Source organism: Actinotalea fermentans (assembly GCF_007991475.1).
In the GTDB taxonomy this organism is placed as follows: Bacteria; Actinomycetota; Actinomycetes; order Actinomycetales; family Cellulomonadaceae; genus Actinotalea; species Actinotalea fermentans.
The window spans coordinates 57,672-157,330 of sequence record NZ_BJYK01000008.1; the positions used below are offsets into that span (position 1 = coordinate 57,672).

Below are 99,659 nucleotides of genomic sequence, written 5' to 3' on the forward strand. Positions count from 1 at the left end.
GGCCGGCGAGCACGAGCGCGGGCCGCGCGTCGAGGGCCGTCCCGGCCCAGGGCAGGTCGGCGGAGAGCAGCGGGGTGCCGTCGTCGATCGTCGCGACCCGCAGGAGCACCGCGAGCCAGCCGGCGGTCAGGAACGCGTCCGCGCGCGTCGGCCACACGACCGTTCCCACCAGGGCGAACGCCGCCGTCGTGACGACGGCCGGGATGAGCGGCCAGCCCTCGGCGGCCCACGCGACGAGCGCGAGGACGGCCGTCACGACCAGGCCGGCCGGGACCGCCGCGAGCGCGCCGGAGGCGAGTGCGACGTCCGCGCGGCGGAGCATCCTGGCCGCCACGAGCGTCGTCGCGAGCAGGGCGAGCGCGATGACGGCGACCTGCGCGGCGCCCGGGACGGCGACGTCCTCGCCGCGCGGCACGGGCCGCGCCAGACCGACGGCGGCCATGCCGGCCGCGAACCACAGCGCGGGCGCCCACATGACCCGCAGCGCGGACGCCGGACGGCGTGCGACCCGCACCACGTACAGCCCCGCCACGAGCGCGCACGCCAGGCCGGCCCCGAGCGGCAGCGCGACGCCGTGCAGGTCGGGCGGGAAGCCGAACCCGTCGACGGTCGACGTCACCACCATCACCGGCAGGATCAGCCCGCCGACGGCGACCATCGCCCGGGCGACGAAGCTCGCCCCGCTGCGCGTCAGCAGCGCCGCCGCGACGAACGGGACGGCGGCGACGGCCAGCTCCGCGACCGGCCGCAGTGCGGGCGCGACGTCGCCGAACGCGAAGGCGACCAGCCCGAACACCCCGACGAACAGGAGGAGGACGCCCAGGTAGGTCAGCCCGTGGACGGTGAGGTCGGTGTCGAGCCGCAGGCGGCTCGCGGTCCACCACTGCGCCAGGCGTGAGGGCGCGCGCGGCGCCGTCGGGCGGGCGGGGGTGGGGAACGACGGCGCGGGGAACGGGTCCAGGCCGGGCGAGACACCGGGCCAGGTCTGCCGCGGCGGGACCGGGCCGGGCGGGGCGAGCGGGGCGCCGTCGGTCGGGAGGGCGACGGGGACCACGGGGGCGGTCGCGGCGGCGGGCCGGGCCGCCGTGGCGGGGGCGGCCACAGCCGCCGAGGCGGGTGCGGCCACAGGCGCGGCGGGCCGGGCCGCCGTGGCGGGAGCGCCGAGGACCTCGGCGGCGAGCTGGTCCGCGAGCCGCGCGAGGGTCTCGGCCTCCCGGCTGGGCAGGACGCCACGACGCTGGGCCTCGACGAGGAAGACCGTGCGGATCACGCCCAGGACGGGCAGGTCCTTGGCCTCGAGGGCTCGGGCCGGCTGCGGCGGCACGCCGAGCCACTGCCGCCCGCCGTCGGACTCCCACGCGGTCCACCACACGCCGTCCCACCAGCGCAGCGGAGCCCGTTCCTGCGGATCCGGGTACCACCCGGCCGGTGTCGTCCCGAGCACAGCGCCCCCTCGCTGACGCCGTCCGGCGACGACGTCGCCACATCCTGGCGCAGACCGGGCCTTTCACGACGGCGGTCCGCGCGCGTGGTGGACAGCGCCACCCGTACGGATGAGTGTGGTCGGCCGACGGGGACGGTCAGAAGCGCCGGTAGTCCGCCGCGGTCGCCCGCGGGGCACGGCGCGGGACCCGCCAGCCGCCCGCCGCGAGCAGGTGCCGGACCGCGCGCTGCCGGTGCCCGCGGTACGGCTCGAGCAGCTCGAGCATCCCGTCGTCGTCGACTGCGTGCCCGGCGAGCGCCCAGCCCACCTGGGCTGGCAGGTGGAAGTCCCCGAGCGTGACGACGTCGGGGTCGCCCCACGCGCGCTGGGCGACGTGCGCGGCCGTCCACTGCCCGACGCCCGGCACGGCCGTCAGCCGACGCATCGCCTCGGCCGGGTCGAGGGTGACCGTCCGCTCGAGCTGCGCGGCCAGGCGCGCGCACCCGACGACGGTCCGCGCCCGCGCGGGATCCACACCGGCGCGGTGGAAGTCCCACACGGGTACGGCCGCCCACACCTCCGCCGACGGCGGCACGCGCATCCCCGACGGCATCTCGCCCGACGTCGGACCGGGGGCGGGCTCGCCGTGCCGACGCAGCAGCCACTCCCAGGCCGCCCAGGCGCTCTTCGTGACGACGCGCTGCTCGAGGACGGCCGGCACGAGCGCCTCGAGGACACGCCCGGAGCGGGTCAGCCGCAGCCCCGGCGTCCGCCGCCACGCCTCGCGGACCGGCCCGGGCGGTGGCGCGAAGGACGCGGCGTCGTCGTCGGCGCCGACGAGGCCGGGCGCGCCGGTGAGCGCGTCGCCCGCACCGGGACCCCAGGCGGTGACCTCGACGAGGTCGGCCGCCGTCTGAACGAGGCGCAGCGTCGCCGGGCCGGAGGGCTGCCGGGTGGCGCGCCAGACCGCGCCGTCGGGGGTCACGCGGTAGGCGGGGTCGAAGGGTCCGTGGCCGAGGGGCGCCGTCGTCCGCCGCAGGTCGAGCGGCCCGGGCACGCGAACGACGACCCGCTCGCCGCCGGCGCCCGCGCCCGCCACCCCCGCGTCCCGACCCACCCCCCGATCCTCACACGCCCCCCCGCCCAGCCCGTCCGGGGCCCCACGACTCCGTGGAAGGTTCCCCGCGGAAAGCGCGGCGAACCGTCCACGTCGCGGCCGGCGCGGACTCCGACCCCGGTTCTGCGGAGGATTCGTCGCGGAAAGCACGACGGATCCTCCGCACGTCCGCGGGAACGGACCGACGGCGTGGGGGGCGGGGGCAACACCCGGCGACCCACCCAGGTCACGATTCGATAACAAACGGTCTTGACCGGACCTAAGTACCTAGTACTGACCTTCCGGGTAACTGTGCGCGCTGGTAGAACTCACCTCCTCCGAGCCCGCCTGCGGCAGCGTCGTCGCAGGTCAGAGGGCCTCGGCGACCGAACGCGTTCACGTCCAACCACACTCCCCGCCCCCATGGGCACCGGGAAGCGCCGGCTCCAGGACCCCGCTCCACGGTGCGCCGACTCCAGGACCCCGCTCCACACGGTGCGCCGACGGGGAGAGATGTTTCAGAAGTAGTTGCCACGGAAAGCAGTTCGCGAAAGACGTCCCACTGCGCGGCGTCAGGGCCGAGCACCTGCCCCTGCCGCGACACCCAGAACCGCGACGCCCAGAACCCCGCGACACCCGCCGCGGGCCGAGCTCCCCCAGCCCTCGCAGCAACACCCGCGACACCCGCGACCCGCAGCTCCCGCGGCGACCCGCGACAGCCCCGACCCGCAACACCCACAACGAGGTGGTCATGACCAGAGTCGTCCTTGCCGGCACCGCGCTCGCCCTCGCGGCCGGCGCCATCGTGCTCCTGTCCACCACGCTGGGCGCCGAGGTGCAGGGGGTCGCGCTGCTCGGCGCGGCGCTCGGCGGCGTCCTCGGCCTGGTCCCGGACCGCAGCCCTCTCGCGCGTGTCGGCGGCTTCCTCGTGGGGCTCGCGGCGGCGGGCCTCGGCTACGTCGCCCGGGCCGCGATCCTGCCCGACGCGCGGAGCGGCCGCGCGGTCGCCGTCGTGCTCGTGGTCCTGGCGTGCGTTGCCGTCACCGCGACCACCCGCCGGCGGATCGCGCTGTGGTCGATGCTGCTCGGCGCGGGCGCGCTGGCCGGCGCGTACGAGGCCACCTACGCCGCGGACCCCTCGAACATCCTCGCCACCGTGCCGACCGCCGCGACGGCCGTCCTGCTCACCTCCGCCGCCGGCTTCCTCGCGACGGCGGTCCTCGCGCCCGTCGCCCGCACCGGCTTGGCCGACGACGAGCTCTCGCCCGCCGAGCGCGCCGCGCGGGACGAGGCCTTCCGTGCCGACGCCGCGCCCGCTCCGCGCCCCACGCCACCGTCCGACGTACGGCAGCCCTCCGGCGTCGCCGCCCTGCTCGACTCGCGGGAGGCCTGACATGACCGCACGCCGCACCGTCGCCCGCCCGGCGGGCCGGACCCTGCGCACGACGCGCGCGCTCGCCGCCCTCGGCGGCGCCGCCGCCCTCGCACTCGCCGCCCCGGCCGCGGCCGCGCCCCTGCTCGCCCCCACGGCCACCGACGACGCACCCGGCGCCGGCGACGTCACCGTCATCAACACCGAGACAGTGCAGGCCAAGCTCTCGCCCTCGGGCGAGCTGCGCTCCGCGCGCCTGTACGAGCAGCTCAGCTTCACCGGCACGGGCCACGTCACGGTGACCAACCCGACGTCGGTGCAGGGCCTGCGCAACCTCGACGGCTTCGGCGGGTTCGCGGTCCAGGCCGGCGCGATGACCGCGACCGTCGACGTCGACGGCGAGCGCCGCATCCGCACCGTCTCCGACTTCACGGGCGACCTGCCGCTGTCGGTCGCCGTCACCTACACGCTCGACGGCGAGCCGATCGAGCCGGGCGACGTCGTCGGGCGCAGCGGTGAGCTCGCGGCGCGCTACGTCGTCGAGAACCTCACCGGCCGCACGGACGAGGTGACCTACGACGACGGCACCGGCAACCAGGCCACCACCAGCGCGGAGACCGTCATCCCGATGGTCGGCCAGCTCGTCACGGTGCTGCCGTCGCAGTTCACGGCGGTCTCCTCCGGCGAGGCGAGCATGGCCGGCGACGGCCGCGGCGGCACCAAGCTCTCGTTCACCATGACGCTCTTCCCGCCCATCGGCGCGACGAGTGCCGAGTTCGGCTGGACCGCGACCGTCCACGACGCCGCCCTCCCGCCGGCGACGATCACCGCCGTCCCCGTCTCCCCCCTGCTCAGCCCGAGCTACCGCGGCGGCGCGGCGAGCTACGCCTCGGGCGCGGAGTCCGGCGCGGCCCTGACCGCGGGCGCCACCGAGATCGACGCCAACCTGCTGCGGCTGCGCGACGGCGCCGCCGAGCTCACGAGCGGCCTCCAGCAGCTCTACGCCGGCGCGCAGGAGCTGGCCACGGGACTCAACGGCGAGGCCGCGCCCGGCGCGGACGAGCTCGCCTCCGGCGCGGGCCGGCTGGACGACGGCGCCCGTCGCCTCGCCGCGGGTGCCGGCCAGCTCGACTCCGGCCTGCAGTCCGCCGACGCCGCGGCCCCCGGCCTGGTCGGCGGCCTCACCGAGGTGCGGGCCGGTCTCGGCACGGTCGACGCCGGGCTCGCCCAGATGTCGGCCGCCGTCGGGAACCTGCCGGCGAGCGCCGCGCCCCTCAAGGCGGGCGTGGCCCAGCTCGACGCGGGCGTCGCGCAGCTCCTCGCGGGCGCGCAGCAGCTCGCCTCGACCGCGCAGAACGAGGGCAACGTGCTCCTCGCGCTCGCGGCCACGAACCCGACGGTCACGCCCGCGGACGCCACCGCGGCGGCCCGCGTCCAGGCCCTCGGCCAGTTCGTCGCTGGGGTCGCCGCGACCAAGACCGACCCGGTCGAGAAGGCCACGCTCGAGGCCGTCGCCGCCCTGTACGCGGGCGCCGCCCCCGGCGTGACGCTCCCGCTCGGCCCCGGCCTCCAGGTGCTCGGCCAGGTGCTCACGACGGGCGTCGTCCCCGGCCTGGTCCGCCTGCAGTGCGGCCTCGACCAGTCCGTCACGGGTGCGGCGACGTGCGGCAGCACCCCTGGCCTCGACGAGGGCCTGGACCAGGTAGCCGGCGGCATCGACCAGCTGGTGAACGGCGTCGTCGGGCAGGTGACCGGCGGCATCGGGACCGCGGGCCAGACCAAGACCGACGGGACGCTGCGCGGCGGCATCGGGTCGCTGAGCTCGGGCGTCGACCAGCTGGTCGCGGGCGCGAAGACCCTCGTCGCGGGCATCGACCAGCTCGCCTCCGGCGCGGGGACCCTGCGCAGCGGGACGGGCGAGCTCGCCGCGGGCACCGGCGACCTGCGGGCGGGCGCGAGCCGGCTCGCCGCGGGGCTCGACGACGCCGCCGCGGGCTCCACCCAGCTCGCCGACGGCCTGGGCACCGCCTCGGCCGGCGCCCCCGCCCTGGCCGACGGCGCCACGCAGCTCTCCGCCGAGGGCACCTCGGTGCTTGTCGACACCGGCGCCGCCACGGCCGCCGACTACGGCGTGAAGTACGCCGTCCTCGAGGCCGGGGCCGAGCGCGCCGCGACCGAGTCGATGGCGTACGGCGGGCCCGAGGGGGCGACGTCGGTCACCGCGTACTCCCTCGAGATCGCGGGCGTCGACGGCTCCGGCTCGGCCTCGATGACGCGCGGCGCCGCGGCGGCGGCGCTGTTCGGCATCGGCGCGGCCGCGGCCGCCGTCCTCCGCCGGCGGGGCCTGCTCCAGGCCTGACCGGGAGTCGTACCCTCGGAGGGTGTCCGATCATGCTTCCGCGCCGGTCCCCGAGCAGGTCCCGGCCCCGTGGGTGAAGAACTACCAGCCGGGCGTGCCCGCCGAGATCACGCTGCCGACCGAGCCGCTCACCGCCATGCTCGAGCGGTCGGTCGCCGAGGCCGGCGACCACCCCGCGCTGCAGTTCTTCGGCCGGCAGACCACCTACCGCGAGCTCGGCGACCAGGTGGCCCGCGCGGCCGAGGGCCTGCGCCGGCTCGGCGTGCGGCACGGCGACCGGGTCGCGCTGATCCTGCCCAACTGCCCGCAGCACGTGGTGGCGTTCTACGCCGTCCTGCGGCTGGGCGCCGTCGTGGTCGAGCACAACCCGCTGTACACGTCGCGCGAGCTGCGCCACCAGTTCGAGTCGCACCGCGCGCGCGTCGTCATCGCCTGGGACAAGGCGGTCGCCTCGGTCCGCGCGTTCCCCGACGACGTCGCCCCCGAGCACGTCGTCGCCGTCAACCTCCTCGAGGCCTTCCCGACCGTGAAGCGCCTCGCGCTGAGCCTGCCGGTGCCCAGCCTGCGCCGGACGCGCGCGTCGCTGACCGAGGCCGCACCCGGGACGATCGCGTGGTCCGCCCTGCTGGCGCACGACCCGCTGGACCCCGAGCACCCGCGCCCCGAGGTGGGCGACCTCGCCGCGATCCAGTACACGTCCGGCACCACCGGCCGCCCCAAGGGCGCGATGCTCACGCACCTCAACCTGTACTCGAACGCCCTGCAGGGCGAGGCGTGGATGCACGGCGCCGAGTACCGCAAGGAGGTCTTCTACGCGATCCTGCCGATGTTCCACGGCTTCGGGATGACGCTGTACCTCACCTACGGCGTGCTCAAGCAGGCGCTCATCGTGCTCTTCCCGAAGTTCGACGTCGACATGGTGCTCGACGCCATGAAGTCCACGCCCGCCACGGTCTACTGCGCGGTGCCGCCGATCTACGAGCGCACCGCGATGGCGGCCAAGGAGCACGGGATCTCGCTGCGCTCGTGCCGGTTCTGCATCTCCGGCGCGATGAACCTGCCGAACCACGTGGTCGAGCTGTGGGAATCGATGTCCGGCGGGCTGCTGGTGGAGGGCTACGGCCTCACCGAGTCCTCGCCCGTGGCGCTCGGCAACCCGTTCCACCCGTCCCGACGCGCGGGCACGATCGGCATCCCGTTCCCCTCGACGCGGATGAAGGTCGTGGACCTGGAGGACCCGACGCGCGAGGTCGACCAGGGCGAGCCGGGCGAGCTGCTGCTGTCGGGCCCGCAGGTGTTCGCCGGCTACTGGAACGACCCCGACGAGACCGCCAAGTCGCTGACCGACGACGGCTGGCTGCGCACCGGCGACATCGTCACGGTCGATGCCGACGGCTTCACGACGATCGTCGACCGCGCCAAGGAGCTCGTCATCACCGGCGGGTTCAACGTGTCGCCGTCGGAGGTCGAGAACGTGCTGCGCGGGCACCCCGACGTGGTCGACGCCGCCGTCATCGGCAAGCCGCTCGAGCGCGGCGGGGAGATGGTGGTCGCCGCCGTCGAGCTCGAGCCGGGCGCGACGCTCGACGAGGAGGCGCTGCGCACCTGGTGCCGCGACCAGCTCACGGCCTACAAGGTGCCCAAGCGGATCGTCGCGATCGAGGAGACGCCGCGCTCGATGCTCGGCAAGATCCTCCGCGCCGAGGTCAAGGCGATGGTCCTCCCGCGCCTCTGACCGGGCGGCTCAGCCGATCAGGTCCGCGCAGGACGTCTCGTGCGGCAGGAGCGGGCGGAACCACGCCTGGTACGTGACGCCGTCCTGCTCGAACTGGGTGAGCTGGTTCGCCTCGGCCAGCGTCGCGAGGAGCGTCTGCGCGTCCGCGCCCTCGACGAGCGCGCACTGGCCCGCGTCCGCGAGCGCGACGCCCACCGGCCACGCCAGCACCTGGATGTCGACGCCCTCGACGCCCTGGTCGGTCGCCGGGTCCACCGGCATCGCCATGACGCCCAGCGCGGGGATCGCGTAGGACTCCTCAGCGCCGGTCGCACCCACCAGGCCGTTCACCCGCTGGATGAACTGCGCCAGCGTGACCCGCGCCGCCGACTGCTCCTCCGTGAGCCCGGTGTCGCCACCGCCGAACATGCCCTCGTCCTCCGGCGTCGTCTCGCCCGGGCCGGCACCCAACGCGTAGGCCTCGTGCTCGTACGTCTGGCCGCCGACGGCGATCGTCACCCTCGTCGTGGGCAGGTCGGCGACGCCCGGCATGCCGTAGTCGGGGCCGGGCGCGAGCAGGTCGGCCTCCGCCGCCGCGGCGACGATCTCCTGGACCGTGCCGTCGGGCAGCTGCACCACCTGCAGGTTCGGCAGGGCCTTGCCGGGGTACTCCATCGTCATCGGGCCGTGCACGATCGCCGTCCCGTCCGCGTAGACGCTCAGCGCGGGCACCGACGCGAAGTCGTACCCCCAGGGCACGAACCCGCCCGCGGCGTGCAGCTGCAGCACCAGGGTCGCGCCGTCGCCGGTCACGTCCGGCACGTCCGCGTCGCCGCCGCCCTCGGTCCCGGCGCCGCCGCCCGCGCCGGCGCCGCCGTCGTCGGCCCGGCCCGTCTGGCAGCCCGCGAGCGACAGCGCGAGCACACCCACCAGGACGCCCACCAGGGCACCCGTCCGCATCGTCCTCATCTCGACACCTCCTACCCACAGGTGTCGGGACGGGCACGGGCCTTGCAGCCGGGCAGTCGGCTCGGCGGAACCGGACCTCCGCGCGGCCGCTACCCGTCCGTGCCGACGACGGGTGTCGCGCCCGAGTGCGGCGCAGCGACCGTGAGCCCGGCGCCGCCGGCGCGCTTGCGCCGGAACAGCGCGCTGTCGGCGAGCGCGTGGTCGAGCGCCAGCCGTTCGCGCGTCGTGCGGGCGGCACCGACGGAGACGGCGACGCCGTACTCGCCCAGCACGGTCTGCGCCTCGTCCACGGCGGCGCCGAGCGCGCGGGGCCAGCCGCCGTCGTCGTCCGCGGGCCCGAAGAGCGCGAACTCGTCGCCGCCGAGCCGGAAGACCGACCAGCCCGGCAGGCCCGCGAACGTCTCCGCGACGCGGCGGAGCACCTCGTCACCGATGAGGTGGCCGTGCCCGTCGTTGACCGCCTTGAACCGGTCCACGTCCGCGACGGCCACCCACATCGGCTGGCCGGGGCCGGCGTCGCGCCCGAACGCCCGCCCGCCGGGGGTGTCCCCGACGACCATCTGCCACAGCCCACGGTTGCCGACGCCGGTCAGCGCGTCCCGGTGCACGAGCTCCTCGAGCTCGGCCACCCGGCGCAGCGCCGCCAGGCGCGAGCCCGCCTGCAGGCACAGCAGCTCCAGACCGTCGACGGCGTCCGGTGCGACGTACGCGGTCTCCGCCGAGGTCAGCACGAGCAGGTCCGTCATCCGCCACCCGTCGCGGATCGGCACGATGACGGCGCCGCGCGCCCCGTTCGTCCGCAGCGCCTGCGCGGGGGGCACGTCGAGGCTCAGGTCGGTCCCCCCGGAGTAGCACGACGACAGGTCCTCGACGAGCTCGGCGAGCGCGGCGACGTCGTCGGGCGCGAGCCGCGTCAGGGTGGGCCCGGCCGGACCGGTGGCCGCGGTCGCCCGACGCCGGACCACCTCCGCGCGCGACGCCTGCGGTGGCGCACCCGGCTCGGGGGCGCCCGGGCGCCGCTCGATGTGCCACAGGCAGGCGCTCTCGAAGCCCGTGAGCTCCGCGGCGGCGCGCAGCAGCGCGTGGCAGAGGTCCGGCGCGGAGCCCGCGAGCGAGAGCGCCGGGGCGAGCGCGGCGACGTCGTGCAGCACCGTGCTCACGCGGCCGTGGCTGCCCAGGGTGGCCAGGCGCTCCTCCAGCAGGCCGGCGCAGCGGCGCGCGAGCCGCACGTGCTCGTCGTGCAGCGGGGTGACGGCGTCGACGTTGAGCGCGCCCACCACGCGCCCGTCCACGCGCAGGGGGATCGCGATCTCCGCGCACACGCCGGGCACGGCGATCCGGTAGCGCCGGTCGTCGGAGACGTCCCGGACCACGATCTCGGTGCCCGTCGCGTACGCGGCGCCGGTGATCCCGACGCCGGGCCGCAGCCCGTCCAGGACCAGCCACTGGCCGCGGCGGGAGTGGCAGCGCAGGATGCCGCCCCGCTCGAGGTAGACGCTCGGCAGCAGCCCACCGTGCCGCGCGAGGAACCGTCCGACGACGTCGCAGGCCGCCGCCGCGGTGCGCGCCGCGGCGAGCTCGACCTCGAGCGTCTCCTGGTCGATGGCCTCCGCCGGCGGCGACTGCGGCACCAGCACGCGCCGGGCCTCCGCCGTGACGTCGGCCCACGCGGGTGCGGGGCGCGCCAGCAGGTACCCCTGGGCCAGGTCGACGCCGATGTCGCGCAGCGCGCGCAGCTCGTCCTCGGTCTCCACGCCCTCGGCGATGGTCAGCGCGCCGACGGCCGCGGCGAACGCCTGGAGCGCCTCGACGAGCGCGCGCCGGCCGGGGTCGTTGTCGATGCCCTGCACGAGGGACCGGTCGATCTTGATGAAGGACGGGTTCAGCTGCAGCACGTGCGCCATCGACGCGTAGCCGGCGCCGACGTCGTCGACCGCGACGAGCGAACCGCTCCCGCGCAGGCGGCTGAGCGCCTCGCGCAGAGGCTCGTACCCCTCGACGGCGTGGTGCTCGGTGACCTCGATGACGTGCCGGGGCAGCCGTGCCGCCACCTGGGAGAACTCCTCGCCCACCAGCACGTCGGGGCTGACGTTGACGAACAGCAGCGCCCGGTCCGGCGGCTCGCCGAGCGCGGCCGCGGCCTCCAGGCACGCGAGCTCGACCTCCGCGCGCAGGCCCAGGTCGTCGGCCGCGGCCAGCCAGTCGGCGGGCGACATCGCCGGGAACTGGGTGGCCCGGCTGAGGACCTCGTGGCCGACGACGGCGCTGTCCGAGACGCGCACGACCGGTTGCCGGTAGGCCTGGATGCCGTCGGGGCGGAGCAGTCCCTCCACCACTGCGGCCGGGGCGGGCAGGAGCTCGTCAGGCGCAGTGGTCACGCTGTTACCTCGGCACGCGACGGCCTGATCATGATTGCGAGTTTGTTAAACCTCCGGGGGTAATTCCCGCCGCGGCCCGTCACGACCGCCCACGCGGAATCACCGCGCGTCGGCCGCCGTTGGCACCCTCGTGCAGGACGACACCACCACCAGCCCACGCCCGGACCGACCCGTCGGCCTGCGCCGCGACCGCGAGCGCGGCCCGGTGCTGCTGGCGCTGATGGTGACCACGGGCCTCATCGCGGTCGAGGCCACGATCCTCGCGACGGCCGTCCCGACGATCGTCGCGGACCTCGGCGGCTTCGCGTCCTTCCCCTGGCTCTTCTCCGTCTACCTGCTGACGACGGCCGTCACGGTCCCCATCTACTCCAAGGTCGCGGACACGGTCGGGCGCAAGCCGGTGATCCTCGTGGGGATCGCGCTGTTCCTGCTCGGCTCGCTGCTCGCCGGCTTCGCGACGTCGATGGCGGCCCTCATCGCCTTCCGCGCGGTGCAGGGGCTGGGCGCGGGCGCGGTGCAGCCGATGGCGATCACGATCGCCGGCGACATCTACTCCGTGGCCGAGCGCTCCAAGGTCCAGGGGTACATCGCGGCGGTGTGGGCGAGCGCATCGGTGATCGGCCCGACGCTCGGCGGCCTGTTCGCGGAGTACCTGGACTGGTCGTGGATCTTCTGGGTGAACCTGCCGATCGGCCTGGCCGCCGCGTGGCTGCTGGTCACCCGGTTCCACGAGCGGGTCGAGCGCCGCGAGCACCGGATCGACTGGGTCGGCGGCCTGCTGCTGACCAGCGGCTCCGCGGCCCTGCTGCTCGCGCTCATCGAGGGCGGCAACGCGTGGGCCTGGGACTCGGCGGCGTCGATCGGCGCGTTCGTGGCCGCGGCGCTGCTGCTCGGGACGTTCGTCGCCGTCGAGACGCGCGCGCCCGAGCCCGTGCTCCCGCTGTGGGTGCTCTCGCGGCGGCTGCTCGGGACGACGGCGCTCATCGCCGTCGGCGTCGGCGTGCTGCTCATGGGCGTGACCACGTACGTGCCGACGTTCCTCGAGGCCGAGCTGGGCGTCTCCCCGCTGGCGTCCGGACTCGCGCTCGCCGCGCTGACGCTGGGCTGGCCGATCTCCGCCTCGCAGGCCGGTCGGGTGTACCTGCGCATCGGCTTCCGCCGGACCACGCTCATCGGCGCGGCGGTCGCCGTCGTCGGCGCGGCGTCCCTGGCCGCCACCTCGACGACGCCGTCCCTCGCCCTGGTCGCGGTGAGCTGCTTCGTCATCGGGCTGGGTCTGGGCTTCGTCGCCGCGCCGAGCCTCATCGCGGCCCAGGCGAGCGTCGGCTGGGGCGACCGCGGGGTGGTCACCGGCGCGAACATGTTCGCCCGCTCGATGGGCTCGGCCGTGGGCGTCGCGGCGCTGGGCGCGCTCGTCAACGCGATCATGCGCGGCGCGGACCCGTTCGGCGCCCCTGCGCGGTTCAACGACGCCGCCACGGCGGTGTTCGTCGCGGCCGGCGTGGTCGCCCTGCTGACCGCCGTGGCCGCCGCGGCCATGCCACGCGACCACGTCGCGCGCCCGGAGCCCATCCCCGCCGACGACGTCGAGGCCCCGGCGACCGCGGAGGCCGCGCGCGCCTCGTGACCCGGCCGCCCCTCAGCGGATCGGGTACCAGCGCGCGCCCCAGCGCCGGGACACCCGCGTGACCAGCACGTCCACGAGCTCGCCCGCCCGCTCGACGACGGCGTGCCGGACCACCCCGGCCGCGGCGTCGTCGGCTGCCTCGAAGCGGACCGTCAGACGGGCCTCGCCGCGGACCACCTCGAGGTACTGCGCCTCGACCGCGGTGAGCTCGGCGGCGGCGTCGGCGGCCGCGGGCAGCACGGTCGCGGGGTCGACGCCAGGGCGCAGGTCACCCACGACCATCCGGACCCGGTACGACGGCACGCCGCGACCCTAGCCGCGGCGCGGACCTCCCACCGAAGGCGCGGGTGAAGCGGCCCGGACGAACCGCCGGGCGGCCCCGCACACGGCTAGCGTTGTCGCTCGTCAACACCGGTTCGCTCCCGACGGAGGACTCATGTCCGGCTTGAGGATCGGCGGCATCGTGGCCGCGCTGTTCGTCCTGATCGGCTCGTTCCTGCCGTGGGCGACCATCGACATGTGGCTCGGCAGCTACTCCGCCAACGGGACCGAGGGCGACGGCGTGATCACGCTGCTCCTCGGCGTCGCCGCCGGGGTGCTGATGGGCCTCTGGAAGCGGCCGCTGGTGATCATCGCGGCCGTGGCCTCGGGCCTGGCCGCGCTCGTCGCCGTCGCCAACCTCATCGACGTCGGCCGCTCGATGGGCGACCTCGACGGGCTGGCGGACGTCAGCCCCGGTCTTGGGCTGATCCTCACGCTGCTGGCCGCGCTGGCGGGCGTCGTGCTCGCCGTCCTCGGGCAGGCGCAGCTCGCGAAGGCCGGCCACGCCGCCGGGCTGAGCCTCGCCGAGCTCAACCGCGGCGCCGCCCTGCCCACCGCGACGCTGCCGCCGCAGCCCGCCGCGTGGCAGGCCGCCCCGGCCCAGCCCGCGGGGGCGTGGCAGGCCGCCCCGGCCCAGCCGCCGGCTCCCGTCGCGCCCGCGGCGGTGCCGCCCGGCTGGCACCCCGACCCGACCGGCGCCGCGCAGCTGCGCTACTGGGACGGCACGCGCTGGACCGAGCACGTGCACACGCAGGCCCCGGCGGTGCCCCCGGCACCTCCGGCACCCCCGACGCCGCCCGCACCGCCCGCCTGACGGGCGCGGCTCAGACCTCGCTCGAGCTGAACTCCGGCTCGATGCCGATCGAGCGCAGCCACGCACGCTCGCCCGCCAGGAGGAAGTCGCTCCTGTGCGCGAGCATCACGTCCAGGGGGTCCATGCCCTCGTCCGGAGCGCCGAGGGCACTCAGGACGCGCGGCACGTCACCCGGAGACACCACGATCGAGTACTCGTAGTTCTCCACGCCCCACGGGCTCGTCCGGTGCACGTCGCCCCGGATGACGAGGGCGCCGTCGTCCGCACGCATGCTCACCGCCACGTGGTGGCCGTCACGATCCTGAAGTGTCACCTCGCGCACTGTTACCTCCAGGCCCCGAGGCGCGCGCGTCGTTGCGCGGCCGTGCCCCCCATCATCGGCCACCGCCACCGCCCAAAGCGAGTGATCGAGGCGTCGAATCACCCGCGCTGGGAAGCGCGCTGCTCACCGGTGCGGCTCGGCTCGGCGGCCTCGATCGTGCCGGTCTCGCGCGCCGCACAAACCCGATGACTTTTGCCGGTCTGCGTCGTCAGTATCGATGGACGCGCACGAGTGAACCGGTGAAGGAGCGCACGATGACGAGCACGGAGACCGCAGGCACCCCCCGACCGACCGGCACGACCCCGGTTGCCGACGAGCTCAGGGCCGCCGTCGCAGGCACCGTCCTCACGCCCGCGGACGAGACCTACGACGCCGTCCGCGCCGTGAAGCTGGGCGGGATCGACACCCGGCCCGCGGTCGTCGTCCGGCCGCAGACCGAGGACGACGTCGCGGCCGCCCTCGCCGTCGCCCGCCGGCACGGCCTGCCCGTCGCCGTCCGCTCGGGCGGGCACAGCTCGGTCGGCTACGGCAGCGTGGACGACGGCGTCGTCATCGACGTGCGCGACCTCGCCGACGTCGAGGTCGACGCGCAGACCCGGACCGCCTGGGTCGGCGCCGGCGCGACCGCCGGCCAGGTCAGCGTGGCGGCGGCCGAGCACGGGCTCGCGATCGGCTTCGGCGACACGGGCTCGGTGGGCGTCGCGGGCATCACCCTCGGCGGCGGGGTCGGCTACCTCTCCCGCGCGCAGGGCCTGACCATCGACAACCTGCTCGCCGCCGACGTCGTGCTCGCCGACGGGCGCACGGTCCGCGCCGACGCCACCAGCCACCCCGACCTGTTCTGGGCCCTGCGCGGCGGCGGCGGGAACTTCGGCGTCGTCACGCGCCTGCAGTACCGGCTGCACCCGGTGCCGGAGGTGACCGGCGGCATGCTGTTCCTCCCCGCGACGGCGGAGGTGGTCGCCGGCCTGGTCACCGCCATGCAGGCCGCGCCGGAGGAGCTCGGCGTCATCGCCAATGTCATGCCCTGCCCGCCGATGCCGTTCGTGCCCGCGGAGCACCACGGCAGCCTCGTCGTCATGGCCCTGGTCTGCTTCGCGGGCACCGCCGACGACGCCGCGGCCGCCCTCGCGCCGATCCGCGCGCTGGCCACGCCCCTGGCCGACCTGTTGAAGCCCATGACCTACCCCGAGATGTTCCCGCCGGAGGACCCGTCGTACCGGCCCGTGGCCGTCTCCCGGACGATGTTCCTCGACCACGTCGACACCGAGCTCGCCGCCCGGGCGCTCGACGGGCTCGCCCAGGCCGACGGCATGCGCGCGCTCCAGCTCCGGGCGCTCGGCGGCGCCATCGCGCGCGTGCCGGCGGACGCGACCGCGTACGCGCACCGGTCCGCACCCCTGATGGCGAACGTCGCGGCCTTCGTGAACACCGACGACCGTGCCCGCAAGCTCGCCTGGATCGAGGGCATGCTCGCCTTGCTCGACCAGGGTGTGCCCGGCGCGTACGTGAACTTCCTCGGCGACGAGGGACCTGAGCGCGTGCGGGCCGCGTACCCGGGCGGGACGTGGGACCGGCTGCGTGCGGTCAAGGCCGAGTACGACCCCGACAACGTGTTCGCGCGCAACCAGAACGTGCCGCCGGCCTGACCGGCGCGTCAGGCGGCGGCGAGCGCCTCCTCGATCAGCCGCACCACCTCGGGTGCGTCCGGCTCGGTGCTCGAGCGGAACCGGTGCGCGGTCCCGTCGGCCGCCACCAGCCACTTCTCGAAGTTCCACGCGACGCGCCCGGCCTTGCCGTCGGCGTCGGGCACGGCCGTCAGCTGGTCGAAGAGCGGGTGCCGGCTGCGGCCGTTGACCTTGACCTTCGCCGACATCGGGAACGTGACGCCGTAGTTGACCTGGCAGAACTCGGCGATGGCCTCCTCGGAGCCCAGCTCCTGCAGGAACTGGTTCGTCGGGAACCCGATGACCACTAGGCCACGGTCGCGGTACGTCTGCCACAACCGCTCGAGGGCGGCGTACTGCGGGGTGAACCCGCACCGCGACGCGACGTTCGCGACGAGGCGCACGGAACCGCCGAGGGCGCCGATGGTCGTCTCCCTCCCGTCCAGCGTGGTGAAGGGCAGGGACGCGAGGTCGACGACGGCGGTGGAGGTGGTCATGTCCTCGATAACGCCGGTGGACGCGCGCCCCATTCCGGCGCCGTCGCACGTACGGTGGACGGGTGAGCGGGGGACGGGGGCCGAGCAGGCAGACGCGCGTCCCGACGACCGAGGAGCTCATGGACCTCTGGCGCGCCGCCGCCGAGAGCCCGCCGCCGCTCGAGGAGCTGGCCGCCCGCGTCCACGCCGACACCCCGCCCTGGGACCTGGACGCCCTGGCCGCCGAGGCCGTGCGCGGCACGACGGCCGTCCTCGAGGTCACCGCCGGCGAGCCGACGCTCGAGGCCGAGGGGTTCACGCTCGTCGGCCTCGACCCGGACGTCCAGGACGCGACCGACCTGCCGTACCCGGAGCGGTGCTTCGACGTGGTCGTGGACCGGCACGGCGGGTACGACGCCGCGGAGGTCGCCCGGGTGCTGCGGCCCGGCGGGGTGCTCCTCACCGACCAGCTCGCGGGGGACGACGTCGTCGACCTGCACGCCGTGTTCGGCGCCCCCCTGCCGCGGCCGCACCTGACGGTCGACGCGCGGGCCGACGAGCTCACCGACCTCGGCCTGGACGTGACGCGCCGCGAGACCTGGCACGGCCCCCTGGCCTTCGACGACGTCGCCGCCCTGGCCAGCTACCTCGCCCTGGTGCCGTGGCGCTCACCGGCCGACTTCAGCGTCGACGGCTACGCGAACACCTTGATCTACCTGCACATGCGCGCGCCGGCCTGGGGACAGCCCCTCGTGTTCACCCAGAGCCGCTTCCTGCTGCGGGCCGAACGGCCCTTCTGACGCGCTACCGTCGACCCATGTCCGACCTCACCCCCGACGCCGTCGCGACGCGCGGGGACGAGCCCGCGGCGAGCGCGGAGGACGTCGTCGGCGCCGGGGTCGCCGAGGGCGCGCCGGCCGACAGCGCACCGGTCGAGGCACCCGAGGCGGAAGCCCCGGACACTCCCGCGCGGCCCGCTCCGGCGCGGCCCCGTGCGGATCTCGTGGCCCTCGTCGTGGCGACGGTGCTCCCCGTGCTGGGCGTGCTCCTGACGCTGACCGCGGAGACGTGGCTGACCGTCGCGTTCCTCATGCTCGTGCCGGCGATCGTCGTGGTCTACGGCCTGGGGCTCCTCGTGCTCGTCCGCGTGCTGCGCCGTCGGAGCATGCTCCGCCGCGAGCTGGGCGACGTCCCGCTGCGCTACCGGGTGTACGCGTGGGCCTGGGCGATCGGCTTCCTCGCCGCAGCGGTCTCGCCGATGCTCGGCGGCCTCGACCTGCCCTGGGTGCTGCAAGCGGCCGTGGTCGGCGCGTCCCCCGTCGCCGTCGGCGTGCTGACGGGCGGTCTGTGGTCGGCGTACCTGCGCGACGTCGCCTGGGTCGAGGCGCAGAACCAGGACTGACCGGGGTCGTCCACCGGGGCCCGACGGCCGTCGTCGTCCACCGCCCGCCCGGGCCGATGCCGTGCGCCCGGGGCCGCACGCGGAACGCTCCAGGGAGCCGATCCCCCGAGCCCTGGACGCGTGATGACCCGACCGACGCCGCTGCGCACGATCTTCGCCACCGCTCTCGACCACGTTCGCGCGGATCCCGACGCGCCCACGGTGACGCTCCTCGGCAACCCGCGAGGGTGGCTGCTCGACACGGGCGTGGTCGACCTCGTCGAGCCGTTCGTCACGTGGCGACCCGCCGACGCGGGCGACGTCGCGCGCTGGGCCGGCCTGGACGGGGCGACCGCGCGCGCCCTGCTCGACGCCCTGCCGGCGGTGCACCTCGACGACCGGCAGAACGACGCGCCGACGCTCGGGACGCTGCTCCGCGCGGCGGCCGAGCACCCGGACGAGGTCGAGCTGCAGGGCTACCTCGTGGGACCCGGCCGGGTCGACGAGCGGCTGAGCGCCGAGGGTCTCTTCGCGTACGTCGCGCCGGAGCTCGACGTCACCGCCGGCCACCACGCTGGGTGCGAGTGCGCGCGCCTGTGGACGATCGTCCGGCGCGACCTCGGGGTGGACGACGCCGTGCGGATGCCCGACTCGATCAACGCGCAGGTGAACCCCTGGCGGCCGTACGAGCCGTGCTGGTCGCTGTGGTGGGACTGACGGCGTCGCCGACCGTTCGCCGTCCCGCGGCGGGCGCGCCCGGTCGGCCCGGAATGCCCCGCCGCCCGGCACGGTTGCCCCGAGCATGCCTCTCTCCGGTGAGTACGCCCCCAGCCCGTCCGACCGCGCGCGCAGCCAGGTCGAGCTCTTCGAGGCCAGCGACGGCCGCGACGCGAACACCCTGCGCGGGGTGCCGATCATCGTCCTCACGACCGTCGGCGCCCGCACGGGCAAGCTCCGCAAGACGCCCCTCATGCGCGTCGAGCACGACGGCCGGTACGCCGTCGTGGCCTCGATGGGCGGCGCGCCCACCCACCCGGTCTGGTACCACAACGTCGTCGCCCACCCCCGGGTCGAGCTCCAGGACGGTGCGGTCAAGCGCGACTACGACGCGCGGGAGCTGGCCGGCGCCGAGCGCGCGGAGTGGTGGGCGCGGGCCGCCACCGTCTGGCCCGACTACGACGCCTACCAGAAGCGCACCGAGCGCCTCATCCCGGTCTTCCTCCTGGAGCCCGTCTCCGACTGAGCCGCCTTTCACCCCCGCCGGGCGCGCGCTTCACCCGCGCCGACGCGCCGCCACCACGCGCGCCGGACCTACCGTCGGGAACGTGCCTGCCGACGACGACGGCGCCTTCCGCGCGACCACCCGCGCGGACCGGGTCCTGCTCGCGCTCGCGCACGCCCCTGTCGCGCCCGTCACCCTCGGCGCGGGCGCGGCCTGGGTGGGCCTCGTGTCCGGGCGCCCGGTCGAGGACGCCGCCGTCGCGGCCGTCGTCGGGCTGGCGGTCGGGCTGGTCGCGGACGCGCGCCTCGTCCCGCGCTGGGTGCGGCTCGGGTTCGACGCGCCCGCGGGGCTGGCGGTCGGGCTGTACGTCTTCCACGCCGTGACGCTGTTCGTGCTGAGCATGGGGGTGCCGGTGCCCCAGCTGGCGCTGGGCGCGGTCGCGGGCGCGGTCGCCGGGCGGGGGCGGCTGGACCTCGCCCGCACCCGGCGCGTGACCACGACGACGCTCGCCGTCCTCGGCACGTTGGCCGCGTTCCTGGCGGTCGCCCGCCCGTCCACGACCTACGACCTGCGGCGCTCGCTCGGCCTGCCCTTCGAGGTCACGCCCGCGATCGTGCTCGCGATGGTCGTCGTGGGCGGGCCGCTCCTACTCGGGGCCCAGTGGGTCTGCACGACGGCGGGGGCCCGGCTCGCGGCGCACCGGCCTGCCCCGGCCCGGCCCGTGCTCCGGCGCGCAGCGCAGCCGCCCGTGCTCCGGCAGCCGGCCGTCCGGTCCTAACGCCGCGGGGGCTCGGTCTCCTCGACGAGCTCGCGGGCCTCGTCGGCGGAGAGCAGCTCGACGGTCTTGATCGCACACAGCCAGGCCTCGTCGTCCTCGATCCGGCCGTCGGCCTGCTCGACGAGGAAGTCGACGCGGCGGCGCAGCCCGCCGGCGACCGGCGTGATGTGGAGCGTGACCGGGTAGCCACGGGTCGGGTGCATGCCGTGCACCACCACCGGAGCCTCTGCCGCCGGAACCTTGCCCATCGTCCTCACCGCCCCGAGCCACGTCCCGCGCGCGACTCCCTACCCGACTGATCGGACCATCAGCGCGCGGGCTGAAGACCCGTTCGGGTGAAGAACGGCGTGGAGCGTTGACAACGGGTCACACCCTCAGGTCGCGCCGCCCGAACAGGCCGAGGCCGACGGCGGCCGAGACCGCCGCCAGCGCGGCCAGCCGAGACCGCCGCCACCGCGGGTAGGCCGTCCGGGTGAGTGCGGGTCGGCCGTGACAACTCCCCGCGCGAACCCGCGGTGCGACGACGGGCGAACGGTCACGATTGTCCCGTCCGCGCTCCGGTGGTTCGCCGCCCGACCAGGAAGGGGCCCTCGCATGGCCACCGCCTACCCGCCGCCCGGTGACGGCTCGCAGCAGCCGCAGCAGTACCCGAACCCTCCGCAGGACCAGTACCCACCGGCACCGCAGGCCGCGTACGGCCAGCCGGCCCCCTACGGCCAGCCGACGCCGTACGGCCAGCCCGCCCCCTACGGCCAGCCCACCCCCTACGGCCAGCCGATAGGCGCCCCGCCGAGCAAGAGCAACGGCCTGGCCATCACCGCACTGATCCTCGGCATCGTGTCGCTGGTCTTCTGCCTGATCCCGTTCGTGAACGCGATCGCGATCCTCGCCGGCGTCGTTGCGCTCGTCGTCGGCCTCCTGGGCCTGAAGAAGGTCGACGTCGCGGGCGGCCGCGGCCTCGCCATCGGCGGCATCGTCACCGGCGTCCTCGGCCTGGTCATCTCGATCGTCGTCATCGTCCTCGCGGTCGCCGCGCTGAACGCCGTCGACGACGCGGTCGACGAGAACATGGACGACATCGACGAGTGGCAGCAGCAGGTCGACGAGATCAACGAGCAGCTCGAGCAGGACCTGCAGAACCTCGACAGCGAGGGCTGACCGCCCGCGCCACGCCCACCCTGCACGACGCTCGGCGGGTCCCCGCACCGGGGGCCCGCCGACGTGCTCAGACGGTGGGCGAGGCGGCCACGCCCGGCGCCCGCCGGATCAGCCAGAACATCACCAGGCCGACGACGACCGTCGCCGCCCCTGCGCCGAGCATGCTGGCCCGCGCGCCCACCAGGGCGACGACCGTCGCACCCGTCGCGAGGCCGACGAGGTTGCCCGCCTGCAGCACGCCGCTGACGGCCGAGAACACGCGACCGCGGGCAGCGTCGTCGGTGCGCGAGCGGACGAGCGCGTTCAGGCAGACGCGCTGCGCGGTGTTCGCGGCGCCGCCGATCACCCAGCCGATGCCGACGGCGACGATCGAGACCACCGAGCCGGCGGCCACGAGCGCCAGCCCGACCGCGACGGTCGTGCCGGCGAGCCACCGGGACAGCACGGTGTCCCCGAACAGCCGCCCGGCGTACCAGCCGCCGACGACGCCGGCAGCCGGCCAGAACGCCGTGACCAGCCCGTACGCGGAGGCCGAGGCGCCGATGTCGTCGAGCACGTAGAACACGTCCGCGACGTTGACGAGCACGCTGATGAGCGTGGCGACGCCGAGCCCGGAGACGCCCACGAGCAGCATCCGGTCGGCCCGGATCCGGGCGAAGCCGAGCCAGACGGACTCACCGTGGTGTGCGGCGTCGGGCTCCGGGACGCGCTGGGTGCGGATGAAGGCGACGGCCGCCGCCATGACCACCGAGGTGGCGGCCGCGATGAGCAGGGCGGTGCGCTCGGAGGTCGCGTCGACCAGCACGCCCGCGACCGCGAAGCCCGCCAGGAACCCGGCCTGCGAGATCATCGAGTACCAGCCGTACGCGCGCGTCGCGTTCTCCTCGCCGGAGACGCGCGGCAGCAGCGCCGCGATGACCGGGTTCGCGACGGCGGTCCCGACGCCGAGCAGCACCAGCGAGCCGATGATCACCAGCTCGCCGCCCTCGCGGACCCCGAGCAGCCCGCAGAGCAGCAGCGCGACCGCCTGCAGCGCGATGGCGCCCAGCAGCAGCTCGCGGTTGCGCACGCGGTCGACGATGCGGCCCACCACCGGCGCCAGCAGGACGACCGGGACGAGCTCACCGGCCCACGCCGCCGCGATCCAGCCCGGACCCGCCGGCTCCAGGTGCACCATCACCGCGAGCAGCGCGAGCGAGCCCCCGACCGTCGACACGGCCGCGCCCGCGAGCAGCAGGCCGAGGTCACGCCGTCGCGCGCCGGCACTCAGGGCGCCGGCGAGGGCACTCGGGGCAGGGACGACGTCGGTCACGGTGCCTCAGCCTGCCACCGCGCGCCGCAACGATTCGAGGACCGGGCGAGTAGGGGCGTTCCGGACAGCGCGCGGTGACGCGCACCGGGCCGTGGCGGGCTCGCCTCAGGCGGGCGGCAGCGGCCAGCCCGGGGGTGGGCCGGGGCGGCGCCTCGTCGTCCCGTAGAGCCAGAACACCGCTGGCGGCAGCACGACCACGCCGACGACGCAGGCGCCGAGCACGAGGAGCGGACCCGCCCCGGGGAGGGTCTGGTCCGCCGACGACGCGACGCCCGCGACGAGCACGAGGCCGAGGACGCCGCCCGCGGACAGCAGGAGCGGCGCGAGCCGCTCGCCACGCGCGAAGAGCCGGCGGGCCGCCGCCACGAGCGCGGCCAGCCACACGACGACGCCGAGGCCCACGGACACCAGCACGCCGAGCACGGCCATCGCGAGGTCGGCCCACGCGTCGCCAGAGTCGACGGTGTTCGCGAGGGCGACCGTCAGCCCGACGCCGAGCAGCCCGGCGGCGACGCCGGCCGCGGCAGCGCCGAGCGGCGCGAGGACCAGGCGCGCCGGGCGGGGGCGAGGCGGGCCGGCATCGGGCGGGCCGGCGTCGGGCGGGCCGGCGTCGGGCGGGCCGGGCTCGGAAGGGTCCGGCGTTGTCGGGTGCGTCACGGTCGCTCACGCTGCCACACCGACTGCCGGGAAGACCTCCCCCCGCGCGAGACGCACCGATAGGGTTCGGCCAGGTTCGCCGACGCCGGTACTGGTCAGGGGTGGGACATGGTCACGTTCTTCGTCGTCGGCGGCGTGGGCCTGCTCCTGCTCCTCGTCTCGCTCGTGCTGGACGACCTCCTCGACCTCGGCGACGGACCCGTCTCCGGGACGTCGCTCGGGGCAGGGCTCGTGGCGTTCGGCGCCCTCGGCTCGATCGTCAAGGTCAACGGCCTGGCCACCGGCTGGGCGTACGCCGCCGCCGCCGTGTTCGGCGTGCTCGTGGTGCTCGGCGTGCAGGTGGTCGTGAAGCGGCTCCGCGCGTCGGAGGACGGCCAGCCCCGGGTGCTCGTCGGCGTGCACGGCACCGTCATGTCGACCATCGGCGCCACCGGCGGCGAGGTCAGCCTCGACGACCCCCGCGAGCTCGAGCGGCGCCTCGCCTGGGCGGACGCACCCATCGAGGTCGGCACCCGCGTCGTCGTCCTCGAGCAGTCCGGCAGCCGGGTCAAGGTCGCCCCGGCCGACGCCACCCCCGCCCGCCCGTAACCCGACACCGCAACCGGAGGAAGCCCGATGCCGGACCTCGAGAACGTCGCCTCGGACACCGTCACCGTCCTCGGCGTCATCGCCCTGATCCTCGTCGTCCTGGCGATCCTGGCGTTCGTCGCCCGGCGCATCCGGCGCGTGCCCCCGAACGAGGCGCTCATCATCGTCGGCCGCGGCGCCGGCAAGGCGGCCGCGGGCGAGAGCGGGCAGCGCGTCGTCGTCGGCGGGCGCGTGTTCGTGTGGCCGATCCTGCAGCAGGGCTTCCCGATCTCCCTCGAGCAGCGGCAGATCGGCATCACCGTCGAGGGCGTCGACAAGAACCGCATCAAGATCGCCATCAAGGCGTCCATCAACTTCAAGGTCCGCGGCGACGAGGAGGGCGTGCGGCGCGCGGCCCAGCGCTTCCTCTCCCAGCAGCAGACCCTCACCGACATCATCAAGGAGTCGCTCGAGGGCTCGCTGCGGTCGATCGTCGGCGACATGACGATCGAGCAGATCATCTCCGACCGGAAGGGCCTGTCCGACCGGGTCGTCGACTCCACGAAGACGGACCTCGCCGAGCAGGGCCTCCAGGTCGACCTGCTCAACATCTCCGACATCTCCACGCCCGGCTCGGACTACCTGGCCAACCTCGGTCGCGCCGAGGCCGCGCGCGCCCGCCAGGTCGCCGAGGTCAGCGAGGCCGAGGCCCGGCGGGTGTCGGAGTTCGCCGTCATCGAGGCGGCCGAGCAGATCGCCGAGCGGCAGAAGGCCCTGGACCTGAAGAAGGCCGAGATCAAGGCCCAGACCGACCGGGCGAACGCCGAGGCCGACGCCGCGGGGCAGCTCGCCCGCGCGGAGCAGGACGCGATCGTCGCCGGCAAGCAGCGGGAGGCGCTCGCCGAGCAGGCGCGGGTCACCGAGGAGCAGCTCGACATCGACGTCCGCAAGCCCGCCGAGGCCCAGGCGTACGCCGAGGTCCAGCGCGCGACCGCCCAGCGCGACGCGGCGAACGCCGCGACCGAGGCCGACGCCTTCAAGCGCACCACGATCGCGACCGCGAACAAGACGGCCGCCATCCAGGACGCCGAGGCCGCCGCCGAGGCCGTGCGCCGCGCCGGTGAGGCCGAGCGCGACCGCCAGCTGGCCTTGGCCGCCGCCATCCGCGCCGAGGGCGAGGCCCGCGCTGCCGCCACGGAGGCGGAGGGCCGCGCGGAGGCCGCCGCGACCGACGCCAAGGCCGAGGCCCTGAAGAAGTACGGCCAGGCCGCCATCGCGCAGGAGCTCATCTCGCGCCTGCCGGAGATCGTCCGGGCCGCCGCGGAGCCGGTCGCCGCCATCGACCACATGACCGTCGTCTCGACCGACGGCGCCTCGCAGCTGACCAAGACCGTCGCCTCGGTGCTCAGCGAGGGCCAGGAGGTCGTCAAGCAGCTCACCGGCCTGGACCTGACCGCGCTGATCTCGAGCGTCGCCGGCGTCCCCGCTGCGGCGCCGGCCGCGCCCGCCCCGGCGGCTCCGGCCTCCCGTCACGCCGCGACGTCGGTTGCCGCACCGGCTCCCGTGGCGGCGCCGGCTCCCGCTGCACCGAAGGCCGCCGGGGCCCCGAAGAGCCCGGCGCCCGCGGCGACGCCCGAGCCGGCTCCGGCTCCCGAGAAGCCCGCCCGCGCGCGCAAGGCCGCCACGCCGCCCCCGCCCCCGCCGCCCCCGGCCTGAGACCCCTTGCGACGCGCGGCCGGCCACGACGACGATCAGGACGTCGGCCGCCCGTCGGGAGGGCGGCCCTGAGGTGAGGAGCGCCCGGTGGACATCGGCGACCTGGTCGGCAAGGCGAAGGACGCGCTCGACAAGAACGAGGGCGCGGTCGAGGGCGCGCTCGACAAGGCGGCCGACTTCGTGAAGGAGCGCACGAGCGACGACGTCGACGAGAAGATCGACACGGCCGTCGAGAAGGCCAAGGACGTCATCGGGAAGGACTGACCGACCCGACGCGGGGAGGGTTCACTCGCGCCAGGCGCGAGGGATCCTCCCCGACGCGTGTCCGGGCAGGGGTCGGGCAAGGACGCCCGGCCCGCCCCAGTCAGACGGCGTCAGGCGTTGGCGAAGGCCGCGAGGCCCAGGGCGACGGCCTTGTCGAAGAGCTGCTCACGCTCGGCGGAGGACAGCGACTCGTCGCGGAAGAGCAGGTCGCTGATCGTGCAGATCGCCAGCGCCTCCTTGCCCTCCTGCGCGGCCACCGCGTAGAGCCCGGCCGCCTCCATCTCGACGGCGAGCGTGCCGTGCTTGACCAGCAGCTCGTTCGTCAGCGGGCGGTCGGAGTAGAAGATGTCGCTCGAGATCACCGGGCCGACGTAGACGGACCCGTTCTTCCGGCGGCGCCGACGCCCGGCCGCGGGCGCGTCGTCGGCCGGCTTCGCGGCCTTCCGGTGCCCGACGCCGGCCGCATCGGCCGCGGCCGCGGTCAGCGAGAACGTCGCACCGGCGCTGAAGTGGATCTGCGGGATCTTGTTGCCCACGATCGAGGAGTCCGTGTGCGCGACGTTCGCGATGACGACGTCGCCCACCTCCAGGTGCGGGGCCATGCCGCCGGCCGTCCCGATCCGGATGATCCGCTCGACGCCGTAGAACCGGAACAGCTCGGTGGCGTAGATGCTGATCGACGGGATGCCCATGCCGGACGCCAGCACCGACACCGGGCGGCCGTCGAAGGTGCCCGTGTAGCCGAGGATGCCGCGCACGTCGCTGACGAGCCGGGCGTCCTCCAGCACCGTCTCGGCGATGCGCTGGGCGCGGCGCGGGTCGCCGGGCATGAGGACGTCGGGGGCGAAGTCGCCGGGCTCGGCGCTGATGTGCGGAGTGGCCATGGGGCGAGGTTAGCCGGACCTGCGCGCCGCCGTCGTGGGCCGGGCGGGCGGCGTCGGGAACCGGACGGGCTCGCCCGGCGCGGCGACGAGCCGATCCCTGCGCCGGGTCACAGGTCGTGCGGCGCCTCGTCCTCGTAGCCGCCCTCCTTGCGGAGGCGGACGATGGCGACGGCGAGGCCGCCCCAGACCAGGACGATGGCGAGGGCCATGAACGCGATCGCGGTGCCGGTCATCGGGCCGCTCCTTCCGTGACGGGCCGCGCATCGGGCAGCTGCTCAGGGATGAACGCGTCGGGGTCGTGACGCCAGCGCGGGATCATCGACGCGCCGGCGATGAGGGCGCAGACGACCACCGTGCCCCAGCCGATCCACCGGACGAGCGACTGGTCGGTGTAGGTCGCCGGGTCGTAGCCCTCGTCGAGCAGCTTGATGAGGCCCGTGACCAGGATCGCGGTCAGCACCACCGGCACGAGCAGACCGACGTCCCATCGCCACCACGCGCCCACGTGGATGCCGACCCGGTTGTTCAGGTGGGCCTGGAGCTCAGGCAGCTTGCGCGTGACGAGCCCGACCAGGACCGCACTGGCGATCGCCGAGACCAGCACGCCGATCTCGTTGACGAACTTGTCGGCGACGTCGAGGACGTAGAGCCCCGTGGTGGTGCCGAAGAGGACGCAGGAGACGACCGCCATGGGGATGCCCACCGACAGCGCGCCGCGGCGGGCCGACCAGCCGAACTTGTCCTGGAACGCCGCGGAGACCACCTGGAGGATCGAGATCAGGGAGGTCATGCCCGCCAGGAGCAGCGACACGAAGAACAGCACGCCGAACACCGAGCCGCCCGGCATCGTCGACAGGATCTGCGGGAACGCGATGAACGCCAGGCCGATGCCCTGGTAGGAGGTGTCGCTCACTGCGATGCCCGCCTGGCCGGCCATGTACCCGATGGCCGCGAACACGCCGATGCCGGCGAGCAGCTCGAACGAGGAGTTGCCCAGGCCGACGACGAGGCCCGTGGTGGTCAGGTTGTCGCGCCGCCTCAGGTACGACGAGTACGTGATCATGATGCCGAACGCGATCGACAGCGAGAAGAACACCTGTGCGTACGCCGCCATCCAGACGTCCGGGTGCGCGAGCGCCTCCCAGTCCGGCGTGAAGAACGCATTGAGGCCGTCGGCCGCCCCCTCGAGCGTGACGGACCGGATGACGATCGCCAGGAAGATCACCACGAGCATCGGGATCATCACCAGGTTCGCGCGCTCGATGCCCCTCTGCACGCCGCCGGCGAGGATGAGCAGAGTCACGATCCACACGCCGATCAGCGGGAGCAGCACGCCGGGCACGTAGTCGAAGCCGACCCCCGGGTCCGCGACCTGAAGGTGCGTGCCGAAGAGGAACCCGCTCGGGTCGTCGCCCCAGCGCTGGTCCGCTGCGAACACCACGTAGCTCGCGGCCCACGCGATGATCACCGTGTAGTAGAGCGCGATGACGACCGAGATGCCGACCTGGAACCAGCCCAGTGCCTCCGACGGCCGCCACAGCCGGCGGAAGGCCGCAGGCGCACCGCCGCGGAACCGGTGCCCGAGCGAGTAGTCGAGCCACAGGATCGGGATGCCCGCCGTGGCCAGCGCCACGAGGTAGGGGATGAGGAACGCGCCGCCGCCGTTGTCGTACGCCGTCCCCGGGAAGCGCCAGATGTTCCCCAGCCCGACGGCGGAGCCGACCGCGGCCAGGACGAAGCCGAGCTGGCCCGACCACTGCTCGCGGTGGCGGGGCGCGCCGGCGGTGCTGGCGGCGCCGGCAGAGGTACCCGTGCTGTCGCTCATCGTCGTCCTCGGGAGCGCAGGGACGCCGCCTGACCGGCGTCGGTCTGCCCGACGCTAGCCGCACCTGCCCCGCGAGCGCACCAGGTGCGGCCGTCTTTCCCGCGGGATGTGACGGAATCCGTCGTCAGACGGTCAGCCGGCGGCGGAGAGCGCGAGGTCCGCGCCGGCTGCCTCGAGCCGGATGCCGTCGTCGACGACCGTCGCACCGGTCAGGTTCATGGTGGCCGGCAGGCCGGTGATGGCGATCCGCAGGCCCTGCAGCTGGGCGGTGATCTCGGCGGGGAGCTCGCCGCTGTCGACCCGGAAGCCGCCCAGCACGAACCCCACGACGTCGACCACCACCTCCTGCCCCTCGGCCCGCACGCTCATCGCGACGTCGAGCGGGAGGCCCAGCGCGGACGCCGTGGCGATGAGCTCGCCGTCGCGCACGCCCAGGTCGAGCCCCGAGAGCCCGAGCGCCGCCTCCGCCGCGTCGGGCGTCACGAGCGCCGTCATCTCGGCGGTCTCGGCCGTGTACGGCGCCGTCGTGCCGACGCCGTGCACGCGCACGACGACGTCCTCCAGGCGCAGCCCGTCGACCGTGGCGGCGGGCGCCGCGAGTCGGACGCTGCTGAGCTCCCCCGCCGCGACCTGGGTGAGGAACGGGAAGCCCTCGATCGTGACGTCCGGCGGCTGCTCGACGCCCGGGATGGCCTGCTCGACCTCCGCCGCGACGCGCTGCTCGGCCTGGTCCCGCATGAGCGAGTCCACGAGGTAGGCGCCGCCCGCCAGCACGGCGAGCACGACGACGGTCCAGACCAGGCGACGCATGCCCCGAGGCTACGCAGGGCCCGCCGACTGCGCCCGCGCTGCCCGTCGTTCGCGCGCCGAACCCATGGCCGACCGGTCGCCACGCGCCTACGCTGGAGGTGATGGCACGAGCGCAGCGAGGCGCGTCATGGTGGAGTCGGTGTTCTGGATGGCACTGCCGATGACGGTGTACGGCCTGCTCGCGGTCGCCGTCCCACCCCCTCGCGAGCCCCGCGGCCTCCGCGCGCGGATGCGCAGGTGGCGCGAGCGCCGTCAGGCCCGCCGGGACGGGCTGCCGGACGAGGTCATCTCGCCGCACCCCGCCCTCCCCGGCGCCGACGACCCGCTGGCCGTGCTGGCCATCCAGGTGCGCCTGGGCGTCCTGGCCGACCACATCCGCGAGCTCGAGTCGGACGAGCGCATCTGGGCCCGCGGCCGTCGGCTCGAGGCCGCGCAGGCCGCCTACGACGCGCTCCTGGACGAGGCCTGCCGGCTGGCGGGCATCCAGAGCCACCTGCCGCCCGCGGGCGGATCGGGCCTGCGCCGCAACAGCGACCCTGACCGCTTCGAGGACGAGCTGGCCCTGGCCCAGCGCGGCTGGTCCTGGTAGCCGTCCTCGACTCGTCACCTCTCCCCCCGAAGTGGAACGAAACGGCTGCGATCCGGGCAGGAGTGGAACGTCGTGCTCCAGTTCCGTTCCACTCGGGGCGTCAGGGGGTGGTTCCGAGCGTCCAACGACCAGGACGGCGGTCCGCGCGTGCCCGGTCGTAGGCCCGCCTCACTCGCGCCTGCCACGCACGGCGGCCTGCAGCCGTCGCGATGTCCGGGTCATTCGCACGCACCACCGTCAGCCCCAGGTGCTCGAGCAGCTCCTGGCGTCGGGCGTCGGCGTGGCGCCGCGCCGCTGACGCGTGAAAGGAGCCGTCATACTCGGCAACCAGGCCAGATGCGATGTCGAGCAGGTCCACCCTCCCGGCGAAGCTGCCGTGCTCGTCGAGGACCACACCGTTGCAGACGGGCCGCGGGAGTCCAGCGCGGTGCCAGAGCAGACGCATCATCGACTCGCGTGGTGACTCGACGCCGTCCTGCGATAGGTCGAGCGCACGCCGTGCGACCCCGACTCCCCGCCATCCGGTCCGCTCCGCGAGCATCGCGGCGACGTCGTCCGCCGCGACGAGGCCGAGCGCGCGCAGGCGGTCCAGCGCGACCACCGCCGCTTCCAAGGGCCAGAGACGCGCCACGTCGAACGCCGTGCGCGTCGGCGCCGTGACGGGGAGCCCGCCGACGACCGCCACCTCGTGCGGCTCGAGGTCGCTGCGGAACACGCGCACCCCCGGCTGCGGGCGTAGTCGTCCGGGGCGCGAGGCACACACCAGGATGGGCAAGGCCACCCGTGCGTCGGAGTCCATCTCAGGCAGGCGGCCGTCGAAGACCTCGAGCTCGTCGGACTGGGACCGGTGTGCCTGCTCGTGAACGCGGGCGGCCGCCCAGCCCCCGAGCACGAAGCCCTCCGGAAGCATGCGCACGGTAATCGCGGTGCGCCCGTCGAGATCGTCGCACGGGGTCCCCACGGGCACGTAGAGACCCCGGCGCACCCGCGCGTACGACCGTCCCGCGAGCTGCCACCGACCGATGCCCGCGCGGGTCGCCTCGGCGGAGGTCAACGTCGGCACGCGCTCCAGCGACGACCCATCAAGCTCCATGAGCGGATGGTCGGACGGTCGAGGCCAGCCCTCACCGACGGCCCGCGCACGCTGTGGACGACGACCCCTCCCCCTCGCTCCACCTGGAGTGGAACGGAACCGCCGCGATCCAACGCCGAGTGGAACGCTGTGCTCCCGTTTCGTTCCACTCGGGAGGGGAGCGACGACGGCGACGGGGGGCTACGCGCGGACCGTCAGGGTGCTGCGGCCGTCGGCGGCGCGGCGGACCTCGATGCGCTCGGCGATCGACTGCTTCATCGCGTCGACGTGCGAGACCACGCCCACCACCCGGCCCGCATCGCGCAGCCGGCCCAGCTCGGCGAGCACGACGTCGAGGGTGTCGCCGTCGAGCGAGCCGAAGCCCTCGTCGACGAACAGCGTGCCCAGGTCCGTGCCGCCGGCCTCGGCCGTGACGACGTCCGCGAGGCCCAGCGCCAGGCTGAGCGCGAAGTAGAACGTCTCGCCGCCGGACAGCGTCGCCGGGTCGCGCTCGCGCTCGGTGTGGTGGTCGACGACCTTGAGCGCCAGGCCCAGCTTGCGCGCGCCGCCGCGCTCCTTCTCCTCGCTCCGCAGCAGCTCGTACCGGCCCGACGACATCGCCGCGAGCCGCCCGTTCGCCGCGGCCACGACGTCCTCGAACCGCCGGGCCAGCACGTACGTGCCGAGCGACAGCTGCCGTGCGTTGTCCCCGCCGCTCGCCGCGACCACGTTCGCCATCCGCACCACGGGCCCGGCGGCCTCGCGTGCCGCGACCAGCGCCCGTCCGGCCCGGGACACCTCCGCCGCCTCCCGCTCGGCCGACGACGCGCGGTCCCGCAGCCGCGCCGCCTCGCCCGCCGCCCGGGTCGCCGCCTCGTCCGCCGCCGCGTGCGTCGCCTCGGCCTCCGCCGACGACGCGCGGGCCGCGTCCGCGGTCACGTCCCCGACCGCCCGGACGGCGTCGTCGGCCAGACCCCGCTCGACGCGGTCGAGCGCCGAGTCGTGCTCGCGGATCCGCCGGTCGAGGGCCGCGAGCGCCGCCTCGTCGAGGGCCGCCGCGCGCACCGCTGCGGCGTCGTCGAAGCCGTGCTCCGAGAGCGCCGCCGCGAGCTCGACGCGGCGCTCGGCCAGCCGCTCCTCGGCCGTGACCAGGCGCTGCGCCTCGGTGAGCCACGCGCCGACGAGCTCCACGCGAGCGTCGAGCAGCGCCGCGCGGGCGCGCACCGTGTCCGACGACTCGCGCGCCGCCTCGATCGCCGTCTCCGCGTCCCGGATCTCCTTGCGTCGGCCGGCGAGCGCGACGCCGTCCTTGCCGACCACCGTGTCGAGCTCGGCGCGCTGCTGCTCGAGCGCGCGCGTGCCAGCGTCGAAGGCCTCGAGCTCGGCGTCGACGGCGTCCCTGTCCCGGGCGGCCGCCTGGGCCTCCTCGACCGCCCGGCGCGCGTCCGCGACCGCGGCGTCCGCCGCCGGCAGGTCCCAGCCGTCCGCCGACGCGCGGGCCCCGTCGCGCTTCGTCCGCAGTTCGGTGAGCACGCGGCCGGCCGCGGCGAGCACCTCGTCGGCCACCGCGCACGCCTCCTCCGCGGCGTGGACCACCTCGGGCGTCACCGCCTCGGCCGACGGCGCCGCGGGGTGCGGGTGCTCCGTCCCGCCGCAGACCGGGCAGGGCGCCCCCGGCGCGAGCTCGACCGCGAGCTCCGCGGCGATGCCCGCGATCCGCGCCTGCCGCAGGGCCGCCGCGTGCTCCAAGGCCTCCGACGCCGCCCGCGCGGCCACGCCGGCCGCGGCCTCGGCCGTCCCGACGCGCGGCTCGAGCTCGGCCACCAGCGCCGCTGCCGCCCGACGGTCCTCCACTGCGCGCAGGGCCACCTGCGCCTCGGCGAGGCCACCCGCGGCGGCCCCCAGCGCGTCCCGACGCTCGCGCAGTGCCGCGCGCTCGTGCGGGCGCTGGGCGAGCCCGTCGACGAGCGCGTCCCGCTCCGCCGCGCGCCGCTCGACGCGCGCCTCGAGGTCGGCGACGGCGACCCGCAGCGTCGGCAGCGTCGCCTCGAGCTCGAGGGCGTGGTCCAGGCGCGCGCGGATGCCGGTGCAGCGCTCGCGCTCGTCGGCGAGGGCCTTGAGCTGGACGTCCGCCTCCGCCTCCGCGGGCACGAGGGCGGCGAGGTCGGCGTGCGCCCCCGCGAGCACGGCGGCCCGCCGCCGCGCGACGGCCGTCGTTGCCTCGCCGAACGCGGTCTCCGCCTGCGCGACGCCGGCGACCGCGGGCATCGCCAGCCGCGCCCGACCGGCCACGGCGAGGCGACGGGCGTCGTCGGCGTGCTCCGCCCCGCGGGCCGCGAGCCGGGCGCGCTCGGCGAGCAGCGTGTCGCGGCGCTCGACCGCCACCACCGTCGTCCGGGCCGCGTCGCGGGCCCGCTCGGTGACGGCGCACCGCTCGGCGGCGCGGGCGGCCACGGCCTCCGCCGCCACGGCCTCCGCGGCGGCGGCACCGGCGACGGCCTCGACCGCCGCGGTCAGCGCGGGCACGTCCACCTCGGCGCCGGCGGCGGCCTCGCGGAGGGCTGCCGCGTCGTCGTCGGCGCAGCGGGCGGCCGCGACGAAGCCCGCGACCGCACGGCCGACCTCGCCGCGCGCGGCGTCCAGCCCCCGGCCGGCCTCGGCGCGCATCGCCGCCAGCCGCTTCTCCAGGCGCTCGTAGACCTCGGTCCCGAACACGCGCTCCAGCACGCGCCGCCGGTCCTCGGGCTTGGCACGCAGGAAGCTCGCGAACTCGCCCTGCGGCAGCACCACCGTCTGCACGAACTGCTCGCGGTCCAGCCCGATGGCGTGGGCGAGCTCGAGCCCGGCCTCGTCCAGCCGGGTGCTCAGCAGGTCGCCGTCGTCGGGGGCGTCCGGGCTGGTCAGGCGCCAGAGCTTGATGGTGGCCTGCTGCGTGGTCGTGCCGGTGCCGCGCTGCTTGGGGCGCTCGTAGCGCGGGGTGCGCAGCACGCGGTAGATGCCGGACCCGGTCTCGAAGACGAGGTCGACGAACGTGTCGTCGCCGGGTGCCGCGTGGTCCGAGCGCATCCGGTCCTCGCTCGCGTCCGCGGACGCGACCTTGCCGTACAGGGCGAACACGAGCGCGTCGATGACCGTCGACTTGCCCGACCCCGTCGGCCCCTCGAGGAGGAACAGCCCCGACGCCGACAGCGCGGCGAAGTCGATCGTGTGCCGGCCCGGGAACGGCCCGACGGCCTGGAGCGTCATCCGGTGCAGGTGCATCAGGCGCTCCGCTCCGCCGCGAGCACCTGCTCGTACGCGGCCCGCAGCACGGCGAGCTCGTCGGCGCTCGGCGCCGCGCCCGTCACGTGCTCGACGAACTGCGCCGCGACGTCCACCGGGTCCTGCGCCGCGGTCACGACGGCGGCCCGCGTCCGCGCGGTCCCGGCCGGCGGCCGGTGCTCGGTGACCAGCAGGTGCGGGAACCGGGACTTGAGCCGCGCGTGCAGCTCCGGCGGCCGCACGGGGTCGGTCACGACGGCGCGCAGCCAGTCGTCCTCGTGCCCGTCGCCCGCGGCGCCCAGCAGCTCGCCGAGCGTCCCGGTCACCTCCGCGAGCCGCCGCGGCACGGGCGCGGGCACCAGCGTGGTCCCGACGACGCCGTCCCGCCCCAGCTCGACCAGCACCGACGACTTGCGGTGCCGCAGCTCGGAGAACGAGTACGCGAGCGGCGAGCCCGAGTAGCGCAGCACGGGCGCAGGACCGGACACGGCCGGTGGGGACCCACCCGACCCCTCGCCGTCGGGCACCGCCGCGGCACCCGCGGGGAACGCGATCTCCTGCGGGCCGTGCAGGTGACCGAGCGCCACGTAGTCGACGCCCGCGAACACCCCGGCCGGGACCGCGTCGACGCCGCCCACGCGGATGTCCCGCTCGGACTCCGAGCCCTGCCCGCCCACGACGAACGCGTGCGCCAGCACCACGGCCCGCACCCGCTCGGACGCTCCCGAGGCCGCCCCCCGCATCACCAGCTCCCGCCGCACGCGCGCCATCGCCGCGCCGACCACCGCCTCGTGCGACCGGGCGAGCGGCTCGCCGTCGTCGGCCAGCACCGACCGCGCCGCGTCTGGGTCGAGGTAGGGCAGCGCGTGCACCGCGACCGGCCCGTGCTCGTCCCGCAGCACCACGGGCACCCCGACGTCGGCGACGCGCGCCCGCAGGTGCACGCCGGGCCGCATCAGCTCGGCGCCGAAGCCCAGCCGGATCGCCGAGTCGTGGTTCCCGGGCGTGACCACCACCGCCGCGGTCTCGCTCAGCCGGCGCAGCGCGTCCGCGAGCAGCCCGACCGCCTCGACCGGCGGCACAGCCCGGTCGTACACGTCCCCCGCGACCACGACGGTTTCCACGGACTCCGCGCGCACGAGCTCGACCAGGTGGTCCAGGTACGCGGCCTGGTGCCCCAGCAGGTCCACACCGTGCAGCGTGCGACCGAGGTGCCAGTCGCTGGTGTGGAGCATCCGCATGCCCGGAACGGTACGGCCGCCCGCCGACAGCCGAGACGCTCCACGCCGTCGGGCGTCGGTCCCGCCGCCAGGCGTGCCGGGAATGGCAGGATCCCGGGTGAGATCTGCCCGCAACGGTCAAGACGCCCAGCGCCGAGGCCGATGACGCTGGCAGCGTCCCCCGACGCCCGGTGCCTCGTGCCCAGACGCCGCGGGACCGTTCCGGTCAGGACCAGGAGGACCCATGCAGCCGCCCGACGAGTCCGGTCGTCAGCTCCACCTCGTGCCCAGCGAGCCCGAGGGCTACCCGACCCTTCAGACGCCGTTCCACGACCTCGACGAGTACGTGCGCCTGCCGCGCATGGAGGGCCTCGTCCTGTCGCCGGACGGCTCGCGGCTCGTCACCCAGGTCTCGACCCTGAACGCCGACGGCACCAAGACGCACACCGCCCTGTGGGAGGTCTACCCGACCCGCGCCAGGCCGGCCCGCCGCCTCACGCGCAGCGCCGAGGGCGAGACCGGCGCGGCCTTCACGCCCGACGGCGACCTCCTCTTCACCTCGGCCCGCCCCAACGCGGACGCGGCCGACGACGAGAACGACAAGAAGACCCCCGCGCTGTGGGTGCTCCCCGCCGGCGGTGGCGAGGCGCGCATCGTCGCCTCGCGCCCGGGCGGCGTGCACCAGGTCAAGACGGCGCAGCGCTCGCCCGCGGTCGTCTTCACCACCCGGATGCTCCCGCGCGCCGCCGACGGCGCCGCCGACGACCGCCTGCGCGCGCTGCGCAAGGAGAAGAAGGTCTCGGCCGTCCTGCACGAGGGCTACCCCGTGCGGTACTGGGACCACGACCTCGGCCCGGACAGCCCGCACCTGCTCGGCTGGCACTTCCGGGCGGGCGACGACGTCGCGCGCTCGGTCGAGGTCGCGAGCCTGTCCGTGGAGCACCTCAAGGTCAGCGACCTGACCCCGACGCCCGGCCAGGCGCTGCTCGAGGCCGAGTTCGACCTGTCCCCGGATGGCACGTTCGTCGTCTCGACGTGGCTGGTGCCGACCGGCCGCGGCGCCTCCCGCACGCAGCTGGTGCGCATCGACATCGACACGCAGCAGCGCACGGTCCTCGTGGACGACGTCGACGCCGACCTGGGCGCGCCCGTCATCTCCCCCGACGGCGCCCTGGTCGCCTACCGCCGGGAGTCGCACTCCACGCCGACGACGGCGCCGCGCATCACCCTCGAGCTGCTCGACCTGCGCGACCCGGACGCCCAGCCGCGCCGGCTCGTCGACGACTGGGACCGCTGGGTGACCTGCCACCAGTGGCTGCCCGACGGCGCCGGCCTGCTCGTCGTGGCCGACCAGGACGGGCGCGCGCCCGTCTTCCACATCGACCTGGCCGACAGCCCCGACGGCACGGTCACCCAGCTCACGCACGACGACCACGTGTACTCCGACCTGCAGGTCGCTCCGGACTCGTCAGTCGTCTACGCGATGCGCGCGTCGTACCTCGCGCCGGCCCACCCGGTGCGCATCCAGCTCGTCGCGGACGAGAACCGCCCCCGGGGCACCGTCACCGTGCTCCGCGCGCCCGCGGCCCCGCCCACGCTGCCGGGCTGGCTCACCGAGGTCCGCACCACCGCGGGCGAGGGCGACGACGCGCACGAGGTCCGCGGCTGGCTCGCCATGCCCGACGGCGCCACCGCCACCGACCCGGCCCCGCTGCTCCTGTGGGTGCACGGTGGGCCGCTGAGCTCGTGGAACTCCTGGTCGTGGCGCTGGAACCCGTGGCTGATGGTGGCCCAGGGCTACGCCGTCCTGCTGCCGGACCCGGCCCTGTCGACCGGCTACGGGCAGGACTTCATCCAGCGCGGCTGGGGCCGCTGGGGCAAGGACCCGTTCACGGACCTCATGGCGGTCACCGACGCGACGGTCGCGCGCGAGGACGTCGACGCGACGCGCACGGCCGCGATGGGCGGCTCGTTCGGCGGCTACATGGCCAACTGGATCGCCGGCCACACGGACCGCTTCGACGCGATCGTCACGCACGCGAGCCTGTGGGCCCTGGACCAGTTCGGCCCGACGACGGACATGGCCTTCTACTGGGGCCGCGAGATGACCCCGGAGATGGCGCTCGAGAACAGCCCGCACCTGGCGGTCGGCGACATCCGCACGCCGATGCTCGTGGTGCACGGCGACAAGGACTACCGGGTGCCGATCGGCGAGGGCCTGCGGCTCTGGTACGACCTGCTCTCGTCCTCGGGCCTGCCCGCCGACGACGACGGCACGACCGTCCACCGGTTCCTGTACTTCCCGGACGAGAACCACTGGGTGCTCACGCCGCAGCACGCGAAGATCTGGTATCAGGTCGTCAGCGGCTTCCTGGCCGAGCACGTGCTGGCCACGGGCACCCCGGAGCTCCCGGAGACCCTGGGCTGAGGTCTGCGGCGGTCAGACGCCGGCGGTCTCGACGCGGTCGGCGGTGTCCCCGGCGCTGAACTCGAACGGGATCGTGCCGCCGAGGCCGATGAGGTCGAGCATCTCGATGACCAGCACGGGCGGGTCGCGCAGGACCGCCGTCGAGCCGGTGTCGGTCGCCATGCGGTGCACCTGCAGGACGAACGCGATGCCGGACGAGTCGATGAACGTCACGTCCGAGACGTCGATGATGTACGGCCCGCCCCGGGTGAGCAGGGCGACCATGGCCAGGCTGGCCTGGTCGCGCAGCGACGCGTCGACGTCGCCCCAGAGCCGGACCACCGTGCGCCGGGAGTCGTCGACGACCTCGATGCCGCCCTGCCCTGTCGCGTCCTCGCTCACGGTGCCCCTTCCCTCCGAACCTGCCCTGCCATGAACGACGCGCGGCCGGGCCCGGAAGTTCCCCGGAGCCGCGCTGCGCCGCGAACGTTGTCACCGTGCCGAGGCAGCGTACGCCCGCCGTGCGACGGCCGCGCGTCGTGCGTGTGAACGGGTGATGTCACGCGTGTCCGCAGGTCAGGAGCCGATCACGGTCGGCCCGCCGCGCTCCGCGGAACGCCTCGCTCACCCCACGACGGCGGGCCCCGCGTCGGTCAGCGACCAGTGCGTGTGGACGATCCGCCAGCCACGCTCCGGGTCGCGCCGGTACGCCTCGGTGGTGTTCCAGCGCCGCTGCCCCTCCGACCCCTGCGAGACGAACTGGAAGCTGAGCACGGCGAGGTCGCCGGCCGCCACGACCGCGGGGTGGGTGGTGGGTGCCGTGCTCATGGCGTCCTCTCCGGCCGCGCGCGGTGCGGGTCCGGGCCGGACGCTACGCCCGACCACCGACGCGTCACGCGTCGCCCGCGCCGCCCTCGGCCTCGGTCACGTCCGCGACCGTCGCGCCCAGCGCGAGCGTGAGCTGCGACCCGTCCACGGTCGCCGCGACGCCGTGCGCGCCGGCCCCGATCGAGACCGGGTGCCCGGCCACCCGCGCGTCGGCCACCACCGGCCAGGCGCGCAGCGAGCCGAACGGCGTGATGGTGCCGCGCTCGTAGCCGGTGACCTCACGCGCGACCGCGGCGTCCGGCATCGACAGCCGCGACACCTCCAGGAGCGCGCGGAGCTTGGGCCAGGAGATCGTCCGGCCGCCGGGGACCAGGACGAACAGGAAGTCGTCGTCCCCGCGGCGCACCACGATCGTCTTGATGATCCGCTCCGGCGGCAGCCGACGCGCGGCCGCGGCCTCCTCGAGGCTGCGCACGGGGCCGTGCCGCGTGATGCGGAAGCGCAGGCCCGATGCCTCGAGGGCCGCGAGCGCGCGGGCCTCGCCCTCGGACGGCTGGTGCTCGGTCGTCATCGGGCCATCCTCACATTCCGCTGGACACGCCCGGCACACTCGTCGGGTGCCGTCGATCGTCGTCGTGACCGGACCGCCCGGCTCCGGCAAGTCCACCGTCGCGGGCGCGCTCGTGGACGCGTTCGACCCGTCCGCCCTCGTGGAGGGCGACGCCTTCTTCGCGTTCCTGCGCCGCGGCATGCGCGAGCCCTGGCTGCCCGAGGCACACGAGCAGAACGACGGCGTCATCCGCGCCGCCGCCGCCGCCACCGGACGCCTGGCCGAGCGCTGCACCGTCGTCTACGACGGCGTCGTTGGCGCCTGGTTCCTGCCGACGTTCGCCGCCGCGGCCGGCGTCGGGCGGCTGCACTACGCGGTGCTGCTGCCGCCGGCGGAGGTGTGCCTCGAGCGGGTGGCGACCCGGGTGGGGCACGGCTTCACCGACCTCGACGCGGCGCGGCACATGCACGCCGAGTTCGCCCGGGCCAGGTCGGTCGCCCGGCACGTCGTCGACGTCGCGAGCGACGACGACGCGCGGACCGTCGCCGACCGCGTGCTCGCCCGCGTGCGCGACGGATCGCTCGTCTGGCCCGACTGAGGCGGGCCGGCCGGGCCGGCCGGCGTCAGCGCAGGTCGACGAACTGCGCCATCTCGGCGCGCAGGTCCGCCGCGAGCGAGGCGAGGCCCGAGCCCGTGCCGCCGTCCGCAGCGTCGGCGATGCGGGTGACCTGCTCGCTCATGCCCGACACCAGGGCGTTGATGTGCGCGAACGCCTCCGCGGCGGCCGTGGACGCGGCCTGGGCCGCACCCACCTGGACCGTGATGTCGCGCGAGCTGTCGGCGGACTCCTCCGACAGCGAGCGCACCTCCTTGGCGACCACCGCGAACCCCTTGCCGGCCTCGCCCGCGTGCGCGGCCTCGATGGTCGCGTTGAGCGCGAGCAGGCGCGTCCGGGCCGCGATGGCCTGGATCAGCCGGACGGCGGCCGCGATCTCGACCCCGCTGCGCTCGAGCGTCTCGACGGTCGTCATCGACGCCAGGGCCGCGTCGGCCGCAGCCTGGGAGGCGGCCGCCAGCTCACCCGCGGAGCGGCCGAGGTCCTGCGCGGACTCCGCGACCTGGTCGGCCACGTGCACGAGGCGCTCGGCGAGCGCGACCCGCTCGGCCCGCTCCTGGTCCGCACGCGCGGCGGCGCCGGCGAGCGAGGCGCGGCTCTCGTCGATCCGCTGGGCGCCGTCGCGGAACCCGCCGGGCATGCCCTGGACGAGGAACCGGCGGTGGAACCGCCGTTGGTCGGCGGCGGCGAGGACGGCCCGCGACTCGCGCACGTAGGCGTCCATGACGTCCGCCATCCGGTTCACCGCGGACCGCGCCGCCTCCACGGACGGCGACGCGTCGGTCACCGGGATGCGAGCCTCGAGGTCACCCTCGGCCAGGCGCGCGCAGACGTCGGCGAGGACGGCGAGCGCGGCGTCGTCGTCGCGCCCGCGTGCGGCCGTGCCGGCCTCGGGGCGTGCGTCGCCGGCGGACCGCGCCGGGCCGAGGCGCCTCATCGCCCGGCCTCCGCGCGGCCGGCATCGGCCCGAGCGGCGTCGGCGTCGGCGCCCGCGAACGACCACACGAACTCGTCGTAGGTGCGACCGTCGAGCCGCGCGTGCAGCGCCGCCGTGCCGGCGGCGATCCGGGCCTTCTTCGGGGCGTCGCCCGCCTCCGCGCGTCGGACGTCGGCGTACAGGGCCGCCATCTGCCGCCTGACCTGCGGGGGGACCCAGCGCCGGTTCGAGTGGTAGCCGACGATCCGCCCGCCCGGGCCGAAGCTCGGGGTGACGTGCGCGAGCACCCAGTAGTGCCCGCCGTCGGACGCGAGGTTGACGACGTACGCGAACAGCTCCTCGCCCGCCTGCACCGTGTCCCAGAGCAGCTGGAAGACGGCCATCGGCATGTCCGGGTGCCGGATGACGTTGTGCGGCGCGCCCACGAGCTCGCCCTCGCGGTAGCCGGAGACGTCGCAGAAGACGTCGTTGGCGTAGGTGATCCGGCCCTGGAGGTCGGTCTTCGAGACGATGATCTGCTCGCGTCCGAACTCACGCTCGACACCCGTCGGCGTGCTGGTCCGCGGTCGCATGATGGCGGGCACGACCGACCATCGGCGGGGCGCCACCGGTTCTAAGCGGAACCCGGAGGCAGGTGTTTGCGCAGGTCGGCGGCGCTCGCCGCCGCTCCCGCGACGGTCCCAGGCAGGGGCGGCGAATGCGGTGGGAGGTTCGGGCCGCGGCGGGGGAGAATGGCCGGTCGTGGGCGAGGAGCAGATCGGCGGCGACGGGCAGCAGCCCCGGCCCCGCCGACGGCGTCCCCCACGCCCCCGCGGCGAGCGGAGCGGGCGGGGCGAGCGGAGCGGGCGCGGCGGGCGCGGCGAGCGGGCGGCGTCGGGGGCCGGGAGGAGCTCCGGGGCGGACGCGCGGCGCGACCCCGAGCGGCACACGCCCCACGCCGCGGCCAGGCGGGCGCGGCTCGCGGAGGTGCGCCGCGCCGTCGTCGTGCCGCCGATCCGCTACCCGGAGGAGCTGCCGGTCTCCGCGCGTCGGGAGGAGATCGCCGCGGCCATCCGGGACCACCAGGTGGTGATCGTCTCGGGCGAGACCGGATCCGGGAAGACGACGCAGCTGCCGAAGATCCTGCTGGACCTCGGGCGCGGACGGGACGGCCAGATCGGGCACACGCAGCCGCGGCGGATCGCGGCGCGGACCGTCGCGGAGCGGATCAGCGAGGAGATCACGGGCGGCGCGGGCGCGCTGGGGACCGTGGTCGGCTACCAGGTGCGGTTCACGGACCAGTCGTCGGAGGGGACGCTGGTCAAGGTCATGACCGACGGCATCCTGCTCGCGCAGATCCAGCGCGACCCGAAGCTGCTGGCCTACGACACGCTCATCATCGACGAGGCCCACGAGCGGTCCCTGAACATCGACTTCATCCTCGGCTACCTCACGCGCCTGCTGCCGCAGCGGCCGGACCTGAAGGTGGTCATCACCTCGGCGACCATCGACTCCGAGCGGTTCGCGCGGCACTTCGGCGCCCCGCCCAGCGCGGCGGCGCCCGACGGCGTCCCCGCCCCGGTCGTCGAGGTCACCGGCCGCACGTACCCGGTCGAGATCCGCTACCGCCCGCTCGGCCCGGACGACGAGCCCGACGACGACGCGGACGACGAGTCCCTCGACACCGCGGACCCCACCCCCACCCGCCCCCCCACGCGAGAGTGGAGCGTTCCCGACGGACACGCCGGGCGTGTCGGTCGGAAGCGCTCCACTCGGGGCACGAAGGCTCCACACGACGGATCGGGGACGGGTCGCGGCGAGACGCGGGACGTCATGACCGCGATCTGCGAGGCCGTCGACGAGCTGACCCGCGAGGGGCCGGGCGACATCCTCGTGTTCCTGTCCGGCGAGCGGGAGATCCGCGACGCCGAGGACGCCCTGCGCGCGCACCTCGGCCCCCGCGCGTCGGACCCGCGGACGCCGGGCGCGATCGAGATCCTGCCGCTCTACGCGCGGCTGTCGTCGGCCGAGCAGCACCGGGTGTTCGAGCCCCACGCGCTGCGCCGGGTGGTGCTCGCGACGAACGTCGCCGAGACCTCGCTGACCGTGCCGGGCGTGCGGTACGTCGTCGACCCGGGGACCGCGCGCATCTCGCGGTGGTCCAAGGCGACCAAGGTGCAGCGGCTGCCGATCGAGCGGGTCAGCCAGGCGTCGGCGAACCAGCGCTCGGGTCGGTGCGGCCGCGTGGCCGACGGCATCGCGATCCGCCTCTACTCGCGCACGGACTTCGAGTCGCGGCCCGAGTTCACCGAGCCCGAGATCCTCCGGACGTCGCTCGCGTCGGTGATCCTGCAGATGGTCGCGGTGGGCGTCGCCGCCACGCCCGACGACGTCGCGCGCTTCCCCTTCGTCGACCCGCCCGACGTGCGCGCGGTCCGCGACGGCGTCCAGCTCCTCACCGAGCTGCACGCGCTCGAGCCGACGGCCGGGGGGAAGAGCCGGCTGACCGACGTCGGACGCGCGCTCGCGCAGCTGCCGATCGACCCGCGGCTGGCGCGGATGATCGTCGAGGCCGGACGCCGCGACTGCGCGCGCGAGGTGATGATCGTCGCCGCCGCACTCTCGATCCAGGACCCGCGCGAGCGCCCCGCCGAGCAGCGCGAGGTCGCCGACGCCGCGCACGCCCGCTTCGCCGACCCGACGTCGGACTTCCTCACCTACCTGAACCTGTGGACGTACCTGCGCACGCAGCAGCGCGAGCTGTCCGGCTCGGCGTTCCGGCGCCTGTGCCGCGCGGAGTTCATCAACTACCTGCGCGTGCGCGAGTGGCAGGACGTCGTCGCGCAGCTCCGCGAGCTGGCCAAGCCGCTGGGCATCACGGTCCGCCCGCCGGCCAAGGTCTCCACTCCCGACGCGAACGCTCCACACGAGGTGGTCGACGGCGAGGGCGGCGACACCGAGCCGTTGCGGCACGCGTGGGACGCGGACCGGATCCACCAGTCGATCCTCGCCGGGCTGCTCTCGCACCTGGGCATGCAGGAGGCCACCGAGGTCCGCGTCGGCGCGCGGGGCGGCGCCACGGGCGGCCGCGACGGCACCGGCGGCCGTCGCCAGCAGGCACGCAACGAGTTCCTCGGCGCGCGCGGGGCGCGGTTCGCGATCTTCCCCGGGTCCGGGCTGGCCAAGCGGCCGCCGTCGTGGGTGATGGCCGGCGAGCTCGTCGAGACCTCGCGCCTGTGGGCGCGCGACGTCGCCCGCGTGGAGCCCGAGTGGGCCGAGGAGCTCGCGGAGCACCTGGTCAAGCGCACGTACTCCGAGCCGACGTGGTCCGCCAAGCAGGGCGCCGCCGTCGCGACCGAGCGCGTGCTGCTCTACGGCCTGCCGATCGTCGCCGGGCGCCGCGTGCTCTACAGCCGGGTCGACCCCGAGCACGCGCGCGAGCTGTTCATCCGGCACGCGCTCGTGCAGGGCGAGTGGACCACCCACCACGGCTTCTTCGCGCACAACCGCTCACTGCTGGCCGAGGCCGAGCAGCTCGAGAACCGCGCCCGACGCCGCGGCCTGGTCGCCGACGAGGACGCCCTCTTCGACTTCTACGACGACCGCCTGCCCGCCGACGTCGTCTCCGCCCGCCACTTCGACACCTGGTGGAAGAAGGCGCAGCGCGAGGACCCCGGGCTCCTCGACTTCTCCCTCGAGATGCTCGTGGGCGACGTCGCCGTCGACGAGCACGCGTTTCCGTCGATCTGGCCGCAGGGCGACCTCGAGCTGCCGCTGGCCTACCAGTACGACCCGGGCGCGGACCACGACGGCGTCATGGTCGACATCCCGCTCTCGGTCCTCCCGCGCGTCCGGCCCGAGGGGTTCGACCGGCTCGTGCCCGGGCTCCAGGAGGAGCTCGTGGTGGCGCTCATCCGGTCGCTGCCCAAGGCGCTGCGCGTGCCGCTCGTCCCCGCACCCGACGCCGCACGCGAGCTCGTCGCCTGGATCGCCGCGAACGAGCCCGCCTGGGAGGACGCCGTCCGCGCGGGCGACATGGCGCCGTCGTTCCAGGCGGTGCTCTCGCGCGCGGCGCGGGCGGTCCGCGACGTCGAGGTGCCCGACGACGCCTGGGACGCCTCTCGTCTTCCGCCACACCTGAGGATGCGGTTCCGCGCCGTCGAGCAGCGCGGGAGGGCCGTGCAGGTTGTGGACGAGGCGGACGACCTGGTCGTTCTGCAAAGACGGCTCGCGACACGGGCCGAGGACGCGGTGCGGTCGGCCGTGCGGTCGGCGGTTCGGTCGGCGTTGCGTGAGGCGGCGGGCGAGGGAGTGTCTCCCTCGGCTGGGTCCGGCGACGGCTCGGGGGCGCCCGCCCCGCCCGGGCCTCCTTCGTCGGCCATGCCCGAGCCGAACCCCGGCGGGCGCCCCCGCGCCGTCGCCTCTGCTGGTGAGGTCGCCGCGCGCTCGGGTCGGGTTGGGGGGGCTGCAAGGCTGCCGAGCCTCGAGCGCGCGGAGCTCACTACCTGGCCCGCGGACCTGCCGCAGGGGCGGATCCCCGACGTCATCGAGACGACCGCCGCGGGGATGGCCGTGCGGGCGTGGCCGGCGTACGTCGTCGGGAAGCCGCTCGGGAAGGACGCCGGGAAGGCGGGCGTGCGCGCCGTCGGGCTGCGGGTCCTCGCGACGCAGGCGGAGCAGGTGACCGCGCACGGCGTCGGGGTGCGGGAGCTGCTGCTGCGGGAGGTGGGGCTCGCGACGGGGCGGATCACCACGCGGTGGACCAGTGCCGAGTCGCTCACGCTCGCCACGAGCCCCTACCCCACGACGGACGCCCTGGTCGCCGACCTGCAGCGGGCGGCGATCGACGCCGTCGCGGCCGAGCGCGGCACCGACCTGGCCGCCCTGCGCGACGCCGACGCCTACGCGGCGCTGCGCACCGTCCTGCGCGACGCCCTCGAGGACCGGACGTACGCGGTGGCGCGCGACGTCGTCGGCGTCCTCACCGCGGCCCGCGAGCTCGACGCGGCCCTGCGCGCGACCACGAGCCTCGCGCTCCTGTCGACCGTGCACGACGTCCGCGGCCAGGCGGCCGGCCTGGTCCACGACGGCTTCGTGGCCGACGCCGGTGCCGCCCGCCTCCCGCAGCTGGTCCGGTACCTGCGCGCGGCCCGCCACCGGCTCGCCAAGGCCGCCGAGAACCTCGCCCGCGACGAGTCGCTGGCCTGGCAGGTCGCCGACGTGCTCGCCGACTACGACGACGCCGTCGCCGCCGCCCGCACCGCCGCGCCCGACGCCGCCCGCGACGCCCGCCTGAGCCAGGCCCGCTGGCTCCTCGAGGAGCTGCGCGTCTCGCTGTTCGCCCAGCAGCTCGGCACCCCGGTCCCGGTCAGCGCCAAACGCATCCGCGCCCTCCTCGCGCCCTGACGCCCGCGCCCGCCGCCGGCAGAGTCGAGGTCGAGGTCGAGGTCGAGCCTTGCGCTCGAGGTCGAGCGTCCGAACGCTCGACCTCGAGCGGAGAGCTCGACCTCGGCAATGGGGGCGGGGTTCGGCACGCGCCACCGACGAGCCCGCGCAGTCGACCCGCCCGCGCCACGCCGAGTGGTGGACGCTCCCACAGCTATCACCGGGGTTTCCGTACATTTGCGGCGTGACGGACACGTCGGAGGCTGCCGCGCTCCGCGCGCTCATGGGCGGCAAGGCCACGCCGCCGGACATGCGCACCCTCAAGGCCGTCCACCGCGGGCTCGTGCTGCTCTCCGACGAGGCGCCCGTCGTGTGGGAGGGCCCCGCCGACGACGCCGCCCCCCGCCGCGCCGGCTGAGCCGACCGCACCGAACGTCAGCCCGCGCGTCGGCGGAACAGCACCACCGCGCCCACGCGCGCGACCAGGAACACGCCCGCGCACCACGCGAGCGCGACCCACGGCTGGGCCTCGCCGGCGCCGGTCAGCCAGGCCCGCACGGTGTCCGTCACCGGCGTCACCGGCTGGTAGCGGGCGACGAGCTCGAGCACCCGCGGCATCGTCTCCGGCTGCACGAACGCGCTCGACACGTACGGCACGAACATGATGACGAAGGAGAACCCGCTCGCGGCCTCCGGCGTCGACGCCACCACGCCGATGCACACGGCCACCCAGGTCAGGGCCAGCACGTAGAGCGCGACGACGCCCGCCACGGCCAGCCAGCCGCCGAGCCCCGCCGTCGGCCGGAAGCCCGCCGCGAGCGCCACGCCCACCACGAGCACCGTCGACACGACGTTGCGGACCATCGACTCCACCACATGCCCGGTGAGCACGGCCGCGGGCCGCATCGGCAGCGACCGGAATCGGTTCATCAGCCCGCCGGTCATGTCGGTCGCGACGCCGACGGCCGTCGTCGACGCCCCGTAGCCCGCGCACAGGAGCACGATGCCGGGCACGACGTAGTCGACGTACTGCATGCCCGTGTCGATCGCCCCGCCGAAGACGTAGACGAACATCGCCATGATCATCACCGGCAGGGCGATGCCCATGATGAGCGTGTCGGGGGTCCGCAGCGACCGGCGCAGCGTCCGCCCGATGAGCGCCCAGGTGTCACGCGCGGCGGTCGCGGCGCCGGCCACGGCGCCACTCACAGCGGGCCGGTCGATCGTCGTCGCGGTCATCGGGCCACCTCCTGCAGCGGGGCCGACGCGCGCCGGCCGGGGTCGTCGGACGCGCGGGCCGCGCCCGGCTCCGCACCGGGCACGTGTGCGCCGGTGAGGGTGAGGAAGACGTCGTCGAGCGTGGGGGTGGCCAGGCGCCAGTGCGCGACCGGCCGGTCCTCCGCCTCGACGAGCGCGAGGAGGCGCCGCGCGTCCCCGACGGAGCCGTCCGTCGCGAGGCGCTCCACCCGCCCGTCGACCAGCTCGAGCTCCAGGTGCGCACTGCCCACGCGCCGCTTCAGCTCGGCGGCGGTCCCCTCGGCGACCACGCTGCCGCGGTCGAGCACGGCGATCCGGTCCGCGAGCGCGTCCGCCTCCTCCAGGTACTGCGTGGTCAGCAGGACGGTCGTCCCCTCGCGCACGACGCCGCGGATCACCTCCCACAGGTCGGCGCGGCTGCGCGGGTCCAGGCCGGTGGTGGGCTCGTCGAGGAAGATGACGCGCGGCCGGGTGAGCAGCGAGACGGCCAGGTCGAGCCGCCGGCGCATGCCGCCGGAGTAGGTCCGCACCAGGCGGTCCGCGGCGTCGGTCAGGTCGAACGCGTCGAGCAGCTCGGCGGCCCGCGGCCCGACGGCGGCCCGCGGCAGGTGCGCGAGGCGCGCCATGAGCACGAGGTTCTCGCGCCCCGTGAGGAGCTCGTCGAGCGCCGCGTACTGCCCGGTGAGGCTGAACAGGGTCCGGGCGCGCTCGGGCTGGCGGACGACGTCGACCCCGCCCACGAGCGCCTGGCCGCCGTCGGGCCGCAGGAGCGTGGCGAGGACGTTGACCATCGTCGTCTTGCCGGCCCCGTTGGGGCCGAGGAGCGCCAGGACGGAGCCCTCGGGGACGGCGAGGTCGACGCCGTCCAGCACGCGGGTGGGGCCGACGCTCTTGCGGAGACCTCGCGTCTCGATCATCGCGGCCATGGCCACCCTCCCTTCTGTGTATGCCGTACACGAATATTGCTGTGTAGCATGTACACAGTTACGGCGGCTGTCAAGGGACGGGCGTCGGCCGGCGTCGAGGAGGACCGTGAACGAGCGCGACCGCCAGCGCGCGGAGCAGGCCGCCGAGAAGGAGCGCCAGCGGGCCGAACGCGACCGGCAGCGCGCCGCCGAGATCGCCGAGAAGGAGCGCGTCGCGGCGGAGCGCCAGGCCGCGCGCCTGGAGCGGGACCGGCGCCGGCTCGAGGAGGCCGCCGAGAAGGAGGCCGCGGCCCGGCGTCGGGAGCACGAGCGGGCGGTCGAAGGGGCGGCCAAGGAGGCCGCCCAGGCGGCGCGCGAGGCCGTACGCGCGGCCCTGGACGCGCAGGTCAAGGCGCAGCGCGCCGAGCGCCAGGCGGAGCGGGCGCGGCTCCGCGCGGAGGCCGCCGGGCTCACGCCCGGGCGCCCCGCCGACCTGCCCTCGCCGCTCGCCGCGCTCTGGCGGACCGCCGAGGGCCCCCGCCGCGGGCCGCGCCCCACGCTGACCCTCGACCAGATCACCCAGGCGGCGATCACCCTCGCCGACGCCGAGGGCCTGCGCGCGGTCTCGATGGCGCGCGTCGCCGAGGCGCTCGGCGTCACCACGATGGCGCTCTACCGGTACGTCACCTCCAAGGACGAGCTGCTCGGCCTCATGTACGACGCCGCGATCGCCGACGAGCCGGGACCCGAGGTCCTGGCCCCACCCGCCGCCGACGCACCGGCGTGGCGAGTCCGGCTGCACGCCTGGTGCGACCGGCAGCTCGCGCTCACGGTCCGGCACCCGTGGCTCATGCACGCCGCGGACGCCATCCCGGCGCTGGGTCCGCGCCGCGTGCAGATGCTCGAGGAGGGCCTCGAGACGCTCGCGGACACGCCGCTGCCCGTGGGCCAGCGGGTCGAGGTCCTGGGTGCGGCGTCCCTGCTGATGCTCAGCGAGGGCATGCTGCTCGCGGCGGCGCTGGCGCCGCGGGGCACGGGCGACGCGCCGCCGACGGACCAGCCGGCGGGCGCCGCGGCGCACCCCGCGCTCGTCGACTTCGGCGGCCTCCTGCGCCTGCTCACGACGCCGGACACCCACCCGCGGGTCTGGGAGGCGCTGGAGGTCGGCGGGTTCGACGACGAGCCGGGCACGGACGGCGGCTACGGCGGCGCGGGCTTCCGCGTCGACCTCCTGCTCGACGGCGTCGCGCACCTGGTCGCCGCGGCAGAGGCGGCGGCGGGGCCCGGGGCCGGCGCGGGCCCCGCCGCACCGTCGACCACAGCCGACCACGACTGAGCGCCGCTGTGGATGGCGCGGGCCGCGCGTCGGGCGGTGCCGTTAGCGTGCGCGCCATGGACCAGACCGGCAGGCGCTGCTTCGGCGACGGCGACCCCCTGTACTCCGAGTACCACGACACCGAGTGGGGCGTGCCCGTGCGCGGGGAGGCCGAGCTGCTCGAGCGGTTCTGCCTCGAGGCGTTCCAGTCCGGGCTGTCGTGGCTCACGGTGCTGCGCAAGCGGCCCGCGTTCCGCGCGGCCTTCCTGGGCTTCGACCCGGAGGCCGTGGCGCGGCTCGGCGAGGACGACGTCGCCCGCCTGCTCGCCGACCCGGGCATCATCCGCAACCGCGCGAAGATCGAGGCTGCGATCGCGGGCGGGCGCGCGGTGCTCGGCCTGTGGGAGGCCGGGCGGACGCTCACCGACCTCGCCTGGTCGCACGCCCCCGAGCCCCGGGCCGAGGCCGACCGGCCGCGGACCTACGCCGACGTCCCGGCGTCGACGCCCGCGGCCGTCGCCCTGGCCAAGGAGCTCAAGAGCGTCGGGTTCCGGTTCATCGGACCCACCACCGCCTACGCGTCGATGCAGGCGTGCGGGCTGGTCGACGACCACCTCGCGGACTGCCCGGTGGTGCTCGCGCGCTAGGTCAGGCCGACCCGACGTGCGCCGCGAGCGCCTCGACGATCCGCACGTCGGCATCGAGCCAGGGCACCGAGAGCCAGGCGTCCGGCTCGAGCCACCGCAGCTCGTCGTGCTCGACCAGCGGCGCCGGGTCGCCCGACGTCACCCGGGCCAGCCACAGACGCATCGTGTAGCGCTCGGAGAGGCGCCAGGCGCCGTCGTCGGGCCCGACCAGCTCCGCGCCGAGCTCCACGGCGATCCCGAGCTCCTCGCGCAGCTCGCGGTGCAGCGCCTCGACGGGCGTCTCGCCCGGGTCCACCTTGCCGCCGGGGAACTCCCACCGGCCGGCGAGCCGCTCGGGGTTGCGCCGTCGGGCGGCCAGGAGCAGCCGCGGCCGGGTCAGGTCGTCCACCAGGGCCGCGGCCACGACGACGATCGGGTGGCTCACGCGCCCAGCCTCCCAGACGCGAGCCACCGGCCCGCTCACTCGGGCAGGTGCCACTCCGGGCGCGCCGCGGCCACGATCTCGGCCGCCACCGCGGACGGCGCCTCGCCGCGGCGGCCGCCCCACCAGGCGCGCGGCTCGAGCGGCAGCAGGTACAGGTCGAGCGTCCGCCCGGCCGCGGCCTCCGCGACCACCAGCCGGTTCAGCCGGCAGGCCTCCTCGTGCCGCTTGCTCATCGCGTCGCGGCGGGAGATGTGCCCGAGGCCGTCGCGCACCCCGAAGGTCCGCTCGAGGTCGTTCGACCCGCCCACGTACCGGGCGACGCCGGCGGAGACCAGCGCGTACACGCCCGGCCGGCGCGGGACGGCGAACTCCGGCTCGATCCGGCCGAAGGGGCCGAGCGCCCAGGCCGGGTAGCGGTGCTCGACGGCGGCCATGTCGGCCAGCGGGGAGTGCACGATCACCGTGCCGTTCGCGTCGCGCTCCACGAACAGCCGACCGGCATAGGAGAGCACACGCCTGGCCAGCACGATGTGGTCGGGCGCCCAGTGCTCGTCCAGCACGGGACCGAGCGGAGGTTCCACACGCTCTCCTGCGGACATGACGAGGGCCCGGGCAGAGCCGGAGCACGTAGATGGTGCTCCGACACTACCCGGGCCCGGGAGGTCGAGTCGGCAAGCCCCCGCCGACGAGGGGTCCCGGTGCGCCCTGGGGCGCGTGCCGGGAACGCCGACGTCGCCGCCGGCGCGAACGGGCGGGCTCAGCGCAGGCCGATGGCCTTCGCGCAGGCGACCGCCTCGGCGCGGGTGTTCACGCCCAGCTTCTTGTACACCGAGCGGACCTGGGACTTGACGGTGTTCCGCGTGACGAAGAGGCGCGTCGCGATCTGCTCGAGCGTGACGTCCTCGTCGAGGTTCGACAGGATCACGCGCTCACGCCGCGTCAGTGCGGTCCGCTGGGTGGGGACCTCGCGCAGTTCCATCATCATGACCTCCAGGTGTTGCCCGGGTGCTGGGGGGGCACCGTCGCTGTCGCTACACCTGAAGAGAGCGTGGACTTCACCCGCGATGACGCGGTTTTCACCCGAACTTGCGGCCGGATGCAGTTGCGAGCCTTCTGATGACCCGCTAAGAGCGTGATCAACTCGGCATTGCCGCAGGTCAGCGACCTGAGAGCGGGCTCACACCTTCGGGTGACACAATCACCCGTTCGGAGTAACGCCCGTCAGCTCGCGGCGTGCGCGCGGTACTCGTCGGGGCCCATCAGCTCGCCGAACGACGTCGCCGACACCTTGATCAGCCAGCCCGCGCCGTACGGGTCAGAGTTCACGACGGCCGGGTCCGTCATCGCGCCCTCGTTGACCTCCACCACGGTGCCGTTCACCGGCGAGTACAGCTCCGAGACGGACTTGGTCGACTCGATCTCGCCGCACACGCCGCCTGCGATGACGGCCGTGCCGACCGCGGGCAGCTCGAGGAAGACGATGTCGCCCAGCGCCTCGGCCGCGACGGCCGTGATGCCGATGGTGACGGGGTCCTCGTCCGTCACCCACTCGTGCTCGGTGGTGTAGCGCAGGTTGTCGGGGATGTGGCTCACGGGGACCTCCGGTCAGGCGGGACGACGGTAGAAGGGCAGGTCGACGACGCGGACCGGCTCGAGCCGGCCCCGGACGTCGACCGACAGCTCGGTGCCGGGCGCGGACGCCTCGGGCGTGACGTAGGCCATCGCGATCGGCCGGCCCAGGGTGGGCGACGGCGCCCCCGAGGTGACCTCGCCGGCCCGGGCGTCGCCCCACAGCACGGGGTAGCCGTGCCGGGCGGCCCGGCGGCCGAGACCCTCGAGGCCCACGAGCAGCCGCGCCGGCTCCGACGACGCGCGGGCGGCGAGCGCCTCCCGGCCCACGAACGGGACCGGTGCGCCGTCGTCGGTGGTCTTGTCGAGGCGGACCACGCGGCCGAGGCGCGCGTCGTACGGCGTCGTCGTGCGGTCGAGCTCGTTGCCGTACAGCGGCATGCCGGCCTCCAGGCGCAGGCTGTCGCGCGCGGACAGGCCGGCCGGGACCATGCCCGTCTCCTTGCCCGCCACCATGAGCGAGGCCCACACGTGGTCGCCGGACTCCGCGGGAACGAACAGCTCGAACCCGTCCTCGCCCGTGTAGCCGGTGCGCGCGACCATCGCGGACACGCCGGCCACGGTCGCGGGGACGGCCGCGTAGTACTTCAGCCCCACGACGGCGTCCCGGTCGCCCTCCTCGACGGCGGCCGCGACGATCCCCTCGGCCGCCGGACCCTGGACCGCGATGAGCGCCACCTCGGCCGAGGCGTCGCGCAGCGTCACGCCCTCGCCGGCGCAGCGCACCCGGAGCTCGTCGGCCACGACGGCCGCGTTGGCGGCGTTCGCGACGACGAGGAACTCCTCCTCGCCCGGCCGGTAGACCACGAGGTCGTCGATGACGCCGCCGTCGTCCGCGCAGATCATGGTGTAGCGCGCGCGGCCGACCTCGAGGCGGGAGATCCACCCGACGAGCGCGCGGTCGAGCGCGGCACCCGCGCCCGGGCCGCTGAGCCAGATCTCGCCCATGTGCGACAGGTCGAAGAGACCCGCGGCCTGGCGCACGGCCTGGTGCTCGGCCAGGTCGGACGCGTACCGCAGGGGCATCAGCCAGCCCGCGTACTCGACCAGCGTGGCGCCCAGCGCGACGTGCGTGGCGTGCAGCGGGCCGCGGCGCGCGCCGCCGTCGTCGCCGCCCGCCGCGTCCTCCGCGCCGGCCTCCGACCCGAGGACCGACCGGCTCGGCGGGACGACGCCCCGCGTCTCCGTCGCCTCCCGCAGCTCGCGGCGGGTCAGCGGCGCCGACGCGGCCCCGGTCTCGCTCTCGCTCATGCGTACTCCTCGATGGGTGGGCAGGCACACACCAGAGTTCGGTCCCCTGCAGCGTTGTCGATCCGTCGTACCGGAGGCCAGTACTTGTCGTGCCGCAGGCTCGGCAGCGGGTAGGCGGCGAGCTCGCGACTGTAGGCAGCCTCCCAGACGTCGGCGCTCACGCACGCAGCGGTGTGCGGCGCGCCGCGCAGCGGGGAGTCCGCGGCGGTCCACTCGCCGTCGGCCACGCGCTGGATCTCGCCGCGGATCGCGACCATCGCGTCGCAGAACCGGTCGAGCTCGGCGAGGTCCTCGCTCTCGGTCGGCTCGACCATGAGCGTGCCCGCGACCGGGAAGGACAGCGTCGGCGCGTGGAAGCCGTAGTCGATGAGCCGCTTGGCCACGTCCTCGGCCGTGACGCCCGTCGCCGCGGTGAGCGCGCGCAGGTCGAGGATGCACTCGTGCGCGACGCGCCCGCCCGGGCCCGTGTAGAGCACGGGGAAGTGCTCGGTCAGCCGCGCGGCCACGTAGTTCGCGGCCAGGACGGCGTGCTCGGTCGCCGACCGGAGCCCGTCCGGCCCCATCAGCGCGACGTACGCCCAGGAGATCGGCAGGATACCCGCCGACCCGTGCGGCGCCTGCGCGACGGCGGTGCCCCCCCGCCCCGGCAGGAACGGCGCCACGTGCTCGGCCACCGCGACCGGCCCGACGCCGGGGCCGCCGCCGCCGTGCGGGATGCAGAACGTCTTGTGCAGGTTCAGGTGCGACACGTCGCCGCCGAGCTCGGCGGGCCGCGCGAGCCCGACGAGGGCGTTCAGGTTGGCGCCGTCGATGTAGACCTGCCCGCCGGCGTCGTGCACCGCGGCGGTGACCTCGCGGACCTCCGCCTCGTAGACGCCGTGCGTGGACGGGTAGGTGAGCATGATCGCCGCGACCTGCGGCCCGTGCTCGGCGAGGAGCTCGCGCAGGTGCGCCAGGTCGATGGTGCCGTCGGCGGCCGTCTTCACGACGACGACGCGCATCCCCGCGAGCACGGCCGACGCGGCGTTCGTGCCGTGCGCCGAGGCGGGGATGAGGCAGAGGGTCCGCGCGTCGTCCCCCCGGGAGCGGTGGTAGCCGCGGATCGCGAGCAGGCCCGCGAGCTCGCCCTGCGAGCCGGCGTTCGGCTGCAGCGAGACGGCGGCGTACCCGGTGATCTCCGCCAGCCAGGCCTCCAGCTGGGCGATGAGCTCGGCGTAGCCGGCCGCCTGGTCGGCGGGGGCGAGCGGGTGGACGTCGGCGAACTCCGGCCAGGAGATCGGCTCCATCTCGACCGCCGCGTTGAGCTTCATCGTGCAGCTGCCCAGCGGGATCATCGTGCGGTCCAGCGCGAGGTCCTTGTCCGCGAGCCGCCGCAGCCAGCGCATCATCGCGGTCTCGGACCGGTACCGGTGAAACACCTCGTGGGTGAGGAACTCCGACGTCCGCCGCAACCCCGCCGGAATCCCCCCCTCCCTCAACTGGAGCACCGTGGCGCCACCGTGCTCCAGTTGAGCCGATTCCCCGCCGCCATGCACCACTTGAGTGAAGGAGGCGAGGACCTGCGCGATGTGGGCTGGGGTGGTGGTCTCGTCGGTGGTGATGCCGACGTGGTCCGCGTCGACGTGGCGGAGGTTGATGCCGCGGGCCAGGGCCGCGGCGACGACCGCGTCGGCGGCGCCCGGGACGTGGGCCAGGACCGTGTCGAAGAAGGCCTCGTGCACGACGGCGACGCCCAGGTCGCGCAGGCCGCTCGCCAGGGCGACCGCGCGGGCGTGCACCCGCTCGGCGATCTCACGCAGGCCGTCGGGACCGTGGTAGGCCGCGTAGGCCGCGGCGACGACGGCGAGCAGCGCCTGCGCCGTGCAGATGTTGCTCGTGGCCTTCTCGCGGCGGATGTGCTGCTCACGCGTCTGGAGCGCGAGGCGGAAGGCGGTGGCGCCGTCGGCGTCGTGCGAGACGCCGACCAGGCGGCCCGGCAGGGTGCGCTCGAGGCCCTGGCGGACGGCGATGAACGCGGCGTGCGGGCCGCCGTAGAACATCGGGACGCCGAACCGCTGCGCCGACCCGACCGCGACGTCCGCGCCGAGCTCGCCGGGCGGCATCAGGAGCGTGAGCGAGAGCAGGTCGGCCGTCACGGTCACCAGCGCGCCCCGGTCGTGCGCGGCGTCGACGAGCGGGCGCAGGTCGCGCACGACGCCCGAGGCGCCTGGCTGCGCCAGGACCACGCCGACGACGTCGGGCAGGTCCGCGGGGAGGCCGTCCGTGAGGTCGGCGACCACCAGCGGGAGGCCGACCGCGTCCGCGCGCCCGCGCACCACCTCGAGCGTGCGCGGCAGGCACTGCGCATCCACGACGACGACGCCGTCCTCGCGCCCCTTCACCGCGCGGCGCATGAGGAGCACGGCCTCGGTGACGGCGGTCGCCTCGTCCAGCAGGGAGGCGCCGGCGACGGGGAGCGCGGTGAGGTCGGCGACCATCGTCTGGAAGGTCAGCAGCACCTCGAGCCGGCCCTGGCTGATCTCCGGCTGGTAGGGCGTGTAGGACGTGTACCAGCCCGGGCTCTCGAGGACGTTCCGCCTGATCACGGGCGGCGTCGTCGTGCCGTGGTAGCCCAGCCCGATCATCGAGGTGACCACGCGGTTGCGGCCGGCGATGGCGCGCAGCGCGTCGGCCACCTCGGCCTCGCCGCGCGCGGCGGGCAGGTCGAGCGGCCGGTCGCTGCGGATGGCCGCCGGGACGGCCGCGTCGACGAGCGCCTCGAGGGAGGGCGCGCCGACGACCTCCAGCATCCGGGCGACGTCGTCCCCGCGCGGTCCGACGTGACGGTCGACGAAGGCACGGGCGGGCGGGGTGCTGGTCACGGACGACTCCTCCGGCAGGGTCGGTCAGGGCTGGCCCGGCGCGCCGGCAGGCGACGCGGCGCGAGCGCGATGGACCTCCCCGCTCTGTCGTCAGGGGCGTGGGCCCCGACCTGAGAGTTGTGCCGCGCGACCGGCCGGTGGGCCGGGCGGACGGCGTGCACCGTCGGTGGGCCGCTGGAGGTCCAGCGGCCGCTTTCCAGAGTTGCCTCGCCGCGGCGGTACGGGGGCCTGAGAGATTCCCGGGGAGGTTGCTCCTTCGGCGCCGTCGGCCCGGCCGGAACCGGACCCGCACGGACTCTCCCACCGCGGCTCGAACAGCGACGTCTTCGGTTGTGACCCCGAGCATAGGGCTCCGGCGCGGCCGCGCAGCCGGAGCGTCCGTGGCCGGCCGGAGCCCCGTGCCCGGAGGGTCAGAGGGTCTGGTCGTCGATCGCGGCGTCGCCGGCCTTGGCCTTGATGCTCTCGATCGTCGACAGGGCCGACGCCTTGGCCTTGTAGCCCTCGCTGATCGCGACGGTCTGGCCGTTGCTCGCGACGAGCTTGAAGCGGAACTCGCCTGCCTTGTCCTTGGTGATGACGAACTTCACGACGGCTCCTTCGCCACAGCCACCGGCACCCTTGCCGACGGTCATGGGCCAGTCCTACTCCCGCAGGGGCCCGCGTGTCCTGCGGTCGGGGTCGACGATCCGTCAGTCGGCCGCGAGGAGCCCGCGGGCGGTGAGCTCGGTCCGGACGTACTCGACGACGCCGTCGGCCGCCGCCTCGATCTCCGCCAGCGTCACCTCGAAGCCGGCCTGGTCGCCGTACCAGGGGTCGTCGACGTCGAGCAGGTGCTCCGAGCCGCCCGTGGGCGCGGCGGGGTCGAAGCTGCGCAGCATGCGGACCCGGTCCGCGACGCCGTCGTCCGGGGCGAGCGCGCGCAGGGCCCGGGCGTGGGACGCGGTCATCGGCAGGAGGAGGTCGCGTGCGGCCAGGTCCTCGCGGCGCACGCGGCGCGCGACGTGCGCGGGCACGTCGTAGCCGTGCGCGGCCAGGACGCGGCGAGCGCGCGGGTCGATCGGGCGACCGTGCTCCTCGTCGCTGATGCCCGTGGAGTCGACCGTCACCACGTCGCCGAGGCCCGCCGCCGCGAACCGCTGCGCGAGGACCACCTCCGCCATCGGCGAGCGGCAGATGTTGCCCGTGCAGACGGTCATCACACGGAAGGTCGGTCGGCTCACGGTCCCTCCTCCACGACGTCGGCCGGACGCGCGGCCCGCAGCAGCACACCCCGGCCGCCGTCGAACGTCATGCCCGCATAGTCGGCGATCCACCCCTCGAGGACGAAACCGCGCCGCTCGTGCAGCGCGACGGACGCCTCGTTGCGGGCGTTCACGACGCTCCACATCCGGTCCGAGCGCCCCCATGCCCACCCCGTCAGGGCGGCCAGGAGCTGGTCGCCGACGCCGCGGCGCCGGTGCTCCGGGTGCACGGTCAGCGCCGTGACGTGCGGTCCGTCCTGCGCACCCGGGCGCCCCCACGCGCCGGCCATCGCCCAGCCGACGACGGCGCCGCCCACCTCCGCCACGAGCACCCGCCGCTCGGCGTCGTCCACCCACCCGGGCAGGCGCCGGTGCACGTCGAGGCCGGGCCCGCCCCGCGTCGCGGCCACGGCGGCGACGGCCGCGGCGTCGTCGGCCCGCGCCGTCCGCACGCCCACCGCGGCGTCCCGGACGCCCCGCGCGAGCGGCTCGAAGACGGCGAAGTCGGGCACGGGTCGATCCTGCCAGGCGGTCCGCCGGTCCTAGGCTGGGCAGCCATGAGCAGCGAGATCAGCGCCGTCGACCGTTCGCGCGACGTGCCGCCGTGGGCCATCTCGTTCTCGCCGCTGGTGACGTTCGCGGGCTGCGCGCTGACCGCGGTCCTCTTCGCGGGGCTGCTCTACCTGTGGCTGGAGCTCGTCGTGCCCGACGGCGTCCTCGCCTCCGACGACAGCGCGGCCCGGATCACGGCCGTCGTCGGCGTGATGGGCGGGGCGCTGCTGCTGCTCCTGGGTCCGTTCGCCGCGCTCGGTCTCGGGCGGCTGCTGCGGCGTTCGGCGAGCACGGCCGCGCACGTCGTGACGTTCACGTTCGCGGGGTCGATGGTCGGGGCGCTCGCCGGCGCGGGGCTCGGCGGGCCGGACGTCGCGGTGTCGCTGCTCGCCCCGCTCGGCCTGGCCGCGGGCCTGGCCCGGCTGGCCGTCAGCCCGTTCGCCCGGGAGAAGTACACGGACGCCTGACCGGGCGCGGGCGTGGAACAGCCCGTGGGCTGCCGGATGTCGGCGCGCCGTGCTGGACGAATGCACGGCACCCACGGGCTGCGGTGACTGCCGGGGTCTCGCTGCCGCTGAGCGGCGGGACCGGAAGGCAATCCGTCCGATGCTCTCGGGCGACTAGCGGGCAGTCACCTCACGCGTCCAAGTGAAACTCATCTGTTGGACCACCTCCCTTCACGTGTCCGACGACCGTACGTCGCGTTCGCGGACCTGCCAAGGGATTTCCGGGTGCTGCTCACCACAGCGCGCCGGGGAATACGCTCCCTGCGCCGCCGCGGACCCGCGGGGAGCCCCGCCGCTCCTGACGGCGCGCCGTCAGGCCGGGAGCCCTACGCTGCCAGACGGCACGAGGTCGGAGACGGGGAGGCGGGATGGCGCACGGACGGCGCGGCGCAGGTCGGACGGCGGCGGCCGGTGCCGTGGCGGCGCTGACCGCGTGCGCGGCCGGGCTCGCCGCCTGCACGGCACCCCGGCCCGACACCCCCGCCCCGACGCCCACGCCCACGCCGGTCCTGCAGGGCGAGGCCCGGCTGCCCGAGGGGCCGGCCGCGGTCCTGGCGGGCGCCGACGACGTCGCGCTGGCGCTCGCGGCGAGCGCGTCCCTCTACGCGTCCGCGCCCGTCGTGGTGCTCGCGCCGTCGCTCGACCCGGTGGCCCAGCTGCGGGGCGCGTCGATCGCCGTCGCGCTCGGCGCGCCGCTCCTGCTGGAGCCGCTGCCGCAGCCGCTCCCCGACACGACCTCCGAGGACGGGACGGCGGCCGGGGAGACGCCCTCGGCGGACGCCGCGGGCGGCGCGGGGACAGCGGACGCGGCGGGGGCAGCGGACGCGGCAGCGCTCATCGCGGAGCTCGAGCGCCTCGGTGCCGTCGCCCTCGTCACCGTGGGCGCCGTCGGCGCCGGGGAGGCCGCCGGCCTGGACCTCACGGCCGACCTCACCGCGGTGCCCGCCCCCGCGGATGACGCCGACCTGGCCGCCCTGCTCCGCACGGACCTGGCGCCCTCGCCGGTGCTGCCGAACGACGCCGGCACGGGCGACGTCGCCGCCGTCGTCGGGCTCGACCGCGAGGCCCCGACCCTGCTCACCACCGACGCGCCGCCGGAGGAGACCCCCGCAGACGAGACCCCCGCGGACGAGACCCCCGCGGCGGACGCCGCGACGAAGGCGGCGACCGGCACGCCCGAGCCCACGCCGTCGGGCCCGGCCCTGCCGCTCACCGAGCTGCCGGAGGCGCCCGACGGCGGGCTCGTGCTCACCACGGGCGACCCGAGCGAGATCGCCGCCGTCGCCACCGCGCGGGCCGCCGGCGTCGACGTGCTGGAGGTCCGCAGCGGCGACCCGCGGCGCGACCCCGCCGTCGTGCAGGCCGTCGCCGCGGCCGAGGCGACGACCGTCGTCGGCATCGGCGGGGCGTTCGGCACGCCGGAGGACCTGGCCTGGAAGGCCGCGACCGCGGCCACGGGGGTCGAGCTCCCCGGCGGCGGCCAGCTGGTGTTCACCGGCCCGGCCACCGGCCGCCGGATGGTCGCGATGTACGGGTCGCCGGGCATCCCGGCGCTCGGCATCCTCGGCGAGCAGGACGTGACGGCGAGCATCGCCCGCGCGCAGGGCCTGGCCGCGGAGTACCAGGCGCTCACCACCGACGTCGTCGTGCCGGCCTTCGAGATCATCGCGACGATCGCGGACCGGCCCGCCGGCGCCGACGGCAACTACTCCAACGAGCTGCCGGTCGAGGCGTTCGTGCCGTGGGTCGAGGCCGCGCTCGAGGCGGGCGTCTACGTCGTGCTCGACCTGCAGCCCGGGCGCACGGACTTCGTCACCCAGGCGCGCCTGTACGAGTCACTGCTGCTGTACCCGAACGTCGGGCTCGCGCTCGACCCGGAGTGGCGGCTCGGGCCCGACCAGGTGCACCTGCGCCAGATCGGGTCGGTCGGGATCGACGAGGTGAACGCGGTCGGCGACTACCTGAGCGAGCTCACCCGGACCCACCACCTGCCGCAGAAGCTGCTCGTCCTCCACCAGTTCATGCAGCGGATGGTCGACGGGCGCGAGCGCCTCGACACGGCCGACCCCGCGGTGCAGGTGCTCATCCACGTCGACGGCCAGGGCAGCCAGGGGGCAAAGGCGGGCACCTGGGCGAACATCCTGCAGGGCGCGCCCGCGAACGTCGTGTGGGGGTGGAAGAACTTCATCCACGAGGACGTCCCGATGGCGACGCCCCAGCAGACCTACCAGGTGCAGCCCCTCCCGCACTTCGTCAGCTACCAGTAGCCGGTGCGGCGGGCGGTCACCGGTCAGACGGGCACGCGCTCCTGCTGCGGGATGAACGGCAGGAAGACCCGCGAGGTCGCCAGCTGGCTGGCCATGGCGGCGAGGCGCGCAAGAACCTCGGGGGAGAGGGTGGCGGTCTCCATCGACGACAAGTCGCCGACGCGGGGGTCGAAACCAGCCGGCTCACACATGGCGGCCATCCTTCGTTCGGTAGCCCGGCTGACCGTCGTGGGTCCCGTGGCTTTGCGTCCCCGCCTTGCGACGGGTTTGCCTTTTCGCTGACGGGACGAGCGTACGTGACGGATGTGAGCGCGCACAGGCCCAGGTACCCGTTCGCCGCAACCGCTGGGGCGTTTTTCACCCGGTCCCGCGAGTGTCGCTCACCCGGACGGAGCAGCCGACCTCTCATCCGCGGGGAGGGCCGGCCGATCGGAAGACGTTCGCCGTCCACGAGGGGAGTCGCCGGATGGAGGCTGTCGCCGCCATCGGCCAGCGGATCGCGCAGATCCAGGGCCGGATCGCGCAGGTCAGCGCGCCGTCGGCCAGCTTCGAGAGCGTGCTCGGCGAGGCCGTCGTGGCCGAGCTCCGCGGGTCGCCCGCCGCGACCGCGAGCTCCGCCCCTCTGGCGGGCCTGACGGGCGTCGTCGCCGTCGGCTCCGGGAAGGACCGGGTGGACGCCAAGGGCGTGCCGATCGAGCTCAAGGCCTACGGCAACGGGCGCGTCCCCGCCGCGGCCCTGAGCACCATCGCCGGCACGTCGCACACGCTGTGGGAGCCCGCCGCCCGCTCGTTCGAGGCGATGCAGTCCGCCGCCGCCGCCGAGGGCGTGACCATCGGCATCACGGACTCCTACCGGACCTACGAGACGCAGGTCGACCTGGTCGGCCGCAAGGGGCTGTACTCGCAGGGCGGCCTCGCGGCCACGCCGGGCACGAGCATGCACGGCTGGGGCGTCGCGCTCGACCTGAAGCTCGACTCCTCCGCCCAGGCGTGGATGCGCCAGAACGCGGGCCGCTTCGGCTACGTCGAGAACGTGGCCCGCGAGCCCTGGCACTGGCAGTACGCGCCCACGCGCTGACCGCGCGTCAGATCACGGCGACGGAGACCCGGCCGATGCCGTAGCCCGTCACGTTCAGCTCCATGTCGAGCCGGCGGACGTACGCGGTGACCCACTTCGCGACGTCGGGCGGCAGCGCCTCGCGCGGCGCGTACGCCTCGTAGAGCCGCACGTGCGGCGCGTGCGCGTTGTTGAACAGCGACGCCGCGACGTTGAGGATCTCCGCGGTGTTGTCGTAGAGCGCCGGCGTCATGAGGCCCTGCTCGACGGCGTCCTTCGCCGTGGCGGCCGGCAGCAGGGCGATGGCGGCACCGACGTGGCAGGCGAGCGCGAGGTCCATGACGATGAGCGCGCGCAGCTTGAGCATGTCGTCGACGTACACGCCGACGACGGCGCCCGGATGCTGCCCGGGGTCGACCATCCCCGTGCCGAGCACCGCACCGACATCTCGGCCGAGCAGGCCCTCGAGCAGCTCGCGGACCTCGAGGGCGGCGGGCAGAGGTGTGGCGTTCATGGGACTCACTCCAGGAAGGGGTCGATCGTCTCTCGGAAGATCTCGGCAGTGAACGGCTTCGCGATGAGGAAGAGCGCTCCGGCGGCCTCGGCCTGCTTGCGCATCTCGGGCGAGCCCTCGGACGTCACGAAGGCGAACGGGACGTCGCTGCCCTGGGCCCGCAGGGCGCGCAGCAGCTCGATGCCGGTCATCTCGGGCATGTTCCAGTCGGAGAGCACGAAGTCCGGGTGCGTCGACGCGACCATCTCGAGCGCTGCGGCGCCGTCGGGGGCCTCGCTGATCTCCCACCAGTCGTACCCGGCCTGGCGCAGGGTGCGGATGACGATCTGCCGCATGACGCGGCTGTCGTCGGCGACGAGGACCTTCATCGGGTCCACCTCCTCGAGGTCGGGGCGGGACGGGTCGACGGGTGCGTCACGGCAGCATCCACAGGCTCAGGACCAGCAGCCGGCCGCGCCAGTCCAGCGAGAGCGTGTGCAGCAGCCCGCCCTCGGTCGTCGGGCGCTCCTTGGTCACCTCGGGCAGGGTCAGCACGCTGTGGTCCGGGCCCAGGGACTTGACGTTCCCGCCGACCACGTTGGCGACCTCCCCCAGTGCGTCCACGATGTCAGCGTGGACCACCGGCTCGTCGGGCGCGAGGCCGAGGAGCGCGCGGGTGACCTCGACGGCCGTCGTGGTCTCGGTGGAGAGCAGCACGCGGCCGTTCATCGGCCCGGTGACGTCCACCCACGCGAACAGCTCGTCGACCGGCGCGGGGGGCGCGCCCTCCCACGGCCGCACGAAGCCGGGCTCGCCGTCGATCATCGCGGCGAAGACCTCCGAGGCGATGTCGTAGACGGGGTCCGTGCCTTCGAAGGCCTGCACGTCGATCTCGAAGCTCATGCGGACTCCTCCAGTTCGACCAGCCCGAGGAGCTGGAGCTTGTCCCGGATCGCGTCCGGGGTGAACGGCTTGATGAGGTACTCGTGGGCGCCCGCGGCCAGGGCCCGGACGATCTGCGCCTGCTCGCTCTCGGTGGTGACCATCATCAGCGTCACGTCGCGCCACTTGCGCTCGCGCCGGACGGCGGTGACGAAGCTGAGCCCGTCGAGCACCGGCATGTTCCAGTCCACGCAGGCGAGGTCGACCTCGAGACCGGCGTTCATGGCGTCCAGCGCCTGCTGGCCGTCGGCGGCCTCGGTCACCTCGAACCCCAGCGGGGTGAGGATGCCCGTGACGATCCTGCGCATGGTGCGCGAGTCGTCGATGACGAGTGCCTTCATGCTGCCCTCCGCGAGTCGGCACGGTAGACGGCACCTCGACCGACCGGGACGCGCTCCCAGCTGTCGTCGATGCCCATGGTGGTCTCGGCGGCTCCGAGCAGCAGGTACCCGCCCGGGCGCAGCGCGCGCTGCACCCGCCGGAGCACCTCCTGCTTGGTCGCCAGGTCGAAGTAGATGAGGACGTTGCGCAGGAACACGACGTCGAACGGCCCGCCCACGGGGACGGACTCGAGCAGGTTGTGCCGCGCGAAGCTGACCTGCGCGCGCAGCGCGGGGGCGACCTCCCACTCGGCGCCGACCCGCGCGAAGTGCCGCACCAGCATCGGCGCCGGCAGGCCGCGGTTGACCTCGAGCTGGTTGTAGCGCGCCCGCTTGGCGCGGTCGAGCATCTCGGCCGACAGGTCGGTCGCGAGGATCCGCACCCGGCTCGCCGGCAGGACGTCCGCGAGCGCCATCGCGATCGAGTAGGGCTCCTGCCCGCTCGAGCACGCGGCCGACCAGATGCGCAGCGTCGGGTCCGCCCCGACCCGCGTGCGCGACGTCAGCTCGGGCACGATGTGGTCGACGAGCGCGCGGAACGGCTGCGCGTCGCGGAACCAGGACGTCTCGTTGGTGGTCAGGGCGTCGACGATCGACTCGAGGTGCTCGGGCCGCCCGGCCGCGCGCAGCCCACGCACGTACGCGTCGACGTCGGCGACCGCGGCCGCGCGGGCGAGCGGCAGCAGCCGGCCCTCGACCAGGTACTCCTTGCCCGTCTCCAGCACGATGCCGCTGCGGCGTCGCACCAGGTCGGCCACGAAGGCGAAGCTCTCGGCCGTGATGCTCATGCGGCGCCACCGCCCGCGCGACGGACCGGATCGCTGCCCGGCCCTGTCGTCACGTCGCGCGACCCGGCACGCGTCACCGCCCGCACCACGGCGGGGGCGACGTCGTCCAAGGGCAGCACCGCGTGGGCTCCCGGCCCGGTCGCGACGGCGCCCGGCATTCCCCACACCACACTCGTCTCCTCGTCCTGCACCACGACCCGGCCACCCGCGGCCAGGATCTTCTCGACGCCCCCACGTCCGTCCGCGCCCATCCCCGTGAGCACGACGGCGAGCTGGTCGCCCCCGTAGGCGGCGGCGGCTGAGGCGAACAGCACGTCGACCGACGGGCGGCAGTAGTTCACGGGCGGCCCCTGCTGGAGCCGTGTGCGCACCGTGGCGCCCGACCGGACGACCTCCAGGTGCTGGTCGCCCGGGGCGATGTACACCGTGCCGGGCACGAGCAGCTCGCCGCCGGCGGCCTCGACGACGGTGCTCGGGCCGAGCCGGTCGAGGCGCGAGGCCAGCTGCCGCGTGAAGACCGGCGGCATGTGCTGCACCACGACGACCGGGACCGGCAGCGGGGCCGTCAGGCCGCGCAGGACGTGCGACAGGGCCTCCGGCCCGCCCGTGGAGGAGCCGATCATCACCGCCCGCACCGTGCCGCGCTCGGGCGGCGGCAGGACCTTGACGGCCGCGGCGGCGCGCGGGGCGGCCGCGCTGGCCGCCGTCGGGCGCTCGGTCCGGGCGGGCGCCTGCCGACGCGGGCCGGCGAGGGCGATGATCCGGGGCACCAGGTCGTTCGCGACCCGCGACACCGCCTCGGCGACGCTGCCGTGGCCGCTCGGCTTGGTGACGTAGTCCGTCGCACCGGCGGCCAGCGCGTCGAGCGTCGCCGCCGCTCCCCGCTCGGTCAGCGTGGAGAACATGATCACCGGCATCCGGTGCCCTGCCCGGCGGAGCGCCCGCACGGTCGAGATGCCGTCCATCACGGGCATCTCGATGTCCATCGTGACGACGTCGGGCTTCAGCTGGTCGACCTTGCCGAGCGCGATCTGCCCGTTCGCGGCGACGCCGACGACCTCGATGCCCTCGTGGTCCTCGAGGGCGAGCGTGACGAGTCGCCGGACGACGACCGAGTCGTCGACCACGAGCACGCTGATCGGTGGCACGGGCCCTCCTGGGCGAAGGTCTGGGGCGCCGGCGCGCGGGGCGTCGGCACATGCTTCTGATCGGCCGCCGGGGGGTCTTCGTGAGACCTCCCCGGCGGCGACCGGTTCAGTTGGTCGTCCCTCAGTAGGTGAAGGCGTCGACGCGCGCACGCAGGTCCTCCGACATGCGGGCGAGCTCGCGGATGGAGGTCTCCATCTGCTCCAGGACCTCGGTGGTGGACTGCGCGGACGTGGCGACGCCGGTGATGTTCGCGGCGATCTCGCTCGCGCCGGTGGCGGCCTCGGTGACGCCGCGCGACATCTCGTTGGTCGTCGCCGTCTGCTCCTCGACGGCTGAGGCGATGGTCATCTGGTAGTCGTTGATCTGCGCGATGATCGACGAGATCTCGCTGATCGCCGCCACCGCGCCGTCGGTGTCGGCCTGGATGGCCTCGACCCGGCGGGCGATGTCCTCGGTCGCCTTGGCCGTCTCCTGCGCGAGCTCCTTGACCTCACCGGCCACGACCGCGAAGCCCTTGCCGGCCTCTCCCGCCCGGGCGGCCTCGATCGTCGCGTTCAGCGCCAGCAGGTTCGTCTGCTCCGCGATCGTCGTGATCACCTTCACCACGTCACCGATCTCCCGCGAGCTCACCCCCAGCTTCGCCACCGTGTCGTTCGTCGACACCGCCACCGCCGTCGCCTGCTCGGCGACCTTCGCGGCCTCGTGCGCGTTCTGGGCGATCTCCCGGATCGAAGCACCCATCTGCTCCGCACCCGCGGCCACCGCCTGCACGTTCCGCGACACCTGCTCCGCCGCCGCGGCCACGACACCGGCCTGCGCCGACGTCTCCTCCGCACCCGCAGCCACCTGCGCACCCGACGCCGACATCCCCTCGGCCGACAAGGCCACCGCGTCGGCCACCTCGACGACACCACCGAGCGTCGTGCGCAGCGACTGCTGGGCCGCGCCGAGAGCACCGGCCATCCGGCCCAGCTCGTCGTCGCGCTCGACCACCGGCGTCCGGGTGAGGTCGCCGCCGGCCATCGCGTCCACGGAGTCCTTGACCGCGAGCACCGTGCGCCGGATCGCGTTGGCGAACCACCAGCCGAGCGCGAGCGCGATCGCGACGCCGACCGCGGCCAGGACGAGCTGCGTCCGCTGGGCGCCGGCCGCCTCGTCGTCGGCGTGGCTCGCGATCTCCTCGGTCAGGGCGCCGACCTCGAGCTCGACCTGGGTGAGCGCCTCGACCATGACGCCGCCCTTCTCGGCTGCGCCGGCGTCGCGCACCGCGGCCCACTCCTCCGGGTCACCGGTCATCGCGGCGTCCAGGAGGTCGCCGTCGACCACCACCTGGTAGTCGTCGAACGCGGCCAGGTAGGCGTCCCATCCCTGGGGCGCGCCGCCGTCGGCCTTCTCGAAGGCGGCGAGGAAGGTCGCCTCGGCCTCGTCGAGCGCGCCGTAGGCGGCCTGCAGCTTGTCGACCTGCGCCTGCTTCATGTCGAGCGGGTAGGCGCCGATCGCGGTGACGGTGTTCCGCACGGTCCAGACGGAGTCCTTGAGCGCCGTGAGGGACGTCGCCACCTCGGTCTGCGCGTCGGCGAGGCGCTCGGTGTCGGCCCGCAGGCTGCCCACCGCCGCACCGCCCAGCGCGGCCATCGCCGCCAGCTCCGCCGCCAGGATGGTGACGACAGCCATCATCTTCATCCGGATCGGCACGTCCTGGATCGTGCGACGGCGGCGTGTGCTGGCAGTGACGGACATGGTGGGCTCCTCGTGCGGGGCGGCCCTGACGATGGCCGCCCACTGCCCAGACGATCGGACAAGATCACCCGGCGTTGACCGTTTCGAGCGGGTGACGTGCCAGTAACGAGCCTGCCGACGGGCGGGCGGTGCCGAGAACGAGGCGGGCCCCGCTCCGTCGTGCGGAGCGGGGCCCGTGGTCGATGCCCGGCGGGGTCAGACCCGGAACGCGCCGACGCGGGCGCGCAGGTCCTCCGACATGCGGGCGAGCTCGCCGATCGCCGCCTCCATCTGGGCCAGCACCTCGGTGGTGGACTGCGCCGCGGTCGCCACACCGGTGATGTTGGCGGCGATCTCGCCCGCACCCGTGGCGGCCTCGGTGACGCCGCGCGACATCTCGTTGGTCGTCGCGGTCTGCTCCTCCACCGCCGACGCGATCGTCAGCTGGTAGTCGTTGATCGCGGCGATGATGTGGGTGATCTCGCCGATCGCCGCCACGGCGCCGTCGGTGTCCGCCTGGATGGCCTCCACCCGGCGGGCGATGTCCTCGGTCGCCTTGGCCGTCTCCTGCGCGAGCTCCTTGACCTCACCGGCCACGACGGCGAAGCCCTTGCCGGCCTCGCCCGCCCGGGCGGCCTCGATCGTCGCGTTCAGCGCCAGCAGGTTCGTCTGCTCCGCGATGGTCGTGATCACCTTGACGACGTTCCCGATCTCCTGGCTCGACGTGCCGAGCCGCGCGACCTGCTCGTTCGTCGAGGCGGCGACGCTCGTCGCCTGCTCGGCGACCTTCGCCGCCTCGTGCGCGTTCTGCGCGATCTCCCGGATCGAGGCACCCATCTGCTCGGCACCCGCCGCCACCGCCTGCACGTTCCGGCTCACCTGCTCCGCCGCCGCGGCGACGACGCCGGCCTGCGCCGAGGTCTCCTCCGCACCCGCCGCCACCTGTGCGCCCGACGCCGACATCTCCTCCGCGGCACCCGCCACCGCGACGCTGGTCTCGGACACGCCGACCAGCGCCTCGCGCAGGGCGCGCTGGGCGAGCACGAGCTCGTCCGCCATCCGGCCCAGCTCGTCGCGGCTGCGGACCGCCGGCTCGGCGGTGAGGTCGCCCGCCGCCATGGCGCCGACGCTCCCCTGCACCTCGGCGACCGCGTTCCGGATGGTGCGCGCCACCTGGTAGCCGAGCCCGAGCGTCACCAGGCCGATGACGCCGAGCAGGATGAACATCGTCCGCTCGGCGGCCCGGCCCTCGTCGGCCGAGTCCTGCGCGACGCCGCCCGTGTAGGCGACCACCTCGGCCGCGACGGCGTCGAGGGCGTCGACGAACGCCCCCTTGACCGGCTCGGCCTCGTCGAGGAGCACCTGCTCGAACGTCTCCCGGTCGTCCTCGAGCGCCGCCGGGATCAGCTTCGTGTCACGGATCTGGCGCCACTGCGCCCAGCCGTCGACGAACGCCGTCCAGTTCTCCGACAGGAGGTCACCGACGGCGGCCTCGAACGCGGCCATGGCCGCGTCGACCTCGGCGTCGTTCGCGTCCTGGTCGGCCAGCCAGGCCTCCTTCTGCGCGTCCGACGGCGCCGCCGCGACCTGCGCGACGATCATCCGGGCCTTCAGCTGGCCCTGGTGCACCGTCTGCAGGGGCGCCGAGACGCTCGCCTGGACGAGCGCGAGCGAGCCGGCGTTCTCCGACAGGCTCCGCATCGAGGACACCGCGACGACGCCGCTGGCCAGCGAGCCGACCAGGAACAGCACGACGGTGCCCAGGATCTTGTTCCGCACCGAGCCGGTCACGGCCGACAGGCCGAACCGCGCACGCCGCGGCGCGGCCGGCGGGCCGGCGGGCGGGCGCGGCCCGGCGTCGGGCGCCGTGCGCTGGTGCGGCACGTCCGCGAGCGCGCTGGAGGGCCGGCGGGGAGCTTGCGTCGCGAGAGCCATCGGGGATCCTTCCCTTGGTCGGGTCTGACCGGCAGATCGGCTGGTCGGAGCCGTCTGTGACCCCTCTCACGAGGTGAGTTTCGGGGCTGACGAAGCGGACGATCTTGACCGGTCGGGAGCGGGGCTGCGAGGGGCCACCGGAGATTCACCCGGCTGCGCTCGTGCACCGGCGTCCGACGGGTGGGAACGTCGAGACGGACCGGTCGCGCCAGGTTGTGAGCCCGTCGGCGCGACCGGTCCGTGTTCGTGGCGGGTGGGCGGCGCGGGTCCCCCCGCGCGCGCCACCCGGGTCTAGTAGGTGAAGCTGGCGACGCGGACCCGCAGGTCCTCCGACAGCCTCGCGAGGTCCCCGATGGAGGACTCCAGGTCCGACATCGACGCGCTCGCCTGCTGGCTCGCCGCGGCGACACCGACGATGGTCTCGGCGATCTCGCTCGAGCCGCCGGCCGCCTCGGTGACGCCCCTGCCGATCTCGTTCGTCGTCGCCGTCTGCTCCTCGACCGCCGAGGCGATCGTCAGCTGGAAGTCGTTGATCTGGGCGATGATCTGCGCGATCTCGGCGATCGCCGTCACGGCCGAGCCGGTGTCCGCCTGGATGGCGTCGACGCGGCGGGAGATGTCCTCGGTGGCGGCCGCCGTCTCGCGGGCCAGCTCCTTGACCTCGCCTGCCACGACGGCGAACCCGCGGCCCGCCTCGCCGGCACGCGCCGCCTCGATCGTCGCGTTGAGCGCCAGCAGGTTCGTCTGCTCCGCGATCGACGTGATGACCTTGACGACCTCGCCGATCTCCTGCGACGACGTGCCGAGCCGGGCGACCTGGGCGTTCGTCTCCGCCGCCATCGCCGCCGCCCGCGCGGCCACGGCCGCGGCCTCCTGCGCGTTCTGGGAGATCTCGCGGATCGACGCGTCCATCTGCTCGGTGCCCGCGGCGACCGCCTGCACGTTCAGGCTGACCTCCTCCGCGGAGCCGGCGACGACGCCCGCCTGCTCGGACATCTCCTGCGTGCCGGCCGCGATCTGCTGACCCGCCGCGGACATCTGCGACGCCGCGCTCGCGATCGTCCCGGACGCCTCCGCCACCTCGGCCAGGGTCGCGCGCAGCGTGCCCTGCGCCCGGGTGAGGCCCATCGCCATGCGCCCGAGCTCGTCGTCGGACAGCACCCTCGCGTGCACCGTGAGGTCGCCGCGCGCGAGGGCCTCCAGCGCGGTCTGCACCTCGCGGACCGAGCGGCGCACCGAGCGGGCGACGAGGACGCCGGCCGCGACGGCGAGCAGCGCGCCCGCCGCGATGACGAGGGTGACGAGCAGCCGGGTCCGGTCCGCGTGCGCCTGCGCGGTCGCGGCGACGTCCGCCATCTGGGTGCGGACGGTCTCCCGCACGTTCTCCAGGTCGAGCACGAAGCCGTCGGCGAGCGGCTGCGCCGCGGAGAGGCGGATCGACTCGAACTGGAGCAGGTCGCCCTCCTCCGCCGCGGGCACGAGGTCGTCGTCGCGGATGGCCCGCCACATGTCCCAGCGCTCGAGGAAGGACGCCCAGTCCTCGTCCGGCGCCGCGCTCTCGGGCCCGATGTGCTCGTTCACGAGGCCGATCGCGAGGTCCACGTCCTGGTCCGCGGCCGAGATCCGGCCGAGCCACATCTGGCGCTGGGCGGTCGACCCGGCGGCCGCGACCTGGGCGATGACGAGCCGGGCCTCGGCCTGCGCGCGCTCCACGGCGGCCAGCCCGTCGCCCAGGCCCTCCTGCGTCTCGACCACGGAGGCGGTGTCCTCCGCGAGGCTCGTCATGCCGGCGACGGCGACGCTGCCCGCCAGGGCCGCGGCCACGACGAGCACGGCGACGACCCCGAGGATCCGGGCCGAGATGCCGAACCGCAGCCACCGCAGCCCGCGTCTGCGGTCGGCCGGCGCGGCGTCCTCGGGCCCTCGGTCGGCGCCGTCGGGCAGGTCGACGCCGTCAGGTGCGGCGCCGTCGGCGTCCGCGATGCCCGCGGGGGCACCGGACCTCCGCCGCCGCTGCACGGGCACGCGCCGGGCGAGGTGGGCGAGCCGGGTCAACGCGGCCGAGCGCTCCTGGGGGCGTTCCTCGGCCGACTCGTCTGCAGGGGCGGTCGCGACGTCGTCGGCCGACGGTCCTGGCATCCGTGCCATCCGGCTCTCCTCCATGCGTCGGTGCAGTCGTGCTGCCGTGCTGTCGTGCGGTCGTGCTGCCGTGCTGTCGTGCTGTCGTGCGGTCGTGCGCGTCGGGACGGACGCTGCGGGTCCGCCGTCAGGCCGCCACGGCGCGCTCGACGTCGAGGGCGAGCAGCAGGCGGTCCTCGAGCTTGTAGGCGCCCTTGACGAACTGGCGCAGCTCGGGGGCGAGGGTGCTCGGCGGTGCCTCGAACGACTCGGGGTCGACCTCGATGACGTCGCCCACCTGGTCGACGAGCAGGCTCACCGGCTCACCGTGCACCTGGACCACGACCATCATCGGCTCGGCACCCTCGGGCGCCGGGGCCAGGCCCAGGCTCACCCGCAGGTCGATGGCGAGCACCACCTGGCCGCGCAGGTTGACGAGCCCGGCGCTGGCCGCGGACGCGTGCGGCACGGGGGTGCGCGGCTGGTGCCGCAGCGCCTCCTGCACCCGGATCACGTCCACCCCGTACAGCGAGCCGTCGACCACGAACGTCGCGAGCTGGTCGGTCATCTCACACCCCCACCAGGTCGGCCGCGGCGTCCGCGGCATACAGGTCCTCGTCGAAGAAACGCGGGTCGGCGGAGCTGACCACCGCGCGCACGTCGAGCAGCTCGGTCACACGGTCCTTCAGCACGGCCGAGCCGACGAGCACGTCGCCCGCGACGTCGCTGTGCCGCGTGCCGTCGTCCTCGACGATGTCGACGATCTCCGTCACCGCGATCGCCACGGAGCGCGCACCGCGCGTCGCGACGATGACCGTGAGCTCGCCGTCGGTGTCCGCGTAGGTGCCGAGCACGTGCGGGAGCCGGACCAGCGGCGTGATCGCGCCGCGGTACTGGACCACCTCGCGGCCGCCCACCACCTCGACGACGTCGGCCGGCAGCTTCTCCAGGCGCGTCACCTCGGCGAGCGGGATGGCGACCCGACGGTCGCCGCCGATGCCGACCACGAGCAGCTGCTCCGTGGTGGCGACGGCCGACGTCGCGTCGCCGGCGCGCAGGTCGGCGTCCTCGGCCTCGACCACCATGGCGCGGCGCACCAGGCCGGGCACGTCGAGGATGAGCGCGACGGCGCCGTCGCCGAGCAGCGTCGCGCCGGCGTACAGGCCGATCGCCTTGAGCTGCGCGGCCAGCGGCTTGACGACGATCTCCTCGCTGTCGAGCACGCGGTCGACCACGAGGCCGAACCGGGTGTTGTCCGCCTGCAGGACCGCCACGACCACGCCGGCGTCGGCGGGGCGCGACCTGAGCGCGAGCACCTCGCGCAGGTCGACGAGCGGGAGCAGCTCGCCGCGCAGCCGGTAGACCGGCGCGGCGTGCACGTGCTCCACGGACGTGCTCGGGTCGTCGAGCGCGACGAGCTCGAGCAGGCTGGACTGCGGCAGCGCGTAGGTCTGGTTGTCGCAGGCCACGAGCACCGCGGGCATGATCGCGAGAGTCAGCGGGATGCGCATCCGCCACGTCGTGCCCTTGCCGACGACCGAGTCGACATCGACGGCCCCGCCGATGGCCTCGATCCGGGTGCGGACGACGTCCATCCCGACGCCGCGGCCCGAGACGTTCGTCACGGAGGTCGCGGTCGAGAACCCGGGGAGGAACAGCAGCCGCAGGATCTCGGCCGGCGGCATCGCGTTGATCTGCTCCTGCGTGCGCAGGCCCTTGCGCACCGCAGTCGCGCCGACGCGGTCCGGGTTGATGCCCGCACCGTCGTCGGACACCTCGACGACCACCTGGCCGCCCGCGTGGTAGGCGCGCAGGGTGACGACGCCGGTCGCGGGCTTGCCCGCACCGGTGCGGATGGTCGGCGGCTCGATGCCGTGGTCGACGGCGTTGCGGACCAGGTGCGTCAGCGGGTCCTTGATGGCCTCGAGCAGGCTGCGGTCGAGCTCGGTGTCCCCGCCCGTCATCTCGAGGCGGACCTGGCGGCCGCACGACGCGGCGAGGTCGCGGACCATCCGCGGCACCTTCGACCAGACGTGCTCGATGGGCTGCATGCGCGTCTTCATGACGCCTTCCTGCAGCTCGCCGGCGACGAGGCTCAGGCGCTGCGAGGCGCGCGCGAGGTCGATGCGGCCGTCGGCCTCCGCGAGTCGCGCGATGGCGTTGCGCGCCAGCACGAGCTCGCTGACCTGGCGCATGAGTGCGTCGAGGACCGCGACGTCCACGCGGATCGCCTGCTCGGCGGCGCCGCGGAAGGTGCCGGTCTCGGCGGCCGGCGGTGCCTCGGGGGTGGTGCCCGCGGGCGCGGCGTGGGCGGTGTCGACGGCCACGGGGGCCTCCTGGGGGGATGTTCGGTGCTCGGGCTCGGGCTCGGGGTCCGCGGTCTCGTCGGCGGGCGCCTCGGCGGGCTGCTCGTCGGCGGGCGCGGCGGCGGCCGCGTCGGCCAGCGCGAACGTGGGTGTCCACGCGGCCTCGCCGTCGTCGAGGGCCGCGAGGGCAGCCTCGCTCAGCGGGGCCGGGGCGACGGGCGGGAGGACCTCGGGTGCGGCAGGCTCGCTCGGGTGCGGGACGGCGGCCGTGCGCTTGATGCGCGGCGTCCGGGCCGGCGCGGGCGCGGCGGCGGCATCCGCAGCGGGCTCGGCAGGCACAGCGGGCTCGGCGGCGGGCGCGGCGGCGGCCGCGTCGGCCAGCGCAGCGGGCGCAGCGGCCACGGCCCCGTCGGACGACCCCGCGGCGGCGGCGGACGCGGCGGCCTTCCGGGCCGTCGCCTTGATCGTCGTCTTGGGCGCGGCGGCGGCGACGGGGACCTTCACGGCGGCCGTGCCGTCGAGGACGGCCTGCAGCTCGGCGACCACCGGGTCCACCTCGACGGCGCCCTCGCCGCCCTTGGTCTCGATCGCGGCCAGGAGGGCACGCACGGCGTCGACCATGTGCAGCAGCGCGTCGGCCGAGGTCTGGTCCATCGTGCGCTTGCCGTCGCGCAGCTCGGCCAGCAGGCTCTCGCCGACGTGCGTCAGGCGCTCGAGCTTGCCGAACGCGAGGAAGCCGCTCGTGCCCTTGATCGTGTGGATCGTGCGGAAGATGCTCGCGAGCAGGTCCCGGGAACCGGGCGAGCTCTCCAGCGCCACGAGGTCGGAGTCGAGCTGGTCCAGGTTCTCGTGGCTCTCCACGAGGAACTCGCGGACGATCTCGTCAACGCCCTCCACAACGCCTCCTTGGCACTCTCCCGGTCCTCCGTGACAGCCTCACCATCGGCCCGAGGGGCGCCGATGTGAGCCGTCCGGACGCGTGCGACCGGGCGAAGTGCCGCGACCCGCGGTGCCGCGGGCGCAGGGAGCGCCGTCAGGCCCGGCGCAGGGAGCGCCGTCGGGCCGGGCGCAGGGAGCGCCGTCGGACCCGCCGTCGGGCCGGGCGTCAGGCCTCGGCGCTGGGCTTCGCCGGGGCGGCCGGCTTGGCGGGGCGGGTCGGACGCAGGGCGCGCAGCGAGTCGAGCGCGGCGTCGTCGACCGCGGCGGCCTCCTGGTTCGCCTTGGTCACCGCCTCGAGGATCTCGGCACGGTTGACGCGCACGTGGCGCGGTGCGTCGATGCCGATGCGCACGCCGTCGGAGCGCACGTCGATGACGGTGATGACGATGTCGTCACCGATCACCAGACGTTCGCCGACGCGGCGGCTCAGCACGAGCATGCGGCGAGACTATCCGCTCTGCTGCCCGGCGGCGCCCCGCACACCAGGCGAAGGCGGCCCGGGCGGTTGCCCCGCCCCGCGACCGGCCCTGCGCCCGGCGAGCGGCGTCGCGGTCAGTCCCAGTCGGCGTCGTCGGCGAGGCGCTCGCTGAGCAGGGCCGCCCAGACCAGCGCGGTGGCCGGCAGGCCGTCCACCCAGCCGACCGGCACACCGACGTCGAGCACGACGCCGGGCGCCTGCGCCTCCTGCGTGCCCACCACCGCGAGCGCGTCGACGGGTCGCTGCGCGCCCACCGCGCGCACGAGCCGCCGCATCTCCCCGACCCGCAGCCGCGCGTCCAGGACCACCCAGGCCTGGTCCGGCGCGAGCGCCGCGAGCAGCGTCGCCGCCTCCGCGTGCGCGGCCGCACCGGCGCCGATGCCGAGCGCGACGACCGTCGGGACGTCCGTGCGCCGGCGCGAGCGGTGGCGCGCCGCGGCCGCCACGGTCAGCAGGCGCCGCCCGTGCCCGGCGACGGAGTCGATCTCGCCGGCGAGGAGCACGTCCCGCTCGTCGAGGCCCGCGCGGCCGGCCATCTGGCTCGCGGTCCGCAGGGCGTGCTCGCCCGCCCCCGCGACGACGACGGTCGCCCCGGGCTCCAGGCGCACCGCCGGCGGCCGGTCGAACCGCCGCACGAGCATCGACAGCGGCACGGGATCGGTCAGGCTCGCGAACCCCTCGAGCAGCCGCACGGGCACCCCGAGCTCGAGCAGCCCGGCCGCGGTGGCGCCCGCCCTCTCCTCCTGCCTCTCCTCAGAGACGGCGGGCGTCGGCTCGGGACCCTCCTCGATGTCGGCCTCGCCGTGGAGGCGGGGGAACACGAAGGGAACGGGGCCGGCAGAGGCGGCCGGGCCGGGCGCCTCGTCGGGGTTCGGCTCGGGCATCGCAGGCGTTGGAGGCGCGGGCGGGGCGCCGGCCTCGCCGCCGACGCCGGACCCAGCCACCGGAGACACCGCGACCCCCGCAGTCTCGCCCTGACCCACCATGGCGCGGACCGACGCGAGGACCTCGGCGAACTCGGGGCCGGCCGTGGAGACGGGCGGCGCCTCCGGCTCGAGGTCGACGGACTCGACGGCGTCGTCGGCCGCGTCAGCGGCCGCCATCAGGGCGTCCAGGCCGCCGCCCCCGTGCGTCGCGCGCCACCGCTCCTGCGCGGTGGGCGCGTCCGGGACCTCCACGGTGAGCTCGTAGTGCTCGCGCGCGAAGAAGCCCGCGAACCCGCCGGTGCGGATCCGCTCGGCCTTCACCACCCGAGCCGCCGGACCCATCTCCTCGCGGATCCGGATCATGAGCTCGGGGAGGTCGTCACCGTCCAGCAGCAAGCGCGTGGGCATCCTCGATCACTCCCCGGGTCTCGATGCGCAGGCCGGAGTTCGTCACCTCCGGGTAGGAGAGGACGGCGAGGCCCGGCATACCCAGGGAAACCGTACGGCGCAGAGCGGGTCGCAGTCCCGGCGCACACACCAGGACGACGTCGTGGCCCGCGTTCTCGGCGGTGGACACCACGCGGCGTGCGGCCGACAGGAGCCGGTCCGCGCGAACCGGGTCGATGAGCAGCTGCGAGCCGTCGGGCCCCGGCCGCACGGACTCCAGGAGCGTCTGCTCGAGGCCGCCGTCGAGCGTGACGACGCCGATGGCGCCGTCGCGCGCGTACGGGGCGGCGAGCGCGGGGCCGAGCGCGGTCCGGGCGGCCTCGACGAGGCTCTCCGGGTCGGTGCTGACCTTGGCCCGCAGGGTGAGGCCCTCGTAGATACGGCCGAGGTCGCGGATCGGCACCTGCTCGGCGAGCAGGCCCTGCAGGACGCGCTGCACCTCGCCGAGGCTGAGCAGGCCCGGGACCAGCTCGTCGACGACCGACGGGTTGACGGCCTTCACGCCCTCGGTGAGCACGCGGACGTCCTCGCGCGAGAGGAGCCGGCCGGCATTCGACTCGATGATCGCGCCGAGGTGGGTGATGAGCACCGAGACCCGGTCGACGACGGTCGCGCCCACCATCTCGGCGGCGGACCGCAGCTCGCTGGGGATCCACTTGCCGGGCAGACCGAACACCGGCTCGACGACGGCGGTGCCGCCGATGCCGTCGAGGTTGTCGCCGAGCGCGAGCAGCCGGCCCGCGGGCGCCTCGCCCCGGCCGACCTCGACGCCCGCGATCCGGACGACGTACGTGGAGCGCGGCAGGTCGACGGAGTCGCGCGTGCGCACGGGCGGCACGACGACGCCGAGCTCGAGCGCGATCTTGCGGCGCAGGGCGCGCACGCGCGAGAGCAGGTCCGCCTCGGTGCCGCTGCCGACGAGGTCGACGAGGTCGGGGGCGAGCAGGATCTCCAGGGCCGGCACGCGCATCTGCTCGATGAGGGCCTCGGGGGTGTCCGGGTTGGCCGCGGTGACCGGCTCGGTGGCCGCGACCTCGGCGGCCGTGGCCTCGGCCGACTTGGCGCGCTGGGCGGCGAGTAGCAGCGCCGCGCCGACCAGCACGAACGGGATCTTCGGCATGCCCGGGACGAGCGCCAGGCCGATGGCCGCGGCACCCGCGATCTGCAGGGCCATCCGGCTCTGGGTCAGCTGGTTGCCCGCCGTCGTGCCCATATCGGACTCGCTCGTGGCGCGCGTGACGATGAGGCCGGTGGAGACCGACATCAGCAGGGCCGGGATCTGCGTGACCAGGCCGTCGCCGACGGTCAGGAGGCTGAACTTCTCGATGGCCTCGCCCGCGGACATGCCCATCTGCAGCATGCCGACGGCGAACCCGCCGATGAGGTTGATGACCGTGATGACGATGCCGGCGATGGCGTCGCCCTTGACGAACTTCGAGCCACCGTCCATCGCGCCGTAGAAGTCCGCCTCGGCGCCGACGTCGGCCCGGCGCCGGCGCGCCGTGTCCTCGTCGATGAGGCCGGCGTTGAGGTCGGCGTCGATGGCCATCTGCTTGCCGGGCATCGCGTCGAGGGTGAACCGCGCGCCGACCTCGGCGACGCGGCCCGCACCGTTGGTGATGACCGCGAACTGGATGACCACGAGGATCAGGAAGATCACGAGGCCGATGACGAGCGACCCGCCGACCACGAAGTGCCCGAACGCGTTGATGACCTCGCCCGCGTAGCCGTCCTTGAGGACCAGGCGCGTGGACGCCACGTTGAGGCCGAGCCGGAACAGCGTGAGCACCAGCAGCAGCGACGGGAACACCGAGAAGTCGAGCGGCCGCTTCACGTACATGCTGGTCAGCAGCACGACGAGCGACAGCGAGATGTTCACCACGATGAGCACGTCGAGCATCGCCGCCGGCAGCGGGATGATCAGCAGCAGGACGACGCCGACCACGCCGATCGGCACGGCGAGCTGGACCGGGCGACCGTTCATCGGTGGGCCTCCTTGCTGCGGGACTGACGGGACTGACGGGGCGACGGGTGCGAGGCGGGCGGCGGGCCGGTGCGTCTCATGCGGCCACCGGGACCTCGGTCGGGCCACCCGGCGGCCGGTGCAGGCCGGTGGCGGCGCCGCGGCGGCGCAGGGCCATGACGAACGCGAGGATGCGGGCCACCGCCATGTACAGGTGCGGCGGCACCTCCTGCCCGAGCTCGCACGCGGCGTGCAGGGCGCGCGCGAGGGGGACGTCCTCGACCATCGGGACGTGCTTCTCGGTCGCCTTCGCGCGAATCCGCGCCGCGACGTGCCCGGCCCCCTTCGCGACGACCTTCGGCGCACCCGAGCCGGGCGTGTACTTCAGCGCGACGGCGACGTGCGTCGGGTTGACGAGCACGACGTCGGCGCCCGCGACGTCGGCGATCATCCGGTTGCGGCTCATCGCGAGCTGGCGGGACCGGATCTGGGACTTGACCAGCGGGTCGCCCTCGGTCTGCTTGTACTCGTCGAGGACCTCGCGCTTGGTCATCCGGGTCTGCTTGCGGTTGCGGCGCATGACGACGAACACGTCGGCGGCGGCCAGGACGAGACCGGCGATGACGGCCGTCCGCATGAGGTTGCTGGTGCCGCCCGCGACGGTGTCGAGCACCTGCGACAGCGAGTGGGTGCCCGAGCCGAGCAGCAGCGGCACCATGCCCTGCACCACCGTGTAGAGCACGAGCCCGATGGCGCCCGCCTTCAGCGCCGCCTTCACGCCCTGCCACGCGGCCTGCATGCCGAAGAGCCGCTTCACGCCCGCGGCCAGGTTGAACTGCTTGAACGTGGGCTTGAGCCGGTGCGTCGACGGGTGGATGCCGCCCTGCACGGCGGTCGCGGCGATGGCGGCGAGCACGACGACGGCGGCCAGCGGCGCGAGCGTCGGCAGCATGGACCCCAGCCCGTCGCCCAGCGCGGTGACGGCCTGCTCGGGGTCGGGGCTCGCGATGACGTCGCGCAGCAGCGCGAACTGGTCGCGGCCGGCGCTGGCCCCGGCGGTCAGCACGACGGGCAGCACGAGCGCGGCGGCGCCGATGCCGAGCCAGGCCGACAGGTCCTGCGAGTGCTGCAGGCGCCCCTTGCGGCGCGCCTCCTTCATCCGCTTCGGGGTTGCCTTCTCGGTGCGGTCCTGGCCGTCGCTCATCGCGCCACCTCCAGCACGGTGGTGACGGCGTCGCCGGTGAGGGCGCCGACGATCTCGGGCAGGGCGAGGTACGCGGAGACCCCCAGCACGATCGTGAGCAGGATCTTCAGCGGGAAGCCCAGCGCGAACGCGTTGAGGGCCGGCGCCACCCGCGTGAGCAGGCCGAGCCCGACGTCGGCGAGGAACAGCACGGCGATCAGCGGCCCGGCGATCTGCAGCGACGCGATGAACATGTCCGTCAGGCCGGTCGTGGCGGCCTGGCCGAGGGCCGCGAGGTCGAGGGGCGTGCCGATCGGCAGCGCCTCGAACGTCCGGCTGAGCCCGGCGATCATCAGCTGGTAGCCACCGGAGGCGAACAGCAGCACGACGGCGCTCGTCTGGTACAGCCGGGAGAACTGGGCACCGTTGTTCATCGCCATCGGGTCGAAGGCCTGGGCGAGCTGGAAGCCACCGAACAGGTCGATGAGGTTGCCGGCCGACGTCACGGCGCCGAAGACCAGCATGACCAGGAAGCCCAGCCCCGCCCCGATGACGGCCTGCAGCGCGACGCCGCCGAGGAACTGCGCGGTGCCGGACGCGATGGTCGTCCCGAGCTCCGGGCCGCCGGCCGCGATCGCGCGGGGCGCGACGAGGAGCCCGAGCGCCGTCGCGAGCATCGCCTTGACCGTGCCGGGGATGCCGCGGTGCGCGAAGGGCGGCGCGATGACGAGGAAGGCGGCGATGCGCACGCCCGCGAGCATCACCACCTCGAGGCCGGCCAGGGGAAGGGTGATCACGGCTGCCTCAACCGCCCAGGAGCTGCGGGATGCGCTCGAACAGGTCGGTGGTGAACGTGACGATCTCGGAGATCATCCAGTGCCCGGCGACGAGCAGCGCGATGCCGACGGCCAGGGCCTTGGGCACGAAGCTGAGCGTGACCTCCTGGATCTGCGTGATCGACTGGAGCAGCGAGATCCCGAAGCCCACGACGAGCGCCGTGATGAGGATCGGCGCCGCGAGCTTCGCGGCGACCAGCAGGGCGTCGAGCCCGATGTCGAGGACGGCGTTGGTGTCCATCAGCCGTAGCTCCCCACCAGCGCCGTGACGATCAGGCCCCAGCCGTCGACGAGGACGAAGAGCAGGAGCTTGAACGGCAGGGACACCATGACCGGCGGCAGCATCATCATGCCCATCGACATCAGCGACGAGGACACGACGAGGTCGATGACGAGGAACGGCACGAACACGACGAAGCCGATGATGAAGGCGCTGCGCAGCTCCGAGAGCAGGAACGCCGGGATGAGGGTGAGGATGCCGACGTCCTCCCGGGTCTCCGGGTTCGGCTGGTCGGCGGCCCGGGTGACCAGGGCGAGGTCGTCCTCGCGGGTCTGCCCGAGCATGAACTCGCGCAGCGGGTCCGAACCCGCCTCGACCGCCTGGGAGAACGTGACGTCGCCGTCGAGGTAGGGCTGCACGCCGACCTCGTTCACCTCGCCCAGCACCGGGCCCATGATGAACAGGCTGATGAAGAGGCTGATTCCGGCGAGCACCTGGTTCGGCGGCACACCCGTGAGGCCGAGCGCGTTCCGGGTCAGCGCGAGCACCACGAAGATCTTCGTGAAGCTCGTCATCATCAGCAGCAACGACGGCGCGACCGAGAGCAGCGTGATCGCCAGGAGCACGACGACCGAGCTGTCCGGGGTGCCGTTGACGCCGTTGATGTCGATGGTGACGGTCGGGTCGTTCGTCGGGGCCGTCGGCGGCGTGGGCGCCACGGGCGGGGCCGGGTCGACGACCGTCGCCACCTGCGCCGTCGCCACCTGCGCCGTCGTGACCGGCGCCGTCACCTGCGCGGCAGGCACGGCGGGCGCGGCCGATGCCGGCGCGGCGCCGAGCAGCAGGCCGGCGCCCGCGAGCACGAGCGCGCCGGCGAGGGCACGGGCCCGACGCACGCCCCGAGAGGCTCGACCGGGCCGGTCACCGAGGCCCTGGTCGGCCCCGGCGGAGGTGGCGATCAACGACGAGTGGTCCGTTCCTGCACCGCAACCACCGCCTGGCGCCACGTCGTGGCGTCCAGGACCGATCCCTCGAGAGGGTTGCGCTGCTTGGGGACCGCGGGCTTCCGTGCCGCGGGGGCGGATGGGGTGGAGGCAGCCGTCAGGGACTCCCCCGACGACGGGCTGAGGGGCTGCTCGAGCAGGCGCTCGAGCTCGGCGGCGTCGAGGGTCTCCCGGCGCTCCGCGGCCGACGGCTCGGCGGGCTCGGGCGCGACCTCCGTGAGGAGCGTGACGCCGTGCTCGCTGACGCCCAGCAGCAGGCGGCGCTCGCCGACGGCCACGAGGGCCACGGACGTCCGCCCGCCGAGCGACTGGCGCCCGACGACGGCGAGCTGCAGCGAGGTGCGCGGCCGCAGGAGGCCGCGGCCGCCCTTGCCGCCGGCACCGGTGGCGCGGCCGCCCGTGCGGCGCGCGAGCCACCAGAGCAGCCCGAGCACGGCCGCGAGCGACACCGCGACCCGCAGCACGAGCACCGCCGACGACGTGTCCATGTCAGGCCTCGTTGGCCACGATCTCGGTGATCCGGATGCCGTAGTCCTCGTCGACGACGACGACCTCGCCGCGCGCGACGAGCCGGCCGTTGACCATGACGTCGGCGGGCGAGCCGGCCGCGCGGTCGAGCTCGAGCACCGTCCCGGGCACGAGCTCGAGGACCTGGCGGACGGGCAGCCGGGTCCGGCCGATCTCGGCGGTGAGGGTGAGCTCGACGTCGTGCAGCAGGCGCAGGGCCGCCCGGTCGCCCCCGGCGCCCTGGCCGGGCCGGACGCCGTCGCGCTGCTGCGGGACGGGCGTGTGCGTACGGGTGCGCAGGCCGAACCAGGCCTGGGGGGCCTCGCCCGGCGCGGGCGCCAGCGCGATGGCCGCGACGCCCGGCTCGGCGAGGTCGCCGTCGAGGGAGCCGGCGACCGCGGCGTCGAGGACGCCAGGCCCGAGCGTCGCGGCGGCGGCCTCGAGCGCGGGGCGCATGGCGTCCGCGAGCGAGACGGCGCCCGCGGACGCGAGCACCTGGGCGACGGCCGCGTCGGCGACGACGACGAGGTCGGCGCTGACGCCGCCGACGAACGAGGCGCGCACGGCGACCGCGTCGGGGGCCGGCGCCTGCGCGGCGTCGAACGGCACCGGGACGAGCGGCACGACCGACGGGAGCAGGCGCGCGAGCTCGCTCGCGGCGGCCTGGGCGACAGCCAGGTCGGTCGAGGCGTTCGTGGTGGGGGCCATCATTCCTCCGAGGTGACGACGAGGCAGGCGAGCCGGGAGCCGCTGGTCCCGATGGCGGCGGTGGCGAGCGGCACGTCACCGACGACCACGCTGAGCGGGGCGTCGGCGCGGTGGCGCAGCGGGATGACGGTGCCGGGCTGGAGGCGCGCGACGGCGTCGGCGGCCACGGTCAGGGGGGCGAACCGGACGGCCACCTCGACGGGGACGTCGAGCACGTTCTCCGTGACCCGCGCCTGGGCGGCCCGGTGCGCGGCCACCTCCTCCGGCGTCCGGTTGTCGAGGTGCTCACCGGCCCGCAGCGACGCGAGCAGCACGTCGGCCGGGACCATCAGGGTCGCGAGGGCCTCGCGGTCGGAGACGATGAGCGCGAAGGTCGCGACGATCACCGGCTCCGAGGCAGCGGCCGCCTGCACGAACTGCGGGTTGTACTGCACGGAGCGCACCTGCACGTCGAGCGGCGCGACGGAGGTGAAGGCGTAGCTGAGGTCGCGCACCGCGTGCTGCAGCAGCTCGCGGAAGAGGGACCACTCGATCTCGGTGAGCTCGCGCTCGGTGTCGAGCGGCACGCCCGGACCGCCGAGCATGGTGTCGATCCAGACCATCGTCATGTCGAGCGGGAGCTGCAGGACGCCGGTGGAGCGGCCCGGCTCGACGCCGCACAGCACCATGGTCGTCATGGCCGGGAGGCCGCCGACGTACTCGTCGTAGGACTTCATCTCGACCGACTCGAGCGTCACCGACGCCACGACGCGCAGGCGCGACGTGAGCTGCGTGCCCCACTGGCGGGCGAAGGTCTCGAACGCCATCTCGAGGACGCGCCCGTGCTCGCGCGCGAGCGTCATCGGGCGGCGGAAGTCGTAGGTCTCGGGCACGCCGGACCGCTTGCGCCGCTTGGGCGCCTGGAGGTCCGCGACTGTCACGTGCTGCCCATCGGCAGGCGCGCAGGAGCCATGAGGGAAAGTGGGTGGGCGAGGTCGACGAGAGGTTCCTCGCGTGCCGGCTGGCCCGGCGGGCATCCGTCGCGACGACGGCGGGGGTGCCGTCCATGGCACCGTGGCGGCCGGTGGGTCGACGTCCGCCCGGAGGCGGGACCCGCCGTGCGGGCGGGGGGCGTCGGTCCGGCTGACCCAGTCCTATTGGGTCACGTAGTCCGTGAAGTAGACGTCCATCACCTCGCCCTCGTACGCGTCCTCGAGCTGCCGCAGCAGCTCCGCCTTGAGGGCGTCGCGGCCCTCCGCGGTGGTGACCTCGGCGACCGGGCGCTGCGAGAACAGCGCGACCACCAGGTCGAGCGCGCGCGCGGTGTCGGGCTCCTCCGCGACGTCGGCCGTGAGCTGGAGCCCGATGCCGATCCGCAGGTAGTGCCCGTCCGCGAGGTTCAGGCTGATGGGCTCCACCACGACGACGGAGCCCGGCTCGGGCGCGGGCTCCTCGACGGCGGCCGCGGCCGCGCCGCCGGCCGGGGGCGCCGGCTTGAGCAGGAACCAGTACGCGGCCCCGCCCGCCAGGAGCACCACCAGGGCGATGACGAGCAGCTTCGTCTTGCCGCCCTTCTTCTTCCCGTCGTCGGCCGGCTCGGGCGCGGGCGCGGGCGCGGTCGGGCGTGCGCCGATCTTCGGCTTGCTCGCCACCACTCGCTGCTCGGTCATCTGGCTCACCTCGGCTCCTCCCGTCCTTGCTTCGTCCGGCGCGCGGTCCGCGCGTCGTGAGTGGTCACAGGCCCTGCTGCTGCGCGGCGACGACCGGGAGCAGCGCGCGGATGTCCTCCGGCACACCGCTCAGCACGACGACGTCGACGCGGCGGTTGGACTCGAGCGGGTCGACGCCCGCCTCGTCGATGGGTCGCTGGTCGCCGAACCCGACGGCCGCGATGCGGTTGCCGGGGATCCCGCCGGCGTCGACCATCCGGCGCAGCACCTCGGTGGCGCGCGCCGACGACAGCTCCCAGTTCGTGGGGTAGCGCACGGACGGCACCGTGTTCGCGTGGCCCTCCACCGAGATCTGCTCGGTGGCGCGCGCGAGCACGGGCGAGACCGAGTCGATCACCCGCAGCGCCGTCCCGGTGAGGGTGGCGGCGTCGGCGCCGAAGAACACGTCGTCCGCGACCATGCCGATGACGAGGCCCCGCTCGGTGACGCGCAGCCGCACGCGGTCCCCGAGCCCCTGGGCGTCGAGGGTGCCGGTCACCTGCTGGGCGATCTCCTGGAGGTGGTTCAGCTCTGCGGCGGCCGCGATGAAGTCGAGCTGCTCCTGGGTCATGCCCTGCGTCTCCGGTGCGGGCGCGACGGGCGGCACGGCGTCGCTGCCGACGTCGGCCGCCAGGTCGGGCGTGACCTCGACGGCCTCGACGCCCGTGAGCGCACCGTTGCTGCCCTCGATGACGGAGGGCAGCCGGTTGCCGAACCCGATGGCGAGGGACTCGCGCAGCTCCTCGAACTTCGCCTGGTCCACCTGGCTGATCGAGTACAGGACGATGAACAGGCCGACGAGCACGGTCATCATGTCGGCGTAGCTGACGGCCCACCGCTCGTGGTTCTCGTGCTCCTCCTCCTGGTGGCCCTTCTTGCGGCGCGGCCGCCCGCCGTGGCCGCCGGAGCCGCGGCCGGCGCTCATGCGGCCTTCTCCTTGCTCTCACCGGGCGGCAGCAGGCTCCGCAGGCGCTGCCCGACGAGGCGCGGGTTGGCACCGGCCTGGATCGCGAGCAGGCCCTCGACGGTCAGCTCCATGTGCTGCGCCTCGAGGTCCGAGCACCGGGCGATGCGCGCGCCGATCGGCAGCCACAGGAGGTTCGCCGAGAGCAGGCCCCACAGGGTCGCGACGAACGCGCCCGCGATCATGTGGCCGATCTCCGACGGCTCGCTCAGGTTCTCCAGCACGTGCACGAGGGACACGACCGTGCCGATGATGCCGATGGTCGGGGCGTAGCCGCCCATGGCGGTGAAGTACTTCGACGACACCTTGTCCTGGGACCGCTTCGTGGTGATGCGGTCCTCGAGCATCGTGCGCAGGTCGTCGGGGTCGGTGCCGTCGATCGCCGCCTGCAGCCCGGACTTGAGGAACTCGTCGTCGACGCTGCGGGCGGCCTCCTCGAGGGAGAGCAGACCCTCGCGGCGCGCCTTGTCGGCGAGGCCGACGATCGTCTCGACGGTGCCGTCGGGGTCCGGCTTCTTGAACGTGAACCAGTGGCCGAGCCCGCCCCACGCCCGGATGGCGTCCTTGAGCGTGCCGGAGGCCAGGCCCGCGCCGAGGGTGCCGCCGATGACGAGGATCATCGGGGCCGGCATGATGACCGACATCGGGCTCGAGCCCTCGAGGAAGATGCTCAGCAGCACCATCCCGAAGGCGAACGCGATACCGCCGAGGGTTGCCGGGTCCATCAGTCGGCCTCCGGCACCGGCGTCAGCGACGGACGGCTGGGGGCCGGGCGCAGCTGGGTGACGGCCGCCATCGTGGTGTCGCCGACCTGGGCCTCCTCGGCCAGGACCATCGTGCGGGCGACGACGCTCGCGCGGTAGGTGATGATCCGGTCGGTGACCTCGTCGAGGCTCTCGGCGATGACGTACTTGGTGCCGTCGATGAGGGTGAGGATCGTGTCCGGCGTCGTCTCGATGCGCTGGATCAGGTCAGGGTTGACCGCGAACTGCGGTCCGTTGAGGCGCGTCACGACGATCACGGCTGGTCCCATCCCTGGCTGACTGGCAAGGCCCGTCCGTGGGCCTGTCAGGTCTCTGATCGGCCAGGGGCGGCCGGTGTTGAGGGACCGTGCATGATCGACGGCGGCGGGGCCTCTCGCACGCATCCGGGGCCGACGTGGGCCGATCGGGTGTATCCGCAGGTGGAATGGTTGTTGATCATGCCGAGTTGTCCCGGTTGACCGGTAGCGTTCGGTCAACCGTCCCCCGGAGGATCCCGATGCGCACCCCCCGCCGCTCGTCCGTCCCTGCCCGACGCGCGTCCCTCGCGCTGGTCGCCGCTCTCGCCGCCACTCTCGCCGCCGCGCTGCCCGCCGACGCGGCGTCCACCGTGTCCGGTGCGATCGCGATCCCCGACAACACCGCCGCGTCCCCGTACCCGTCGACGATCACGGTCAGCGAGCTCACCGGCGTCGTGCTGGGCGTCGACGTCACGCTCGAAGGGCTCACGCACACCTATCCGGCGGACCTCGGGGTGATGCTCGTCGGCCCCGGCGGGCAGGCGACCCTCCTCATGGGACACGTCGGTGGCGGCACCGACGTCAGCGGCGTCACCGTCACCTTCTCGGCCGCCGCGACGACGCCCCTCAGCCCCAGCGGGCCGCTCGGCGCGGGCCCCTACCTGCCGTCCGCGGACGCCACCCAGGAGCTCGCGTTCCCGGCGCCCGCCCCCCCGAGTGCCGGCACCGATCTCGGTGTCTTCGAGGGCACCGACCCGAACGGGGTCTGGAGCCTCTACGTCGTCGACGGCTGGGGCTCCGACGCCGGCTCGCTCGCCGGCTGGTCGCTCGACATCACCGCGGGCGTGGCGGCGGACGCCGGCGGCCCGTACACGATCGCCGAGGGTGCGACCCTGGCCCTCGACGCGTCCGCCTCGGTGGCGAGCGCGTCGGCCACCTACGCGTGGGACCTCGACGGTGACGGCGCCTACGACGACGCCACCGGCGCCACGCCGACGGTCCCGGCGGCGACGCTCGCCGCGCTCGGCCTGGGCGACGGCCCGGTCGGTCCGCTCCCCGTCGGCCTCCAGGTCACCCACGGCGCCATCGTCGAGACGGCGGCCAGCACCGTGACGGTGACGGCGACGGCGCCCACGGCTACCGTCACGCTCCCCCGGCAGATCCTCGCCGACACGCCCTTCACGATGAAGGTCGGCGCCGTCGACCCATCGGCCGCCGACGCTGCGGCCACCTTCACCTACGAGATCGACTGGACCGGCGACGGCGTCGTCGACCAGACGCTCACCGGGCCGGCCGACCCGCCCGTGTCCCACACGTTCGCAGCGGCGGGCACCTACCGTGTCACCGTCTGGGCCACCGACCGCGACGGCGCCCGCAGCGCGCCTCTGGTGACGGACGTCGTCGTCGTCCCCGCCCTGGCCGCCTCCGGCGGCGTGCCCGGCACGGCGTGGCTCGCTGCCGCGGCGCTCGCCCTCGGCGGGCTCCTCCTCGCGGCGGGACGTGGGCTCCGCCGGCCGCAGCCGTCCGCGCGGTAGCGGTCCCCCTCCGCAGGCGCGCAGACGCCGAGGAGGGCTCGTGCCGGGCGGTCAGACCCGGGCACGAGCCCTCCTCGGAGCGTCGTCAGCGCTTGAGGTTCACCAGCTCCTGGAGCAGCTCGTCGGACGTGGTGATGACCCGGCTGTTGGCCTGGAAGCCGCGCTGGGCGATGATCAGGTTCGTGAACTCGGCCGACAGGTCGACGTTCGACATCTCGAGCGCGCCACCCGTGAGGTCACCGCGGCCGCCCGTGCCCGCCGCGCCGATCTGCGCGTCGCCGGAGTTCACGGTGGTCCGGTAGAGCGAGCCGCCCGCCTTCTCCATGCCCGCGGGGTTCGTGAAGGTCGACAGGGCGACCCGGCCCAGCGCCTGCTTGAGGCCGTTGCTGAACGAGCCGAGCAGCGTGCCGTCCGCGTTGATCGTGAACGACTGCAGCGTGCCCGCCGCGCGGCCGTTCTGCGTCGACGCCTCGACGGTGTCCAGGCCGGCGAAGCCGGTGATCGTCGACAGGTCGACCGTCACGCCGCCGACGGTCAGCGAGCCGCCGGTGGCCTGCGTGCCGTCCGCGTTGAAGGTCATCGAGCCGGTCGCGTTCGTCGCCCCGATGGCGCCCGAGACGTCCCAGCCCGCCGCCGTCCGCGTGAAGGCCAGCGCCAGGGTGCTCACCGTGCCGTCGGCCGCGTACACGTCGACGTCGCGGTTGAGCGTCGTACCGACGGCGGCCTCCGACGGCAGGTTGCCCTCGAAGGTCGCGCTCGTGGTGGCCGCGGCCCCCATGAGCGTCGCGATCGGCAGGCGCAGGTCGACGAGCTGACCGTTGGTGTCGATGTTGCCCGCGGCGTCCGCCGCCCAGCCCTGCACCAGGCCGCCGTCCGGCGTGACCAGCTGGCCGGTGGCGTCGAAGTCGAAGGCGCCGGCCCGCGTGTACAGCTGCTCGGTGCCCTTGCGGACCACGAAGAAGCCGTCGCCGGAGATCATCATGTCCGTCGACCGGTTCGTCAGCTGGGCCGCGCCCTGCTGGAAGTTCGTCGTGATGCCGGCCACCCGCACGCCCAGGCCCACCTGGGCCGGGTTGGTGCCGCCGACGCCGTCCTGCGCGGCACCCGCGTTGGTGAGCACCTGGGACAGGGTGTCCTGGAACTGGGTCTGCGAGGCCTTGAAGCCGGTGGTGTTGACGTTGGCGATGTTATTGCCGGTGACGTCGAGCATCGTCTGGTGGGCCCGGAGGCCGGAGATGCCGGAGAACAGAGAGCGCAGCATTGGACGGATCCCTTCGTGGTGACGGCGTCAGGCCGTGGTCGAGGAGGAGGAGGACCCGTCCGTGGGCGTGGTGGTGGCGGACCCGTCCGTGGGCCGCGGGGTACGAACAGCGGAGATCGCGTCGAGAGGCACGTCGGCGTCGCCGACCTTGACCTTCGGCACCGCGCCGGAGAAGTCCACCCCGGTGACCGTGCCGGTCTGCACCTCGCCGTCGGCGTCGGTGTAGGAGACCTCCTGGCCGAGCATCGCGCTCGCCGCGACGCGCATCTGCAGCCCGAAGCTCTCGCGCGTGACGTCGGCGACGGCGGTGAGCTGCTCCATCGACGCCATCTGCGTGGACTGCGCCATCATCTCGGTGGTGTCCATGGGTGCCGTCGGGTCCTGGTAGCGCATCTGCGCCACGAGGAGGGCGAGGAAGACCTCCTTGTCCATCTCCTTCTTGGGCGTCGCCGACGTCGTGCCCGTGGTGAACAGGCTCGTCGCGGAGACCGCGCTGACTTCCGTCATCGGCGTTCCTCTCAGACGGTCAGGTCGAGACGGCCGCGCCGGGCGGTCGCCGTGGAATGGGCGGGCGGCACGCCCTCGGTCGCACGCTCGGCGGCCCGCGAGCCGCGGTCGCCCGACGCCGGCCGGTCGCCCCGGTCGTCGCCGCGCGCCCCGGCGTCCCCGGAGGCACCGCCGTCGGCCCGGGCCGGCTGCTGGCCCTGCCGGGAGCCGAGGTCGAGGTCTGCGCTCAGCCCGACGCCGACCAGGTCGCGCTTGAGGTCGGGCAGAGCGGCGCGGAGCGCGTCGCGGGCGGCGTCGGTCGCGCCGAGGAGCTCGATCCGCACGCCCTCGGAGCCGATGTGCGCGACGACGCGCAGCGGGCCGAAGTGCTCCGGCTCGAGCCGCATGGTCAGCACGTGCGTCCCGGGGCCGGCGGCGCGCACCGCGGGCCAGCGCGCGTCGAGCTGCTCGAGGACCTGCGCGGCGACGGGGCGCGCGGGTTCGGTCGCGGTCGTCGCGGTGGTGGTCGAGGTGCGGTCTGCCGCTGTCATCGCGGGTGCGGCTGGGGTGGTGGTCGCGTCTACTGCGGCGGTCGCCTCCGGCGCCGCCGTCGGGCGGGCCGTCCCGCCCGCTCCGCTTCGCTCCGCATGCCCGAAGCCACTCCCGGCCACCTCGCCCGGCCGCGCCGCCTCCGTAGCAACGTCGCCTTGGTCGGCGGTCGCCTTCTCGGCGGACTGCGCGGCGGGGGCTTCGGCTGGCGTCTCGCCCGGGGCGGGGGCAGCGGCGGCGGTCGCGCCCGTGCCCGGCTGGGAGGAGGGCTGGGGTGCGGCGACCGTGGCTGTCGGGGTGGGGACGTCTCCCAGGGTGGCGATGGCGGAGGTGGCGGTCGGGGCGGAGGCGTGGGCCTGGGGGGCGCCGTCGGGGTTCGGCTCGGGCATGGGCGACGAACGAGCCCCGGGCGGGACGGCGGCCGCCAGGCCCGCGCCGGAGGCGAGGAGGAGGGCGAGGCCGTCCACGGGCGTGACCGCGGCGTCGGGAGTGGTGACGGCGTCGGCGTCGGTGGCGGCGTCGGTGTCCGCGTCGGGGAGCGTGGGGACCAGGGTGAGGAGGGTCCCGCCGTCCGGGGTGGCGGAGCCGTCCGGGGTGGCGGACGAGGCGTCGGCGGGGGCGCCGTCGGTGCCCGTGGCCATGGCCGCGTCGAGGAGGGCGGCGAAGCGGCCCGCGTCGGTCATCGGGTCGGCGTCGCCCGACGCCGGCGCCGGGGCGCGCGGGGCGGGTGGCGTGGGCAGGACGATCAGGGTCGTCATCGGTCCCCCTCGGTGGTCAGGGCCTGGCGGATGGCGGTCTCGTCGAGGAGGAGCTGCTCGGCGCGCAGCGCCTCGGTCTCCTCGGTGGCGGCGTGCCGCTCGGCGAGCTTGTCGATCATGCGGACGGCGGTGCGCGCACCGCTCCACTCGACGCCCGCCTGCTCCGCCCGCTGGGTCATGAGCGTCAGGTACGCGGTCGACTCGGAGTACAGGCCGAAGAGCGCGGCGCGGCCCGCGACGGCGACCGCGAAGTCGTGCTCGTCGAGGGACGTGGAGGCGAGGTTCTGGGCGTGCTCGTCGCGACGCCGGCGGGCGGCCGCGCGCTCGGCGTTCGCCTGCGCGAGGGCCGCGGCGGCGCGCTCCTCCTCGAGTCGGCGCAGCCGGTGCAGGCCGGTCAGCCGGAAGCCGGTCATCGGGACACCCCCATCCGGGCCACGAGCGCCTCGAGCGCCGCCCACGACGCGGGCGCCGCGGCGACCTCGTCCATGGGCTGGCGCAGGAACGCGTCGATCTCGTCCGAGTGCGCGACGGCCGCGTCGACCAGCGGGTTGCTGCCCGCGGCGTACGCGCCGACGTCGAGCAGGTCCTGCGCGCGACGGCGGGCGGCGAGCACGCGGCGCAGCCCGACGGCGGCGGCCTGCTGCGCGGGCGTCGTCACGCGGGACGCGACACGGGAGACGGAGCCGAGGACGTCGATGCTCGGGAAGTGCCCGGCGACCGCGAGGTCGCGGGACAGGACGACGTGGCCGTCGAGGATGGAGCGGGCGGCGTCGGCGATGGGCTCGTTGTGGTCGTCGCCGTCCACCAGGACCGTGTAGATGCCGGTGACCGAGCCGCGTGCGGCCGTGCCGGCGCGCTCGAGCAGCTGCGCGAGCAGCGAGAACGTCGACGGCGGGTAGCCGCGCGTCGCCGGCGGCTCGCCCACGGAGAGGCCGATCTCGCGCTGGGCCATGGCCACGCGGGTGAGCGAGTCCATCATGAGGACGACGTCGCGGCCCTGGTCGCGGAACGACTCGGCGATCCGGGTGGCGACGAACGCGGCGCGCAGGCGGACCAGCGGCGGCTCGTCGGACGTCGCGACCACGACGACCGACCGCGCGAGGCCCTCGGGGCCCAGGTCGTCCTCGAGGAACTCGCGGACCTCGCGGCCGCGCTCGCCCACGAGCGCGATGACGGAGACCTCGGCCTCGGTGCCGCGCGCGACCATCGAGAGCAGGCTGGACTTGCCGACGCCCGAGCCCGCGAACAGGCCGATGCGCTGGCCGCGGCCGACGGTCGCCATCGTGTCGAGCGCGCGCACGCCGAGCGTGAGCGGCAGCGCGACGCGGGCGCGGGCGAGCGCGTCGGGCGCCGAGCCGGTGACCGGGACGCGCGCACCGTCGCCGAGGGGGCCGCGCCCGTCGGCGGGCCGGCCGAGACCGTCGAGCACCCGCCCGAGCAGCCCGTCGCCGGTCGGCACGGTGAGCGGCCGACCGGTCGCGCGCACGGGCAGGCCCACGCGCAGGCCGTCGACGCGGCCGAGCGGCATGCAGCGCAGCACGGTCGGGGTGGCCGCGACGACCTCGGCGGCCACGGGGTCCGTCGAGCCGCCGGCCAGGTCCGGACCGCCGATGCGGACGAGGTCGCCGACCGCGCCCTCGATGCCCGCGACGTCGATCGACAGGCCGACGACGGCGCTGACCGAGCCCACCCGCTCCGGGGCGGCCACCGCGAGCGCCCGCTCCCAGCGGGCGTCGCGCACGAGCGTGCCGGCGGTGCTCACGACAGGTCCTCGCCGAGCGCCGCGCGCGCCCGCTCGAGCGCCGTGCGGATCCGGCCGTCCAGAGCACCGGTAGCGTCCTCGACGACGACGTCGCCCGGCGCGAGCCGCGGGTCGCCGACGAGCGTGACGCCGTCGGGCAGCACCGCGCCCGCCTCGGCGACGAGCCGCGCGTCCGCCGGGTGCACGTGCAGGACGGCGCCCGGTGCGCCGTCGGTCATCGCCAGTGCGCGGGCCAGGAGCTCGCGCGCCGACTCCGGCCCGGTCCGCAGCTCGCGGCGCAGCACCGCCTCGGCGAGCTCGAGCGCCGCGGCCTGCAGCACGCCGCGCAGGTGCGCCTCGTCGGCGGCCGCCCGCGACGCGAGCCGGGCGGCGGCCTGCGCGAGCACCTCCACGGCGGCGGCCACCTGGTCGTCGCGTGCGGCCTGGGCCCGACGGGCGTCCTCCGCGCGTCGGACCTCGGCCTCGGCCGCCGCCTCCGCAGCGGCGCGCGCGCCCGCGACCCAGCCCGCGGCGTACCCGGCGCGCTCGCCGTCGACGCGGTGGTCGACGGAGATCGGCGCGGGGGTGAACCGCGTGGCGGCGCGGGCGTCAGGCGACATACTCGTCCTCGCCCTCGCGCCGGATGACGATCTGGCCGGACTCCTCCAGGCGCCGGATGACCTGCACGACGGTGGCGCGGGCATCCTCGACCAGCGACAGGCGCACGGGCCCGAGCAGGTCCATCTCCTCGTCGAGGTTCTCGCGCGCACGCTCGGACAGGTTGCGCGTGATCTTCTCGCGCACGTCGCCCTCGACGCCCTTGAGGGCGGTGGCCAGGGTGCTCGTCTCGACGCCGCGGAGCACGAGCTGGATGGCCCGCTCCTCGAGCAGCACGATGTCGGAGAAGACGAACATCCGGCTGCGCACCTCCTCGGCGAGGGAGGTGTCCCGGGCCTCGAGGCTCTCGAGGATGATCTTCTCGGTGGACGGGTCCGTGCGGTTGATGATGTCGACGAGGGGCTGGACGCCGCCGACCGCCGCCATCTCCTGCGGCGTGAGCACCGCGGACGCCTTGCGCTGCAGGTTCTCCGCGACCACGGCGACGACGTCGGGCGAGGCGCGCTCCATGAGCGCGATGCGGTGCGCGACGTCGCCGGCCACGGCGGGCGGCAGGCCGGTGATGATGGCCGACGCGTGGTCGGGGCGCAGGTGCGCCAGCACCAGCGCGATGGTCTGCGGGTGCTCGCCGGACAGCAGCGAGACGACCTGCCGCGCGTCGGCGTGCTGGAGGAACTCGAAGGGCTGGCCCTGCAGGGAGCTCGCCAGGCGCTCCATCATGCCCGCGGCGCGCTCGCGCCCGAGGGACGCCTCGAGCACCTTCTGCGCGAAGCCGAGGCCGCCGGCGCCGCCGCTGCCCCCGATGGACGTCTCGTAGAACTCGTCGAGGACCGCCTGGGCGACCTCGGGGTTCACGCGGTCCAGGCGCGCGATCTCGGTGGTGAGCTCCTCGATCTCGGCCTCGTCCATCTGGGACATGACGCGCGCGGCCTGGTCCTTGCCGAGCTGGATGAGCAGCAGCGCGGCCTTCTGCGTGCCGGTGAGCATCGCGGTGCCGGCCATCAGCGCCGACCACCCACGAGCCAGCTGCGCAGCACCTCGGCCACCTCGGCCGGTTGCTCGGCGGCGAGCGCGAGGACGTCCTCACGGCGGGCCTCGAGCTCGTTGCGGACGGCGGCCTGCCGCGCGGCGGCCGGCAGGGCGGGGACCTCGAGGGTCTCGCCCTCGAGCGCCTCGGTCTTGCGGGCCTCGAGCAGCTGGAGCACCCCGAGGTCGAGCGCCTCGCGCCGCGCCCGCTTGTTGCGCCGGGCGACGAGGAACGCGAGCACCGCGATCCCGATGATGATGGCGAGCGCGACCGCGCCCTGCTTGACGAGGCCCATCGTCTCGGCGGCCTTGGCCTGCTCCTCGGCCTGCGCGATCGCCTCCTGCGCCTGCTCGGCGGTGGTCGTGTCGAAGGCCATCCGGGTCACGGAGACGACGTCGCCGCGCTCGGTGTCCACCCCGGCGGCTGCGGCGACGGCGGTCTCGAGGTCGGCGAGGTCGAGGCCGGCGCCGGCGTCGTCGGACACGACGACGGAGACCGACTGGCGGCGGACGCCGCCGGGCGCCGTCGTGAGCTGCTCGGTGACCGTGTCGTAGGGGTTGTTCACGGTCGTGGACTCGCTGTTGTACGAGCCGCCGCCGTTGCCGTCGACCGGGACCGCGATGTTGTCGGGGCCGAGCACGCCGCCGTCGGCGTTGCCCGTGCCCGTGTACTCCTCGGTGGTCGTCGAGGAGGACAGCGGCGGCAGGTCGGGGTCGGTCTCGACGGTCTCGGTGGTGCGGACCGTCTGGTCGAAGTCGAGCTCGGCCGTCACGCTCACGACGGCGTTGCCGGGACCGACGAGCTTGTCGAGCATCGCCTGGACGCCCGCCTGGACGCGCGACTCGTACTCGCCGGTCTGCCCGTCGCGCAGGCCGTCGGCCGCGCTGCCGCCGACCGCCGACAGCACCTGGCCGTCCGCGTCGATGACCGCGACGTCGGCCGGGTCCATGCCCTCGATGCCGGCCGAGACCAGGTGCACGATCGACTGCACCTTGGTGGCGTCCATCGTGGTGCCGGGGGTGGTCCGGATGAACACCGACGCCGTCGGGTCCGGGGTCTCGTCGACGAAGACGCTGTCCTCGGGCAGCGCGAGCTTGACGGTCGCGGCCTCGACGCCGTTGATCGCGCCGATGGTCCGCGCGAGCTCGCCCTCGAGCGCCCGCTGGTAGGTGACCTGCTGCTGGAAGTCCGAGGAGGTCATGCCCATGTCGTCGAGCAGCGAGTAGCCGCCCTCCGACGCGGTGGGCAGGCCCGCCGCGGCGACCTCGAGCCGCATCGCGTACATCTTGTCGGCGGGCACGAGGATCGTGCTGCCGCCGTCGGTGAGCTCGTAGGCGACGCCCGCGGACTCGAGGTGGTCGACGATGGCGCTCGCGTCGGCGCTGGACAGGTTCGCGAACAGCGGGCTCATCGTCGGCTTGCTCAGCCAGGAGGAGAGCGCGAGGCCGCCCAGCACGAGGACGGCGATGCCGATGAGGCCCAGGGTCTTCTGCGCGAGGTTGAACTGGCGGAGGGTCGCCTGGAGGCGACCGAGCAGTCCGTTGAGCTGAGCTGCCATCAGGCCTGCATCCTCATGATCTCGGTGAACGCCTCGACGGCCTTGTTGCGCATGGCGACGGTGAGCTCGAGCGCGACGCTCGCCTGGCTGGAGGCGATCGTGTAGTCGTGCACGTCGTCGAGGTCACCGGTGACGGCCTTGATGCCCAGCGCTGTCGCGTTGGACTGCAGGGCCTGCAGCGAGTCGACGGCCGCGGGCGCGTCGGCGAAGCTCGTCAGGGAGAAGGCGCCGGTCGCGCCCGTGGCACCGGCCGGCGTCGTGCCCGCGGCGCCGGTGACGCCGCCGAGGCCGGAGAGGGCGTTGACGGCGGAGGCGCCGGGGACGCCGCCGAAGCCGGCGATGCCTGCGATCGGGGAGATGCTCATCAGCTGCGACCGATCTGGAGGGCCGCCTGGTAGGCGGCGGTGGCCCGGTCGACGACCGCGGCGTTCGCCTGGTAGCCGCGCTGGGCCATGATCATCTGTGTCATCTGGCTGGACATGTCGATGTCCGGGTACTTCACGTACCCGCCCTCGTCGGCCAGGGGGTTGTCGGGCTCGTAGACCAGGCGGCCCTCGGCGCTGCCGAGCGCGATGCCGGCGACCTGCGTGCCGCCGCCCTCGATGGGCTTGGCGACGACGTAGCGCGTCTGGAACGCGTCCTCGTCCGTGCGCCGGACGGTGTTGAGGTTGGACATGTTGTCCGAGATGGCGTCGAGCCACTTGCGGTACACGGTCATGCCGGTACCGGCCACCCCGATGGCGCCGAAGATGCTCATGAGGTCCTCATCGCGGTGCGCAGCTTGCTGAACGTGCCGTCGATGGCCTGCGTCGCGAGCTGGTAGCGCAGGTTCGTCTCGATGTTGAGGAGCGTCTCGGTGTCGAGGTTGACGTTGTTGCCGTCCTCGCGGGTCGGCTCGAGCGAGCGGGCCACCGAGGCGCGCGCGGCACCCGTGCCCTGGCGGACGGCGTCGGCCAGCTGGGCCTCGAAGGAGACGCGCTTGGCCTGGTAGCCGGGGGTCTGGAGGTTGGCCACGTTGTCGGCGATGACGCGCTGACGCATCGACAGACCGTCGAGGGCGCTGTTCATCGCCACGAAGCTCACGGAGTCGAACACGGTCCGGTCCCCTGTCACGCGGGCGGTGGCCGAATCCGTGGCCGGGGTGCGAGCGGTCCGTGCTCAGGCTGCCCATCGGCCGTGCCGTGAGGCGTGTGAGAGGTTCTCCGGGAACTGGCGTCCGCTTCACCCACTCGGGTCATCCGGCGGGCGCCGGCGGGCGTCAGGCGGGCGTGTCCAGGTAGACCGGGGAGGCCTCGGGCGCGGAGCGCATGCCCTGGGCGGCGCGCGCGTGCCGGCGGGCGAGCGCGGCGGCCTCGGCCACGCGGCGGCTCACCTCGATCTGGCGGTCCAGGAGCGCGCGGGCGCGGTCGGCGAGCGCCATCGGCAGCGGGCCGAGGCCCACGGGCGGGGTCCACGGGTCGGGCGGGTCGAGCGCGATCTCGCGCAGCGCGAGCGCGTGCTCCACCTCGGCGACGTCGAGCTCGAGCGCCGCGAGCGCCGCCTCCCAGGCGGCGTCCCAGCCCACGGCGGGGCCGGTCACGCGGGCGACAGGGCTGGTCATGGTGGGCTCAGCCCTCCCAGACCGTGCCCGACGACGCCGCGACGCCGGTGCCGAACGCACGCACGGGCGCGGCAGCCATCTCGAGCGGCGTGGCGGCGGCGACCTCGCGGGCGGCCTGGTGCCAGGCGTCGCGCAGCGGCTCGACCAGCTCGCGGCAGGCGGCCGTGCGGTCGGCGTCGCCGCTGATGTTGGCGCCGACGAGCTCGGTGATGAGGAACATGTAGACGCTCATGAGGCGCGCGGCGCCGTCCCAGGCGTCGACGTCGAGGGTCGCGGCGAGCTCGTGGACGATCTCCTGCGCGTGCACCAGGTGCGCGCTGGCGGCGACGCGGTCGCCGACCTGCTGCTCGGCCTCGGCCCGCTGGAGGTCCAGCACCAGGCGGTCGTAGAGCATGGTCAGCAGCTTGGCCGGGCTGGCCGTGCTGATCGAGTCGTCCACGTAGCGGGTGCGACCGGCGGCGTAGTTCATCTCTTTATCCCGTCCCTGGGCTCAGGATGACCAGTTGGCGTTGAGCGTCTCAAGCTGGCCGGCGAGCCAGTTGGACTGCGAGGTCAGGTTCGACATCGTGACCTCGAGCGCGGCGTAGGTGCGCTGCAGGCCCTCCTTGCGGACGGCGAGGCGGCGGTCCCAGTCCTCGATCCGGGTGCCCATGTCCTTGACCAGGCCCTCCTGCCCCTGGATCTTCAGGGTCAGGCTGCCCTCGTACTTGTCGGAGACGTCCGTCGCGACCTCGGCGACCCGTTCGGCGACGCCCGCGAGGACCGTCTGCACCTTCGCGGGGTCGTCGGCGAAGGCCTTCGTGAAGGCGGCCTCGTCGAACGTGAACGTGCCGTCCTTCTTCAGGGTGATGCCCGCGACGGAGGGCGAGAACCCGTCGACCGGGTACGACGCCGCCTCGCTCAGCTGCTGCTGGATGGCGCGGACCGCTGTCTCGCCGGTGAAGAGCCCGCCCTTGACGCTCGTCGTGCCGTCGCTGTTGGTGGTGGTCGTCACCGCGGAGCGCGAGGCGATCTCCGACAGGACCACGTTGAGCGAGTTGACGAGGTCGGAGCCGAGCTTCTTGAGGGCGTCCGTGTCCTGGGCGACGGTGATCGTCGTCGGGGCCTCGTCCGCGGCGGTGACCTTGGAGACTGTGACGTCGACGCCCGTCATGAGGCCAGTGAAGGTGTTCGACGGCTGCGTGTAGACCTGCTGCGCGTCGGTGCCCTTCCACAGGGTGAGCTGTGCGTCGCTCGACGCGCGGACCGTCGCCGTGTCGATCCGCGTGGCCGTGCCGACCTCGACCGCGGCCGCGTCGCCGCGGAACACCTCGAAGGCGCCGTCGGTCTCGCCGGTCGTCGTGCCGGTGAACTGGATGCGGTACAGCGGCGTCTCGCCGTTGGTCACGCGGACGACCGTCGCCTTGACCCCGACGTCGGCGGCGTCGTTGAGCGCCTTGGTCACGTCGGCGAGGCTGCCACTGGTGGGCTGGATGGTGACCAGAGCGCCCGCGCCGGTGCGGACGGTGATCTGCGGCGGGATGCCGGCGAGCGCGCCGTCGTCGGCGACGACGTCGGTGAGCGTGACCTGGGTGCTCGCGACCGAGTCGACGGTGAAGCTGAGGGAACCCGCCTGCGCGGAGCCGGAGGCGGAGGCCGTCACGCTCGTCGACGACGAGGTGGCCTTCCACGCCTGCCACGACTCGGGCTTGGCCACCTTCGCGGCCATCTCCGCAAGCGAGGCGACCCTGACGTTGAGGGACTGCAGGGCGCTGACGAAGCTCTTGGTGGTCGACTGCTTCGCCTTGAGCTGGGTCTGCGGGCCCGCCTCGATCTGCATGAGCTGGTTGATCAGGGTGGTGGTGTCGAGACCGCTGACCAGGCCGTCAATGCCGAGTGTTGCCACGGTACCGCTCTCCTTCCCCCCTGCTGGGTACTGCTGTCGGTGGTGCCGCGGCCGGCGGCGGTGACGGTTGACGTCCCGCC

At 74.9% G+C, this 99,659-nt stretch carries 99 protein-coding genes and 2 riboswitches (1 of these 101 only partly in view); of the genes, 26 read left to right on the forward strand and 73 right to left on the reverse strand.

Annotation, left to right across the window (positions count from 1 at the left end; all coding sequences use genetic code 11):
• Both AFE02nite_RS11455 and AFE02nite_RS11460 read right to left on the reverse strand, forming a co-directional pair.
• On the reverse strand, positions 1-1,444 hold the 5' portion of the coding sequence (locus tag AFE02nite_RS11455; protein WP_146819680.1) for a DUF2510 domain-containing protein. It extends 3,350 nt beyond the left edge of the window; the window shows 1,444 of its 4,794 coding nt (coding positions 1-1,444); the start codon lies at positions 1,442-1,444; its stop codon lies off the left edge, out of view.
• A gap of 136 nt (positions 1,445-1,580) precedes the next feature.
• On the reverse strand, positions 1,581-2,540 hold the full coding sequence (locus tag AFE02nite_RS11460) for a DNA-3-methyladenine glycosylase family protein (protein ID WP_261765590.1): 960 nt from the start codon (positions 2,538-2,540) through the stop codon (positions 1,581-1,583).
• Positions 2,541-3,270: 730 nt separating this feature from the next.
• Between AFE02nite_RS11460 and AFE02nite_RS11465 the strand changes: the two genes are divergently transcribed.
• The 3 genes from AFE02nite_RS11465 to AFE02nite_RS11475 are packed head-to-tail and all read left to right on the forward strand — an operon-like array spanning position 3,271 to position 7,985.
• A complete protein-coding gene (locus AFE02nite_RS11465; RefSeq protein WP_146819681.1) occupies positions 3,271-3,912 on the forward strand; it encodes a hypothetical protein in 642 nt (213 codons plus the stop codon).
• 1 nt (position 3,913) lies between these two features.
• On the forward strand, positions 3,914-6,250 hold the full coding sequence (locus AFE02nite_RS11470; protein ID WP_146819682.1) for a hypothetical protein: 2,337 nt from the start codon (positions 3,914-3,916) through the stop codon (positions 6,248-6,250).
• Between the two features lie 22 nt (positions 6,251-6,272).
• The gene (locus AFE02nite_RS11475; RefSeq protein WP_034248894.1) at positions 6,273-7,985 is read left to right on the forward strand and encodes a long-chain-fatty-acid--CoA ligase; all 1,713 of its coding nucleotides are present in this window, start codon (positions 6,273-6,275) and stop codon (positions 7,983-7,985) included.
• 9 nt (positions 7,986-7,994) lie between these two features.
• On the opposite strand, the gene AFE02nite_RS11480 is transcribed toward AFE02nite_RS11475, so the two are convergent.
• Together AFE02nite_RS11480 and AFE02nite_RS11485 are read right to left on the reverse strand one after the other, a co-directional pair.
• Positions 7,995-8,933: a hypothetical protein gene (locus AFE02nite_RS11480; RefSeq protein ID WP_146819683.1), complete on the reverse strand. Its 939-nt coding sequence runs from the start codon at positions 8,931-8,933 to the stop codon at positions 7,995-7,997.
• An 89-nt stretch (positions 8,934-9,022) separates the two neighbouring features.
• Positions 9,023-11,311, reverse strand: coding sequence for an EAL domain-containing protein (locus AFE02nite_RS11485; RefSeq protein ID WP_146819684.1), 2,289 nt, complete (start codon positions 11,309-11,311; stop codon positions 9,023-9,025).
• A 130-nt stretch (positions 11,312-11,441) separates the two neighbouring features.
• Here AFE02nite_RS11485 and AFE02nite_RS11490 point away from each other — a divergent pair, with 130 nt between their 5' ends.
• Positions 11,442-12,938 (forward strand): MFS transporter, encoded by a 1,497-nt coding sequence (locus AFE02nite_RS11490; protein WP_407643096.1) that lies wholly within the window; start codon positions 11,442-11,444, stop codon positions 12,936-12,938.
• A gap of 12 nt (positions 12,939-12,950) precedes the next feature.
• Here the strand turns inward: AFE02nite_RS11490 and AFE02nite_RS11495 are convergent, their stop codons facing one another.
• A complete protein-coding gene (locus AFE02nite_RS11495) occupies positions 12,951-13,241 on the reverse strand; it encodes a hypothetical protein (RefSeq protein ID WP_034248990.1) in 291 nt (96 codons plus the stop codon).
• A gap of 133 nt (positions 13,242-13,374) precedes the next feature.
• Here AFE02nite_RS11495 and AFE02nite_RS17760 point away from each other — a divergent pair, with 133 nt between their 5' ends.
• Positions 13,375-14,073 (forward strand): DUF2510 domain-containing protein, encoded by a 699-nt coding sequence (locus AFE02nite_RS17760; protein WP_261765591.1) that lies wholly within the window; start codon positions 13,375-13,377, stop codon positions 14,071-14,073.
• Positions 14,074-14,083: 10 nt separating this feature from the next.
• Here AFE02nite_RS17760 and AFE02nite_RS11505 read toward each other — a convergent pair whose 3' ends face one another.
• On the reverse strand, positions 14,084-14,386 hold the full coding sequence (locus AFE02nite_RS11505; protein ID WP_146819685.1) for a hypothetical protein: 303 nt from the start codon (positions 14,384-14,386) through the stop codon (positions 14,084-14,086).
• A gap of 263 nt (positions 14,387-14,649) precedes the next feature.
• On the opposite strand from AFE02nite_RS11505, the gene AFE02nite_RS11510 reads away from it, so the two are divergent.
• The gene (locus AFE02nite_RS11510) at positions 14,650-16,044 is read left to right on the forward strand and encodes an FAD-binding oxidoreductase (protein ID WP_146819686.1); all 1,395 of its coding nucleotides are present in this window, start codon (positions 14,650-14,652) and stop codon (positions 16,042-16,044) included.
• A gap of 8 nt (positions 16,045-16,052) precedes the next feature.
• On the opposite strand, the gene AFE02nite_RS11515 is transcribed toward AFE02nite_RS11510, so the two are convergent.
• The gene (locus AFE02nite_RS11515) at positions 16,053-16,559 is read right to left on the reverse strand and encodes a glutathione peroxidase (RefSeq protein WP_034248513.1); all 507 of its coding nucleotides are present in this window, start codon (positions 16,557-16,559) and stop codon (positions 16,053-16,055) included.
• Positions 16,560-16,621: 62 nt separating this feature from the next.
• On the opposite strand from AFE02nite_RS11515, the gene AFE02nite_RS11520 reads away from it, so the two are divergent.
• From AFE02nite_RS11520 to AFE02nite_RS11540, 5 genes are all read left to right on the forward strand, one after another.
• Complete coding sequence (locus AFE02nite_RS11520; protein WP_146819687.1) at positions 16,622-17,338, forward strand: class I SAM-dependent methyltransferase; 717 nt, start codon at positions 16,622-16,624, stop codon at positions 17,336-17,338.
• Between the two features lie 17 nt (positions 17,339-17,355).
• Positions 17,356-17,940, forward strand: a complete 585-nt coding sequence (locus tag AFE02nite_RS11525) for a hypothetical protein (protein ID WP_034248515.1) — start codon at positions 17,356-17,358, stop codon at positions 17,938-17,940.
• 123 nt (positions 17,941-18,063) lie between these two features.
• A complete protein-coding gene (locus tag AFE02nite_RS11530) occupies positions 18,064-18,636 on the forward strand; it encodes a hypothetical protein (protein ID WP_052113999.1) in 573 nt (190 codons plus the stop codon).
• An 85-nt stretch (positions 18,637-18,721) separates the two neighbouring features.
• The gene (locus tag AFE02nite_RS11535) at positions 18,722-19,162 is read left to right on the forward strand and encodes a nitroreductase family deazaflavin-dependent oxidoreductase (RefSeq protein ID WP_034248516.1); all 441 of its coding nucleotides are present in this window, start codon (positions 18,722-18,724) and stop codon (positions 19,160-19,162) included.
• A gap of 82 nt (positions 19,163-19,244) precedes the next feature.
• Entirely contained in the window at positions 19,245-19,919 is a 675-nt protein-coding gene (locus tag AFE02nite_RS11540) for a hypothetical protein (RefSeq protein ID WP_146819688.1), read from the forward strand.
• Here AFE02nite_RS11540 and AFE02nite_RS11545 read toward each other — a convergent pair.
• Entirely contained in the window at positions 19,916-20,122 is a 207-nt protein-coding gene (locus tag AFE02nite_RS11545) for a hypothetical protein (RefSeq protein WP_146819689.1), read from the reverse strand. The two genes, AFE02nite_RS11540 and AFE02nite_RS11545, sit on opposite strands and share 4 nt — an antisense overlap.
• Before the next feature lie 391 nt (positions 20,123-20,513).
• Between AFE02nite_RS11545 and AFE02nite_RS17935 the strand changes: the two genes are divergently transcribed.
• Positions 20,514-21,077 (forward strand): DUF4190 domain-containing protein, encoded by a 564-nt coding sequence (locus tag AFE02nite_RS17935; protein ID WP_052114072.1) that lies wholly within the window; start codon positions 20,514-20,516, stop codon positions 21,075-21,077.
• A gap of 67 nt (positions 21,078-21,144) precedes the next feature.
• On the opposite strand, the gene AFE02nite_RS11555 is transcribed toward AFE02nite_RS17935, so the two are convergent.
• Both AFE02nite_RS11555 and AFE02nite_RS11560 read right to left on the reverse strand, forming a co-directional pair.
• Entirely contained in the window at positions 21,145-22,389 is a 1,245-nt protein-coding gene (locus tag AFE02nite_RS11555; RefSeq protein ID WP_034249098.1) for an MFS transporter, read from the reverse strand.
• 105 nt (positions 22,390-22,494) lie between these two features.
• The gene (locus AFE02nite_RS11560; RefSeq protein ID WP_146819690.1) at positions 22,495-23,046 is read right to left on the reverse strand and encodes a hypothetical protein; all 552 of its coding nucleotides are present in this window, start codon (positions 23,044-23,046) and stop codon (positions 22,495-22,497) included.
• A 108-nt stretch (positions 23,047-23,154) separates the two neighbouring features.
• Here AFE02nite_RS11560 and AFE02nite_RS11565 point away from each other — a divergent pair, with 108 nt between their 5' ends.
• The 3 genes from AFE02nite_RS11565 (at position 23,155) to AFE02nite_RS11575 (ending at position 25,593) form a co-directional block, all read left to right on the forward strand.
• Entirely contained in the window at positions 23,155-23,634 is a 480-nt protein-coding gene (locus tag AFE02nite_RS11565) for an NfeD family protein (protein WP_034249654.1), read from the forward strand.
• A gap of 27 nt (positions 23,635-23,661) precedes the next feature.
• On the forward strand, positions 23,662-25,329 hold the full coding sequence (locus tag AFE02nite_RS11570; protein WP_261765592.1) for an SPFH domain-containing protein: 1,668 nt from the start codon (positions 23,662-23,664) through the stop codon (positions 25,327-25,329).
• Between the two features lie 87 nt (positions 25,330-25,416).
• Positions 25,417-25,593, forward strand: coding sequence for an antitoxin (locus AFE02nite_RS11575; RefSeq protein WP_146819691.1), 177 nt, complete (start codon positions 25,417-25,419; stop codon positions 25,591-25,593).
• 110 nt (positions 25,594-25,703) lie between these two features.
• Here the strand turns inward: AFE02nite_RS11575 and AFE02nite_RS11580 are convergent, their stop codons facing one another.
• The 4 genes from AFE02nite_RS11580 to AFE02nite_RS11595 all read right to left on the reverse strand — a co-directional run bounded on the left by AFE02nite_RS11580 (position 25,704) and on the right by AFE02nite_RS11595 (position 29,112).
• On the reverse strand, positions 25,704-26,477 hold the full coding sequence (locus tag AFE02nite_RS11580) for a purine-nucleoside phosphorylase (protein WP_034248144.1): 774 nt from the start codon (positions 26,475-26,477) through the stop codon (positions 25,704-25,706).
• Between the two features lie 107 nt (positions 26,478-26,584).
• Positions 26,585-26,710 (reverse strand): methionine/alanine import family NSS transporter small subunit, encoded by a 126-nt coding sequence (locus AFE02nite_RS11585; RefSeq protein ID WP_146819692.1) that lies wholly within the window; start codon positions 26,708-26,710, stop codon positions 26,585-26,587.
• Positions 26,707-28,302, reverse strand: coding sequence for a sodium-dependent transporter (locus tag AFE02nite_RS11590; protein ID WP_146819693.1), 1,596 nt, complete (start codon positions 28,300-28,302; stop codon positions 26,707-26,709). Before AFE02nite_RS11590 ends, AFE02nite_RS11585 begins: the two co-directional genes overlap by 4 nt.
• A 132-nt stretch (positions 28,303-28,434) precedes the next feature.
• Positions 28,435-29,112, reverse strand: a complete 678-nt coding sequence (locus AFE02nite_RS11595) for an LmeA family phospholipid-binding protein (RefSeq protein WP_034248151.1) — start codon at positions 29,110-29,112, stop codon at positions 28,435-28,437.
• Positions 29,113-29,239: 127 nt separating this feature from the next.
• Here AFE02nite_RS11595 and AFE02nite_RS11600 point away from each other — a divergent pair, with 127 nt between their 5' ends.
• Positions 29,240-29,701 (forward strand): hypothetical protein, encoded by a 462-nt coding sequence (locus tag AFE02nite_RS11600; RefSeq protein WP_052113960.1) that lies wholly within the window; start codon positions 29,240-29,242, stop codon positions 29,699-29,701.
• A gap of 100 nt (positions 29,702-29,801) precedes the next feature.
• Here the strand turns inward: AFE02nite_RS11600 and AFE02nite_RS11605 are convergent, their stop codons facing one another.
• The 3 genes from AFE02nite_RS11605 to AFE02nite_RS11615 form a co-directional block, all read right to left on the reverse strand.
• Positions 29,802-30,794 (reverse strand): DUF559 domain-containing protein, encoded by a 993-nt coding sequence (locus tag AFE02nite_RS11605; RefSeq protein ID WP_052113961.1) that lies wholly within the window; start codon positions 30,792-30,794, stop codon positions 29,802-29,804.
• 180 nt (positions 30,795-30,974) lie between these two features.
• Complete coding sequence (locus AFE02nite_RS11610) at positions 30,975-34,034, reverse strand: AAA family ATPase (protein ID WP_146819694.1); 3,060 nt, start codon at positions 34,032-34,034, stop codon at positions 30,975-30,977.
• Positions 34,034-35,275, reverse strand: coding sequence for an exonuclease SbcCD subunit D (locus tag AFE02nite_RS11615; protein ID WP_034247877.1), 1,242 nt, complete (start codon positions 35,273-35,275; stop codon positions 34,034-34,036). The genes AFE02nite_RS11610 and AFE02nite_RS11615 overlap by 1 nt, the downstream gene beginning before the upstream one ends.
• A gap of 223 nt (positions 35,276-35,498) precedes the next feature.
• On the opposite strand from AFE02nite_RS11615, the gene AFE02nite_RS11620 reads away from it, so the two are divergent.
• Entirely contained in the window at positions 35,499-37,682 is a 2,184-nt protein-coding gene (locus AFE02nite_RS11620) for a S9 family peptidase (protein WP_146819695.1), read from the forward strand.
• A 12-nt stretch (positions 37,683-37,694) separates the two neighbouring features.
• Here AFE02nite_RS11620 and AFE02nite_RS11625 read toward each other — a convergent pair whose 3' ends face one another.
• From AFE02nite_RS11625 to AFE02nite_RS11635, 3 genes are all read right to left on the reverse strand, one after another.
• Positions 37,695-38,063, reverse strand: coding sequence for an STAS domain-containing protein (locus AFE02nite_RS11625; RefSeq protein ID WP_034247878.1), 369 nt, complete (start codon positions 38,061-38,063; stop codon positions 37,695-37,697).
• A 222-nt stretch (positions 38,064-38,285) separates the two neighbouring features.
• Positions 38,286-38,489, reverse strand: a complete 204-nt coding sequence (locus AFE02nite_RS11630; RefSeq protein WP_052113924.1) for a nuclear transport factor 2 family protein — start codon at positions 38,487-38,489, stop codon at positions 38,286-38,288.
• A gap of 64 nt (positions 38,490-38,553) precedes the next feature.
• Positions 38,554-39,060 (reverse strand): aminoacyl-tRNA deacylase, encoded by a 507-nt coding sequence (locus AFE02nite_RS11635; RefSeq protein WP_034247879.1) that lies wholly within the window; start codon positions 39,058-39,060, stop codon positions 38,554-38,556.
• A 46-nt stretch (positions 39,061-39,106) separates the two neighbouring features.
• On the opposite strand from AFE02nite_RS11635, the gene AFE02nite_RS11640 reads away from it, so the two are divergent.
• The gene (locus AFE02nite_RS11640; RefSeq protein WP_052113925.1) at positions 39,107-39,637 is read left to right on the forward strand and encodes an AAA family ATPase; all 531 of its coding nucleotides are present in this window, start codon (positions 39,107-39,109) and stop codon (positions 39,635-39,637) included.
• Positions 39,638-39,662: 25 nt separating this feature from the next.
• On the opposite strand, the gene AFE02nite_RS11645 is transcribed toward AFE02nite_RS11640, so the two are convergent.
• Both AFE02nite_RS11645 and AFE02nite_RS11650 read right to left on the reverse strand, forming a co-directional pair.
• A complete protein-coding gene (locus AFE02nite_RS11645) occupies positions 39,663-40,592 on the reverse strand; it encodes a methyl-accepting chemotaxis protein (protein ID WP_146819697.1) in 930 nt (309 codons plus the stop codon).
• Positions 40,589-41,176, reverse strand: coding sequence for a PAS domain-containing protein (locus AFE02nite_RS11650; protein ID WP_261765593.1), 588 nt, complete (start codon positions 41,174-41,176; stop codon positions 40,589-40,591). Before AFE02nite_RS11650 ends, AFE02nite_RS11645 begins: the two co-directional genes overlap by 4 nt.
• A gap of 157 nt (positions 41,177-41,333) precedes the next feature.
• On the opposite strand from AFE02nite_RS11650, the gene AFE02nite_RS11655 reads away from it, so the two are divergent.
• Both AFE02nite_RS11655 and AFE02nite_RS17450 read left to right on the forward strand, forming a co-directional pair.
• Positions 41,334-45,977 carry a DUF3418 domain-containing protein gene (locus AFE02nite_RS11655; protein WP_407643097.1) on the forward strand — a complete coding sequence of 1,548 codons (4,644 nt, stop codon included), beginning with the start codon at positions 41,334-41,336 and terminating at the stop codon, positions 45,975-45,977.
• Positions 45,978-46,200: 223 nt separating this feature from the next.
• Positions 46,201-46,374 carry a hypothetical protein gene (locus AFE02nite_RS17450; protein WP_186814549.1) on the forward strand — a complete coding sequence of 58 codons (174 nt, stop codon included), beginning with the start codon at positions 46,201-46,203 and terminating at the stop codon, positions 46,372-46,374.
• A gap of 17 nt (positions 46,375-46,391) precedes the next feature.
• Here AFE02nite_RS17450 and AFE02nite_RS11660 read toward each other — a convergent pair whose 3' ends face one another.
• Both AFE02nite_RS11660 and AFE02nite_RS11665 read right to left on the reverse strand, forming a co-directional pair.
• Entirely contained in the window at positions 46,392-47,195 is an 804-nt protein-coding gene (locus tag AFE02nite_RS11660) for an ABC transporter permease (protein WP_052113940.1), read from the reverse strand.
• Positions 47,192-48,139 carry an ATP-binding cassette domain-containing protein gene (locus AFE02nite_RS11665; RefSeq protein WP_052113939.1) on the reverse strand — a complete coding sequence of 316 codons (948 nt, stop codon included), beginning with the start codon at positions 48,137-48,139 and terminating at the stop codon, positions 47,192-47,194. The genes AFE02nite_RS11660 and AFE02nite_RS11665 overlap by 4 nt, the downstream gene beginning before the upstream one ends.
• A 106-nt stretch (positions 48,140-48,245) precedes the next feature.
• Between AFE02nite_RS11665 and AFE02nite_RS11670 the strand changes: the two genes are divergently transcribed.
• Both AFE02nite_RS11670 and AFE02nite_RS11675 read left to right on the forward strand, forming a co-directional pair.
• Positions 48,246-49,454 (forward strand): TetR/AcrR family transcriptional regulator, encoded by a 1,209-nt coding sequence (locus tag AFE02nite_RS11670; protein WP_146819698.1) that lies wholly within the window; start codon positions 48,246-48,248, stop codon positions 49,452-49,454.
• A 56-nt stretch (positions 49,455-49,510) separates the two neighbouring features.
• Positions 49,511-50,080: a DNA-3-methyladenine glycosylase I gene (locus tag AFE02nite_RS11675; protein WP_034248980.1), complete on the forward strand. Its 570-nt coding sequence runs from the start codon at positions 49,511-49,513 to the stop codon at positions 50,078-50,080.
• Between the two features lies 1 nt (position 50,081).
• Here the strand turns inward: AFE02nite_RS11675 and AFE02nite_RS11680 are convergent, their stop codons facing one another.
• The 9 genes from AFE02nite_RS11680 to AFE02nite_RS11720 all read right to left on the reverse strand — a co-directional run bounded on the left by AFE02nite_RS11680 (position 50,082) and on the right by AFE02nite_RS11720 (position 57,998).
• Positions 50,082-50,504, reverse strand: a complete 423-nt coding sequence (locus tag AFE02nite_RS11680) for a (deoxy)nucleoside triphosphate pyrophosphohydrolase (protein ID WP_146819699.1) — start codon at positions 50,502-50,504, stop codon at positions 50,082-50,084.
• 35 nt (positions 50,505-50,539) lie between these two features.
• The gene (locus tag AFE02nite_RS11685; RefSeq protein WP_034248982.1) at positions 50,540-51,085 is read right to left on the reverse strand and encodes a GIY-YIG nuclease family protein; all 546 of its coding nucleotides are present in this window, start codon (positions 51,083-51,085) and stop codon (positions 50,540-50,542) included.
• Between the two features lie 176 nt (positions 51,086-51,261).
• Positions 51,262-51,486 (reverse strand): helix-turn-helix domain-containing protein, encoded by a 225-nt coding sequence (locus AFE02nite_RS11690; RefSeq protein ID WP_407643098.1) that lies wholly within the window; start codon positions 51,484-51,486, stop codon positions 51,262-51,264.
• A 239-nt stretch (positions 51,487-51,725) separates the two neighbouring features.
• Positions 51,726-52,097, reverse strand: coding sequence for a glycine cleavage system protein GcvH (gene gcvH, locus AFE02nite_RS11695; protein ID WP_034248984.1), 372 nt, complete (start codon positions 52,095-52,097; stop codon positions 51,726-51,728).
• Between the two features lie 12 nt (positions 52,098-52,109).
• Positions 52,110-53,384 (reverse strand): glycine cleavage system aminomethyltransferase GcvT, encoded by a 1,275-nt coding sequence (gene gcvT, locus AFE02nite_RS11700; RefSeq protein ID WP_146819700.1) that lies wholly within the window; start codon positions 53,382-53,384, stop codon positions 52,110-52,112.
• Positions 53,381-56,245, reverse strand: coding sequence for an aminomethyl-transferring glycine dehydrogenase (gene gcvP, locus AFE02nite_RS11705; RefSeq protein ID WP_034248713.1), 2,865 nt, complete (start codon positions 56,243-56,245; stop codon positions 53,381-53,383). Before gcvP ends, gcvT begins: the two co-directional genes overlap by 4 nt.
• Positions 56,246-56,451: 206 nt before the next feature.
• A riboswitch (glycine riboswitch) is annotated at positions 56,452-56,558 on the reverse strand.
• 97 nt (positions 56,559-56,655) lie between these two features.
• Positions 56,656-56,832: a YegP family protein gene (locus AFE02nite_RS11710; protein ID WP_261765594.1), complete on the reverse strand. Its 177-nt coding sequence runs from the start codon at positions 56,830-56,832 to the stop codon at positions 56,656-56,658.
• A gap of 102 nt (positions 56,833-56,934) precedes the next feature.
• Entirely contained in the window at positions 56,935-57,441 is a 507-nt protein-coding gene (locus AFE02nite_RS11715) for a low molecular weight protein-tyrosine-phosphatase (protein ID WP_034248717.1), read from the reverse strand.
• Between the two features lie 20 nt (positions 57,442-57,461).
• Positions 57,462-57,998, reverse strand: a complete 537-nt coding sequence (locus AFE02nite_RS11720; RefSeq protein WP_146819701.1) for a GNAT family N-acetyltransferase — start codon at positions 57,996-57,998, stop codon at positions 57,462-57,464.
• Positions 57,999-58,043: 45 nt separating this feature from the next.
• Between AFE02nite_RS11720 and AFE02nite_RS11725 the strand changes: the two genes are divergently transcribed.
• The gene (locus AFE02nite_RS11725) at positions 58,044-58,505 is read left to right on the forward strand and encodes a hypothetical protein (protein ID WP_034250226.1); all 462 of its coding nucleotides are present in this window, start codon (positions 58,044-58,046) and stop codon (positions 58,503-58,505) included.
• 407 nt (positions 58,506-58,912) lie between these two features.
• Positions 58,913-60,811: a hypothetical protein gene (locus AFE02nite_RS11730; RefSeq protein WP_146819702.1), complete on the forward strand. Its 1,899-nt coding sequence runs from the start codon at positions 58,913-58,915 to the stop codon at positions 60,809-60,811.
• A gap of 23 nt (positions 60,812-60,834) precedes the next feature.
• Here the strand turns inward: AFE02nite_RS11730 and AFE02nite_RS17455 are convergent, their stop codons facing one another.
• Entirely contained in the window at positions 60,835-61,002 is a 168-nt protein-coding gene (locus tag AFE02nite_RS17455; protein WP_186814550.1) for a hypothetical protein, read from the reverse strand.
• Positions 61,003-61,017: 15 nt separating this feature from the next.
• A riboswitch (cyclic di-GMP riboswitch) is annotated at positions 61,018-61,093 on the reverse strand.
• A 184-nt stretch (positions 61,094-61,277) separates the two neighbouring features.
• Between AFE02nite_RS17455 and AFE02nite_RS11735 the strand changes: the two genes are divergently transcribed.
• A complete protein-coding gene (locus AFE02nite_RS11735) occupies positions 61,278-61,889 on the forward strand; it encodes a M15 family metallopeptidase (RefSeq protein ID WP_034248530.1) in 612 nt (203 codons plus the stop codon).
• Between the two features lie 7 nt (positions 61,890-61,896).
• On the opposite strand, the gene AFE02nite_RS11740 is transcribed toward AFE02nite_RS11735, so the two are convergent.
• The 25 genes from AFE02nite_RS11740 to AFE02nite_RS11860 all read right to left on the reverse strand — a co-directional run bounded on the left by AFE02nite_RS11740 (position 61,897) and on the right by AFE02nite_RS11860 (position 86,582).
• Positions 61,897-62,382 carry a hypothetical protein gene (locus AFE02nite_RS11740; protein ID WP_034248529.1) on the reverse strand — a complete coding sequence of 162 codons (486 nt, stop codon included), beginning with the start codon at positions 62,380-62,382 and terminating at the stop codon, positions 61,897-61,899.
• A gap of 5 nt (positions 62,383-62,387) precedes the next feature.
• Positions 62,388-62,750 (reverse strand): response regulator, encoded by a 363-nt coding sequence (locus AFE02nite_RS11745; protein WP_034248535.1) that lies wholly within the window; start codon positions 62,748-62,750, stop codon positions 62,388-62,390.
• A gap of 46 nt (positions 62,751-62,796) precedes the next feature.
• On the reverse strand, positions 62,797-63,264 hold the full coding sequence (locus AFE02nite_RS11750) for a chemotaxis protein CheX (RefSeq protein ID WP_052114000.1): 468 nt from the start codon (positions 63,262-63,264) through the stop codon (positions 62,797-62,799).
• Positions 63,261-63,644 carry a response regulator gene (locus AFE02nite_RS11755; protein WP_034248528.1) on the reverse strand — a complete coding sequence of 128 codons (384 nt, stop codon included), beginning with the start codon at positions 63,642-63,644 and terminating at the stop codon, positions 63,261-63,263. Before AFE02nite_RS11755 ends, AFE02nite_RS11750 begins: the two co-directional genes overlap by 4 nt.
• The gene (locus tag AFE02nite_RS11760; protein ID WP_146819703.1) at positions 63,641-64,471 is read right to left on the reverse strand and encodes a CheR family methyltransferase; all 831 of its coding nucleotides are present in this window, start codon (positions 64,469-64,471) and stop codon (positions 63,641-63,643) included. The genes AFE02nite_RS11755 and AFE02nite_RS11760 overlap by 4 nt, the downstream gene beginning before the upstream one ends.
• Positions 64,468-65,619, reverse strand: coding sequence for a chemotaxis-specific protein-glutamate methyltransferase CheB (gene cheB, locus AFE02nite_RS11765; RefSeq protein ID WP_146819704.1), 1,152 nt, complete (start codon positions 65,617-65,619; stop codon positions 64,468-64,470). The genes AFE02nite_RS11760 and cheB overlap by 4 nt, the downstream gene beginning before the upstream one ends.
• A 121-nt stretch (positions 65,620-65,740) precedes the next feature.
• Complete coding sequence (locus AFE02nite_RS11770) at positions 65,741-67,360, reverse strand: methyl-accepting chemotaxis protein (RefSeq protein ID WP_034248912.1); 1,620 nt, start codon at positions 67,358-67,360, stop codon at positions 65,741-65,743.
• A 195-nt stretch (positions 67,361-67,555) separates the two neighbouring features.
• Positions 67,556-69,274 (reverse strand): methyl-accepting chemotaxis protein, encoded by a 1,719-nt coding sequence (locus AFE02nite_RS11775; protein ID WP_146819705.1) that lies wholly within the window; start codon positions 69,272-69,274, stop codon positions 67,556-67,558.
• 291 nt (positions 69,275-69,565) lie between these two features.
• On the reverse strand, positions 69,566-71,422 hold the full coding sequence (locus AFE02nite_RS11780; protein ID WP_261765595.1) for a methyl-accepting chemotaxis protein: 1,857 nt from the start codon (positions 71,420-71,422) through the stop codon (positions 69,566-69,568).
• A 118-nt stretch (positions 71,423-71,540) separates the two neighbouring features.
• A complete protein-coding gene (locus AFE02nite_RS11785; protein WP_034248726.1) occupies positions 71,541-71,960 on the reverse strand; it encodes a chemotaxis protein CheW in 420 nt (139 codons plus the stop codon).
• A gap of 1 nt (position 71,961) precedes the next feature.
• Complete coding sequence (locus tag AFE02nite_RS11790; protein ID WP_146819706.1) at positions 71,962-74,595, reverse strand: chemotaxis protein CheA; 2,634 nt, start codon at positions 74,593-74,595, stop codon at positions 71,962-71,964.
• Positions 74,596-74,803: 208 nt separating this feature from the next.
• The gene (gene csrA, locus AFE02nite_RS11795; protein WP_034250130.1) at positions 74,804-75,076 is read right to left on the reverse strand and encodes a carbon storage regulator CsrA; all 273 of its coding nucleotides are present in this window, start codon (positions 75,074-75,076) and stop codon (positions 74,804-74,806) included.
• A gap of 113 nt (positions 75,077-75,189) precedes the next feature.
• Entirely contained in the window at positions 75,190-76,449 is a 1,260-nt protein-coding gene (locus tag AFE02nite_RS11800; RefSeq protein WP_146819707.1) for a hypothetical protein, read from the reverse strand.
• Positions 76,421-78,472: a flagellar biosynthesis protein FlhA gene (locus AFE02nite_RS11805; protein ID WP_034248347.1), complete on the reverse strand. Its 2,052-nt coding sequence runs from the start codon at positions 78,470-78,472 to the stop codon at positions 76,421-76,423. The genes AFE02nite_RS11800 and AFE02nite_RS11805 overlap by 29 nt, the downstream gene beginning before the upstream one ends.
• 76 nt (positions 78,473-78,548) lie before the next feature.
• Entirely contained in the window at positions 78,549-79,655 is a 1,107-nt protein-coding gene (locus tag AFE02nite_RS11810; RefSeq protein WP_034248345.1) for an EscU/YscU/HrcU family type III secretion system export apparatus switch protein, read from the reverse strand.
• Entirely contained in the window at positions 79,652-80,395 is a 744-nt protein-coding gene (locus AFE02nite_RS11815) for a flagellar biosynthetic protein FliR (protein ID WP_052113980.1), read from the reverse strand. The genes AFE02nite_RS11810 and AFE02nite_RS11815 overlap by 4 nt, the downstream gene beginning before the upstream one ends.
• A 43-nt stretch (positions 80,396-80,438) precedes the next feature.
• On the reverse strand, positions 80,439-80,711 hold the full coding sequence (gene fliQ / locus AFE02nite_RS11820; RefSeq protein WP_034248343.1) for a flagellar biosynthesis protein FliQ: 273 nt from the start codon (positions 80,709-80,711) through the stop codon (positions 80,439-80,441).
• Positions 80,711-81,454 (reverse strand): flagellar type III secretion system pore protein FliP, encoded by a 744-nt coding sequence (gene fliP / locus AFE02nite_RS11825; RefSeq protein WP_052113979.1) that lies wholly within the window; start codon positions 81,452-81,454, stop codon positions 80,711-80,713. The genes fliQ and fliP overlap by 1 nt, the downstream gene beginning before the upstream one ends.
• A gap of 194 nt (positions 81,455-81,648) precedes the next feature.
• The gene (locus AFE02nite_RS11830) at positions 81,649-82,182 is read right to left on the reverse strand and encodes a FliO/MopB family protein (RefSeq protein WP_146819708.1); all 534 of its coding nucleotides are present in this window, start codon (positions 82,180-82,182) and stop codon (positions 81,649-81,651) included.
• Between the two features lies 1 nt (position 82,183).
• Entirely contained in the window at positions 82,184-82,909 is a 726-nt protein-coding gene (gene fliN, locus AFE02nite_RS11835) for a flagellar motor switch protein FliN (protein WP_261765596.1), read from the reverse strand.
• Positions 82,909-83,829 (reverse strand): flagellar motor switch protein FliM, encoded by a 921-nt coding sequence (locus AFE02nite_RS11840; RefSeq protein ID WP_052113920.1) that lies wholly within the window; start codon positions 83,827-83,829, stop codon positions 82,909-82,911. The genes fliN and AFE02nite_RS11840 overlap by 1 nt, the downstream gene beginning before the upstream one ends.
• Positions 83,830-84,042: 213 nt before the next feature.
• The gene (locus tag AFE02nite_RS11845) at positions 84,043-84,558 is read right to left on the reverse strand and encodes a flagellar basal body-associated FliL family protein (protein ID WP_034247858.1); all 516 of its coding nucleotides are present in this window, start codon (positions 84,556-84,558) and stop codon (positions 84,043-84,045) included.
• 64 nt (positions 84,559-84,622) lie between these two features.
• On the reverse strand, positions 84,623-85,522 hold the full coding sequence (locus AFE02nite_RS11850) for a flagellar motor protein MotB (RefSeq protein WP_034247855.1): 900 nt from the start codon (positions 85,520-85,522) through the stop codon (positions 84,623-84,625).
• Entirely contained in the window at positions 85,519-86,286 is a 768-nt protein-coding gene (locus tag AFE02nite_RS11855) for a motility protein A (protein WP_034247854.1), read from the reverse strand. Before AFE02nite_RS11855 ends, AFE02nite_RS11850 begins: the two co-directional genes overlap by 4 nt.
• The gene (locus AFE02nite_RS11860) at positions 86,286-86,582 is read right to left on the reverse strand and encodes a flagellar FlbD family protein (RefSeq protein ID WP_052113919.1); all 297 of its coding nucleotides are present in this window, start codon (positions 86,580-86,582) and stop codon (positions 86,286-86,288) included. The genes AFE02nite_RS11855 and AFE02nite_RS11860 overlap by 1 nt, the downstream gene beginning before the upstream one ends.
• Before the next feature lie 239 nt (positions 86,583-86,821).
• On the opposite strand from AFE02nite_RS11860, the gene AFE02nite_RS11865 reads away from it, so the two are divergent.
• Positions 86,822-88,096: a PKD domain-containing protein gene (locus AFE02nite_RS11865; protein WP_146819711.1), complete on the forward strand. Its 1,275-nt coding sequence runs from the start codon at positions 86,822-86,824 to the stop codon at positions 88,094-88,096.
• An 85-nt stretch (positions 88,097-88,181) separates the two neighbouring features.
• Here AFE02nite_RS11865 and AFE02nite_RS11870 read toward each other — a convergent pair whose 3' ends face one another.
• The 14 genes from AFE02nite_RS11870 to fliD form a co-directional block, all read right to left on the reverse strand.
• Positions 88,182-89,357, reverse strand: coding sequence for a flagellar hook protein FlgE (locus tag AFE02nite_RS11870; protein WP_034247852.1), 1,176 nt, complete (start codon positions 89,355-89,357; stop codon positions 88,182-88,184).
• A 27-nt stretch (positions 89,358-89,384) separates the two neighbouring features.
• Entirely contained in the window at positions 89,385-89,864 is a 480-nt protein-coding gene (locus AFE02nite_RS11875; protein ID WP_034247851.1) for a flagellar hook assembly protein FlgD, read from the reverse strand.
• Positions 89,865-89,875: 11 nt separating this feature from the next.
• A complete protein-coding gene (locus tag AFE02nite_RS11880; protein ID WP_146819712.1) occupies positions 89,876-91,150 on the reverse strand; it encodes a flagellar hook-length control protein FliK in 1,275 nt (424 codons plus the stop codon).
• Positions 91,147-91,563, reverse strand: a complete 417-nt coding sequence (locus tag AFE02nite_RS11885; protein ID WP_034249491.1) for a flagellar FliJ family protein — start codon at positions 91,561-91,563, stop codon at positions 91,147-91,149. Before AFE02nite_RS11885 ends, AFE02nite_RS11880 begins: the two co-directional genes overlap by 4 nt.
• Positions 91,560-92,912 carry a FliI/YscN family ATPase gene (locus tag AFE02nite_RS11890; protein ID WP_307726050.1) on the reverse strand — a complete coding sequence of 451 codons (1,353 nt, stop codon included), beginning with the start codon at positions 92,910-92,912 and terminating at the stop codon, positions 91,560-91,562. The genes AFE02nite_RS11885 and AFE02nite_RS11890 overlap by 4 nt, the downstream gene beginning before the upstream one ends.
• Entirely contained in the window at positions 92,909-93,511 is a 603-nt protein-coding gene (locus AFE02nite_RS11895) for a FliH/SctL family protein (protein WP_186814551.1), read from the reverse strand. The genes AFE02nite_RS11890 and AFE02nite_RS11895 overlap by 4 nt, the downstream gene beginning before the upstream one ends.
• Complete coding sequence (gene fliG / locus AFE02nite_RS11900) at positions 93,501-94,511, reverse strand: flagellar motor switch protein FliG (protein ID WP_186814552.1); 1,011 nt, start codon at positions 94,509-94,511, stop codon at positions 93,501-93,503. The genes AFE02nite_RS11895 and fliG overlap by 11 nt, the downstream gene beginning before the upstream one ends.
• Positions 94,511-96,094: a flagellar basal-body MS-ring/collar protein FliF gene (gene fliF, locus AFE02nite_RS11905; RefSeq protein WP_146819714.1), complete on the reverse strand. Its 1,584-nt coding sequence runs from the start codon at positions 96,092-96,094 to the stop codon at positions 94,511-94,513. Before fliF ends, fliG begins: the two co-directional genes overlap by 1 nt.
• Positions 96,094-96,459 carry a flagellar hook-basal body complex protein FliE gene (locus AFE02nite_RS11910; protein ID WP_052114040.1) on the reverse strand — a complete coding sequence of 122 codons (366 nt, stop codon included), beginning with the start codon at positions 96,457-96,459 and terminating at the stop codon, positions 96,094-96,096. The genes fliF and AFE02nite_RS11910 overlap by 1 nt, the downstream gene beginning before the upstream one ends.
• Positions 96,459-96,851 carry a flagellar basal body rod protein FlgC gene (locus AFE02nite_RS11915; RefSeq protein ID WP_034248905.1) on the reverse strand — a complete coding sequence of 131 codons (393 nt, stop codon included), beginning with the start codon at positions 96,849-96,851 and terminating at the stop codon, positions 96,459-96,461. The genes AFE02nite_RS11910 and AFE02nite_RS11915 overlap by 1 nt, the downstream gene beginning before the upstream one ends.
• Positions 96,848-97,189 (reverse strand): flagellar basal body rod protein FlgB, encoded by a 342-nt coding sequence (locus AFE02nite_RS11920; protein WP_034248906.1) that lies wholly within the window; start codon positions 97,187-97,189, stop codon positions 96,848-96,850. The genes AFE02nite_RS11915 and AFE02nite_RS11920 overlap by 4 nt, the downstream gene beginning before the upstream one ends.
• A 163-nt stretch (positions 97,190-97,352) precedes the next feature.
• On the reverse strand, positions 97,353-97,694 hold the full coding sequence (locus tag AFE02nite_RS11925) for a hypothetical protein (protein WP_146819715.1): 342 nt from the start codon (positions 97,692-97,694) through the stop codon (positions 97,353-97,355).
• 7 nt (positions 97,695-97,701) lie between these two features.
• On the reverse strand, positions 97,702-98,163 hold the full coding sequence (gene fliS / locus AFE02nite_RS11930) for a flagellar export chaperone FliS (RefSeq protein WP_146819716.1): 462 nt from the start codon (positions 98,161-98,163) through the stop codon (positions 97,702-97,704).
• A 21-nt stretch (positions 98,164-98,184) separates the two neighbouring features.
• A complete protein-coding gene (gene fliD / locus AFE02nite_RS11935; protein ID WP_034249642.1) occupies positions 98,185-99,579 on the reverse strand; it encodes a flagellar filament capping protein FliD in 1,395 nt (464 codons plus the stop codon).
• Positions 99,580-99,659: the final 80 nt, after the last annotated feature.

Excerpts from the sequence above, each read along its gene's own strand:
- AFE02nite_RS11615 (WP_034247877.1), bottom strand. The coding sequence starts at position 35,275 with ATGCGGATGCTCCACACCAGCGACTGGCACCTCGGTCGCACGCTGCAC.
- AFE02nite_RS11830 (WP_146819708.1), bottom strand. The coding sequence starts at position 82,182 with ATGGACACGTCGTCGGCGGTGCTCGTGCTGCGGGTCGCGGTGTCGCTC.
- AFE02nite_RS17760 (WP_261765591.1), top strand. The coding sequence starts at position 13,375 with ATGTCCGGCTTGAGGATCGGCGGCATCGTGGCCGCGCTGTTCGTCCTG.
- AFE02nite_RS11470 (WP_146819682.1), top strand. The coding sequence starts at position 3,914 with ATGACCGCACGCCGCACCGTCGCCCGCCCGGCGGGCCGGACCCTGCGC.
- AFE02nite_RS11730 (WP_146819702.1), top strand. The coding sequence starts at position 58,913 with ATGGCGCACGGACGGCGCGGCGCAGGTCGGACGGCGGCGGCCGGTGCC.
- AFE02nite_RS11725 (WP_034250226.1), top strand. The coding sequence starts at position 58,044 with ATGAGCAGCGAGATCAGCGCCGTCGACCGTTCGCGCGACGTGCCGCCG.
- AFE02nite_RS11805 (WP_034248347.1), bottom strand. The coding sequence starts at position 78,472 with ATGAACGGTCGCCCGGTCCAGCTCGCCGTGCCGATCGGCGTGGTCGGC.
- fliQ (WP_034248343.1), bottom strand. The coding sequence starts at position 80,711 with ATGGACACCAACGCCGTCCTCGACATCGGGCTCGACGCCCTGCTGGTC.
- gcvT (WP_146819700.1), bottom strand. The coding sequence starts at position 53,384 with ATGAGCGAGAGCGAGACCGGGGCCGCGTCGGCGCCGCTGACCCGCCGC.
- AFE02nite_RS11850 (WP_034247855.1), bottom strand. The coding sequence starts at position 85,522 with ATGAGCGCCGGCCGCGGCTCCGGCGGCCACGGCGGGCGGCCGCGCCGC.
- AFE02nite_RS11865 (WP_146819711.1), top strand. The coding sequence starts at position 86,822 with ATGCGCACCCCCCGCCGCTCGTCCGTCCCTGCCCGACGCGCGTCCCTC.
- fliF (WP_146819714.1), bottom strand. The coding sequence starts at position 96,094 with ATGGCAGCTCAGCTCAACGGACTGCTCGGTCGCCTCCAGGCGACCCTC.
- AFE02nite_RS11845 (WP_034247858.1), bottom strand. The coding sequence starts at position 84,558 with ATGACCGAGCAGCGAGTGGTGGCGAGCAAGCCGAAGATCGGCGCACGC.
- AFE02nite_RS11595 (WP_034248151.1), bottom strand. The coding sequence starts at position 29,112 with ATGCGTCGCCTGGTCTGGACCGTCGTCGTGCTCGCCGTGCTGGCGGGC.
- AFE02nite_RS11780 (WP_261765595.1), bottom strand. The coding sequence starts at position 71,422 with ATGGCACGGATGCCAGGACCGTCGGCCGACGACGTCGCGACCGCCCCT.
- AFE02nite_RS11870 (WP_034247852.1), bottom strand. The coding sequence starts at position 89,357 with ATGCTGCGCTCTCTGTTCTCCGGCATCTCCGGCCTCCGGGCCCACCAG.
- AFE02nite_RS11665 (WP_052113939.1), bottom strand. The coding sequence starts at position 48,139 with ATGGCCGCGATGATCGAGACGCGAGGTCTCCGCAAGAGCGTCGGCCCC.
- AFE02nite_RS11535 (WP_034248516.1), top strand. The coding sequence starts at position 18,722 with ATGCCTCTCTCCGGTGAGTACGCCCCCAGCCCGTCCGACCGCGCGCGC.
- AFE02nite_RS11590 (WP_146819693.1), bottom strand. The coding sequence starts at position 28,302 with ATGAGCGACAGCACGGGTACCTCTGCCGGCGCCGCCAGCACCGCCGGC.
- AFE02nite_RS11880 (WP_146819712.1), bottom strand. The coding sequence starts at position 91,150 with ATGACGACCCTGATCGTCCTGCCCACGCCACCCGCCCCGCGCGCCCCG.
- AFE02nite_RS11605 (WP_052113961.1), bottom strand. The coding sequence starts at position 30,794 with ATGGAGCTTGATGGGTCGTCGCTGGAGCGCGTGCCGACGTTGACCTCC.
- AFE02nite_RS11885 (WP_034249491.1), bottom strand. The coding sequence starts at position 91,563 with ATGACCGGCTTCCGGCTGACCGGCCTGCACCGGCTGCGCCGACTCGAG.
- AFE02nite_RS11755 (WP_034248528.1), bottom strand. The coding sequence starts at position 63,644 with ATGAAGGCACTCGTCATCGACGACTCGCGCACCATGCGCAGGATCGTC.
- AFE02nite_RS17935 (WP_052114072.1), top strand. The coding sequence starts at position 20,514 with ATGGCCACCGCCTACCCGCCGCCCGGTGACGGCTCGCAGCAGCCGCAG.
- AFE02nite_RS11530 (WP_052113999.1), top strand. The coding sequence starts at position 18,064 with ATGACCCGACCGACGCCGCTGCGCACGATCTTCGCCACCGCTCTCGAC.
- AFE02nite_RS11740 (WP_034248529.1), bottom strand. The coding sequence starts at position 62,382 with ATGAACGCCACACCTCTGCCCGCCGCCCTCGAGGTCCGCGAGCTGCTC.
- AFE02nite_RS11585 (WP_146819692.1), bottom strand. The coding sequence starts at position 26,710 with ATGACCGGCACCGCGATCGCGTTCATGGCCCTCGCCATCGTCCTGGTC.
- AFE02nite_RS11675 (WP_034248980.1), top strand. The coding sequence starts at position 49,511 with ATGGACCAGACCGGCAGGCGCTGCTTCGGCGACGGCGACCCCCTGTAC.
- AFE02nite_RS11750 (WP_052114000.1), bottom strand. The coding sequence starts at position 63,264 with ATGAGCTTCGAGATCGACGTGCAGGCCTTCGAAGGCACGGACCCCGTC.
- fliS (WP_146819716.1), bottom strand. The coding sequence starts at position 98,163 with ATGAACTACGCCGCCGGTCGCACCCGCTACGTGGACGACTCGATCAGC.
- AFE02nite_RS11620 (WP_146819695.1), top strand. The coding sequence starts at position 35,499 with ATGCAGCCGCCCGACGAGTCCGGTCGTCAGCTCCACCTCGTGCCCAGC.
- fliN (WP_261765596.1), bottom strand. The coding sequence starts at position 82,909 with ATGGCCCCCACCACGAACGCCTCGACCGACCTGGCTGTCGCCCAGGCC.
- AFE02nite_RS11715 (WP_034248717.1), bottom strand. The coding sequence starts at position 57,441 with ATGACCGTCTGCACGGGCAACATCTGCCGCTCGCCGATGGCGGAGGTG.
- fliG (WP_186814552.1), bottom strand. The coding sequence starts at position 94,511 with ATGGCCGGCACCGCGATGCTCACCGGCACGCAGAAGGCCGCGCTGCTG.
- AFE02nite_RS11815 (WP_052113980.1), bottom strand. The coding sequence starts at position 80,395 with ATGCTCGCGGGCGTGCGCATCGCCGCCTTCCTCGTCATCGCGCCGCCC.
- AFE02nite_RS11770 (WP_034248912.1), bottom strand. The coding sequence starts at position 67,360 with ATGTCCGTCACTGCCAGCACACGCCGCCGTCGCACGATCCAGGACGTG.
- AFE02nite_RS11465 (WP_146819681.1), top strand. The coding sequence starts at position 3,271 with ATGACCAGAGTCGTCCTTGCCGGCACCGCGCTCGCCCTCGCGGCCGGC.
- AFE02nite_RS11895 (WP_186814551.1), bottom strand. The coding sequence starts at position 93,511 with ATGTCGCCTGACGCCCGCGCCGCCACGCGGTTCACCCCCGCGCCGATC.
- AFE02nite_RS11800 (WP_146819707.1), bottom strand. The coding sequence starts at position 76,449 with ATGCCCACGCGCTTGCTGCTGGACGGTGACGACCTCCCCGAGCTCATG.
- AFE02nite_RS11630 (WP_052113924.1), bottom strand. The coding sequence starts at position 38,489 with ATGAGCACGGCACCCACCACCCACCCCGCGGTCGTGGCGGCCGGCGAC.
- AFE02nite_RS11480 (WP_146819683.1), bottom strand. The coding sequence starts at position 8,933 with ATGAGGACGATGCGGACGGGTGCCCTGGTGGGCGTCCTGGTGGGTGTG.
- AFE02nite_RS11745 (WP_034248535.1), bottom strand. The coding sequence starts at position 62,750 with ATGAAGGTCCTCGTCGCCGACGACAGCCGCGTCATGCGGCAGATCGTC.
- csrA (WP_034250130.1), bottom strand. The coding sequence starts at position 75,076 with ATGCTCGTGCTGAGCCGCCGCGTCGGCGAACGTCTGGTGATCGGTGAC.
- AFE02nite_RS17455 (WP_186814550.1), bottom strand. The coding sequence starts at position 61,002 with ATGTGTGAGCCGGCTGGTTTCGACCCCCGCGTCGGCGACTTGTCGTCG.
- AFE02nite_RS11775 (WP_146819705.1), bottom strand. The coding sequence starts at position 69,274 with ATGGCTCTCGCGACGCAAGCTCCCCGCCGGCCCTCCAGCGCGCTCGCG.
- AFE02nite_RS11760 (WP_146819703.1), bottom strand. The coding sequence starts at position 64,471 with ATGAGCATCACGGCCGAGAGCTTCGCCTTCGTGGCCGACCTGGTGCGA.
- AFE02nite_RS11525 (WP_034248515.1), top strand. The coding sequence starts at position 17,356 with ATGTCCGACCTCACCCCCGACGCCGTCGCGACGCGCGGGGACGAGCCC.
- AFE02nite_RS11915 (WP_034248905.1), bottom strand. The coding sequence starts at position 96,851 with ATGAGCATCTTCGGCGCCATCGGGGTGGCCGGTACCGGCATGACCGTG.
- AFE02nite_RS11925 (WP_146819715.1), bottom strand. The coding sequence starts at position 97,694 with ATGACCAGCCCTGTCGCCCGCGTGACCGGCCCCGCCGTGGGCTGGGAC.
- AFE02nite_RS11545 (WP_146819689.1), bottom strand. The coding sequence starts at position 20,122 with ATGCACCCGACCCGTGGCTACCCGGTCACGCTCCACATCACGCCGGTC.
- AFE02nite_RS11875 (WP_034247851.1), bottom strand. The coding sequence starts at position 89,864 with ATGACGGAAGTCAGCGCGGTCTCCGCGACGAGCCTGTTCACCACGGGC.
- AFE02nite_RS11565 (WP_034249654.1), top strand. The coding sequence starts at position 23,155 with ATGGTCACGTTCTTCGTCGTCGGCGGCGTGGGCCTGCTCCTGCTCCTC.
- AFE02nite_RS11855 (WP_034247854.1), bottom strand. The coding sequence starts at position 86,286 with ATGGACCCGGCAACCCTCGGCGGTATCGCGTTCGCCTTCGGGATGGTG.
- AFE02nite_RS11810 (WP_034248345.1), bottom strand. The coding sequence starts at position 79,655 with ATGAGCGACGGCCAGGACCGCACCGAGAAGGCAACCCCGAAGCGGATG.
- AFE02nite_RS11600 (WP_052113960.1), top strand. The coding sequence starts at position 29,240 with ATGGTGGAGTCGGTGTTCTGGATGGCACTGCCGATGACGGTGTACGGC.
- AFE02nite_RS11610 (WP_146819694.1), bottom strand. The coding sequence starts at position 34,034 with ATGCACCTGCACCGGATGACGCTCCAGGCCGTCGGGCCGTTCCCGGGC.
- AFE02nite_RS11635 (WP_034247879.1), bottom strand. The coding sequence starts at position 39,060 with ATGACGACCGAGCACCAGCCGTCCGAGGGCGAGGCCCGCGCGCTCGCG.
- AFE02nite_RS11570 (WP_261765592.1), top strand. The coding sequence starts at position 23,662 with ATGCCGGACCTCGAGAACGTCGCCTCGGACACCGTCACCGTCCTCGGC.
- AFE02nite_RS11515 (WP_034248513.1), bottom strand. The coding sequence starts at position 16,559 with ATGACCACCTCCACCGCCGTCGTCGACCTCGCGTCCCTGCCCTTCACC.
- AFE02nite_RS11735 (WP_034248530.1), top strand. The coding sequence starts at position 61,278 with ATGGAGGCTGTCGCCGCCATCGGCCAGCGGATCGCGCAGATCCAGGGC.
- AFE02nite_RS11580 (WP_034248144.1), bottom strand. The coding sequence starts at position 26,477 with ATGGCCACTCCGCACATCAGCGCCGAGCCCGGCGACTTCGCCCCCGAC.
- AFE02nite_RS11660 (WP_052113940.1), bottom strand. The coding sequence starts at position 47,195 with ATGACCGCGACGACGATCGACCGGCCCGCTGTGAGTGGCGCCGTGGCC.
- AFE02nite_RS11690 (WP_407643098.1), bottom strand. The coding sequence starts at position 51,486 with ATGATGGAACTGCGCGAGGTCCCCACCCAGCGGACCGCACTGACGCGG.
- AFE02nite_RS11910 (WP_052114040.1), bottom strand. The coding sequence starts at position 96,459 with ATGAGCATCTCCCCGATCGCAGGCATCGCCGGCTTCGGCGGCGTCCCC.
- AFE02nite_RS11510 (WP_146819686.1), top strand. The coding sequence starts at position 14,650 with ATGACGAGCACGGAGACCGCAGGCACCCCCCGACCGACCGGCACGACC.
- AFE02nite_RS11645 (WP_146819697.1), bottom strand. The coding sequence starts at position 40,592 with ATGAGGCGCCTCGGCCCGGCGCGGTCCGCCGGCGACGCACGCCCCGAG.
- AFE02nite_RS11785 (WP_034248726.1), bottom strand. The coding sequence starts at position 71,960 with ATGACCGACCAGCTCGCGACGTTCGTGGTCGACGGCTCGCTGTACGGG.